The 97,289-nt window shown below is 58.8% G+C and carries 89 protein-coding genes and 1 pseudogene (1 of these 90 running past the window's edge); 58 read left to right on the forward strand and 32 right to left on the reverse strand.

Annotation, left to right across the window (positions count from 1 at the left end):
* A protein-coding gene (hrcA, locus tag AB3X55_12200; GenBank protein ID MEX0504350.1) for a heat-inducible transcriptional repressor HrcA crosses the window boundary here: on the forward strand, positions 1 to 933 show its 3' portion. Its footprint begins 123 nt before the window's first position; 933 of the gene's 1,056 nt are visible here — the last part of the coding sequence; the start codon falls outside the window, past its left edge; its stop codon occupies positions 931 to 933.
* Here hrcA and AB3X55_12205 read toward each other — a convergent pair.
* Both AB3X55_12205 and AB3X55_12210 read right to left on the reverse strand, forming a co-directional pair.
* On the reverse strand, positions 897 to 1,484 hold the full coding sequence (locus AB3X55_12205; protein MEX0504351.1) for a hypothetical protein: 588 nt from the start codon (positions 1,482 to 1,484) through the stop codon (positions 897 to 899). The genes hrcA and AB3X55_12205 overlap by 37 nt on opposite strands.
* An 83-nt stretch (positions 1,485 to 1,567) precedes the next feature.
* The gene (locus AB3X55_12210) at positions 1,568 to 2,356 is read right to left on the reverse strand and encodes a hypothetical protein (GenBank protein MEX0504352.1); all 789 of its coding nucleotides are present in this window, start codon (positions 2,354 to 2,356) and stop codon (positions 1,568 to 1,570) included.
* Positions 2,357 to 2,618: 262 nt separating this feature from the next.
* Here AB3X55_12210 and grpE point away from each other — a divergent pair, with 262 nt between their 5' ends.
* From grpE to dapB, 4 genes are all read left to right on the forward strand, one after another.
* Entirely contained in the window at positions 2,619 to 3,296 is a 678-nt protein-coding gene (gene grpE, locus AB3X55_12215; protein MEX0504353.1) for a nucleotide exchange factor GrpE, read from the forward strand.
* 165 nt (positions 3,297 to 3,461) lie between these two features.
* Complete coding sequence (gene dnaK / locus AB3X55_12220; GenBank protein MEX0504354.1) at positions 3,462 to 5,372, forward strand: molecular chaperone DnaK; 1,911 nt, start codon at positions 3,462 to 3,464, stop codon at positions 5,370 to 5,372.
* A gap of 79 nt (positions 5,373 to 5,451) precedes the next feature.
* Positions 5,452 to 6,588 carry a molecular chaperone DnaJ gene (gene dnaJ, locus AB3X55_12225; GenBank protein ID MEX0504355.1) on the forward strand — a complete coding sequence of 379 codons (1,137 nt, stop codon included), beginning with the start codon at positions 5,452 to 5,454 and terminating at the stop codon, positions 6,586 to 6,588.
* Between the two features lie 77 nt (positions 6,589 to 6,665).
* Positions 6,666 to 7,475: a 4-hydroxy-tetrahydrodipicolinate reductase gene (dapB, locus tag AB3X55_12230; GenBank protein ID MEX0504356.1), complete on the forward strand. Its 810-nt coding sequence runs from the start codon at positions 6,666 to 6,668 to the stop codon at positions 7,473 to 7,475.
* Between the two features lie 8 nt (positions 7,476 to 7,483).
* Here dapB and AB3X55_12235 read toward each other — a convergent pair whose 3' ends face one another.
* Positions 7,484 to 8,065 carry a thymidine kinase gene (locus tag AB3X55_12235; GenBank protein MEX0504357.1) on the reverse strand — a complete coding sequence of 194 codons (582 nt, stop codon included), beginning with the start codon at positions 8,063 to 8,065 and terminating at the stop codon, positions 7,484 to 7,486.
* Positions 8,066 to 8,179: 114 nt separating this feature from the next.
* Between AB3X55_12235 and upp the strand changes: the two genes are divergently transcribed.
* Entirely contained in the window at positions 8,180 to 8,824 is a 645-nt protein-coding gene (upp, locus tag AB3X55_12240) for a uracil phosphoribosyltransferase (GenBank protein ID MEX0504358.1), read from the forward strand.
* A gap of 53 nt (positions 8,825 to 8,877) precedes the next feature.
* On the opposite strand, the gene AB3X55_12245 is transcribed toward upp, so the two are convergent.
* The 8 genes from AB3X55_12245 to AB3X55_12280 all read right to left on the reverse strand — a co-directional run bounded on the left by AB3X55_12245 (position 8,878) and on the right by AB3X55_12280 (position 17,183).
* Positions 8,878 to 9,282 carry a cytidine deaminase gene (locus AB3X55_12245; GenBank protein MEX0504359.1) on the reverse strand — a complete coding sequence of 135 codons (405 nt, stop codon included), beginning with the start codon at positions 9,280 to 9,282 and terminating at the stop codon, positions 8,878 to 8,880.
* A gap of 3 nt (positions 9,283 to 9,285) precedes the next feature.
* Positions 9,286 to 10,545: an ABC transporter permease gene (locus AB3X55_12250; GenBank protein MEX0504360.1), complete on the reverse strand. Its 1,260-nt coding sequence runs from the start codon at positions 10,543 to 10,545 to the stop codon at positions 9,286 to 9,288.
* Complete coding sequence (locus AB3X55_12255; GenBank protein ID MEX0504361.1) at positions 10,538 to 11,725, reverse strand: ABC transporter permease; 1,188 nt, start codon at positions 11,723 to 11,725, stop codon at positions 10,538 to 10,540. Before AB3X55_12255 ends, AB3X55_12250 begins: the two co-directional genes overlap by 8 nt.
* Positions 11,722 to 13,245, reverse strand: a complete 1,524-nt coding sequence (locus AB3X55_12260; GenBank protein MEX0504362.1) for an ABC transporter ATP-binding protein — start codon at positions 13,243 to 13,245, stop codon at positions 11,722 to 11,724. Before AB3X55_12260 ends, AB3X55_12255 begins: the two co-directional genes overlap by 4 nt.
* Positions 13,246 to 13,311: 66 nt before the next feature.
* Positions 13,312 to 14,337: a BMP family protein gene (locus tag AB3X55_12265; protein MEX0504363.1), complete on the reverse strand. Its 1,026-nt coding sequence runs from the start codon at positions 14,335 to 14,337 to the stop codon at positions 13,312 to 13,314.
* 144 nt (positions 14,338 to 14,481) lie between these two features.
* Entirely contained in the window at positions 14,482 to 15,312 is an 831-nt protein-coding gene (locus AB3X55_12270) for an isopenicillin N synthase family dioxygenase (protein MEX0504364.1), read from the reverse strand.
* 24 nt (positions 15,313 to 15,336) lie between these two features.
* A complete protein-coding gene (locus tag AB3X55_12275; protein MEX0504365.1) occupies positions 15,337 to 16,302 on the reverse strand; it encodes a nucleoside hydrolase in 966 nt (321 codons plus the stop codon).
* A 5-nt stretch (positions 16,303 to 16,307) separates the two neighbouring features.
* A complete protein-coding gene (locus AB3X55_12280; GenBank protein ID MEX0504366.1) occupies positions 16,308 to 17,183 on the reverse strand; it encodes a ribokinase in 876 nt (291 codons plus the stop codon).
* A gap of 151 nt (positions 17,184 to 17,334) precedes the next feature.
* Between AB3X55_12280 and nth the strand changes: the two genes are divergently transcribed.
* Positions 17,335 to 17,994 carry an endonuclease III gene (gene nth, locus AB3X55_12285; protein MEX0504367.1) on the forward strand — a complete coding sequence of 220 codons (660 nt, stop codon included), beginning with the start codon at positions 17,335 to 17,337 and terminating at the stop codon, positions 17,992 to 17,994.
* Positions 17,995 to 18,003: 9 nt separating this feature from the next.
* Here nth and AB3X55_12290 read toward each other — a convergent pair whose 3' ends face one another.
* Positions 18,004 to 18,537, reverse strand: a complete 534-nt coding sequence (locus tag AB3X55_12290) for a hypothetical protein (GenBank protein MEX0504368.1) — start codon at positions 18,535 to 18,537, stop codon at positions 18,004 to 18,006.
* A gap of 37 nt (positions 18,538 to 18,574) precedes the next feature.
* Here AB3X55_12290 and AB3X55_12295 point away from each other — a divergent pair, with 37 nt between their 5' ends.
* Both AB3X55_12295 and AB3X55_12300 read left to right on the forward strand, forming a co-directional pair.
* Complete coding sequence (locus AB3X55_12295) at positions 18,575 to 18,904, forward strand: hypothetical protein (GenBank protein MEX0504369.1); 330 nt, start codon at positions 18,575 to 18,577, stop codon at positions 18,902 to 18,904.
* A 135-nt stretch (positions 18,905 to 19,039) separates the two neighbouring features.
* A complete protein-coding gene (locus AB3X55_12300; protein MEX0504370.1) occupies positions 19,040 to 20,026 on the forward strand; it encodes an adenosine kinase in 987 nt (328 codons plus the stop codon).
* A 9-nt stretch (positions 20,027 to 20,035) separates the two neighbouring features.
* On the opposite strand, the gene AB3X55_12305 is transcribed toward AB3X55_12300, so the two are convergent.
* Entirely contained in the window at positions 20,036 to 22,300 is a 2,265-nt protein-coding gene (locus AB3X55_12305; protein MEX0504371.1) for an NADP-dependent malic enzyme, read from the reverse strand.
* Positions 22,301 to 22,440: 140 nt separating this feature from the next.
* On the opposite strand from AB3X55_12305, the gene mutS reads away from it, so the two are divergent.
* The 6 genes from mutS to AB3X55_12335 all read left to right on the forward strand — a co-directional run bounded on the left by mutS (position 22,441) and on the right by AB3X55_12335 (position 32,694).
* Positions 22,441 to 25,122: a DNA mismatch repair protein MutS gene (gene mutS / locus AB3X55_12310; protein MEX0504372.1), complete on the forward strand. Its 2,682-nt coding sequence runs from the start codon at positions 22,441 to 22,443 to the stop codon at positions 25,120 to 25,122.
* A 33-nt stretch (positions 25,123 to 25,155) separates the two neighbouring features.
* Positions 25,156 to 27,951, forward strand: coding sequence for a [protein-PII] uridylyltransferase (locus AB3X55_12315; GenBank protein ID MEX0504373.1), 2,796 nt, complete (start codon positions 25,156 to 25,158; stop codon positions 27,949 to 27,951).
* Entirely contained in the window at positions 27,948 to 29,501 is a 1,554-nt protein-coding gene (gene murJ, locus AB3X55_12320) for a murein biosynthesis integral membrane protein MurJ (GenBank protein MEX0504374.1), read from the forward strand. Before AB3X55_12315 ends, murJ begins: the two co-directional genes overlap by 4 nt.
* An 89-nt stretch (positions 29,502 to 29,590) precedes the next feature.
* A complete protein-coding gene (gene trpS, locus AB3X55_12325) occupies positions 29,591 to 30,649 on the forward strand; it encodes a tryptophan--tRNA ligase (protein MEX0504375.1) in 1,059 nt (352 codons plus the stop codon).
* Positions 30,650 to 30,921: 272 nt separating this feature from the next.
* On the forward strand, positions 30,922 to 31,476 hold the full coding sequence (locus AB3X55_12330) for a NifU family protein (GenBank protein ID MEX0504376.1): 555 nt from the start codon (positions 30,922 to 30,924) through the stop codon (positions 31,474 to 31,476).
* Between the two features lie 51 nt (positions 31,477 to 31,527).
* Positions 31,528 to 32,694, forward strand: a complete 1,167-nt coding sequence (locus tag AB3X55_12335; protein MEX0504377.1) for a glucosaminidase domain-containing protein — start codon at positions 31,528 to 31,530, stop codon at positions 32,692 to 32,694.
* A 48-nt stretch (positions 32,695 to 32,742) separates the two neighbouring features.
* Here AB3X55_12335 and AB3X55_12340 read toward each other — a convergent pair whose 3' ends face one another.
* Positions 32,743 to 33,771 carry a polysaccharide deacetylase family protein gene (locus AB3X55_12340; protein ID MEX0504378.1) on the reverse strand — a complete coding sequence of 343 codons (1,029 nt, stop codon included), beginning with the start codon at positions 33,769 to 33,771 and terminating at the stop codon, positions 32,743 to 32,745.
* 170 nt (positions 33,772 to 33,941) lie between these two features.
* Between AB3X55_12340 and tsaB the strand changes: the two genes are divergently transcribed.
* The 17 genes from tsaB (at position 33,942) to pnp (ending at position 52,321) form a co-directional block, all read left to right on the forward strand.
* Complete coding sequence (gene tsaB, locus AB3X55_12345) at positions 33,942 to 34,679, forward strand: tRNA (adenosine(37)-N6)-threonylcarbamoyltransferase complex dimerization subunit type 1 TsaB (GenBank protein MEX0504379.1); 738 nt, start codon at positions 33,942 to 33,944, stop codon at positions 34,677 to 34,679.
* Positions 34,676 to 35,134, forward strand: coding sequence for a GNAT family N-acetyltransferase (locus tag AB3X55_12350; GenBank protein ID MEX0504380.1), 459 nt, complete (start codon positions 34,676 to 34,678; stop codon positions 35,132 to 35,134). Before tsaB ends, AB3X55_12350 begins: the two co-directional genes overlap by 4 nt.
* Positions 35,135 to 35,269: 135 nt before the next feature.
* A complete protein-coding gene (gene miaB / locus AB3X55_12355) occupies positions 35,270 to 36,568 on the forward strand; it encodes a tRNA (N6-isopentenyl adenosine(37)-C2)-methylthiotransferase MiaB (protein ID MEX0504381.1) in 1,299 nt (432 codons plus the stop codon).
* 10 nt (positions 36,569 to 36,578) lie between these two features.
* Positions 36,579 to 37,541, forward strand: a complete 963-nt coding sequence (locus AB3X55_12360; GenBank protein MEX0504382.1) for a PhoH family protein — start codon at positions 36,579 to 36,581, stop codon at positions 37,539 to 37,541.
* A gap of 98 nt (positions 37,542 to 37,639) precedes the next feature.
* Positions 37,640 to 38,263, forward strand: a complete 624-nt coding sequence (ybeY, locus tag AB3X55_12365) for an rRNA maturation RNase YbeY (GenBank protein ID MEX0504383.1) — start codon at positions 37,640 to 37,642, stop codon at positions 38,261 to 38,263.
* Positions 38,263 to 39,108 carry a hemolysin family protein gene (locus AB3X55_12370; GenBank protein ID MEX0504384.1) on the forward strand — a complete coding sequence of 282 codons (846 nt, stop codon included), beginning with the start codon at positions 38,263 to 38,265 and terminating at the stop codon, positions 39,106 to 39,108. The genes ybeY and AB3X55_12370 overlap by 1 nt, the downstream gene beginning before the upstream one ends.
* Positions 39,101 to 40,606, forward strand: coding sequence for an apolipoprotein N-acyltransferase (gene lnt / locus AB3X55_12375; GenBank protein MEX0504385.1), 1,506 nt, complete (start codon positions 39,101 to 39,103; stop codon positions 40,604 to 40,606). Before AB3X55_12370 ends, lnt begins: the two co-directional genes overlap by 8 nt.
* Positions 40,607 to 40,634: 28 nt before the next feature.
* Complete coding sequence (gene metK / locus AB3X55_12380; protein MEX0504386.1) at positions 40,635 to 41,810, forward strand: methionine adenosyltransferase; 1,176 nt, start codon at positions 40,635 to 40,637, stop codon at positions 41,808 to 41,810.
* Positions 41,811 to 41,836: 26 nt separating this feature from the next.
* Positions 41,837 to 42,538, forward strand: coding sequence for a tRNA (guanosine(46)-N(7))-methyltransferase TrmB (locus tag AB3X55_12385; protein MEX0504387.1), 702 nt, complete (start codon positions 41,837 to 41,839; stop codon positions 42,536 to 42,538).
* A gap of 237 nt (positions 42,539 to 42,775) precedes the next feature.
* Positions 42,776 to 43,267 carry a ribosome maturation factor RimP gene (gene rimP, locus AB3X55_12390; GenBank protein MEX0504388.1) on the forward strand — a complete coding sequence of 164 codons (492 nt, stop codon included), beginning with the start codon at positions 42,776 to 42,778 and terminating at the stop codon, positions 43,265 to 43,267.
* Positions 43,268 to 43,318: 51 nt separating this feature from the next.
* Positions 43,319 to 44,896 (forward strand): transcription termination factor NusA, encoded by a 1,578-nt coding sequence (gene nusA / locus AB3X55_12395; protein MEX0504389.1) that lies wholly within the window; start codon positions 43,319 to 43,321, stop codon positions 44,894 to 44,896.
* A gap of 21 nt (positions 44,897 to 44,917) precedes the next feature.
* On the forward strand, positions 44,918 to 45,499 hold the full coding sequence (locus AB3X55_12400) for a DUF448 domain-containing protein (protein MEX0504390.1): 582 nt from the start codon (positions 44,918 to 44,920) through the stop codon (positions 45,497 to 45,499).
* Between the two features lie 87 nt (positions 45,500 to 45,586).
* Complete coding sequence (infB, locus tag AB3X55_12405) at positions 45,587 to 48,184, forward strand: translation initiation factor IF-2 (protein MEX0504391.1); 2,598 nt, start codon at positions 45,587 to 45,589, stop codon at positions 48,182 to 48,184.
* Positions 48,185 to 48,214: 30 nt separating this feature from the next.
* Positions 48,215 to 48,601 carry a 30S ribosome-binding factor RbfA gene (rbfA, locus tag AB3X55_12410; protein ID MEX0504392.1) on the forward strand — a complete coding sequence of 129 codons (387 nt, stop codon included), beginning with the start codon at positions 48,215 to 48,217 and terminating at the stop codon, positions 48,599 to 48,601.
* A 12-nt stretch (positions 48,602 to 48,613) separates the two neighbouring features.
* Positions 48,614 to 49,552, forward strand: a complete 939-nt coding sequence (truB, locus tag AB3X55_12415) for a tRNA pseudouridine(55) synthase TruB (protein ID MEX0504393.1) — start codon at positions 48,614 to 48,616, stop codon at positions 49,550 to 49,552.
* 42 nt (positions 49,553 to 49,594) lie between these two features.
* Entirely contained in the window at positions 49,595 to 49,864 is a 270-nt protein-coding gene (rpsO, locus tag AB3X55_12420) for a 30S ribosomal protein S15 (protein MEX0504394.1), read from the forward strand.
* Between the two features lie 342 nt (positions 49,865 to 50,206).
* Positions 50,207 to 52,321 carry a polyribonucleotide nucleotidyltransferase gene (pnp, locus tag AB3X55_12425; GenBank protein ID MEX0504395.1) on the forward strand — a complete coding sequence of 705 codons (2,115 nt, stop codon included), beginning with the start codon at positions 50,207 to 50,209 and terminating at the stop codon, positions 52,319 to 52,321.
* Between the two features lie 80 nt (positions 52,322 to 52,401).
* On the opposite strand, the gene AB3X55_12430 is transcribed toward pnp, so the two are convergent.
* The 3 genes from AB3X55_12430 to fabA are packed head-to-tail and all read right to left on the reverse strand — an operon-like array spanning position 52,402 to position 54,954.
* Positions 52,402 to 53,208, reverse strand: coding sequence for an enoyl-ACP reductase (locus AB3X55_12430; GenBank protein ID MEX0504396.1), 807 nt, complete (start codon positions 53,206 to 53,208; stop codon positions 52,402 to 52,404).
* A gap of 1 nt (position 53,209) precedes the next feature.
* Positions 53,210 to 54,442, reverse strand: coding sequence for a beta-ketoacyl-ACP synthase I (gene fabB, locus AB3X55_12435; GenBank protein MEX0504397.1), 1,233 nt, complete (start codon positions 54,440 to 54,442; stop codon positions 53,210 to 53,212).
* 2 nt (positions 54,443 to 54,444) lie between these two features.
* Entirely contained in the window at positions 54,445 to 54,954 is a 510-nt protein-coding gene (gene fabA / locus AB3X55_12440; GenBank protein ID MEX0504398.1) for a 3-hydroxyacyl-[acyl-carrier-protein] dehydratase FabA, read from the reverse strand.
* A gap of 210 nt (positions 54,955 to 55,164) precedes the next feature.
* Here fabA and irrA point away from each other — a divergent pair, with 210 nt between their 5' ends.
* Together irrA and katG are read left to right on the forward strand one after the other, a co-directional pair.
* Complete coding sequence (gene irrA, locus AB3X55_12445; protein ID MEX0504399.1) at positions 55,165 to 55,608, forward strand: iron response transcriptional regulator IrrA; 444 nt, start codon at positions 55,165 to 55,167, stop codon at positions 55,606 to 55,608.
* 203 nt (positions 55,609 to 55,811) lie between these two features.
* Positions 55,812 to 58,004, forward strand: a complete 2,193-nt coding sequence (katG, locus tag AB3X55_12450) for a catalase/peroxidase HPI (GenBank protein MEX0504400.1) — start codon at positions 55,812 to 55,814, stop codon at positions 58,002 to 58,004.
* 86 nt (positions 58,005 to 58,090) lie between these two features.
* On the opposite strand, the gene AB3X55_12455 is transcribed toward katG, so the two are convergent.
* Complete coding sequence (locus AB3X55_12455) at positions 58,091 to 58,591, reverse strand: SH3 domain-containing protein (protein MEX0504401.1); 501 nt, start codon at positions 58,589 to 58,591, stop codon at positions 58,091 to 58,093.
* 223 nt (positions 58,592 to 58,814) lie between these two features.
* Between AB3X55_12455 and AB3X55_12460 the strand changes: the two genes are divergently transcribed.
* Positions 58,815 to 59,801: a 2-hydroxyacid dehydrogenase gene (locus tag AB3X55_12460; GenBank protein ID MEX0504402.1), complete on the forward strand. Its 987-nt coding sequence runs from the start codon at positions 58,815 to 58,817 to the stop codon at positions 59,799 to 59,801.
* Here the strand turns inward: AB3X55_12460 and AB3X55_12465 are convergent.
* The 5 genes from AB3X55_12465 to AB3X55_12485 are packed head-to-tail and all read right to left on the reverse strand — an operon-like array spanning position 59,798 to position 64,753.
* Positions 59,798 to 60,550: a ThiF family adenylyltransferase gene (locus tag AB3X55_12465; protein ID MEX0504403.1), complete on the reverse strand. Its 753-nt coding sequence runs from the start codon at positions 60,548 to 60,550 to the stop codon at positions 59,798 to 59,800. The genes AB3X55_12460 and AB3X55_12465 overlap by 4 nt on opposite strands.
* A gap of 4 nt (positions 60,551 to 60,554) precedes the next feature.
* Positions 60,555 to 61,001, reverse strand: coding sequence for a dUTP diphosphatase (gene dut, locus AB3X55_12470; GenBank protein ID MEX0504404.1), 447 nt, complete (start codon positions 60,999 to 61,001; stop codon positions 60,555 to 60,557).
* Positions 60,998 to 62,434: a bifunctional phosphopantothenoylcysteine decarboxylase/phosphopantothenate--cysteine ligase CoaBC gene (gene coaBC, locus AB3X55_12475; protein MEX0504405.1), complete on the reverse strand. Its 1,437-nt coding sequence runs from the start codon at positions 62,432 to 62,434 to the stop codon at positions 60,998 to 61,000. The genes dut and coaBC overlap by 4 nt, the downstream gene beginning before the upstream one ends.
* A 31-nt stretch (positions 62,435 to 62,465) precedes the next feature.
* Complete coding sequence (ubiB, locus tag AB3X55_12480) at positions 62,466 to 63,977, reverse strand: 2-polyprenylphenol 6-hydroxylase (protein ID MEX0504406.1); 1,512 nt, start codon at positions 63,975 to 63,977, stop codon at positions 62,466 to 62,468.
* Positions 63,977 to 64,753, reverse strand: a complete 777-nt coding sequence (locus tag AB3X55_12485; GenBank protein MEX0504407.1) for a class I SAM-dependent methyltransferase — start codon at positions 64,751 to 64,753, stop codon at positions 63,977 to 63,979. Before AB3X55_12485 ends, ubiB begins: the two co-directional genes overlap by 1 nt.
* A 167-nt stretch (positions 64,754 to 64,920) precedes the next feature.
* On the opposite strand from AB3X55_12485, the gene mutM reads away from it, so the two are divergent.
* The 13 genes from mutM (at position 64,921) to AB3X55_12550 (ending at position 78,641) form a co-directional block, all read left to right on the forward strand.
* A complete protein-coding gene (gene mutM, locus AB3X55_12490; GenBank protein ID MEX0504408.1) occupies positions 64,921 to 65,742 on the forward strand; it encodes a bifunctional DNA-formamidopyrimidine glycosylase/DNA-(apurinic or apyrimidinic site) lyase in 822 nt (273 codons plus the stop codon).
* Between the two features lie 86 nt (positions 65,743 to 65,828).
* Complete coding sequence (locus AB3X55_12495) at positions 65,829 to 66,182, forward strand: hypothetical protein (protein MEX0504409.1); 354 nt, start codon at positions 65,829 to 65,831, stop codon at positions 66,180 to 66,182.
* A gap of 100 nt (positions 66,183 to 66,282) precedes the next feature.
* Positions 66,283 to 66,549: a 30S ribosomal protein S20 gene (rpsT, locus tag AB3X55_12500; GenBank protein ID MEX0504410.1), complete on the forward strand. Its 267-nt coding sequence runs from the start codon at positions 66,283 to 66,285 to the stop codon at positions 66,547 to 66,549.
* 501 nt (positions 66,550 to 67,050) lie between these two features.
* Positions 67,051 to 68,379: a chromosomal replication initiator protein DnaA gene (gene dnaA, locus AB3X55_12505; protein ID MEX0504411.1), complete on the forward strand. Its 1,329-nt coding sequence runs from the start codon at positions 67,051 to 67,053 to the stop codon at positions 68,377 to 68,379.
* Between the two features lie 213 nt (positions 68,380 to 68,592).
* Positions 68,593 to 69,696, forward strand: coding sequence for a DNA polymerase III subunit beta (dnaN, locus tag AB3X55_12510; protein ID MEX0504412.1), 1,104 nt, complete (start codon positions 68,593 to 68,595; stop codon positions 69,694 to 69,696).
* Between the two features lie 7 nt (positions 69,697 to 69,703).
* Positions 69,704 to 70,870, forward strand: coding sequence for a DNA replication/repair protein RecF (gene recF, locus AB3X55_12515; GenBank protein MEX0504413.1), 1,167 nt, complete (start codon positions 69,704 to 69,706; stop codon positions 70,868 to 70,870).
* Positions 70,871 to 70,873: 3 nt separating this feature from the next.
* A complete protein-coding gene (gene gyrB / locus AB3X55_12520; protein MEX0504414.1) occupies positions 70,874 to 73,330 on the forward strand; it encodes a DNA topoisomerase (ATP-hydrolyzing) subunit B in 2,457 nt (818 codons plus the stop codon).
* A 61-nt stretch (positions 73,331 to 73,391) separates the two neighbouring features.
* Positions 73,392 to 74,696, forward strand: a complete 1,305-nt coding sequence (locus AB3X55_12525) for an ActS/PrrB/RegB family redox-sensitive histidine kinase (GenBank protein ID MEX0504415.1) — start codon at positions 73,392 to 73,394, stop codon at positions 74,694 to 74,696.
* 25 nt (positions 74,697 to 74,721) lie between these two features.
* A complete protein-coding gene (locus AB3X55_12530; protein MEX0504416.1) occupies positions 74,722 to 75,252 on the forward strand; it encodes an ActR/PrrA/RegA family redox response regulator transcription factor in 531 nt (176 codons plus the stop codon).
* Positions 75,253 to 75,477: 225 nt separating this feature from the next.
* Positions 75,478 to 75,831, forward strand: a complete 354-nt coding sequence (locus AB3X55_12535) for a hypothetical protein (GenBank protein ID MEX0504417.1) — start codon at positions 75,478 to 75,480, stop codon at positions 75,829 to 75,831.
* A gap of 119 nt (positions 75,832 to 75,950) precedes the next feature.
* On the forward strand, positions 75,951 to 76,955 hold the full coding sequence (locus tag AB3X55_12540) for an aldo/keto reductase (GenBank protein MEX0504418.1): 1,005 nt from the start codon (positions 75,951 to 75,953) through the stop codon (positions 76,953 to 76,955).
* Between the two features lie 6 nt (positions 76,956 to 76,961).
* The gene (locus AB3X55_12545; GenBank protein MEX0504419.1) at positions 76,962 to 77,696 is read left to right on the forward strand and encodes a GNAT family N-acetyltransferase; all 735 of its coding nucleotides are present in this window, start codon (positions 76,962 to 76,964) and stop codon (positions 77,694 to 77,696) included.
* 12 nt (positions 77,697 to 77,708) lie between these two features.
* Positions 77,709 to 78,641, forward strand: a complete 933-nt coding sequence (locus tag AB3X55_12550; GenBank protein MEX0504420.1) for a DMT family transporter — start codon at positions 77,709 to 77,711, stop codon at positions 78,639 to 78,641.
* On the opposite strand, the gene AB3X55_12555 is transcribed toward AB3X55_12550, so the two are convergent.
* Positions 78,631 to 80,085, reverse strand: a complete 1,455-nt coding sequence (locus AB3X55_12555; protein MEX0504421.1) for an amidase — start codon at positions 80,083 to 80,085, stop codon at positions 78,631 to 78,633. The two genes, AB3X55_12550 and AB3X55_12555, sit on opposite strands and share 11 nt — an antisense overlap.
* Before the next feature lie 53 nt (positions 80,086 to 80,138).
* Between AB3X55_12555 and AB3X55_12560 the strand changes: the two genes are divergently transcribed.
* Together AB3X55_12560 and AB3X55_12565 are read left to right on the forward strand one after the other, a co-directional pair.
* Positions 80,139 to 80,615, forward strand: coding sequence for a cyclic nucleotide-binding domain-containing protein (locus tag AB3X55_12560; protein MEX0504422.1), 477 nt, complete (start codon positions 80,139 to 80,141; stop codon positions 80,613 to 80,615).
* A 168-nt stretch (positions 80,616 to 80,783) separates the two neighbouring features.
* Positions 80,784 to 81,368, forward strand: coding sequence for a malonic semialdehyde reductase (locus AB3X55_12565; protein ID MEX0504423.1), 585 nt, complete (start codon positions 80,784 to 80,786; stop codon positions 81,366 to 81,368).
* A 206-nt stretch (positions 81,369 to 81,574) separates the two neighbouring features.
* Here the strand turns inward: AB3X55_12565 and AB3X55_12570 are convergent.
* Positions 81,575 to 81,694 (reverse strand): annotated as a pseudogene (locus AB3X55_12570) (Ldh family oxidoreductase).
* 155 nt (positions 81,695 to 81,849) lie between these two features.
* On the opposite strand from AB3X55_12570, the gene AB3X55_12575 reads away from it, so the two are divergent.
* From AB3X55_12575 to AB3X55_12585, 3 genes are read left to right on the forward strand one after another with little or no spacing between them, the layout of a single operon-like run.
* On the forward strand, positions 81,850 to 83,259 hold the full coding sequence (locus AB3X55_12575) for a glutamine synthetase family protein (protein ID MEX0504424.1): 1,410 nt from the start codon (positions 81,850 to 81,852) through the stop codon (positions 83,257 to 83,259).
* A 16-nt stretch (positions 83,260 to 83,275) separates the two neighbouring features.
* The gene (locus tag AB3X55_12580; protein MEX0504425.1) at positions 83,276 to 84,655 is read left to right on the forward strand and encodes an aldehyde dehydrogenase family protein; all 1,380 of its coding nucleotides are present in this window, start codon (positions 83,276 to 83,278) and stop codon (positions 84,653 to 84,655) included.
* On the forward strand, positions 84,655 to 85,800 hold the full coding sequence (locus tag AB3X55_12585; GenBank protein ID MEX0504426.1) for an iron-containing alcohol dehydrogenase: 1,146 nt from the start codon (positions 84,655 to 84,657) through the stop codon (positions 85,798 to 85,800). The genes AB3X55_12580 and AB3X55_12585 overlap by 1 nt, the downstream gene beginning before the upstream one ends.
* 24 nt (positions 85,801 to 85,824) lie before the next feature.
* Here the strand turns inward: AB3X55_12585 and AB3X55_12590 are convergent, their stop codons facing one another.
* Entirely contained in the window at positions 85,825 to 86,640 is an 816-nt protein-coding gene (locus AB3X55_12590) for an N-acyl homoserine lactonase family protein (GenBank protein MEX0504427.1), read from the reverse strand.
* Positions 86,641 to 86,870: 230 nt separating this feature from the next.
* Between AB3X55_12590 and AB3X55_12595 the strand changes: the two genes are divergently transcribed.
* Both AB3X55_12595 and AB3X55_12600 read left to right on the forward strand, forming a co-directional pair.
* Positions 86,871 to 87,539, forward strand: a complete 669-nt coding sequence (locus AB3X55_12595; GenBank protein ID MEX0504428.1) for a trans-aconitate 2-methyltransferase — start codon at positions 86,871 to 86,873, stop codon at positions 87,537 to 87,539.
* A 245-nt stretch (positions 87,540 to 87,784) separates the two neighbouring features.
* Entirely contained in the window at positions 87,785 to 89,308 is a 1,524-nt protein-coding gene (locus AB3X55_12600) for a tetratricopeptide repeat protein (protein ID MEX0504429.1), read from the forward strand.
* Between the two features lie 212 nt (positions 89,309 to 89,520).
* On the opposite strand, the gene AB3X55_12605 is transcribed toward AB3X55_12600, so the two are convergent.
* Positions 89,521 to 89,787, reverse strand: a complete 267-nt coding sequence (locus AB3X55_12605) for a PTS beta-glucoside transporter subunit IIABC (protein ID MEX0504430.1) — start codon at positions 89,785 to 89,787, stop codon at positions 89,521 to 89,523.
* A 69-nt stretch (positions 89,788 to 89,856) separates the two neighbouring features.
* Between AB3X55_12605 and AB3X55_12610 the strand changes: the two genes are divergently transcribed.
* Both AB3X55_12610 and AB3X55_12615 read left to right on the forward strand, forming a co-directional pair.
* A complete protein-coding gene (locus AB3X55_12610) occupies positions 89,857 to 90,012 on the forward strand; it encodes a hypothetical protein (protein MEX0504431.1) in 156 nt (51 codons plus the stop codon).
* A gap of 25 nt (positions 90,013 to 90,037) precedes the next feature.
* Positions 90,038 to 91,408 (forward strand): tetratricopeptide repeat protein, encoded by a 1,371-nt coding sequence (locus tag AB3X55_12615; protein MEX0504432.1) that lies wholly within the window; start codon positions 90,038 to 90,040, stop codon positions 91,406 to 91,408.
* A gap of 42 nt (positions 91,409 to 91,450) precedes the next feature.
* Here AB3X55_12615 and AB3X55_12620 read toward each other — a convergent pair whose 3' ends face one another.
* Positions 91,451 to 92,242, reverse strand: coding sequence for a glutathione S-transferase family protein (locus AB3X55_12620; GenBank protein MEX0504433.1), 792 nt, complete (start codon positions 92,240 to 92,242; stop codon positions 91,451 to 91,453).
* 492 nt (positions 92,243 to 92,734) lie between these two features.
* Here AB3X55_12620 and AB3X55_12625 point away from each other — a divergent pair, with 492 nt between their 5' ends.
* A complete protein-coding gene (locus AB3X55_12625; protein ID MEX0504434.1) occupies positions 92,735 to 94,555 on the forward strand; it encodes a hypothetical protein in 1,821 nt (606 codons plus the stop codon).
* A gap of 3 nt (positions 94,556 to 94,558) precedes the next feature.
* Here AB3X55_12625 and AB3X55_12630 read toward each other — a convergent pair whose 3' ends face one another.
* From AB3X55_12630 to AB3X55_12645, 4 genes are all read right to left on the reverse strand, one after another.
* Positions 94,559 to 94,936 carry a GtrA family protein gene (locus tag AB3X55_12630; GenBank protein ID MEX0504435.1) on the reverse strand — a complete coding sequence of 126 codons (378 nt, stop codon included), beginning with the start codon at positions 94,934 to 94,936 and terminating at the stop codon, positions 94,559 to 94,561.
* 12 nt (positions 94,937 to 94,948) lie between these two features.
* Positions 94,949 to 95,665 carry a methyltransferase domain-containing protein gene (locus tag AB3X55_12635; protein ID MEX0504436.1) on the reverse strand — a complete coding sequence of 239 codons (717 nt, stop codon included), beginning with the start codon at positions 95,663 to 95,665 and terminating at the stop codon, positions 94,949 to 94,951.
* Positions 95,666 to 95,678: 13 nt separating this feature from the next.
* Complete coding sequence (locus tag AB3X55_12640) at positions 95,679 to 96,629, reverse strand: glycosyltransferase family 2 protein (protein MEX0504437.1); 951 nt, start codon at positions 96,627 to 96,629, stop codon at positions 95,679 to 95,681.
* A 173-nt stretch (positions 96,630 to 96,802) separates the two neighbouring features.
* Complete coding sequence (locus AB3X55_12645; GenBank protein ID MEX0504438.1) at positions 96,803 to 97,129, reverse strand: DUF6538 domain-containing protein; 327 nt, start codon at positions 97,127 to 97,129, stop codon at positions 96,803 to 96,805.
* Between the last annotated feature and the right edge of the window lie 160 nt (positions 97,130 to 97,289).

A 97,289-nucleotide genomic window follows, 5' to 3' on the forward strand; every position in this document is an offset into this window, starting at 1 on the left:
CTTGATCTGTCACCGGCCTCGATCCGCAGCAACATGAGTGACCTCGAGGCGGCCGGACTGTTGTTTTCCCCCCATATTTCGGCTGGCCGGGTGCCGACCGAAACCGGTCTTCGGATGTTTGTCGACGGTCTGATGGAATATAATTCCGATCTGACGGATGAAGACAGGCTGTCCATCGATGGCGAATGTGCCATACGCGGCATCTCCGTCGATGATCTTCTTGAAAAGACGACCCGTACACTGTCCGGCCTGTCGCGCTGTGCCAGTCTGGTCCTGTCGCCAAAGAGTAATGCCGAGCTGCAGCATTTCGAATTTGTACCGCTTGGCGAAAATCGGGCACTTGCCGTGCTGGTGCGGATGGATGGCCGCGTCGAAAACCGCCTGATCGATCTGCCTGCCGGGGTACCGCAATCGGCAATGGTGCGGGCCAGCAACTATATGAACGCGCGTCTCTCGGGGCGCGATCTGCATGCTGCCACGGGTCTGATCCGCTCGGAAATCGAGGCGCATCGAGCCGAGCTTGACGAGGTGTCGCGCGAGCTTGTCGAGGCTGGTGTCGGCCTGTGGACCGAGGGTGATGAAACCGAAGAGGCCGTATTGGTGATGCGGGGCCAGGCAAACCTTCTCGAGGATATCGAGGCTGGTGAAGATCTTGATACCATCAGACAGCTGTTTTCAGAGCTTGAGGCCCGCGAAAATGCGCTCCGCCTTCTTGAGGCGACAAGTGGCGGTGACGGGGTGAAGATCTTCATCGGTGCCGAACACAGAATGTTTGTGAATACCGGCTGTTCACTTGTCATCGCCCCCTATCACAACGCCGAAAAGAACGTTATCGGTGCGATCGGTGTATTGGGGCCACGCCATATGAACTATGCCAGAATCATCCCGATGGTCGATTATACCAGCCGCGCCATTGCCGCTGTACTGAGCTGAGCCAGCAGACCGGCAATCATCTGGTGAAGTGCCGCCAGCCAAGTGCCATTTCCAAGATTGTGAAGCTCGACAAGGCCTTCATATTCAGCCCATAACAGGCCGCCACCAAAAATGAGGGCGGCCACCAGCGCAATGGTCAGCCTGTCAAGAATCTCCCAGGTGCCGATGCTGTGATGGCAAAATGTGGCCAGGCAATGCGGGCACGTGAGTGTCAGCCCTTCGCTATCCGGTTTTGACCGCTTCCGGCCCGGTACACGCAGCTCTGTACCGCAATGTTGACAGGCGATCATATGGTGACGGTGCCGCGCCGAGATCGATCTGTCGAGACGCTGTCCGCCAGCCTGTATGCCGCCAGCATCATCATCGGGGGTGGGATCATGATCGGGGGTGGACCGCGTCACCGTAAAGACGCTGCGGCATGTCCAACATCGCACCGGCATGTCGTAATAACGTCGAAGCCTGTCTGGCACCACAAGGTCATTTCGGCAAATCGAGCATTCAAGCTGCATCTGAAATCGCGGCCCCGTTGGCTGGACGGCGGAATGTGCCATCCTGTCCTTTGTGCCGCGAAAGTGACTAAGAAATCGTTAGCAACGTGAAAAAAATCCGGTCTGGACCTTATCCAGGCGGCGGATCACCCGTCGGTTTTCTTCTTCGCCATTGTCTTTCTGGTGCGTGTTTTTGGCTGTTTCGCAGGAAGATCCTGCATGGCTTCGGCGATGGCGGCCTTGATCATCGGGCGAAGATCGGCTGCCAGCACGTCCTGCAATTCAGCCCGCATCGCGGCCACAAGCTCGGCCTTGATGGCGGGAAGATCGACAGATGGTGTGATGGTGCCGGACTTTACAACGGCAGCGGCAATCTCCTCCATCGCGGCATCAATGTCGTGATGCGGATCCGCGACGTTTTCAGGCTGATCGCTGCCTTCAGGCTGGCCGCCCATCTCTGGTTCGGCGTCATGGTCTGCCTTGGCCTTCAAAGCGGCAAGAGCAGGCTCATCCTCCCAGGCCTGCTGCACAAGCTGCTGAATGTTGGCCACATCAAGCTCGGACAGTGTATCGCCGCTGGCTGGCGCCGGCGGCTCGCTTGGCAATGGCTGGTCGGACATCGGGATGACGCTGTCCAAGATACCACTGTTCGAGGGATTGTATTCTGCGACGCCGGTGTCGCCAGCCTCGCGGTCGGCAAGTTCACGCAGCTCATCGAAACGGCGGGCTATCGACGGTGCATCCCCGGCGGTGGGTGTGGGCTCCATCATCGCGGCTTCGGCGCGTCCATCATCATCGTTCCGATCATCGTGAGATGCCGGACCGGTTGATGCCGCGCTGGCGGATTCGATCACGGCAAACATCGGCTGCCCTTCGGTGGCGGATTTCCGCGACTGTTCATACAGCGCTGTGATTGATTGTCTGACTGTTGCCATCGGCTTTGCCCTGTCTTCGCGGCGGTGGGTCCAGCCGCCGCCTTGGTGGTAAGTGTCGCATATTCAATTTCTGCCGACAACATGACCTGCCGGCCATGGATCACGCCGGTTCGGGTCCGGTTGATTGCCGGGTATCACGCAACTTCCATGCCGATTGTGAAGATTCCGGTGCCCTTGCCCTTGGCTGGTGTCACAAATGGACCTAAATAACGCTATGCAAAGGATGAAATGCCTGGCTGGCGCCGGCAGACATGAAGGATGAATGATGGCTGACAAGAAAAAGGACGCGGCGGTTGATGCCGCCCCTGAAGATGATCTGAACGCAAACCCGGACCCCGAACAGGCATCCGCGGACATGGCTGCGGAAGGCGAATCGTCGTCGCAGGATGGTGAGGTGCCGCAAGATGGTGCCGATGCGCCGGGGCAGGATGATACATTCGACGCTTTGATGGCGGAGCGTGATTCATTGAAGGATCAGCTTCTTCGCGCCCTTGCCGATGTCGAGAATATGCGCCGCCGCACCGAACGTGAACTTGAAACAGCCCGCAAGTACAGCCATACCGGCTTTGCGCGTGATCTGGTTGGCGCCATCGACAATCTGGCGCGCGCCATCGATGCGGCCCCGAAAGCTGATGACGAGGCCGCCAGCGAGTCCGTTGCCGCCCTGATCACCGGCCTTGAGATGAGCTGGACGGAAATCCAGGGCACTATGGAACGACACGGGATCAGGCAGATCAGCCCTCTTGGCGAGAAATTTGACTATAATCTGCATCAGGCGATGTTCGAGATGCCCACTGCCGATCAACCGCCCGGCACCGTTGTCGAGGTGGTACAGCATGGATATGTGCTGCATGACAGGCTGCTTCGTCCGGCGATGGTGGGCGTTGCCAAGGCCGCAGACCCCGCCCCCGATGCCGAAACACCTGCGGATGATGGTTGAGTGATCCCACTTGCAACCGCAAAAGTGCGTCCTATATGGACGGTGTAATTCAACAACAGCAAGAGCATGACCTGCCTGCGCGGTGCCAAGGGCGCTACAGGACGAAATGCCAGAATGTCACCAGGGTGTCAGTTATGGATCTGGTGAATCAGAAAGGAGCTTGTCATGGGGAAAGTTATTGGGATCGACCTTGGAACGACAAATTCATGCGTCGCGGTAATGGATGGCAAGGACGCCCGCGTTATTGAAAACGCCGAGGGTGCCCGCACAACGCCGTCAATGGTGGCCTTCGCCGATGATGGCGAAAGGCTTGTTGGCCAGGCGGCAAAGCGCCAGGCCGTCACCAATCCGGAAAAAACCCTGTTCGCGATCAAGCGTTTGATCGGGCGTCGGCATGATGACGCGGCGACAAAGAAATTCACCGAACTTGTACCCTATGAAATCACCAATGCGAAAAATGGTGATGCCTGGGTCAAGGTCGATGGCGAGGAATATTCGCCAAGCCAGATTTCCGGCTTCACGCTTCGCAAGCTGAAAGAGGATGCCGAGGCATTTCTTGGTGAAACCGTCACCCAGGCTGTCATCACGGTTCCCGCCTATTTCAACGACTCACAGCGTCAGGCAACCAAGGATGCCGGCAAGATCGCCGGACTTGAGGTTCTGCGCATCATCAACGAGCCGACCGCGGCGGCACTTGCCTATGGGCTCGACCGGCGCGAATCCGGCCTGATTGTTGTCTATGACCTTGGTGGCGGCACATTCGATGTGTCGATCCTCGAAGTCGGTGACGGCGTGTTCGAGGTGAAGTCGACGAACGGTGATACGTTCCTTGGCGGTGAGGATTTCGACCATCAGATCATCCAATATCTTGCCGATGAATTCAAATCGAGCGAAGGCATCGACCTGCGCAAGGACAAGCTGGCTCTGCAGCGTCTGAAAGAAGCAGCCGAGAAGGCAAAGATCGAACTGTCCTCAGCCGTGCAGACAGATGTCAACCTGCCCTTTATCACGGCGGATGCAACAGGCCCGAAACACCTGAATGTGAAGCTGACACGTGCCAAGCTGGAACAGCTTGTCGAAACACTGGTACAGCGCACCATCAAGCCGTGTGAGGCGGCGCTGAAGGATGCCGGCGTGAAGCCAAGCGAAATCGATGAGGTGATTCTCGTTGGCGGTATGACCCGGATGCCAAAGATCATCGAAACGGTGAAATCGTTCTTTGGTGCCGAGCCACATCGGGGTGTGAACCCTGACGAGGTCGTGGCCTCGGGCGCCGCCATTCAGGCAGGTGTCCTGACCGGCGACGTGAAAGACGTTCTTCTGCTTGATGTCACGCCATTGTCGCTTGGCATTGAAACGCTTGGCGGCGTCTTCACGCGCCTGATCGACCGTAATACGACCATCCCGACAAAGAAGGGCCAGGTCTTTTCGACCGCTGATGACAATCAGTCGGCGGTGACCATCTCGGTCTATCAGGGCGAACGGGAAATGGCGTCTGACAACAAGCATCTCGGCCAGTTCAATCTGGAAGGTATTGCACCGGCACCGCGCGGCGTACCGCAGATCGAGGTGACGTTCGATATCGATGCCAACGGCATCGTCAAGGTCAGTGCCAAGGACAAGGCGACGGGCAAGGAGCAGGAGATTCGCATCCAGGCATCCGGTGGTCTTGACGACAGCGAGATTGACCGGATGGTCAGCGAGGCCGAAGCCAACGCCGAAGAGGACAAGAAGCGCCGTGATGCCGTTGAAAAACGGAATCAGGGTGAAGCCCTTGTCCATGGTGCTGAAAAGGCCATTGCGGATCTTGGCGACAAGGCCGACCCGGCGGCAAAGGCCGAGGTCGAGGCTGGAATCGCCGCTTTGAAGGAATCGCTTGAAGGTGATGATGTCGAGGCAATTGCCGCCAAATCGGCAGAGCTGTCGCAATCGATGATGAAGATGGGTGAGGCTGCCTATCAGGCGGAACAGCCCGCAACCGATGCCGAGGGCAGCAATGCCGATGACGGGGAAACCGTCGTTGACGCCGAATTCGAAGAAGTCGACGGCGATGCGGCGGCCGGCGACAAGAAATAACCCTTCAAACCAGGATGCGCGGGGACGGTGATGCCATCGTCCCCCGCGGTTTCCCATTGGTCAGTCTGGTGGCAAAATCATGAGCAAGCGTGATTTCTATGATGTTCTCGGCGTGTCCAAGGACGCAGATGGATCCGCGCTGAAATCTGCCTATCGCAAACTGGCGATGAAGAACCACCCGGACCGGAATCCGGATGACGAGGCGGCGGCAGAGCGCTTTCGCGAAGCAACCGAAGCCTATGAAGTTCTCAAGGATCCGCAAAAGCGCGCCGCCTATGACCGGATGGGCCATGCCGCGTTTGACAATGCGGGTGCCGGCGGCTTCGGCGCTGGTGGGTTTGGCGGCGGCGGCGGTTTTGGTGGTGGCGGTTTTGCCGACATTTTCGACCAGATGTTTTCCGAATTTTCGCGTGGTGCCGGTGGCGCACAGCCAGATCGTGGCGGGAACGACCTTCGCCATGATATGAACATCTCTCTTGAAGAGGCGTTTTCAGGCGTTCAGCGCGATATCAACGTAACGGTTCCGGTAGGCTGTGATGACTGCAACGGCACCGGTTCCGCAGCCGGCGCCCAACCCCAAAATTGCGGCACCTGCGGTGGCAGTGGCCGAATCCGCGCGCAGCAGGGATTCTTTGCTGTCGAACGCACCTGCCACAGCTGTCAGGGAATGGGCCAGATGATATCGGACCCGTGTGGCGGCTGCGGCGGCGAAGGCAGGGTGCGGCAAAGCAAGGTGCTGTCGGTTTCGGTGCCTGCCGGCGTTGACAGTGGCAACCGGATTCGCCTGTCCGGCAAGGGCGAGGCCGGGTTCCGGGGCGGACCTCCCGGTGATCTCTACATCTTCATTTCGGTCGACCCGCATCCGATCCTGGTTCGTGATGGGGCCGACATCCTGACCCGTATCCCCGTACCGATGACAACAGCGGCACTTGGTGGCAGCATTGACGTACCGACGGTCGAAGGCCGGATGGCACGGCTGACGATTGACTCCGGAACGCAGTCGGGACGCCGGTTCCGCATGCGTGGCAAGGGTATGCCGGTGTTGCGCCGCAATACCCGCGGCGACCAGATTGTCGAGGTTCAGGTTGAAACGCCAACCAACCTGACAAAGAAGCAGAAAGAGCTTCTCAAGCAATTCAGCGAGGCTGGAGATACCAGCCCGGAGACTGACAGCTTTCTGAAGCGGGCTCGCCGGATCTGGGCCGACGACAGCTAGCCGCAATACCGATTTCATCTTGCCCTGCCGACAACAGCTTTATAGTCTCGCCGCATTCGGCGAGGAGGGCCGCATAGATGACATCCCCAATGATCAAGATTGGTATACCGGGTGCAGCCGGCCGTATGGGCCGTATGCTGATTCGCGAAATCACCGCCGCGCCGGACCTTGAGCTTGTTGCCGCGACAGACCGCACCGGCTGTGAGGCGATTGGCCAGGATAGCGGCTTGCTTGCCGGTACCGGGACAAATGGCGTTCTGATTTCAGACAATCCCGAAGATCTTGTCGGGGCCGATGTGCTGATCGATTTTTCCAGCCCGGCGGCCAGTGTTGCACATGCCGACATGGCGACCCGTCATGGCTGCGCGATGGTTGTCGGTACCACGGGCCTTGCCGAAGATGATGAAGCCGCGCTGGCGGATTCGGCCAAATCCATTCCACTTGTTTACTGTGCGAACACCTCGATAGGCGTCACCTTGCTGGCAAAGCTTGTTGAACAGGTGGCATCGCAGCTGGTTGATGGCTGGGACATCGAAATCCTTGAAGCGCATCACCACCACAAGGTTGACGCCCCGTCCGGTACCGCGCTGGCACTTGGCGAGGCGGCGGCCCGCGGGCGCGGAGTCAGTCTTGATTCCGTGTCCGATATGGTTCGTAAAGGCCAGACAGGTGCGCGCACTCCGGGCGATATCGGGTTTGCGGTGCTTCGGGGCGGAGATGTCACCGGAGAACATTCAGTGATATTCTTTGGTGATTCAGAACGTGTCGAAATCTCGCATAAAGCGACCGATCGCGCCATTTTTGCGCGCGGCGCGCTGCGTGCGGCGCGTTTTGCGGCTGCCGCTTCGGCCGGTTTCTATGACATGAATGACGTACTGGCCGGCTAGGCCACGGCTCAGTCGCCGGCCATGGTTTCTACCCAGTGGCGGCGGCACAGCGAAATATAACGCTCATTACCGCCAATCTCGACCTGTGCGCCCTCGCGGATTACCCGGCCTTCATCATCCTGTCTGACAACCATGGTCGCCTTGCGTCCGCAGTGGCAGATGGTGCGGATCTCCCGCAATACATCCGCGATGGCAAGAAGGCGCGCACTACCGGGAAACATGTTGCCCTGAAAATCGGTGCGAAGCCCGTAGCACATGACCGGAATGCCCATATTGTCGGCAATTCCCGCCAACTGCCAGACCTGTGTGTCGGTCAGGAACTGCGCCTCGTCGATGAATACACAGGCAAGAGGGGCGGCCATATTTTCCGCCGCGACCAGAGCGGTCATGTCGGTGTCGCCATCAAATACATATGCCGCCGATTCGATGCCGATCCGCGATCCGATCCTGCCCTCGCCAACACGATCATCCAGCCGCGCCGTCAGAAGCAAGGTGTTCATCCCCCGTTCGCGGTAATTGTGGGACGCCTGCAGCAGGATGGTTGATTTGCCGGCATTCATCGCGGCATAGGAAAAATAAAGCTTGGCCATCGAAACCCTCGTGAAACGGCTGGTCATACTGCCGCCGGGCGCGGCTTTTGTGAATGGAAAAAGCAAAGCTTTATGGGTAATGTCGTAAGACAGTATCCGAAGGAGCACAGCTTTATGAATGCGTCGAGGCAACCCAATCTGACGGTGATGGATCACCCGCTCGTTGATCACAAGCTTTCGATACTCCGGGATCACACCAGCCCGTCACATCGCTTTCGGCAGACGCTTCATGAATTGTCATGGCTTCTTGCCTATCCGGCCTTTGCCGCACTGAAAACAAGCAGCGTCGACATCCAGACCCCATTGGAGATGACAAGCGCACAGGCGATGCTGCCACCCTATCCGTGTCTTGTGTCGATCCTGCGGGCTGGAAATGGTCTGATCGACGGATTCAGTCAGGTCTGTCCCGAAGCCAGCGTCGGTCATCTCGGGCTGTATCGTGATCATGACACGATGGCGCCGGTGTCCTATTACAACAGCCTGCCAAGCGACATCATCCAGCGGCAGGTCATCCTCGGCGACCCGATGCTTGCCACCGGTGGCAGTGCGGTGATGGCGCTGGATACGCTTCGCAAGATCGGTGTTCAGGATATTGTGTTTGCGTGCCTGGTGGCGGCACCGGAAGGCGTGAAGGCTCTTCACGACGCGCATCCCGATGTGCCGATTGTCACCGCCGCGCTCGACAGGGAGCTGAATGACTCCTGCTATATCATGCCGGGTCTTGGTGATGCCGGTGACAGGATTTACGGTACCGGCTGATCCACAGAACGGGCTGACCACAGAACTGGCTGACCACAGGCCGGCACACAGTCCTAATCGGCCAGATTTTCCGGCCCAAAGCTTTCCGGCAATAATTCGCCAAGGGTGAATCGCCGCTGTAATCCGTCCGGTCCTCCAACAAGGACCGGTGTGTCTGCCGCGCCGAATTCGCGAATGCGTTGGCGGCAGGCCCCGCAGGGTGTGCATAGCAGATTGCCGTCACCACCAGCCACTGCGATCATCGCAATTCGATTACCACCCGCGATCACCATTGCGGCAATGGCGCTTGCTTCGGCGCAATTGCCAACCGGATAGGCGGCATTCTCGATATTCGCCCCGGCATGAATGGTGCCGGACTCATCAAGAATGGCTGCCCCCACCGGGAATTGGGAATAGGGGGCATAGGCCCGCCCCATCGCCTTGATGGCGACATCCATCAGCTGTGTTTCATTCTGCATCGGCTATTCCTTGACATAGGGTTTGCCGATTGCGGCAGGCGGGCGCGCCTTGCCGACAAGACCGGCAACGACAACGATAGTCGCGATATAGGGCGCCATTGACAGGAACTCCGACGGGATTGGCGTGTTCAGGATCGACAGTTTCTGTTGCAGCGAATCGGCAAACCCGAAGACCAGTGCCGCCGCCAGCGCGCCAAGCGGATGCCAGCGCCCGAAAATCATCGCCGCCAGGCCAATGAAGCCCCGCCCAAAGGTCATGTTCTCGTCAAACCTGCCGACCGAACCAAGGGTGAACCAGGCACCGCCAAATCCTGCGACCATGCCGGCCATGATAACGTGCGCATAACGCGTCTTGATGACGTTGATCCCCAGAGTGTCGGCGGCACGGGGATGTTCGCCAACTGCCCGCGCCCGCAATCCGTGCCGGGTGTGGAAAAGATAATAGGTCGACAGCGTTACCAGGATCAGCGCGCCATAGACAAACAGGTTCTGGTTGAAAAAAACCGGCCCGACAAGCGGAATGTCACCAAGCACCGGGATCTTGAAGGACCGGAAGGGGGACGCCTTGTTGAGCCAGCGATATTCGGAAAATACCTGACTTGAGACATAGGATGTCAGGCCAAGCACGAACAGATTGATCACCACACCGGCGATGATCTGGTCAACCCGATAGGTGATCACCAGCGCCGCCAGCAGCAGACCGAACATGCCGCCTGTGATGACAGCGCAGATGATGCCGGCCCAGCCCCCCATCAAAGATCCGAACAGCGCACCGGTGAACGCGCCGGCAAGAAGCATGCCCTCAATGGCGATATTGATCACGCCAACCCGTTCACACAGGATCCCGCCAAGCGCGGCCAGCGCGATCGGTACCGCGCGGACAAGGGTGGCCTGCAACATGCCTGTCAGCGAAATGGCCTTGCCGGCAGTCGCCCAGACAAGAAAGGCGATGACCAGAACAAGCAGCCCCATGCCAAGCGCCAGTGCTGTCCATTTGCCGCCACCCTTGAGGAACAGCCTTGTCCCGAGAAAGGCCAGCAGTATCGATGCAACGACATTGAACCACTGGCTCGGCACCGTCAGGTTGCCAACCGCCCATACATCCCGTGGCCGTGAAATGCGGAAGGTTGAGACAGCATCCCACGGCGTGTCGAGAAGAAGGGCAACAATCAGCGCCAGTGCGATCAGCACACCCCCCGATACATAGGCGCGCCAGTCGACCAGCCGGACTGTTCCATCATTGTTCGGGCGCGGGTCAGTCATGATGTTCAGCTCCGCGTCGCCGTTCACGGAACAAGGGCGGGAAAATCCGGCGCACCAAAAGCGGTGCCGCCACGAAAATGATGATCAGCGCCTGAATGATCCCGATCATGTCGATCGACACACCGGCATCGACCTGCATCTGGCGTCCACCTGCCTCGAGCGCGCCGAACAGCAACCCGGCAAGAAGAATCCCGACCGGATGCGACCGCCCGAGAAGTGCCACCGCGATGGCGTCAAACCCGATCCCGGCGGTAAAGCCCGGCGTGGCCCGCCCCAGCACACCACTGACCTGTGTCGCGCCGGCCAGACCGGCAAGCGCCCCGGCGATGGCCATGGCCATGACAACCGTCAGCCCGGCCCGAATACCCGCATAGCGGGCAGCCCCCGGATTTTCACCAGAAATGCGAAAGGCAAAGCCGAGTTTCGAGCGGAACAGCAGCCAGTAGATGACGGCCACCGCCGCCAGCATGATGAAAATCCCACCATGAAGCCGCAGGTTACCATCCAGAAATTCCAGTATGCGGGGCAATGTGGCGGTGTCGAGGACGGCCTTTGAAATCGGGTCGGAGCGGCCTTCCTTCTGGATAAAGGGCTGCCGAAGCATGTAGTCCAGAAGGCGAATGGCGATCAGGTTGAGCATGATTGTCGAGATGACCTCATGCGCGCCCGTCGCCGCTTTCAGCAACCCGGCAATGGCGGCATAGATCGCGCCGATGGCAAGTCCGACCATCAGCACAAGTGGCAGATGAAGCCAGATCGGCAGACCGGTAATCGAAAAACTGACAATGGCGGTTGCCAGGCCGCCGACGATCATCTGACCTTCGGCCCCGATATTGAACAGCCCGGCCCGGAACGCCAGACCGATACCCAACCCCGCCATGACCAGCGGTGTCGCCGCGGTCAGTGTTTCCGAAATTGCATGAAGTGACCCGACAGACCCATCCGCCATGGCGATAAAGCTCTGCAGGATTGTTGTCGGCGCGACCGATGTCGCCATCATGATCAGGGCACCGATCAGCATCGCCAGGAACATCGCCGCAAGTGGCAGGATAAACAGCTCGCGCCAGGATGACCGGCTGTTGATGGTTGGCGCAAGAAGCGCCTTCATCTCGGCTGACATATCCTGTGACAGCGGCTGCTGTGCAACTGGCGATCTGGATGATTGTTTGCCGGTGGTCATGCGGCGTCCCCCTGCCGCACACCGGCCATGGCAAGCCCGATGGCGTTGCGGTCGGCACCGCCGCCACGATTATCGAACTCGGCCGCAATCCGGCCTTCGAACATCACATAGATGCGGTCCGACAGGTCGAGGATCTCGTCAAGTTCCGAGGAAATGATCAATACCGCATTGCCACGGTCACGACAGGCGATGAGCTGTTGGTGGATATATTCGATCGACCCGACATCGACGCCCCGGGTCGGCTGCGAGGCGACAATCAGCTTCACATCACGCTCCAGTTCCCGTGCCACCACCATCTTCTGCTGATTGCCACCCGACAGGCTGCCAGCGCCAAGAAACACACTTGGCGTGCGGACATCATAGGTCAGACAGGCACTGGCGGCGCGGGCATGGACCCGGCGCCAGTCGATCTGTACGCCCGAAGTGACGCTTTCATCATAATAGCTGTTCAGCACCATATTTTCGGCGACGGTGAAATTGCCGACCATTCCCGATTTGTGGCGGTCCTCGGGAATATGCGCGATTCCCATCCTGTGGCGCTGGCGAACGCTGGCACGGGTGATGTTCTGTCCGGCAAAGTCGATGTCGCCGGTGGTCACGGAGGACAGGCCGGTAATCGCCTCGACAAGCTCGGTCTGGCCATTTCCCTGAACACCGGCAATGCCGACAACCTCGCCGCCATGCACCGTCATGTCGATATCGACAAGCCTGGCATCCTGGCTGTGATCGAAAATGCCGACCCCGGCAAGAGTCAGCACAGCGTCCCCCGGTGTGGTTTCGGCGCGCTCAACCGAAAAGCTGACGGGCCTTCCGACCATCATCTCGGCAAGGTCGGCCTCGGAAAAGGTGGCAGGGTCGCCATGCCCGACAATTTGCCCCTGACGCAGAACGCTGACCCTGTCGGCAATTTCAAGAATCTCGTGCAGCTTGTGGGTGATGAAGACAATGCCCTTGCCGGCATCGCGAAGCGCCCGCACGATGGTGAAGAATTCCTCCACCTCCTGCGGTGTCAGCACGGCTGTCGGTTCATCAAGGATCAGCACATCCGCCGATCTGAAGAGAACTTTCAGGATTTCCACCCGTTGCTGGATGCCGACAGGCAAATCCTCGATCCGCGCGTCGGTTGGCACCTCCATGCCGTACCGGGTGTTGATGTCCTGCACCTGCGCACGCGCGGCGTCAAGATCCAGAAAGTCGGCAGCGGCTGTCGGTTCCACGCCGAGAATGACGTTCTCGACAACACTGAAGACGGGTACCAGCATGAAATGCTGATGCACCATGCCGATGCCACTGGCGATGCTGTCGCCCGGCCCGGTAAAGACCACCGGTTGTCCGTCAATGAGAATATCGCCGGAATCCGCGCTGTACAGCCCGGACAGAATATTCATCAGGGTCGATTTGCCGGCCCCGTTTTCACCAAGCAACCCCAACACCTCGCCAGCGCGAATATCAAGATTGATATCCTGATTGGCCCGCACCGGACCGAAGCTCTTGCTGATGCCGCGAAGCTCGATATCCATGAAAACCGGCTCACAAAAAAGTCCCGCTGCCCCCGATCACAAGGGGGCAACGGGCATGTTAACGGATCAGCCGCCGACGTTGATCGAGCCGGCGATGATGCCAGCGCGAATCTTTTCCACTTCGGCCTTCAGCGCTGCCGGAACGGCGCTGTCAAAGCTGTGATAGGGCGCAATGCCTACACCGTCATTGGCCAGAGTGCCGACAATCATGCCGCCTTTGAAGCTTCCGTCCATGGCCTGTTTGATAACCTGCATGACGGTTGAATCCATACGCTTCAGCACCGAGGTCAGATACACACCGGGATTGTTGGTGTCCTTGACCTCCATATCGGCGTCAACGCCAACGATTTTCAGCGCCTCGGCACCAAGCTCGGTCGCCAGCGCGGCCGATCCCAGGCCAACCGGGCCGGCAACCGGCATCACGATATCCGCGCCTTCATCATACAGGTTCTGGGCAAAGGCACGACCGTCATCCAGGCTCTCGAAATTGCCGGTGAACAGGCCTTCCTTGCTTTCCGGGTTCCAGCCAAGAACCTGGACATTGGTGCCCTTCTGGCTGTTGTGATAGGCAACACCATAATAGAAACCGTCCATGAAGGCGGTTACCGGCGGGATGTTGATGCCACCAAAGGTGCCGACAACGCCGGTCTTTGACATGCCTGCCGACAGATAGCCGGCCATGAAGGCTGCCTGATTGGTTGCGTAGACCTGACCAAGAACATTCGGAATGGTCGGGTCATAGGCCATATCGACGATCGAAAATTTTGCATTGGGGTTGGCACCGGCCGAGGTGGCCGTGGCGTCAGCCATCAGGAAGCCAACGGAAATGATGATGTCGCATTTGGCGTCAAGAAGCGCGTTGAGGTTCGGTTCATAGTCCGTTTCGGACTGGGACTCCAGATACCGGCCGTCGATGCCAAAAGCCTTCATGGAATCCTCAACGCCCTTCCATGCGGTTTCGTTGAACCCGGAATCGTCGATTCCACCGACATCTGTCACCTGACAGGCGGTGAAGGCAGATGCGCCGCCAGCCGAAGCAAGCATGAACGCCGCTGCAATACCTGTAGTTAAGGCAGCCTTTTTCATAAACATGTTCCTATCTCCCGTTTCCGTAAAGCGCGTGATTCTGTGCCACGCCTTCCAACCGATGAAATGCCGGACGCCGGCATTGTTCACCTTATTCGATTCCTATCCTGTTTTGGCGATACAGTCCATTTGCTTTGCGTTGCACAGTGGCTATTTCAGGCCAATTTCCTTCAGCCTGCGTTGCAGATACTGATCCGCCGTGACGTCCGGGCGCAACGGGGCGTCCGGGCGCGGATGCAGAAACATGGGCATCGAATAGCGTGACACATTCTGGCTGGTGTCGGGATTGGTGACCCGGTGTGTCGTCGAGGGAAAATAATTGTCTGTCGCCATCGCCAGCATGTCCCCGTTATTGATCGTGATCATGCCTGGATCGCACGCAATATCGTGCCATCCGCCATCGGCGTCGCGTGCCTGCAGACCAGGTTTGGACCCTGACAGCAGCAGCGTGATCAGATTGATGTCTTCATGTGCAGCGGCCCGGATTGCCCCCGGCTCGGCATCCTTGACCGGCGGATAATGGAGGATGCGAAGCAGGCTCTGATCACTTCCCTCCATCATGTCGGCAAGCGGCATCGACAATGAGCCCTTCACATGTGCTGGAACCCGGCTCTCGATCCAGCCCAGAAGCTCGCGCCCAAGCGTCTCAAGGTCGGCATAGATCTGTCTTGTCAGGTCGGTCAGCGATTCAGGCAGCCTGCAGCCGGGATAGACATGGAAGAACTCTTTCAGATCCTTGACCGTCGAATCCTTGGCATTTTCCGAGCGAAAGGCGAAATACCCGTCATGGGCCGGCGGCCTGACGGCATAGTTGACCTTGTCCTCGCCATCAAAGAACGAGCCCCATGCGTCATAGACAGCCGTAATTCGTTCCGGCGTGATCGGGTGGTTTGCCAGCACCGCAAACCCGGTTTCACGAAGTGACCTTTCAAGAGTCTCGGCAGCATCTGCCGCCCTGTAATCAACGGTTTCAACCTGCATGTCAGTCCCCTGTGACCGTTTCCTTCAATTGGGTGTGCGTCGTCGTGCCATCGCGCGTTCATCGGCGCGGGCCATGATCTCCAGGAAGCGCTGTCGGGCGTCCTGTGACTCGACCCGCATCGCGACCGATACCTCACGGCGATCCGGCCCGCCAATGATGGTGCGCCCGATCTCCGCGCCGCTGCAGATGACCGATATCGGCATCGTCTCGAATTCAAACAGATTCTGGTCGGTGATCGCCAGAATGGCTGATGGATCATGCATGAAGCACAGCCTCTCGCCAAGCTTGGCCTCGTGAAAGTCGAAATAGAATTCGGTGGCACCGTTCAGAAAACCGCCGATGATGGGCGATCGTGCGGCAATGGCGGCGAAATCCTGCGGGTAGCATCTGGTCTTTTCGGTGACATCCAGCCCGACCATGGTGACATCCCAGTCGGCGGCAAAGACAAGGTCCGCAGCATCGGGATCGTTCCAGATATTGGCTTCGGCACAGTCGGTGACATTGCCGTGGCGGGCAACACTGCCACCCATCACAACGACCCGCTTGGCATGTCTGGCGATAGACGGGTCATAGGCAAGTGCCGCAGCCAGATTTGTCAGCGGACCGACAGCGCAGATGATGATGTCTCCCGGGGCTGCGGCGCAGCTTTCGCACAGAAAGACGGCCGCGCTTCGCGGGTCGGCGGCCCGACCCGGCGTGGGGGCCGGCAGACCGCCGAACCCTTCCGGTCCATGAACAAAATCGGCAGGCGGTTCCGGGGCGCGGCGCAGGGGAACCGGCGCGCCGCCGGCAACAGCTGCCGGATGACCGGCCATGTCAGCAAGATGCAGCGCATTGCGGGTTGCCTGTATGGCCGTGACATTGCCGAAAATGGTTGTCAGCCCGACCACGTCGAGCCTGTCATCGGCAAAGGCCTGATGGATCGCCATGGCATCGTCAATGCCGGGATCGGTGTCGATGATGATCTTCTGCGGCGCCGGTTGCGTCATTCCCATTACCCCTGCGCTTCCAGCAATTCGTCAACCGCGGCGCGTGATGGCATGGCCGCCGCCGCGCCAGGCTTTGTGACCTGCAACGCTGCCGCCGCGCTGGCGAGGCGAAGTGATGATTCGATATCCTCGCCCTGCGAGATGCCGGCAAGAAGATAGCCGAAAAAGCAATCGCCGGCTCCGGTGGTGTCGACGGGCGATACCTTGAAGGCTGGCTGGTGGCGGCTGCCGGCTTGACCATAATAATCGGCACCATCGCTTCCCTTGGTGACAACAAGATGGGGAATCCCCGCACGTGCAGCAGGCTTGCCAAGCATGTCGGTCAGGGCGGCGGCTTCACCCTCATTAACCACCAGGAGATCGGTCTGCGGCAGCAGCCGCGCGGTGATTTCGGCGTCAAAAGGTGCCGCGCTGTAGGCAATTTTCAGACCCCGCTTGCACGCTGCGGCAACAAATTCATCAGCCCCACATGTTTCATTCTGAAGCAACGCCCAGTCACCCTCCCCGGCCAGATCAAGGGTGGAGATGGCCTGTGTCATGTCGATGGTGTGGTTGGCGCCCGGCCATAGCAGGATCTGGTTCTCGCCATCGCGTGATACCGAAACAACTGCGTGGCCGGTGGCCGTCTGGCATGTCTGGACAGCGCGGATATCAACACCGGCCTTGTGCATCTCGTCCCGGATCCAGCCATCTTCAGCATGGGCGGCACCGATATGCACCACCTCGCCGCCAGCACGGGCCAGCGCGATAGACTGGTTTGTGCCCTTGCCACCAAGCATGCGCTGATAATCGAGTGTCGTCAGCGTTTCCCCCGGTGCCGGGAAATGCGGCACCATATAGACAAGATCAATATTGATCGAACCGAGATTAAAGACCGTCATTGCCGTTGCATTGCGGATAATTGCGCCTCACACAACATTAGGGCAATCTTGACGGCGGTCCAGAACTTTCCCCCGGTCAGGTACTTTCCCCGGACAGGTACTTACCCCGGACAGGTACTTACCCCGGACAGGCAACGGAGACAGCATTGTCATGGCGCGATCCCGCAAGATGAAACTGGCGCATATCGAGGTATGTTTCGAACGCCTTGCCGCCGTCCTTCCCGAACCAAAGACCGAGCTTGATTATCGCGATCCCTACACGCTGCTGGTGGCGGTGGTGCTGTCGGCACAGGCCACCGATGTCGGTGTCAACCGTGCCACAAAGGGGTTATACGCAGCTGCCAATACGCCACAGGCGATGGTCGATCTTGGGGTTGACGGCATTGCCCATCACATCCGCACCATCGGTCTATTCAACACCAAGGCGAAGAATGTTCACAGGCTGTCGGAAATTCTCATCGAAACCCATGGCGGCATTGTCCCGGATGATCGCGGCGCGCTGGAGGCGCTTCCCGGGGTTGGCAGAAAAACCGCAAATGTCGTCCTGAACGAGGCTTTTGGCCACCCGACCATTGCTGTCGACACGCACATATTTCGGGTTGGCAACCGCACCGGCATGGCACCGGGCAAGACACCTGACGCCGTCGAGGCAGAGCTTGTGCGCCGGGTTCCCGAAGTCTGGAAAAAGGGTGCGCATCACTGGCTTATTCTGCATGGCCGCTATGTCTGCAAGGCCCGCAAACCGGAATGCTGGCGCTGTAGCATCGCCGAATTCTGCAATTACAAGGACAAGACCCCGGCGGCAGACTAGCTGTCGCGATCAGCTGGAGCGGTCACGCCCGGCAAGTTCCCGGCGACAAGCGGTGGCATCAAGACCGCCGCCAATGACAGGGGATCGCCAGGCCCAGCTGCGGACTGCCGGACCCGCTGTTCCGGCATAGAGAAAGTAATCAACCACACATGACCGGAATCTGTATTGCCAGGTTTCGACGGCGCCCTCGCGGCGTGTGAAATCGGCATCGCCAAGACGTTGCCGCAGCACCGACATGTCGAGGCCGACCAGATCCTGCGGTGCCAGTTCCGGTGGCGGCGGCGGTGGCGGCGGCGGCGGTGGTGGTGGTGGTGCGGCAAGGGCAAGTTCGGTTGTTGCCGGGGCTGTGCTGTCTTTCACCCCGGCGTCAGGGTCAATCGGCTCAGCCGGGCTGGTGTCTGTCGCACCCTGGATCACGATCTGCGGTGATATCGCCTCTGGACTGTCATCTGCCGGGGGTTCCGGTGTACGCGAAGACACCTCGTCTGCCGCCAAGGTTTTGTCCATATCCTGAACGATGGCATTGATATCGGTGTCCGGCACGTCCGTGCTGCCGGCAGCCTGACCGACATCTGAAGAGGTGTCGCTGGACTCCGGCGCGGCTGGAGAGACAGGCGCAGGTGAGACAGGCGCAGGTGAGACAGGCGCTGGCGTAATGGGTGCTGGTGTGACGGGTGTCGGCGGGGCCGGTGTAACGGCTGGTGTGACAATTGGTGTGACGGTCGATGTGGCAACCGGTGCGGCTGGCGTTGGAGCTGGTTTTGTGGCCGGTGTTGTAGACGGGGCACCTGTGACAGCTGGCGGCACCTGGCAACCGGTTATGCCAATTGCCGTGATGGCCGGGATCAAAAAGGCAAACCGCATGACAGAACACACACACCGGGGTTATGGATTTCGCCCGGCACCTTAGACCAGCCGGTGGCGCAAGGGCAAATCACTTTCGCAGGCAGCGCTTCGCCGCTCCCCTGTCTTTGTCCTTGCCTCATCACCGGCGAGCCTCTACATCATCTGGCGCTGCGTCCTGTCACACCCATTGAGGATTTCCATGTCATCGCGAATTGATGTTCTTGCTGTCGGCAATGCCATTGTCGATATATTTGCGTCCTGTGATGATGCGTTTCTTGCCAGCCACAATATCGGCAAGGGGATGATGAATCTGGTCGATTCTGCGCAATCGGCAGCACTTTATGCGGCCATTGACGATCCCCGGAAAATCTCCGGTGGATCGGCCGCCAACACCGCGGTCGGGATTGTCGCGCTTGGCGGCACGGCCGGATTTTCCGGGCGGGTCCATGATGACGAGCTTGGTCATGGTTTCATCCGTGACATTCATGATGCGGGCGTTGCCTTTGGCGCCTCACCCCAGCCGAACGGGTCACCGACAGCGTCTTCGATCATTCTGGTGTCTGATGACGCCACACGGTCGATGAACACCTATCTTGGCGCCTGCATTGAATTCGAACCGGATGACATTCGCCCCGAAGATGTCGAGGCGGCCAAGGTCATCTATCTTGAGGGCTATCTTTTCGATGCCCCTGCCGGACCGGCGATCTTTGCCCATGCGGCGGCGCTTGCCGCACGTCATGACGTTCGCGTTTCACTGTCGCTCTCGGATCCGTGGTGTGCCGAACGCCATCGCGAGGCTTTGGCCAGATTTGTCCATGACCATGTCGATATTCTGTTCGCCAATGAAGACGAGGCGGCCAGCCTGTGCGACAGCCCCATCGGAACGGCGATGGATGTTCTGTGCGGTCAGGTCGACGAGGCGGTTATCACACGCGGCGCGAATGGTGCCTTTGTCGGCCATGCCGGTGACCGTCATGATTTTCCGGCCCGCCCGCAGGGTCCGGTTGTCGACAGCACCGGTGCCGGCGATCTGTTTGCAGCCGGGTATCTCTATGGTCGCACCAACGGGCGCAACGCACGCGAATCGGGTATCATCGCCAGCCTTGCTGCCGGCGAGGTGATATCGCATGTCGGGGCACGTCCAGAATCGGATCTTGCCGCGCTGGTAAAGGCCGACGGCCTCTAGGAGACCGGCTCAGCGCAGCGCTTCATAGGCTGCCAGCGCTGCCGCCTGAACAAGGTCGTTCACCGACGCACCCATCTGCACGATATGGAAAGGTTTTTCCGCGCCAAGCATGATGGGGCCGATGACAGACCCTTCGGTCAGGTTCTGGATCAGCTCGAAAGAAATATTGGCCGAATGCAGCCCCGGCATCACCAGAATGTTTGCCGGTCCCGACAGGCGGCAAAACGGATAGCGTTGCTTCATCAGCTCGTAATCGAGCGCGACATCGGCTGACATCTCGCCATCATATTCGAAATCAGGGTTCCGCTGGTCGAGAATCTCGATGGCGCGGCGGGCTTCGACGGTGATGTCGGATGCCGGATTGCCGAATGTGGTAAAGGACAGCACGGCGACCCGCGGCGTGTGTCCCATCTGCCGGGCCTTGGCGGCAATGGCCTCGGCAATGTCGGCGATCTTCTCGCCGTCCGGACGTTCATGAACCGACACATCGCCAATGAACACCGTCCGGCCCCGCGATACGATCATCGAGGTTGCCAGATAGGTCTTGCCCTCCCGCGGGGAAATCACCCGCGTGACGTGATCAAAGCTTGGCTTGAAGGACCGGGTCACCCCGGTCACCATCGCGTCGGCATGGCCTTTCAGCACCATACAGGCACAGAAGACGTTGCGGTCGAGATTGACCATGCGCTGACAGTCGCGGCGAAGCGCGCCCTTGCGTTGCAGCTTTTCATAGAGGAAATCGATATAGTCCTCATTATGGTCCGACACCTTGGCATTGGTGATCGGCAGGTCCTCGGCACCTTCCAGACCAAGACGTTCGATGGTCTCGCGGATCCGATGTTCGCGCCCGACAAGGATCGGGTCGCCATAGCCGGCATTGCGAAATGCCAGCGCCGCGCGGATCACCTTTTCCTCCTCACCCTCGGCAAAGACGACCCTTTTGCGATTGGCGCTGATGCGGTCGAAGATGACCTGCAATGTCGATGCGGTGGGGTCAATCCTGGCCGACAGCTCGCGGCGATATTTCGCCAGATCCTTGATCGGCTTGCGCGCTACGCCGGTTTTCATCGCGGCTTCGGCGACGGCCGAGGATACGGCCGAGATCAGCCGCGGATCGAACGGGGCCGGGATGATATAGTCATCACCATATTGCAGCATCTGTCCGCCATAGGCCTCGGCGACGGCGTCGGGAACGTCCTCGCGGGCCAGAAAGGCAATCGCCTCGGCGGCAGCGATCTTCATCTCTTCGTTGATCTTGCTGGCCCGGACATCCAGTGCGCCCCTGAAGATATAGGGAAAGCCGAGGACATTGTTGACCTGGTTTGGATAGTCGGACCGGCCGGTGGCGATGATGGCGTCCGGGCGGACCTTCTTGGCCTCCTCGGGCATGATTTCGGGAACCGGGTTGGCCATTGCGAAAATGATCGGGCGCTTGGCCATCGACTGGACCATTTTCGCACTCAGTGCCCCGGCCACCGACAGCCCCAGGAACACATCGGCACCGTCCAGCGCCTCTTCGAGGGTCCGCGCGTCGGTTGGCACAGCATGCGCCGACTTCCACTGGTTCATGGAATCCTCGCGCCCCTGATAGATCACGCCGGCGCGATCGACCAGTATGACATTTTCATGCGGCACGCCCATCGACTTGATCAGCTCGACGCAGGCAATCGACGCCGCGCCGGCACCGTTCGAGACCACCTTGATGTCCTTCATGTCGCGCCCGGTAATGTGAAGCGCGTTGATCAGCCCCGCAGCGGCGATGATGGCCGTTCCATGCTGGTCATCATGAAACACCGGAATCTCGAGCCGTTCACGCAGCTGCTGTTCAATGATGAAACATTCCGGCGACTTGATGTCCTCGAGGTTGATGCCGCCGAAGCTTGGTGCCAGCATCGCAACGGCCTCGACAAACTTGTCCGTATCCTTGGTGTCCACCTCAAGGTCGATACCGTCGATATCGGCGAATTTCTTGAACAGGACCGCCTTGCCTTCCATCACCGGCTTGGACGCGGCGGCGCCAATGTCACCAAGGCCAAGAACTGCGGTGCCGTTCGAAATGACCGCAATGATGTTGCCTTTGGCGGTATAGTCGTAGGCCGTGTCCGGGTCTGCCTCGATGGCGAGACATGGCGCGGCCACTCCCGGCGAATAGGCCAGCGACAGGTCGTGCTGGCTCATCAGCGGCTTGGTGGCCGTGATTTCGAGTTTGCCAGGCCGCCCATTGGCGTGAAAGCTCAGGGCCTCTTGGTCAAGCTTTGACTTTTTTCTGGTCATGACACCGGTTATCTATTCTTTGTGGCTGATGTTTATTCTTTGTCTTTTACCAGCAAATGGCCAAGCGTTACACGCGATTTGCGATATAACATCAGATATCTTGGGCATCATCATGGCGTCGGGGAAACCAAGGGATAGTAATGACAGCGGCAATAACAGCATCTGGCTCGGCAAAAGTAAAGTCGCCCACCCCGATGATCGCGCAATATATGCAGGTCAAGGATGCACACCCTGACGCGCTGCTTTTCTATCGGATGGGCGACTTCTACGAGATGTTCTTCGAGGATGCCGAGATCGGCGCGGCCGCGCTCGGCATCACCCTGACCAAGCGCGGTAAAAGCGACGGTGACGATATTCCGATGTGTGGCGTGCCCGTACATTCGGTGGATGGCTATCTTGCGCGGCTGATCGGGGCTGGTCACAGGGTGGCCATCTGCGAGCAGGTCGAGGATCCGGCGACACAGAAGCAGCGTGGCGGCAAGGGTCCGCTGAAACGCGAGGTGATTCGCATTCTGACGCCCGGTACCCTGACTGAAGATGATCTGCTGCCGCCGCGGGCACACAACTATCTGGCATCGCTTGGCCAGGCTGGCGAGGCCATGGCGGTGGCCTGGGCCGACATGTCGACCGGCGATTTTGCGGTGCAGGAGGTGGCATCAGGCCGGCTTGAAGGGGTGCTGGCCATGCTGGCCCCGGCTGAACTTGTTGTTCCGACCGGTGCCGACCTGCCGGAAGGCGTCGCCACGCTTGGCCCATGCCTGACCGAACAGGCGCCGTCGCTGTTTGAATCGGCCAGCGGCACGCGCGCGCTGTGTTCCTATTACGGCGTGGCAAGCCTTGACGGTTTCGGGCAGCTCTCGCGCGCGATGAGCGCCGCGGCGGGCGCGCTGCTTGGCTATATCGAACTGACCCAGAAGGGCAACATGCCCCGTCTGAGGCCAATCCAGGCGATCACCGAATCAGGCTATATGGAAATCGACCAGGCGACCCGGCGGTCGCTTGAAATCACCCGTACGCTGTCCGGCGAGGTGAAAGGCAGCCTTCTGTCCGCAATCGACATGACGGTGACATCGGCCGGTGGCCGGCTTCTGGCGGCGCGGATTGGCGCTCCGCTGGCTTCGCGGGACGCCATCATTGCGCGACTCGATCTTGTCAGCTGGTATCATGACAGACCATCGCTGTGTGATGAACTTCGTCACATGATGAAGGGTCAGCCGGATATCGACCGCGCCCTGTCGCGGCTGGCGATGGGCCATGGTGGGCCACGCGACCTGCAGGCGCTGTCGCAGGCGCTGACCACGGCGTCGGACCTTGTCGGAACGGCGACACGGACCCACGGGCTTGGTGATCTTGGTGATCTGGCGGCGCTCCATGATGCTGTCATGGCACCGGTGAAACTGGCGGCGGAACTGGCGCCGGCGCTGGCAGACGAATTGCCGCTGCTGGCCCGTGATGGCGGGTTTGTGCGCCACGGGTTTGATGCCGCGCTGGATGAACTTCGTGCGCTTCGTGATGAAAGCCGCCGCCTGATCGCCGCGCTTCAACATCAATATTGCGAGGCCACCGGGATTGCCTCATTGAAGGTCAAGCACAACAACGTCCTCGGCTATCATGTCGATGTTCGAAGCGCGCATGCTGAAAAGCTGATGCAGGACGAGCGGTTCATCCACCGGCAGACGACGGCCCAGACGGTGCGGTTCACCACCACCGAGCTTGCCGAACTTGAACGTGACCTGTCGACAGCTGCTGATCGGGCGCAGGCACGTGAACTGGAGATTTTCGAGACATTGCGGTCGCGGGCGTTGGCCGAGGCTGAACAGCTTGCCGCGGCGGCGCGGGCGCTGGCGGCGATCGATGTGGCGATGGCTTCGGCGGCTCTTGCCCTGAAGCGGGATTTCTGCCGCCCGGATATTCGCGATGATGCGAGTTTCCAGATCGGCCGCGGTCGGCATCCGGTGATTGAAACAATGCTGTCTGCTGGTGACAGTTTCATCCCCAATGACTGTATGCTTGGCGATACGGGCGAGATCTGGCTTGTCACCGGCCCCAACATGGCAGGCAAGTCGACATTTCTGCGGCAGAATGCCCATATCGCGATCATGGCGCAGGCCGGCCTGTTTGTGCCGGCCGAGACGGCGACCATCGGCATTATTGACAGGATCTTCAGCCGGGTGGGCGCGGCTGATGATCTGGCGCGTGGCCGGTCCACCTTCATGGTCGAAATGGTCGAGACGGCGGCGATCCTGAACCGGGCGACAGAGCGGTCCTTTGTCATTCTTGATGAGATCGGGCGCGGGACAGCCACCTATGACGGGCTGGCCATCGCCTGGGCGGCGCTTGAGCATCTTCACCAGACCAACCGCTGCCGAACATTGTTCGCCACACATTATCACGAGCTGACCAGTCTGCGTCATGACCTTGAACGGCTGTCATGCCATTCGATGAAGGTGCGTGAATGGCGGGGTGAAATCATTTTCCTGCATCAGGTGATTGATGGGGCTGCGGACCGGTCCTATGGTGTCCATGTGGCGCGGCTTGCCGGGTTGCCGCCACAGGTCATCGCACGCGCCCAGTCCTTGCTTGCCGAGATGGAAGCCGGTGGACATGGCGTTGTCGATGCCGACCGACTTGCTGCTGACCTGCCCCTGTTTACCCAGAGCGTTGCCCCGGCACCGACGCCGGTCGATGATCCGGTGCGCAGCCGGGTCGAGGAGATAAATCCCGATATGCTGGCACCGCGCGAGGCATTGGAGCTGTTATATGAACTGCGCGAGCTTCTTGATTCCCCAGCAGGCGGGTCAACGGATGACTCCAATGGATGACTTCGATGGCAGATACCGGTGGATAGAGGGGGCATGAAGGTGAGTGCCACAGATGCGCCGGGAACCGGCAGCAGCCAGATCAAACAGTGGCGGCAATGGATCCAGCCTCTTGAGACGGCGCTTGCCGAAGGCCGGGCACCCATTGATGACGCCGCCCTGTGGCAGGTTGCAGACAGGCTGAAGACGGCGGATGACCGCACCTTTCAGCCGGCGCTTCTTGAGGCGGCAAAAACAGCCCATGTGGCGATGAAAACCGCCCTTGCCGACGAACTGGCTGCCGGACGTGACGGCGCCGTCTATGTTGGCCGTCATTCGCTTGGCATGGATCGTCTTCTGGCATGCCTTCTCGATATCCTTGTCCAACGTCGCCAGACTACCGGGGTGGCGCTTGTTGCCGTCGGCGGATATGGGCGGGGCGAATTGGCACCCAATTCGGATATCGACCTGCTGTTTCTTACCGCACAGGACAGTGACCCGGCCGCCGACAGCGTGGTGGAATCGCTTCTCTATCTGCTGTGGGATCTGGGGCTGAAGGTCGGTCATGCCAAACGAACCGTGGCTGATACAATCCGCGCCTCGCGCGAAGACCAGACAATCCTGACCGGACTTCTCGAGATGCGGTACGTGGCCGGGGACAGGCCGCTGGCAACCAAACTCGACCGGTCGTTCCGGCGCGAGGTGGCGCGCCTGAAGCCGGTTGATTTTGTCGATACCAAGCTTGAGGAACGCGACCAGCGCCATGATCGGCATGGTGCCACGCGCTATGTCGTCGAACCGAATATCAAGGAAGGCAAGGGCGGCCTGCGTGACCTTCACACCCTGTTCTGGATCGCGAAATTCGCCTATCGCGCCAACAGCATCATCGACATTGTGGAAAAGGGCATTCTTCGGGAAAGCGAGGCCCGCCGGTTCGCTGCCGCACAGCGATTTCTCTGGACTGTCAGGTGCCACCTTCATATCCGGTCGGGCCGCCCCGAGGAACGGCTGGATTTCGACGCCCAGATGGCCATCGCCCCGCTGATGGGCTTTGCCTCGCGCGGCGGCATGCGCGGTGTCGAACGGTTTATGAAGCGATATTATCTGGCGGCGCGTGACGTTGGCAGCCTCACCAGGATCATCTGCGCGGCCATGGAAACCGATTTTCGCAAGCGTCGTCTTGGATGGGCGGCGGCATTTCAGGGGCGGCAGGATTTCGGGCATTTCCGGATCCGGTCGGGGCGGATCAATCTCGACCCCGAACTGATGTTTCGCGAGGCACCGCTGCGTATGCTGGAAATTTTCCATCTGGCGCTTGAACAGCAAGCCGACATTCACCCACAGGCACTGCAACGCATCACACGCGGCCTCCACGCCCTTGGCGATGCGACGCGGGATGATCCACGGGCGGCAGAAGAATTCCTTGCCATCCTGACATCGCGACACAATCCCGAGCGGGTGTTGCGTCTGATGAATGAAAGCGGCGTGTTGGGACGTTTCCTTCCCGATTTCGGCAAGATCATCGCGATGATGCAGTTCGACATGTATCACAGCTATACTGTTGACGAGCACACCATCCAGGTGATCGGCATTCTCCACCAGATCGAAAGCGGCGCTCTTGCCGAGACAGCGCCGGTGGCAACCGCCGTGATGCCCGAGATCGAGTCACGCCGCGCCCTGTTTGTTGCCGGGCTTCTGCATGACATCGCAAAGGGACGCGATGGTGACCATTCCGAGCTTGGCGCCGATCTGGCGCTGGATATCTGCCCGCGCCTCGGCCTGACGCCTGAGGAAACCGAAACGGTCAGCTGGCTGGTCCGCCACCACCTTCTGATGAGCAGGATTGCGTTCCGATATGATCTGAATGACCCGAAGACGATCGAGGATTTTGCCGCTGTCGTGCAATCTCCTGAACGCCTGAAGCTGCTTCTGGTGCTTACCGTTGCCGATATACGCGGTGTTGGCCCAACGGTCTGGAACGGGTGGAAGGCGGCGCTGATGCGTGACCTCTATTACCAGAGCGATGCGGTGCTTCGCGGGGCTGATGCCAGTGTGATCGCCGCCAGCAGTGCCGAACAGGCGCGCGAACAGGCCCGTGCCGGTCTGGCGGCATGGTCGGATGAGGATTTTGCCGCCCACGCGGCGCGGCTGCCGCGTAATTACTGGACCGGTTATGATACCGAGATGCATGTCAGGCATGCCGAATTGAGCCACAGATTCCGATCGTTGGATGTGCCGATTCTGGTTGATTTCAGACAGGTGGCCGACCGTAAGGTGACCGAATTGACATTGCTGACGGTCGATGACGCCGGTCTGTTTTCGCGGGTTGCCGGCGCTGTGGCGGGACTCGGGATCAACATCATCGGCGCGCGGATCACAACCTGCAGTGACGGCACGGTGCTTGATGTGTTCCAGCTGCAGACAACGCACAACCAGATGATTGAGGATATGCAGCTTCTCGAACGACTGCAGGCCAGAATCGATTCCGCTGTCACCGGCACGTTGCGACCGCAATCGGCCCTTCGCGAACGCTGGCAGAGCCTGCCGGCGCGGGTGCGCCGTCTGCCGGTGCCATCACGGGTGTTTCTGTCGAACAAGATCAGCACCACCCACACGGTCATTGAGGTCAATGGACGTGATTTTCCGGGTTTGCTTCACAGATTGACCCATACGCTTGCCGATCTCGGATTGCAGATCCAGACGGCCACCGTCTCAACCTATGGTGAACGCGTTGTTGATGTATTTTATGTCAAGGATCTGTTTGGTCTTCAAATCCACAACCAGACCCGTCTGGATACCATTCGTGACAGGCTTCTGGCGGTGTTTGAACAGCTTGACGAGGCAGCCGCATGAGCCTGCAGTCACGCAGCACGCAGCCGCTGGCGCGGGCCTTTCGCCAGATCAGTGGGTTGACGGGTGTCAGCCGCATTCTGGGGTTTCTGCGGGATGTGATCTTTGCCACTTTTCTTGGGGCGGGTCCGGCGGCGGATGCCTTTCTGGTGGCGCTGAAGCTTCCCAACATGTTTCGCCGACTGACCGCGGAAGGCGCCATGGCGAACGCCTTTGTGCCGGCCTTCACCACAGCCCGTCAGGATGAAGGTGAAGCCGCGGCGATGACGCTGGCCGGCGAGGTGCAGACAACCTTGATTGTCACGCTCTGTCTTGTGGTTGGTCTTGCCGAGATATTCATGCCAGCTGTCATTTCGGCCATTGCTCCCGGTTTCGCTGATACGCCGGACCGGCTGGCGGCGGCGATTGCCCTTGGTCGTGTCACCTTTCCCTATCTGCCCTTGATTTCGCTTGTCGCGTTCTGGGCGGCGATTGCCAATGCCAATCAGCGTTTCATGGTGGCTGCGGCAATGCCGGTGATCTTCAATCTCTGCCTCATTGGCGGGGCGCTGGGGATCCCGATGGCAACCGGCTGGCTGGCGGTTGAACGTGCGATGCCGCTGGCGGTGGCGCTGCTGGCCGCCGGCGTGCTGCAGCTCTTCGCGATGGCGATGCTGCTGCGGCACCACCAGATCATGCCGGCCTGGAAGATCCCCCGTTTCAGCGCCGCCGCGCGGGCCATGTGGCGTCAGTTCGGCGTTGCCTCTGCCGGGGCGGTGGTTATGCAGATCAATCTGATCATCGATCTGATTCTGGCATCATTGCTGACGGTTGGTGCGATTTCCTGGCTCTATTTTGCGGATCGTGTGGCACAGCTGCCGCTTGGTATCTTTGGCATTGCCCTTGGCACGGCTCTGCTGCCTCGCCTGTCATCGCAGTTTCGCGCCGGCAAGGCCGATGAGGCACGCGCCTCATTGGCCGAGGCGCTTCTGTTTGCCGCCTTTCTGGTCATTCCGGCGACAGGCGCGCTGATTGTCATTGCGCCGCAGATTATCAGCGGGCTGTTTCGTTATGGTGCCTTTACCGATTCCGATGCCGCAGCTAGCGCCGCCGCCCTTATGGCCTATGCCATCGGCATGCCGGCCCATATCATGGTGAAGATTCTCCAGCCGGCCTTCTACGCGACGTCGCGGCCCGGATTTGTTCTGAAGGTGTCGATTGCCGCGGTCATCACAAATCTGGTGCTGTCGCTCTCGCTGATGCCTGTCTTCGGGCATGTGGGGCTGGCACTTGCCACCTCGATATCCGGCTTTGTGGCGGCATTGTCACTGGCTCTCCGCCTGACAGCTGAGGGGCATATGGGGCTTCCCGCCCCGATGATTCTCGTCAGGATCGGTGCCGCGACGCTGATGATGCTGGGCACTCTTGGTCTGGGTGGCAGGTGGCTTGGAACATGGTTTGAAAGCGTGCCGGCAATCGGTCATCTTGCCCTGCTGGTGGTGGCTGGCGGTGTGGTTTATCTTATGACGGCTTTCGTGCTTCGTGCCGTGCCGGCGCAATTGCTTCGCCGCTGACGTTCGGCTTGGACTTGACCACAACCGGCGCTGCCATCATAACGCAGGCTGATTATCAACAGCGCGGCCCAAGGGAACGCCACCTGATCATGACGACCGTCCAGCCCACATCTGAAACCCGCCCCGAAAACCGTCCCGAAAACCGTATTTTCTCGGGGATACAGCCAACCGGCAACCTTCATCTGGGCAATTATCTTGGCGCGATCCGCAACTGGGTGACGCTGCAGGACAGTTTTGAGTCGATCTATTGCGTTGTTGATCTTCACGCCATCACCGTACCGCAGGATCCGCAACAGCTTCGCCAAAGCACACGTGAGGTCACGGCAAGCCTGATCGCTGCCGGCATTTCGCCACAGCGCTCGATCCTGTTCAACCAGTCACGTGTGCCGCAGCATTCGCAGCTTGCCTGGATCTTCAACTGCGTGGCGCGGCTTGGCTGGCTGAACCGAATGACCCAGTTCAAGGAAAAGGCTGGCAAGAACCGTGAAAACGCGACAGTCGGGCTGTTTGCCTATCCGACTCTGATGGCGGCCGATATTCTGGCCTATCGCGCTACGCATGTTCCCGTAGGCGAGGACCAGAAACAGCATCTCGAATTGACCCGTGATATCGCGCAGTCCTTCAATATGAATTACGGGGTGGAATTCTTTCCGCTTCCCGAACCGCAGATCTTCGGAACGGCAACACGGGTGATGAGTCTTCGCGACGGCAGCTCGAAGATGAGCAAATCCGAGGCGTCGGACAATTCACGGATCAATCTGACGGACAGCGATGATCTGATCGCGCAGAAGATCCGCAAGGCAAAGACCGACCCTGACGCCTTGCCGTCCGAGGCAGAAGGTCTTGCCGGTCGCCCGGAGGCGCAGAATCTGGTTGGTATATATGCCGCACTTGCCGACAGTGACATCGATGCTGTCCTGCGGGAATTCGGTGGTCGCGGATTCGGCGATTTCAAGCCGGCACTTGCCGAGCTTGCCGTGGCGAAACTGTCCCCGATGGGCCAGGAGATGCGCCGACTGCTTGCCAATCCGGGCGATATTGATGCCGTTCTTGATGATGGCGCGGCGCGTGCCGAGGCCATCGCGGCACCGATTATCGAGCAGGTCAACGAGATCGTCGGTTTTCTCGGACCGTCCAGCCGTCGCTGACATGATCGCTCAATATTGGCGACGGACAAAAATTTCCCACATTCCAGCCATTGAAATGTGCTATTCTTGACCGATATTCAGCCCTGTTGGTTGATGGGTGCTGGTGGCGGATCGATCAGAACCCTGTCCGCCACGAAGCCCCGACGATGGTTGCGTGCGCTGACAGTATCGATGTCGTGGCGCCGAAGGTGGCTAAGGCAGCTGATTCAGGAATTTGACCCATGCGGCGCTGGCTCCGGCGGATGTCGCAAGTGCGAAAAGGACAGGCAGAGATGTTCATTCAAACCCAGGATACGCCAAACCCGGCGACCCTTAAATTCATTCCCGGCGTGCCGGTTATGGACAGTGGCACGGCAGACTATCCGGCGGCTGACAGTGCTGCCAATTCGCCCCTGGCACGACGCCTTTTCCAGATCGACGGGGTCAAGGGGGTTTTCCTTGGTGGTGACTTTGTTGCCGTTACCAAGGAAGATTCGCTTGACTGGTTTGCACTGAAACCATCGATCCTGGCCGGCATCATGGAACATTACGCCTCCGGCATGCCGGTTGTTGAAATGGCCGATGCTGGCGCCGACGCGGCGGACGAGGATGATGACGAGATCGTCACCCAGATCAAACAGCTGCTCGATACGCGGGTGCGTCCTGCTGTTGCGATGGATGGCGGTGATATCGTGTTTCAGGGATTTGACGATGGTGTCGTGACCCTGCAGATGCGCGGTGCCTGTCAGGGCTGCCCGAGTTCCACGGCGACACTGAAAATGGGGATCGAGAACATGCTTCGGCATTATATTCCCGACGTGCGCGAGGTTCGTGCCGCCGACTTCTAGGCATCAATCGATGCCGGCAGTTGTTTCGTGAAATTCGTCAGTGGATGAGTTGTGCCTCAGCCAACAAGAATTGTCATCACCAACACCCATCTTCTCCGTGCGGCGATGCTGTTCATGGTGCTTGGGATCATCGGCCCGGGGCTGTTCCAGCTGAAACCGCCGCGATGGTTTGCTGAAACCGGCGGCACGGGGCATCCGGAAATAGCGGCCGGCGAGGAACTGGCACCGGCATTGTCGCCTGTAGTTGCGCCCCCACCCCCACCTCCGGCAATTGCGCCAGCTGCGCAGCCCCCTGTGGAACCAGACATTCAGCCCGAGACTGGACTTGCCGCGGCACCGGCATTGGAAGCCGAAGATGTTGTCGAAAAGATACCCGACAGCTATGGGTCCGATACAGTCGCGTCCCCTTCCCAAGCCGCATCTGAGGGTGACACGCCCCCTGACCAGGCGGAGCAGCCTGCCGTTGCTGCCCGGAAAACGGTTCTTGCCTCACAGGCAGCAGGCAGCGTGAAGGTGCCGGCATATCAAAATCCGTCTTCTGCGCCGCTGGAAGTCATGCGCAGATTTACCAAAAGCATCCCGGAATCGCACACCGTCCTGCCGGTCACGCGTCAGAAGGAAAACTTCATCGCGATCACCCTGCCGCTGATTCTGGCGGCGAATGAGGAAATTGTGCAGCGCCGGAACGCCATCAAACGGGCAATCGCGCGGGGTGACTGGCCGACCATTGAACGCTGGGCGCGTCTTTACCGGATCGATACCGAAACCGAATCGAAGGCCGAGGTCGAAAGGCAGCTTCTGTTGCGGGCCGATTTTGTGCCGGTGTCACTGGCGCTGGCGCAGGCGGCCATCGAATCCGGCTGGGGAACATCGCGCTTTGCACTTCAGGGAAATGCCCTTTTCGGTCAATGGGCCTGGCAAAAGGATGCAGGGCTGAAACCGGAACGCGCCTCAAACAGCCAGGCTGTCGTTCGAAGCTTTCCAAATCTCTTTGGTTCGGTTCGGGCCTATATGCACAATCTGAACACCCACCCCCGTTACGCCGCGTTCCGGGCGCGCCGCTACCTTCTTCGTGGCAGAACACAGGCCGAACTCGGCTACCAGCTGTCGAATTTCCTTGATGGATATGCAGAGATTGGCGAGGTCTATGTCACCAAATTGAAGGCGCTCATCCGTTCAAACAATTTTGGACAGTATGAGTCGGCGCGGCTTCACTGATCGGGTGTTTCTGGCATCAATATGCTAGCCCCCCGCCCCGCCGCCGGGTCATTCGGTCAGGAACTGGCGGCCAAACCAGCGCCACCTTCCCTCCGGGCCGGGCATTGTGCAATTGACGCGGGCACGCGTCCCGACAAGCGGTCCCGGCATTCTGATTTCCGCACGTCGCCCGATCATGGAGACATCGAGCTTGCCATATTTGCTGTTGAAGCAGCGAAGCTGGCGTTCCTGGTCCATGTCATTTGCCAGGGTGAAGCCATAGAGTGGCGGGTTCTCACCCAGCACGACATCTGCCGGGACAATTTCGCTGACCTTCAGGGGCAGACCATTGATGGCAAGCTCAAGACGTTCCCGGTTGCCATATTCTTCATTCATCGCAAAACGCGGCAATTCGAAATATCCGTCATAGCCGTGTGCGACGCCGGAATTCTGTCCAAAGGCAGCCTCAAAGCCGGCCTCTTTCACAAGCTCGATCACATCGAGATTATATTCGCCATAGGGATAGGCAAACAGGGTTGGCCGGATTCCCAGCTCGGCAAGGAAGCGTTCATTGCTGACCGCGATTTCGGCACGGTTTGTCTCGATTGTTTCCTGGTGCATATGCGGGTGGGTCTGGGTCTGGCTGCCAATACCGAATCCGGCAGCCTGCCATTCGCGGATCTGATCCCAGCTCATGTAATTGCGAAGGTTGCGATCGACCGGCCGCGTGGCGATGAACAGCGTTGCGTGAAAGCCGCGCGCCTGCAGTCGTGGCATCGCCTCCTCGAAGACTGACAGATAGGCATCGTCAATCGTGATCGCCACTGTACGGTCCGGCACCGGTTTGCCAGCCTGAAGGTTGGCGATGATCTGATCCAGCGGCCAGACTGAATAGGGGCCACTGGCGAGGATTTCGAGATGTTCCTCGAATTGTTCGAGCCGTACATTTGTGCTTGGATATTTGTCTTCTCCAAACCTGTGATACATCAGGATCGTCGCGTGATCCGCAGCGCGGGATTCAACGGCAGTCCCGACCAGCATGCCGACGATGATGACGGGCAACAGGAACAGGCGTTTGACAAAGGGCTTCGATATCATGAACCGGAACGTGGGCAGGTTGGTGAAGCCAATACCATACTGTGCTAGACATGGGATCGCCAGAGGCAGTTTACTCTATATGGGCCTTTCATCCGCTGTATCACGGTGCCGGAGTCGATGATCGAAGCCACATTGTAAGGAAAGATTGTAAGGAAAGGTCCGGATTCCCGATGTCAGCTTTGCCAGATCAGGCCGTCATCCTTGCGCTGGAGGCAAGCGCCGACCAGGCGTCAGCTGCGATTTGCCGTGCCGACGGGCAGCATTGGCAGAATATTCATACCGCCCGGCATGGTCATGCCGCGGTGATCACCGAGCTGGCGCGTGACGTTCTTGATCAGGCTGGACTCACCGCAGGTGAACTGACACATGTTGCCGCTGGCCGTGGTCCCGGATCCTTTACCGGCATCAGGGTTGCGCTTGCCGCGGCAAAGGGATTCGCGCTCGCCTGTGGAGCTGATGGAATCGGCGTGTCCTGTCTTGCCGCGGCAGCCCATGCGGCGCGTGCCGACCGGGCCGAGCTTGCCGGGCGCCATCTGCTTGCCAGTGCCGATACGCGCCGTGGAAGCTATTTCTGCCAGCTTTTTGACCCTGCCAACAAGCCGCTGTCGTCGATAATGGATATTCTTCCCGAGCCCGGAATGTCGCTGCCGCAGGATTGGTATGCGGCAGCCATCCTTGGGCCAGGTGCGGGCGAACTGATACAGGCCTGTCCCGATCATGACATGACAGTGGTAACGGATGCACCTGCTGTCGATGCCTTGCAGATTGCCGCATTGGCGGCGCATCTTCTGCAGACCGGTCAGGCAACGGAACCGTTGACGCCACTCTATGTCGCTCCGGCTTTTCTTGGCCCGGCCTCCTCCGGTCCGAAGTCCCCGCTTCCGGCATCCGCTGCCATCAGATCGTGATCAGACCCATCACAGAGTCCGATCTTGATGCGATCGCCGAAATTGAGGCGGCATCCTTTGCGTGTCCCCTGACACGAGATGATCTTGCAACACTTCATGCCAAACCGGCCTTTGACGGATTCGCGTTGTTCCCGGACCCGGACAGGCTGGCAAGCTATGCCCTGTTCCTGAATGCCGGCACCACTGCTGATCTGATCTCGACAGGCACCGCCCCAGACGACCGGCGACGGGGTTTTGCATCCTCTGTGCTGGCGGAATCGCTGGATAATCTGGCGGCGGCGGCGGTGAGCGAAGTGATGCTTGAGGTTGCTGTGGACAATGTGGAGGCGTTGGCGCTTTATGCCGGTCTTGGCTTTGGCGAGACAGGCCGCCGCCGCGATTATTACCAGCGCGCGCATGGCCGTGTTGATGCGCTGGTTCTGACATGGAGGTCGGTGCCACAGCCAACGGCTTGACCGGCGCTGCCGACCAGCCTAGAAAAGCCCCGAAAAATGCATCAAAAAGCCACGGGGTTGTCCCGTGCCTTGAACCGCCGGAAAAGAGCTGCGATCGTGTCAAAGAAACTGTTCATCAAAACCTACGGGTGCCAGATGAATGTCTATGATTCTGACCGCATGACCGACGTGCTGGCGCCGCTTGGCTACAGCACAACGACGAGTGCGGATGGCGCGGATATGGTCATTCTCAATACCTGTCATATTCGCGAAAAGGCCTCGGAGAAGGTATTTTCCGAGCTTGGCAGATTGCGGATGATGAAGGAACGGGCGCGAGATCAGGAAGGCCGCCATGTGGCGATCGCGGTCGCCGGCTGTGTGGCCCAGGCCGAAGGCGAGGAAATCACCCGCCGCGCGCCATGGGTCGATATTGTCGTCGGCCCGCAAACCTATCACCGCCTGCCCGAACTGGTTACCAGGATTGATCCCGGTGCGCGCCAGCGGGTGATAGACACGGAATTTCCCGAAGAAATCAAATTTGACCGGCTTCCCGGAGAGCATGCCCCCCGTGGTCCGGCTGCCTTCCTGTCGGTACAGGAAGGATGCGACAAATTCTGTGCCTTTTGCGTGGTTCCCTATACACGTGGTGCCGAATTTTCGCGGCCGGCGGCCGGGATCCTCGAAGAGGCGCGTCGTCTTGTCAGCACCGGCACATGCGAACTGACGCTGCTTGGCCAGAACGTCAACGCCTATCACGGTGAAGCTGCCGATGGTGGCAGCTGGAGCCTGGCGCGGCTGATCCGTGAACTTGCCGAGATTGATGGGCTGGAGCGAATCCGCTACACGACATCGCATCCGCTGGACATGGAAGACGATCTGATCATGGCGCATCGTGATGTGCCGAGCCTGATGCCCTATCTGCATCTTCCCGTGCAGTCGGGATCAGACCGTATTCTGGCCGCGATGAACCGCCGCCATACCCATGATGTCTATCTGCGGGTGCTTGACAGGCTTCGCGAGGTGCGCCCCGACATTGCGTTTTCCGGTGATTTCATTGTTGGCTTTCCCGGTGAAACCGATCGCGATTTTGCCGAAACGCTGGCCCTTGTCGACAAGGTGGGCTATGCCTCGGCCTATTCCTTCAAATACAGCCCGCGTCCCGGCACACCGGCTGCCGCGTCGAGCGATCAGGTGCCGGAGGAAGCCAAGGCTGACCGGCTGGAGGCCTTGCAGCAATTGCTGAACGCCCAGCAGCTGGCCTTCAACAAGGCAAGTGAAGGCAAAACCATGGATGTTCTGATTGAACGGCGTGGCGGGCGTGAAGGACAGGTTGCGGGACGAAGCCCCTATATGCAGGCGGTCAATCTGGAAGCTGGCGAGGACCTCGTTGGCAGCATCATTTCCTGCCGTGTGACCGAGGCAAAGCAGAACAGCGTCGTTGGGGTTGTTGCATGATCGGCTTCACATGGTAAAGGCGGTGAAACCCACCTCGATCCGTATGGAGTTCGAGGATAATGGCACGCTTGCCATGCTGACCGGCGAGCATAACCAGAATCTGGCGCGTCTGGAAAAGGCGCTTGATGTGTCGCTGGACAGTTTCGGCAACAGCATCACGATTTCCGGTCCAGCAGCGGCGGTGAAAACGGCGCGCCGCACACTCGAAGATGTCTACCGCAAGCTTGGCAGTGGCGGCGAGATTCCCGATGACGGCTCGTTGATCAGCGATGCGTTGCGCTGGGTTGCGGTTGGTGACAGCGCTGCCAGCCCCGGCCAGGGCCAGGGCGTGGAAACCTGGCGCAAGAAGATCATTGCCAAGACACCGGGACAGGCCGCCTATCTGGAGCTGTTGCGCAAGCGCGAGGTGGTTTTCGGGCTTGGGCCGGCGGGTACCGGCAAGACCTATATGGCGGTGGCGAAGGCTGTTGAGTCGCTCAAGAAGCGCGAGATTGAACGGATTGTCCTGTCGCGCCCAGCCGTTGAGGCTGGCGAGCGCCTTGGGTTTCTTCCCGGCGATATGAAGGAAAAGGTCGATCCCTATCTTCGGCCTCTTTATGATGCGCTGTATGACATGATGCCGGCCGACAAGGTCGAGCGCATGCTTGTCAGTGGCGAGATCGAGATCGCGCCGCTTGCTTTCATGCGGGGACGGACCCTCAGCGCGTCCTACGTCATCATTGATGAAGCGCAGAATACAACGCCGGTTCAGATGAAGATGGTGCTGACCAGACTGGGTCAGGATTCCCGCATGGTCATCACCGGTGATCTCAGCCAGATCGACCTTCCCGATGGTCAGCCATCGGGGCTTGCCGATGCTGTCGGGCGGCTTGATCAGGTCGAAGGTGTCGGGATCAAGCATATGTCGGGCAAGGATGTTGTCAGGCATCCGGTGGTGGCGCGCATTCTTCAGGCATATGAAAGCGACAGCTGAAACACGCAAGCCTCTGGACAGATGAAGCAAAATCAGTCCAAATGGCATGTCGGTACATGACGCCGACAGACCCGCATGGAGCAGCCGAAGTTACTGGCATGAGCACAATGCCCCTGGAGCCCGACAGTCCGGACCCGGACCCTCTTTCATCCGAACAATGGCAAACCGATGGTGGTAGCCATCTTGATCTGGTTATCGACCGGCATATCTGGCCGGACGATGTGATCGATGCTGTTCGCCCCTTGCTGACTACAGCCACCGATATGACCTGCCAGACCTTCGGCTGGCCGCGGCTTGAGATCGGTGCGCTTTTTGGCGGTGATGAACGGATTCACGAGCTGAACCTGCAATTCCGTGGCAAGGATGCGCCGACGAATGTACTGTCCTTTCCGTCTTCCGATGATGACGGAATGATGGATCAGGACATGCCAGACCGGAACATGCCAGACCAGACCATGACCGACATCAAACGGCTGGCGCCGGGTGAAATCGCCATCGCCTATGAAACGCTGTCCCGCGAAGCCGTCCAGGACGGCAAGGATGTCAAGGACCATCTGGTTCATCTGTGGGTTCATGGCCTGCTGCATCTGATGGGGCATGACCATCAGGCTGATGACGAGGCTGAAATCATGGAAGCTGGTGAAATTCGTGTTCTGGCACGGCTTGGCATTGCCAATCCCTATGCAGGGTCTGATGACCAGCCTGATGGAGAGGCAGTGTGATGGTGCGAATGTTGCTGTCAAAAATCTTTCCGGCGCTGAACCCGCCGGCATCACGCCGCGACGAGCTGGAAAGCCTGCTGGCTGTTCCGGCTGCCGATATGGCAAGCTTTGATCCGCATGAAGAGGCACTTCTGCGCAATATCCTTGGCCTTCAGGACCTGAACGCCTCGGATGTGATGATCCCGCGGGCCGATATCGTGTCGGTCAGCATGTCGGAAAGCTTTTCCGAAATCATCGCGCAGATGACAGCCGCGAACCACAGCCGGCTCCCGGTCCGGCGCGAGACCCTGGATGACATTGCCGGGATCATTCATATCAAGGACGTCTTTGCGCATCTGCATGCCGGCAAGGCACCCGATATAGGAACATTGCTGCGGCCCGCGCTGTTTGTGGCGCCGACCATCAGGCTTCTTGATCTGCTGCATGAAATGCGTCTGCGGCGTCGGCATCTGGCGCTGGTTGTCGATGAATTCGGTGGTGTCGACGGTCTGATCACAATCGAGGATCTTGTCGAGGAAATTGTCGGCGAGATCGAGGATGAACACGACCGGACCATACAGCCTCAGATGACATTCAATGATGACGGGACAATCCTTGCTGAAGCACGCCTTGAGGTGAAGGAACTTGAAACCCTGACCGGGCGTCTGCTTGAAGATGATGACCGTGACGAGATCGACACAGTTGGCGGGCTTGTCTGTGCGGTTGCCGGACGCGTTCCGGGGCGCGGTGAGGTTGTTCGTCACCCTTCGGGGCTGCAGTTCGAGGTTGTCGAGGGCGATCCGCGGCGTCTTGCCCTGCTGAAGATTCGCGGTGTCTCACGCCACTCCCAAACTGCCAGTGACTGACGCACGCCAGCGGTGGCGACGGCCTGTTCTTGCCACACTGGCAGGTATGGTGGCGTCACTGGCGCTGCCGCCCTTTCATCTTGTACCGTTTATTGCCGCGCTGTCCGTGCCGGCGGTGATGCTGGCTCGTTCGAGGTCGATGTCGGAGGCGGGCATGATTGGCGCCGCCGCCGGCTTTGGCTGGTTCTTCGCCTCGTTATGGTGGATTTCGTTGTCAATGGTCACCGGAGAGACAGGTCATTGGCCGCTCGTTCCCCTGCCATTGTTCGGCATACCGGCGCTTCTGGCGCTGTTCTGGGTGCCGGCAGGCATGCTGGCGCATCGGTTTGGACGAACGGCGCTGACACGGATGCTGTTGTTTGCGGCGGCCTTGTCTCTTTGTGAATGGGCACGCGGCCATGTTGCCACGGGGTTTCCGTGGAATGCGCCCGGCTATCTGTTTTCCGCGCATCTGTCGCTGCTGCAGATGGCGGCGGTCTTTGGCCTTTACGGCCTTACTTTGCTGGCGCTGGTCTGGGCGCTGGCACCAGCGCTGTGGTGGTGCGGGTGGCGTCGTCTGGCTGTCATCACCCTGTTGATTGTGCCGTTGGCATCACTTGCTGGCATGGCGCGGCTGGCAGGCCTTGCGCCAGCGGTCGATGATGCGACGCCAAAAAAGCTTCGCATCGTCCAGCCGGCCGTTCCACAGCATGAAAAATGGGACAAGTCGGTGCGAGATGGACACCTGCAGAGACTGGTCTCGCTGTCACGCGACAGCCAACCGATTCCACAGCTTGTGATCTGGCCCGAAACAGCTTTCGCCGGACTTCTTGATCGTGAACTGCCGCTTCTGCGCAGGACCGCATGGGAGGCGCTGCCATTCGATGGATGGCTGATCACCGGAGTGCCACGCTTCGACTCGCAGGACCGGCTTTTCAACGCCGCGGCACTGATCACCCCGCAAGGCCAGATTGAGGCGCTGTACGACAAACGTCGCCTGGTTCCCTTTGGTGAATATGTTCCGTTCCGGCGGTTTCTGCCGTTTGCCGATGCGATTGCCGGGCCGATTGATTTTTCGCCGGCTGTTCATAACAGGCTGTTCACCCTGCCGCATTATGGTCATCTGCAATTGCTGATCTGCTATGAAACCCTGTTTCCCGGGGCTGTTGTCTTGCCGGGGCCGCGCCCCGACATGCTTGTCAATCTGACCAATGATGCCTGGTTCGGGCATACGCCGGGTCCGTGGCAGCATCTGGCGCAGGCCCGGATGCGTGCGGTCGAGGAAGGCATCCCCATGATCCGCGTTGCCAATACCGGTATCAGTGCCGCCTTTGATGGTGCCGGCAGGCAGCTTGGCAAAATCGGTCTTGGCGAGACAGGTTTCCTGGATGTAGACATTCCCCCGTCACTAGGGCCCACCATCTATGCCGGATGGCGCGAGATCGGGTTTCTGATGCTGGTTGCCGTTGTCATTGGTCTGGCTATCCGCCTTGACCGCGCCAGATCTATGAGGCACTAGAACAGACATCTATGATGTGGAGATAAAAATGGCCCATCTTTTCACCTCTGAGTCGGTTTCAGAGGGGCATCCCGACAAGCTGTGCGACCGTGTGTCGGACACCGTTCTCGACCTGTTTCTCGCGGCGGAACCTGAAGCCCGGGTTGCCTGTGAGACATTTGCCACGACGAACAGGGTGATCATTGGTGGCGAGGTTCGCGCTTCCAAGGACAAGCTTGCCGGCATCCTCGGCGCGATTGAGGGCGCTGTTCGCGGAGCCGTTGCGGATATCGGATATGAGCAGGACAAATTCCACCATGCGCATTTTAAGTTCGAGAACCACCTTCACGAGCAGTCAAGCGATATCGCCATGGGTGTCGATGAGGGCGAGGCAAAGGACGAGGGTGCTGGTGATCAGGGCTTGATGTTCGGTTATGCCTGCCGCGAGACAGACGTACTGATGCCGGCGGCGATTCACTATTCGCACCAGATCCTGAAGCGGCTTGCCGAAATCCGGAAGGCTGATGCCGACTCCATTCTGGGGCCGGATTCGAAAAGCCAGATCACGCTTGCCTATGATGATGATGGCCAGCCGCTTGGGGCACATAAGATCGTGCTGTCCACCCAGCATGCCGATGGTGCCAGCCAGAATGACATCCGCCGGCTGGTTACACCCGTGATCGCCGACATCCTGCCGGATGGCTGGATGGTTGGTGCCGATGATCTTCTGGTCAATCCGACTGGTAATTTTGTTATTGGCGGGCCTGACGGTGATGCTGGCCTGACCGGGCGCAAGATCATTGTTGATACCTATGGGGGGGCGGCGCCCCATGGCGGCGGTGCCTTTTCGGGCAAGGACCCGACAAAGGTCGACCGGTCTGCGGCCTATGCGGCCCGCTATCTTGCCAAAAATGTGGTTGCCGCTGGCCTGGCTGAGCGGTGCACGATTCAGCTTGCCTATGCCATCGGGGTCGCCGCGCCGGTGTCGGTATATGCCAACACTCATGGAACCGGCACTGTTGATGATGCCCGTCTCGAAGCCGCGCTGACCGCTGCGATGCCGCTGACACCGCGTAATATTCGCCAGCATCTTGGCCTGAACAGGCCCATTTATGCACCGACCGCTGCCTATGGTCATTTTGGCCGCACAGCTGGCGAGGCGGGTGAGGGCAGCTTCAGCTGGGAAGCCGTTGATCTTGCGGACAAGCTTGCCGCCTCGGTCTGAGCAGCAGCATGTCCGGCAGTCGGATGATGACCAGACCTGACGGTGACAACCCCCATTTGTCCGGGCCCCATTTCTACGGGCGTCGCAAGGGACGCAAGCTTCGTTCCACCATGCAGGGTTTGCTTGATGAGCAACTCCCCCGGCTTCGCTATCAGCCGGCGAGGCAGCCTGGCGCCCAGTTCGACCAGCATCCCGATGACGTGTTTCTCGAAATCGGTTTTGGCGGTGGCGAAAACCTGGCCGCGGTCGCGGCGGCGCGTCCGGAGGCGGGTTTCATCGGCGCTGAACCCTTTATCAATGGGGTGGCCAGCCTGCTCCGCCATATTGCTGATCACGGCCTGTCCAATATCCGGATCTGGGATGATGATGTGCGGTTGATTCTGGAGGGGATGGCGGATGCCAGCCTTGCCGGTGCCTATGTACTGTTTCCTGATCCGTGGCCGAAGCGTCGCCATGCGGCGCGGCGAATCCTGGCACCGGCCGTGCTTGACGAACTGGCGCGTCTGATCCGGCCAGGCGGCAGTCTCGTTCTGGCCAGTGATCACCCCGTTGCGAAATCCTGGCTTCTTCAGGCAGCCTGTTCACATGCTGATTTCCGCTGGACTGCCCGCCGTCCTGTGAACTGGCGTGAACGCCCTCACGCATTGGTGCCGACGCGCTACATGAAAAAGGCCGAGCGTGAATCCCGGATCCCGAACTGGTTCCTGTTTGAACGTCGTCAGGACTGAACCGGCATCACTTTGTTCTGCCTTGCCATGCCGCCGACAACCGACTATATAGATGGCAACAACATACTGTCGCTTCAGATGGTGGGCCGCTGGCCCACTTTTTTATTGCCTGAAGTCCGGGTGACGGGTGGTGGCTCCGGCCCCGGACATGGCAGCTGTGAAACCGGCCAGACCGGACGCGGCACAAGCAGAAGCGGACAGGCAGAAGCGGTTGGGCAGAAACGGGTAGATTGCAACGTGGTTGAATCACGAGTCAGTCAGATCATTGAAGACGCGGTGGAAGATCTTGGCTTCCAGCTTGTCAGGGTGCGGTTTTCGGGAACGAAGAACGGCCGCAATCAGCTTCAGATTATGGCTGAACCGAAAGAAGACCGTGAAATGACGGTCGAAGATTGCGAGACACTCAGCCGGCATGTTGCGGCGCTTCTGGATGTCGATGACCCGATCACCAGCGCCTATATCCTTGAGGTCAGTTCGCCCGGCATCGACAGGCCGCTGACCCGCATCGAAGATTATGACCGCTTTGCCGGCGAACTGGCGAAACTTACATTGCGGTTCATGCTGGATGGGCGCAAGCGGTTCAATGGCCGGCTTGGCGGACGTAACGAGGATGGAAAGATCATCATCGACACCGCCTTTGGCAAATTCGCCTTTGCCTTTGAGGAGATCGATTCGGCACGAATTGATCCAACTGAAATTTTCACCCGTGAAGCGACCACACGGTCCTGAACGGCATTGTCTACACGTCAAAACCGACGCAACTGAGCAGGTAGAAGAAAAATGGATACATCATCGATCCCAGGACTTGAACTGATCCAGGTCGCCGATGTGGTGGCACGCGAAAAGTCGATTGATCGCGAAGAGGTCATGGTGGCCATGGAAGAAGCCATCCAGAAGGCAGGTCGCGCCAAATACGGGCTGGACCGCGACATCCGCGCGATGATCGACCGGAAAAGCGGTGCCATCACCCTTGAGCGCTGGATCGAGGTTGTCGAGGAGGTCGAGGACGACGCCACCCAGATGAGTGTCGAGGACGGCGCCAAGCAGACGCCCCCGCTTGCGGTCGGTGAATTCTGGCGCCAGTCCCTGCCCCCAATCGAATTTGGCCGTATCGCCGCGCAGACAGCCAAACAGGTGATCTCGCAAAAGGTTCGCGATGCCGAGCGTGCCCGCCAGTATGAAGAATACAAGGACCGTGTCGGCGAGATCGTCGTCGGTACGGTAAAGCGTGCCGAGAGCTACTCCATTACGGTTGATCTCGGTCGCGCCGAGGCGGTGATCCGCCGCGAAGAGATGATCCCGCGGGAAAATCTGCGTCAGGGCGATCGTGTTCGGGCCTACATCATTGATGTCCGTGAAGAGGCTCGCGGCCCGCAGATTTTCCTGTCACGCGCCTGTAACGAATTCATGGCCAAGCTGTTCACCCAGGAAGTGCCGGAAATCTATGACGGCATCATCGAGATCAAGGGTGTCGCCCGCGAGGCCGGCAGCCGCGCCAAGATCACGGTGCTGTCAAAGGATCCGGGGATTGACCCTGTCGGCGCCTGCGTCGGTATGCGTGGCAGCCGCGTCCAGGCGGTGGTTGGTGAATTGCAGGGCGAAAAGGTCGAGATCATTCCCTACACCGAGGATCCGGCTTCCTTTGTTGTCAACGCGCTGGCACCTGCCGAGGTGGCCAAGGTGGTGATGGATGAAGTGGCAAACCGGATGGAGGTTGTCGTTCCCGATGACCAGCTCAGCCTTGCCATTGGCCGCCGTGGACAGAATGTCCGCCTCGCCTCGCAGCTGTCCGGCTGGTATATCGACATTCTGACCGAAGCCGAGGAATCGGAACGACGGCAGGAGGAATTCCGCACCCGCTCCGCGCGCTTCATCGAGGCGCTGAACATTGACGATGTCATCGCGCATCTTCTTGTTGCAGAAGGGTTCGTGCTTCCCGAGGAAATCGCCGAGACACCTATCGCGGAACTGTCAATGATCCAGGGATTCGATGAATCGATCGCTGAAGAGCTTCAAGCCCGCGCCGTCGAGTTTGTCGAGCGTGAAGCACAGCGCATCAACGAGGCCCTTGACGAGCTGAAGGTTGCCGATGATCTCCGCAATTTCGAATATATCAGCCTTGGCATGATGCTGAAGCTTGCCGAGAACGGTATCGTCAGTCTTGATGACCTTGCTGATCTCGACAGTGACGAACTTGTCGAGATGCTGTCCGAGCACGGGCTCGAGGATGATACCGAAGCTGGTGACATCATCATGGCGGCCCGCGCGCATTGGTTCGATGACGAGGAATCCGAGGCGGCTGAAATGCCGGCTGATGATGCCCAAGCTGACACCGGCGATGCGCCGGCGGCAAGCTAGCACCATGGTCCGGAGGAACGCATGGCCGAGCGCACCTGCATCCTGTCCGGCGAGAGCCTGCCACGTGACCGGCTGATCCGGTTCGTTGCCGGCCCTGAAGGTCATGCTGTTGTCGATCTGGCAGAAAAACTGCCGGGTCGCGGCGCGTGGATCGAGCTGAATGCGGACAGCCTGCGCCGGGCTGTTGCCAAAAAGCTGCTGCAGCGGCGAATCGGTGCCGGGATTCAGGACGCAGAGCGTGAAATCACGAATATTGCCGACATGCTGCGGGCGCGTGCCATTGCCACTGCGGGTATGGCGCGCCGTGCCGGATGTCTTGTTGGCGGTTCGGGAAAGCTGGCTGCAGAGGCGGTGGGATTCATCGGCCTTCTTGCCGCGCCCGATGCGTCGGAACGGGAAATGCGGCGCCTGTGTTCACGTCTTGATGTTGAATGGACAAGCCGCTGCCTGATGGCCGAGGAACTTGGTCGGATCTTTGGCCGGGACAGTCTTGCCTTTGTCGGCGTTCGCGCCGGCAGGGCACCAAAATTGGCGGAGACACTCCGTCTTGAGCTGATGCGCATGGAGGTCTTTTCTGTGTCTTCGGCTTGTCAGGCACGGTGATACCGGTGTATCACCGTGCTCACATGGGCGATGGGGTGTGCGGTTCGCGTGGCGGACGCATTCCAATCGCCAGGAAAGGGTTCGTAGATGAGCGACGATAGCGGAAAATCCAAGAAGCTCAGCCTGTCCGGTGGTGGCAAGCTGACACTTGGCGGAATCGAGGCGGGGACGTTGCGTGCCAGTACTGGTGGCGCCGGACGTCGCACCGTACAGGTCGAGGTGCGCCGCAAGCGTGCGCCGGCCGCGCCGCATCGTGCAGCCGCGCCCCAGGTTGAACCTGTCGCGACACCAACACCGCCGCCGCCGGCCGCCGCCACTCCTGAGACTGTTGATTCGGAAGACCGTCTGACCGCGCAGGAACGCGCCGCCCGCGTCCGGGCGCTGCAGGAAGGCATGAAGAAGCCCGACGCCGCGCCGGGCGATGGTGCAACAGGGGACGATGCGCCGGATACGTCACCGGCTGATGATGTGGACGCCGCCGCCGGAGAAGCGGCGAGCGAAGCACAGCCTGATGTGCCGGCAGAGCCGCTTGACCCGGCTGAGGCGCGCCGCGCTGCCGAACTTGCCGAGCTGAAGGAAATCGAAGCCGAGGAAGAGCGCCGCCGCGAAGAAGAGGCGCGCAAGCATTCCGAGGCCAATGCCCGCCGCGCCGCGGCGGCGAATGTCGCCGCTCCGGTGGCAGCACCATCTCCGTCGGGGCCGTCGGCGGTTGACGCGCCTGGCCGCCGCCGCCGCCATGTCGAGGAAATCCCCTCGCGCCGCCCTGCCGCGCCGCGCCGTGATGGTGCTGGCCGCCGCCAGTCCGGCAAGATGACGATTACCCAGGCGCTGTCAGGTGACGAGCAGCGGCGTCAGCGGTCTCTGGCGTCGGTTCGGCGTCAGCGTGAAAAGGCGCGGATGCGTGACGACCAGCCGCAGGTGAAGCAGGTCAGGGATGTCGTCATCCCCGACACCATCACGGTGGCGGAATTCGCCAACAGGATGGCGGAACGCACCGCCGATGTGGTGAAGGAACTGATGAAGCTTGGCGTCATGGCTACGGCAGCCCAGACCATCGATGGCGAGACAGCCGAGCTGGTTGCCCAGGAATTCGGCCACCGTGTGCAGCGGGTGTCCGAATCGGACGTTGAAATCGGCCTTGAAGGTGCCGAGGATGATGCGGCCAGCCTGAAGCCGCGGCCCCCGATTGTCACCGTGATGGGACATGTTGATCACGGCAAGACAAGCCTTCTGGATGCGATCCGGCAGACAGATGTGGCGGCTGGTGAGTCAGGTGGCATTACCCAGCATATCGGTGCCTATCAGATCAACACCTCGGCCGGCAACACCATCACCTTTATCGACACCCCGGGTCACGAGGCCTTTACCGAGATGCGCTCGCGCGGTGCGAATATCACCGATATCGTGATCCTTGTCGTGGCGGCCGATGACTCGGTGATGCAGCAGACCATCGAGGCGATCAACCATGCCAAGGCTGCCGGCTGTCCGGTAATTGTTGCCGTGAACAAATGTGACAAGCCCGACGCCGACCCGAAGCGTGTCAGGAACGACCTTCTCCAGCATGAAATCATCACCGAGGAATATGGTGGTGACGTGCTGTGTGTCGATGTGTCGGCACTTACCGGACAGGGGCTGGACAAGCTTGAAGAAGCCATCATGCTTCAGGCCGAGCTTCTCGAGTTGACCGCCAACCCGGATCGTGCCGCAAGCGGCGTTGTCGTCGAGGCGAAGGTGGAGCGGGGCCGTGGTTCAGTTGCCACCCTGCTGGTGCAAAAAGGCACGCTGAAGCTTGGTGATATTTTCGTCATCGGTGCAGAAAGCGGTCGTGTGCGGGCGCTTTTGGATGACCGTGGCAAAAATCTGCAATCCGCCGGTCCGGGACAACCTGTCGAAATCCTTGGCCTGAACGGCACGCCAATGGCTGGCGACAATTGTGTTGTCGTTGAAACCGAGGGCCGGGCGCGGGAAATTGCCGAATACCGCACAAGGCAGCTCAAGGACCGGGAGGCCGCGCGCGGCGCGCGTGGATCGGTTGAACAGATGCTGTCGGCGATTGCCGCGGGCGAGGCCGAAGAGCTGCCCGTTGTCATCAAGACCGACGTTCACGGGTCTCTCGAGGCGATTCGCGTGGCGCTGGAAAAGCTCGGCACCGACCAGGTGAAGGTGCGGATCCTGTCGGCCGGTGTCGGTGCTATCAGCGAATCCGATATTTCACTGTCCACCGCATCCAACGCCATTGTCATCGGCTTCAATGTGCGTGCCATTCCGCAGGCGCGCGATCTGGCCAAGCGTGACGGCGTGGAAATCCGCTACCATTCGATCATCTACGAGTTGATCGACGAGGTGAAGGCGGCGATGGGTGGTCTTCTCAGCCCGGATACGCAGGAAGATTTCATCGGCTATGCCGAAATCCGTCAGGTATTTGGCGTGTCCAAGGTTGGCAAGGTTGCCGGCTGTATGGTCACCGAGGGGGTCATCAAGCGGGGCTGCAAGGTACGCCTGCTTCGTGACAATGTGGTGATCCATGAGGGCTCGCTGAAGACGCTGCGGCGCTTCAAGGACGAGGTCAAGGAAGTTCGCGAAGGCTTCGAATGTGGCATGGGATTCGAGAATTACTCGGATATCCAGGAAAGCGACATGATCGAATGTTTCGAGCTTCGTGAAGTGGCCCGTACGCTCGACTGATCCGTCGCCGTCCGCGACAAAGAGGACATTATGGCTGGAAAATCGAAGCGGGTCGCCGCCAACATGCCATCGCAGCGCCAGCTTCGCGTTGGCGAGATGCTGCGCCATGCGCTGTCTGAAATTCTGACGCGTGATACCTTTTTCGATCCTGATCTGGATGGTGTACCAATCACCATTTCCGAGATTTCTGTCAGTCCCGATCTGTCCAATGCCCGTGTCTACACGATGCCGCTTGGTGGCGAGCGGGCTGAAACAGTGCTGCCGGCGCTGAACCGGCTGGCGCCGGTGCTGCAGCGCGAGGTCGCCGGACGGGTGCATCTTCGCCGTGTGCCGCGGCTGAAATTCCTGCTTGATAACAGTTTTGAGAATGCGGCCCGGATGAATGTTGTGTTCAACAGCATCCGCAGCGACGACTGAGACCACAGGTCGATGGTGTCGCGAAAGGGCAATCCGGTTCATGGCTGGGTGATTCTCGACAAACCTGAAGGGTTGAGCTCGTCGCGGGCCGTCGGCATTGTCAGGCGCGTCTTTGCTGCCGCAAAGGCTGGCCATGGCGGCACACTCGATCCGCTGGCCACGGGGATCCTGCCAATTGCGCTTGGCGAGGCGACAAAGACGGTCTCCTATGCCATGCACGGTGCCAAATCCTACAGCTTCACCCTGAAATTCGGCGTGCAGACGACAACGGATGACCGGGAAGGCGGCGTTGTCGCAACATCCGATGTGCGGCCATCGCGCGAGGCCATCGCCGCCATCCTGCCAAGCTTTACCGGCCGTATCGAGCAGCGTCCGCCCATTTTCTCGGCGATCAAGATTGATGGCGCGCGGGCCTATGACATTGCCCGCAAGGCGGTGGCGGATGGTCTTGACACGCTTCCGGAACTGGCACCCCGCGAGGTGGAAATCGACCAGCTTGATCTCCGCGACCTGACAGCAGACAGCGCCACCTTCTTTGTGGCATGCGGCAAGGGTACCTATATCCGGTCGCTGGCACGCGACATTGCGCGCGCGCTTGGCAGTGTCGGTCATGTCAGCCTGTTGCGACGGCTGTCTGTCGGCCCCTTTTGCGAAGCGGACGCGATTTCGCTGGCTTTTTTGGAGGAGCTGGAGCATAGTGCCGCCGCTTTCGAGCATTTGAAGCCCGTTACGAGTGCGCTGGACGACATCCCGGCGTTGCCCGTGTCGGCGGGCGAGGCGGCAAAACTCCGTCACGGTCAGACACTCCCGGCGCTGGGCCCTTCGGCCATGGCGCGTTTCGCGGAAGTGTCATCGACCGGAACCGGAGTTGCATTGTTCGGTGATGATCCCGTGGCGCTGGTCACGGTGAAGGCCGGCCAACTGCAACCGCTTCGCGTTTTCAATCTATGACCTTGCGGCCTGGTGCCGGAAGGGAAACCAAAGGAGGTTTCGATGTCGATTACAAACGAACGCAAGGCTGAACTCATCAAGGAATTTGGCAAATCGGATACGGATTCCGGTTCGGCTGCCGTACAGGTCGCCATTCTGACCGAACGGATCGTCAATCTGACCGAGCATCTGAAGACCCACAAAAAGGATTTCGGTTCGCGCCGGGGTCTGTTGTCGATGGTTGGCCAGCGCCGCAATCTTCTCGATTATATCAAGAAGGGTGATGAAGGCGCGTACAAGGAGCTGATCGGCCGTCTTGGGCTGCGTCGGTAATCCCGGTTGCATCAGCGGCCAAGCCCGCATGAGATCAGGCCCGGCAGCCCGCGCAGCCGGGCCTTTTTCATGCCGGGAATCATGGCGGCTATTTCTTGTTTGCAATTTCGCCTGTCGCGTGTCACAACAGCGCCGAACAGGAGAACAGACAAAAGCGCCGGGGCCCATTGATGATGGCGTGGGGGCCCAATAGACCGACACCGCGGACCGAGCGGCGGTCAATCCCCCAAGCACATCCACGGACATATTTCCTGTTGCTGACGCGTGGCCGCGAATCGGTCGCGTGAACGCCATGTTCGCCCAACGGGTCCGGCATTGTGATGATGAAAGAGATACACACCGATGTTTAAGATTTTCCGCAAAGAGCTTGACTGGAACGGCACCCCGCTTGTTCTGGAAACCGGCAAGGTTGCCCGTCAAGCCGATGGCGCGGTCATGGTCAGCCTTGGCGAGACCACCGTCCTTTGTACCGCCGTGGCAGCACAGAGCCCACGACCAGGACAGGATTTCTTCCCACTTACAGTCAACTATCAGGAAAAGGCGTTTGCCGCCGGCAAGATCCCCGGTGGATTTTTCAAGCGTGAAGGCCGCCCTTCCGAGAATGAAACGCTGGTCAGCCGTCTGATCGACCGTCCGATCCGGCCACTGTTCCCGTCCTCCTTCAAATGTGAAACACAGGTGATCTGTACCGTGCTGGCGCATGATATGGAGAACAATCCGGATATCGCCGCGATGGTCGGTGCCTCGGCGGCGCTGTGCCTGTCGGGCGTGCCTTTCTTTGGTCCGATCGCTGCAGCACGTGTTGGCTGGATTGACGGCGCCTATGTTCTCAACCCGACGGTTGAGCAGATGGACGAAACCGACCTCGATCTTGTCGTGGCCGGCACCCATGAAGGCGTTCTGATGGTGGAATCCGAAGCGCAGGAGCTGTCTGAGGAGATCATGCTTGGCGCTGTGAATTTCGGCCATGAGGCGATGAAGCCTGTTCTCGACGCCATTATCGAGCTTGCCGAGAATTGCGCCAAGGAGCCGCGTGCCCTTCCTGAAGAGCCGGCAGAAACCGCTGAAATCCAGGCCGTCATCAACAAGTTTGACAAGCAATTCGCCGCTGCCTACCAGATTGCCGACAAGAGCGATCGCCAGGCGGCGCTCGGTGAAGTGCGGACGGCGATCAAGGAAAAGCTTGGTGATGATTATGACGGCGTTCTCGTCGGCAGCCTGATCAAGGGCAAGGAAGCCGATGTCGTTCGCGGGTCCATCCTGAAGACAGGATCGCGCATTGACGGCCGTGACACGAAGACGGTCAGACAGATTGTTGCCGAGGCAGGCTTCCTGCCGCGGGCGCACGGGTCGGCGCTGTTCACCCGCGGTGAAACTCAGGCCATGGTTGTTGCCACTCTTGGTACCGGTCAGGACGAGCAGATCATCGACGCGCTTGTCGGTGAAAGCCGCTCGAACTTCATGCTGCATTACAACTTCCCTCCCTATTCGGTTGGCGAAGCCGGTCGTGTCGGGTCCCCGGGACGTCGCGAGATCGGTCATGGCAAGCTTGCCTGGCGCGCGCTGCGGCCACTGCTTCCGCGCAAGGAAGACTTCCCCTACACCATCCGGCTTGTGTCCGAGATTACCGAGTCGAACGGCTCGTCCTCGATGGCCACTGTCTGTGGCGGTTCGCTGGCATTGATGGATGCCGGTGTGCCGGTTGATCGTCCGGTGGCAGGTATTGCCATGGGCCTGATCAAGGAAGGTGATGATTACGCCGTGCTGTCGGATATTCTCGGTGACGAGGATCATCTTGGCGACATGGATTTCAAGGTTGCGGGATCCGAAGCAGGCATCACATCTCTGCAGATGGACATCAAGATCACGTCGATCACGCCGGAAATCATGGAGATTGCCCTGGCCCAGGCCAAGGATGGACGCCTCCATATCCTCGGCGAGATGTCAAAAGCGCTGACCTCGGCCCGCGAGGGTCTGGCCGACAGCGCGCCGAAGATCACCACCCTGAGCATCCCGGTCGACAAGATCCGCGACATCATCGGGCCGGGTGGCAAGATCATCCGCGAGATCTGCGAGACCACCGGTGCCAAGATTGACATTGATGATGACGGCACCGTCAAGGTGGCCGCTGTCACCGGCGCGTCGGGCGAGGCCGCGGTGGCGCGGATCAGGGATATCGTTGCCGAGCCTGAGCTTGGCGTGATCTATAACGGCACCGTCGTGAAGACTGTCGATTTTGGCGCTTTTGTCAATTTCCTCGGCGCCAAGGACGGGCTTGTCCATATCTCCGAACTGCAGAACGGCCGGACTGAAAAGACCACCGACATCTGTAAGGAAGGTGATCAGGTCAAGGTCAAGGTCATCGGCTTTGACGACCGCGGCAAGGTCAAGCTGTCGATGAAGCGCGTCGATCAGGAGACGGGTGCCGACCTCGAGGCCGAAGCTGCCGACGAATAGATCCGGTATCGGATATATCGAACAGAAAAACGCGCGTCGTATCCGGCGCGCGTTTTTTTATGCCTGAAACAGACTTGCGGTCAGGCGTCTGCCTCGGGTGGCACAGCCACCGTATTGAAGCCGCCATCGACGAAATGCACCTCGCCGGTGACTCCGGAGGACAGATCGGAGATCAGATAGAGTCCGGACCGGCCAACCTCGTTGATGTCGGGGTTGCGGCGCAGCGGGGCGCTGTCCTCGGCGTGGCGGTAGATATGCCGCGCGCCGGTGATTGCCGCGCCGGCCAGTGTTTTCATCGGGCCCGCCGACATGGCGTTCACCCGGATGTTCTGGCCACCAAGATCGACGGCAAGATAGCGCACCGAACTTTCCAGCGCCGCCTTGGCTACGCCCATGACATTGTAATTCGGGGAAATCCGCTGCGCACCGATATAGCTGAGGGTCAGCAGCGAGCCGCCATCGGGCATCATATGGCGTGCCGCCTGCGCCACCTCGGTAAAGGAAAAGGCTGACACCATCATCGTATCGATGAAATTCCGGCGGCTGGTGTTGAAATAGGCACCCTTCAGTTCCGACTTGTCGGAAAAGGCAAGCGCGTGGACAACAAAATCAATGCTCGACCAGTGGCCGGACAGCCAGTCAAACGCACCGGCAACGGCACCTTCATTGGCCACGTCGCATTCGACCATCAGCTCTGACCCAACCGACTCGGCAAGCGGACGCAGCCTCTTGCCGAACCCTTCCATCTGATAGGTAAAGGCAAGTTCCGCGCCGGCCTCGGCGGCGGCGGCGGCGATGCCCCAGGCACTTGAGCGTTCATTGGCGACGCCCATGATCAGCCCGCGCTTGCCGGCAAGAAGGCCCCCGGACACTCCAGACGTCCCCATGTCAGACCTTCCGCAGCGCCAGCGTGGCGTTGGTGCCCCCAAAGCCGAAGGAGTTCGACAGGGCCAGCCTGATATCGACATCATCGACCCGTGATGTCGGCACCGGAATGTCGCCAATGGCCGGATCCGGGGTTTCGATATTCGCCGAACCGGCAATGAACCCTTCTTTCATCATGATCATGGTGTAGATGGCTTCCTGTACCCCGGTGGCACCAAGCGAGTGACCTGTCAGCGACTTGGTCGATGTTACCGTCGGCAGATAGCCGCGCGGGCCAAACACCTCGCGCACCGCGTCCAGTTCCTTGACATCGCCAACCGGTGTCGAGGTGCCGTGCGCGTTGATATAGTCGACAGGCTCTTCGATCGGCTTGCCGTCAAAACCGTTCAGCGCCAGCTCCATACAGCGAACCGCACCCTCGCCGGACGGGGCAACCATGTCGTGCCCGTCGGAATTCGCCCCATAACCGGCAATTTCGGCATAGATCTTTGCCCCTCGGGCCAGCGCATGCTCCATATCCTCAACCACCACCATGCCGCCACCGCCGGCGATGACAAATCCGTCACGGTCGGCGTCATAGGCGCGCGAGGCCCGTTCCGGCGTGTCGTTATATTTCGATGACATGGCGCCCATCGCGTCGAACAGCACGGACAGGGTCCAGTGAAGCTCTTCACCACCACCGGCAAAGACGATGTCCTGGCTGCCATTGCGGATGGCGTCGACAGCCGACGAAATGCAATGAGCCGAGGTGGAACAGGCCGAGGTAATGGAAAAATTCACACCCTTGATCTTGAAGAAGGTGGCGATACAGGCCGACACTGTCGACGACATGCAGCGTGGCACCATATAGGGGCCAACCCGCTTTGGGCCCTTCTCGCGGGTAACGTCGAAAGCCTGCATCATGTTGGCTGTCGAGGGGCCGCCCGACCCGGCGATCAGTCCGGTACGCGGGTTCGATACCTGATCCTCGTCAAGGCCGGAATCGGCAATGGCCTGTTCCATCGCCAGCACCGCATAGGCCGCGCCATCCCCCATGAAGCGAAGCTGCTTGCGATCGATATGTTCGGCGATATCCATCTTGATGGTGCCATGCACCTGGCTGCGGAACCCAAGCTCGGTATATTCCGGCGCGTGGACAATGCCCGACCGGCCCTCGCGAAGGGACTCCGTGACCTCGGCAACATTGTTGCCGATCGACGATACGATACCAATTCCGGTGATGGCGACGCGACGCATGATCAGGCCTCCTCTGGCTTGAACAGGCCGACGCGGATATCGTTGGCCTCGAACACGGTTTCACCGTCACAAATGACGCGGCCATCGGCAATCCCCATCACCAGCCGGCGCATGATCACCCGTTTCATGTCGATCTCGTAGCGGACAAGCTTGTTTGTCGGCAGGATCTGGCCGGTGAATTTCACCTCGCCGACCGACAGGGCGCGCCCCCGTCCCTCGCCGCCGGCCCAGCCGAGAAAGAAGCCGACAAGCTGCCATAACGCATCCATGCCAAGACATCCCGGCATCACCGGATCGCCCTCAAAATGGCAGGGAAAGAACCACAGGTCGGGATGCAGGTCGAATTCCGAGACGATCTGCCCCTTGCCATGCGCGCCGCCGGTATCATTGATATCGGTGATCCTGTCGCACATCAGCATCGGCGGCATCGGAAGCTGCGGATTGCCGGGTCCGAATAGCTCACCCTTCGCGCAGGCGATAAGGTCGTCGTAACTAAAGGCATTTTGCTGCAGTGGCGGCATGTGGTCTGTCCCCAGATCAGAAGTGAAACCGAACGCTGTGAGGCCGTCTGCCGAGAGGCATGTGGCGGGAAATTCAAGATTGCCGACGGTCACCCATCCTTCATGACCCTGCTGTCGACCGGGTCTCAAAAAAGCACGAAACCGCCCCCAAGGCCAAGGATTATTGACAAGGGATGACCAAGCAAGCATCTTTCTTGCACGATGGTTGATGCGATTGGGAATGATAGTCATCTTGGTGCCGAAACGGCTCTGGCACAGCGTCTTCGCGATGCCGGGCTGCGGCCAACGCGGCAGCGATTGCTGATTGCCGAACTGCTGCTTGATGGCAGGCACCGGCATGTATCGGCTGAAAGCCTGTCCCGCGAAATCCGCGATACCGGAACGCATATGGCGGGCGGCACGATCTACAACACGCTGAACCAGTTCACCGAGGCAGGGCTGCTGCGGCGTGTCACCATACATAATGAGCATAGTGTCTTTGACACCAATACCCAGCATCACCATCATTTCTACGATGCCGCGCGCGACCGGCTGATCGACATTCCTGCCGATGCGGTGACGCTGGCGTCACTTCCCGGCGCGCCGGAGGGTCATGATATCCGGTCGGTCGATGTGCTGATCCATATCGCGTCGCGGGACGGCTGATCACCTGCCGATTATCTGCCGACCACCTGCTGGTGGTTCATGCCGGATGCCGACTGTGACAAAAATAGACAGTTTAAACTCATTCCAAACTGCTTGATCTTGCGGGCGACGCTCCATACCATTATGTCAGGGTCACGCCCCCCTCAGGCGGGCAGCAAGGCGGCAACGCCAACAAGCGGAGACGCCAACAAGCGGAGACAAGGATGAACGAACAGAACAAATGCCCCGTGATGCACGGGGGGATCAAACACACCACCTTTGGAGTGCGCTCCAATCGGGACTGGTGGCCAAACCAGCTGAACCTGAAGATCCTGCATCAGAATTCGGCACTGTCGAACCCGATGGGCCCGGCCTACAACTATGCCGAGGCATTCAAGACGGTGGATCTGGACGTGCTGCGTCAGGAAATCTTCGCCCTGATGACCGATACCCAGGAATGGTGGCCGGCTGATTATGGTCATTACGGCCCGCTCTTTATCCGCATGGCATGGCATAGCGCTGGCACCTATCGCACCGGCGACGGCCGCGGTGGCGCCGGATCGGGAACGCTTCGCTTTGCGCCGCTGAACAGCTGGCCCGACAACACCAACCTCGACAAGGCACGCCGCCTTCTGTGGCCGATCAAGCAGAAATATGGTGAGCGCCTGTCCTGGGCCGACCTGATGATCTTTACCGGCAACTGCGCGCTGGAATCGATGGGCTTCAAGACCTTTGGTTTCTCCGGTGGTCGCGAGGACATGTGGGAGCCGGAAGAGGATATCTACTGGGGTACCGAGGACACCTGGCTCGGCGACAAGCGCTATTCGGGTGACCGCGAGCTGGAAAACCCGCTTGCCGCTGTTCAGATGGGTCTGATCTATGTCAATCCGGAAGGTCCGAACGGCAAGCCCGACCCGATGGCGTCGGCCCACGATATCCGCGAAACCTTCGCCCGTATGGCGATGAATGACGAAGAGACCGTGGCGCTTGTTGCCGGTGGTCATACCTTTGGCAAATGTCATGGTGCCGGCGATGCCGGTCTTGTCGGGCCGGAGCCGGAAGGCGCCGCCATTCAGGAGCAGGGTCTCGGCTGGCACAGCGATTTCGAAAGCGGCAAGGGTGTGCATGCGATCACCAGTGGCCTTGAAGGTGCCTGGACGCCAAACCCGATCAAATGGGACAATGGCTATTTCGACATGCTGTTCGGCTATGAGTGGGAGCTGACAAAGAGCCCGGCCGGTGCCTATCAGTGGACTCCGACCGACGCGTCCGCCGGCACTCTTGTGCCGGACGCACATGATCCGGATCGTCGTCACGCGCCGATGATGGCAACAACCGACATCGCGCTCCGCACCGACCCGGCCTATGAAGAGATTTCGCGTCGCTATCACGCCAACCTCGACGAGTTTGCCGATGCCTTTGCGCGGGCGTGGTTCAAGCTGACACACCGCGACATGGGACCGAAATCACGTTATGTCGGCGCCGAGGTGCCGGCCGAGGATCTGATCTGGCAGGATCCGATTCCGGCGGTTGACCATGCGTTGGTCGATGCGGCTGACATCACGGCCCTGAAGGCAAGCATCATGGAGACCGGCCTGTCGGTATCCGAGCTTGTCGGCGCAGCATGGGCCTCGGCCTCGACCTTCCGTGGGTCGGACAAGCGTGGCGGTGCCAATGGCGGTCGTATCCGTCTTGCCCCGCAGCGTGACTGGGATGTGAACCAGCCGGTCCAGCTCGACAAGGTTCTGAACGCCCTTGAAGGTGTGCAGTCTGCGTTTAACGGCGCGGCTGCGGGTGGCAAGAAAGTCTCGATGGCCGACCTGATTGTGCTTGGCGGCTGTGCTGCGATCGAAGCTGCTGCCGCCAAGGCGGGGCACAAGATCGAGGTGCCGTTCACCCCTGGTCGCATGGATGCGTCCCAGGAGCAGACGGACGTCGAAAGCTTTGCTGTCCTCGAGCCGCTTGCCGACGGGTTCCGCAACTATTTGCAGGCGGATTTTGCCGTATCGGCCGAGGAGCTTCTTCTCGACAAGGCCCAGCTGATGACGCTTTCGGCTCCGGAGATGACGGTGCTGGTTGGCGGGATGCGCGTCCTGAACGCAAATGCCGACACACAGCATGGTGTGCTGACCGACAAGCCCGAGACATTGAGCACGGACTTCTTCGTCAATCTTCTTGATATGGGCACCGAATGGAAGCCGGTATCTGCAGCCGAGGATGTGTTTGAGGGTCGTGATCGTGCAAGTGGCGAGGTCAAATGGACCGGTACGCGTGTCGATCTGGTCTTCGGATCGAATTCGCAGCTTCGGGCCATTGCCGAAGTCTATGCCGGCGCCGGTGCCGAAGCCCGCTTTGTCAGCGACTTCGTGGCTGCCTGGACCAAGGTGATGGACCTCGACAGGTTCGACATCGCGTAACGGCGATTCTCACCGGCAGATCTTCTGAACGGCGCCGTGAGCCAATCGCGGCGCCGTTTCTACATCCGCGTCCTGTTTGACCGGTTCTATTTCAGAACCTCACCGTCAATCAGACCCCACAGCGAAGTGCGGGATACCCAGCCACGCACATCATCAGCCGCAACCTTGCACCATTGTGTCGGGCAGGATTGCAATTCCAGAATCGCGTTGCGTTCAGCGACTGCAACCAGAGCGGACCCGTCATCAGCCTCGTCATAGATTTTGGCTGAACTTGCTGTCACAAGCGCCAGCCGTCTCAGGGACACCACGGAATGATGCATCCAGCCTGTTGTGCCATCATGGTCGACGACTTTGCGCCACACCCCGAATTCGGCCTCAACCCGCAGCGGCAGGCCTGATTTCCGGTAATGCCACAGAATGGGATATTCGGTTCCCGGACCGGCGCGCATGTTCACATTGTCTGATTTCAGCGTGATAAACCGTGGCACCGGCAGGCCGCTGCCACGCACGGTCAGGCGTATTTCCTGCGAATCATCGGCAGCCTGTGCCGGGTGAATGCCGGCAGGACCAGCCACTAGCATCATCATCGCCAATGCTGCCCCCAGGCAAAGCCATGCAAGAAGCGGCAAAAGGACTGGTGTGACATGTCGAAAAGATTTTTTCATCGGTCCCGTGTTCTGATAAGGTCGTGCAGATTCTAATTGCATGGTCATGCGTCCCGTCATTCGGGACATATAGTATGACGTTTTTCCGGACCACGCCATAGATCCGGACCACGCCGGTGGCGTGTGGCTGAAGAGAGTGGAAGGAATGACCCAGAAGAAGCCCGTCGTCTTTCTGACCCGAAAGCTGCCTGACTCGACCGAGACCCGGATGCGCGAGCTGTTCGACGCACGGCTGAATGACAGTGACACGCCATTGTCAGCCGACAAGCTGCGCGCCATCGTCAAGGAGGCGGACGTCCTGGTGCCGACAGTCACCGACCGGATTGACGCCGAGCTGATCAATGCGGCCGGCGACCAGCTGAAGCTTATTGCCTCTTTCGGGACCGGTGTTGATCATATTGACCTTGCCGCGGCGCGGGCGCGCGGCATTACCGTGACGAACACGCCGGGCGTATTGACCGAGGATACCGCCGATGTGGCGCTGGCACTGATGCTGGCCGTGCCGCGGCGCATTGCCGAAGGTGACAAGCGGGCCCGCTCCGGCGACTGGACCGGCTGGTCGCCGACCGGCATGCTGGGTCACCGGATCAACGGCAAACGGCTTGGCATTATCGGCATGGGACGGATCGGGTCCGCCGTGGCGCGCCGCGCGCGCGGGTTCGGGCTGAGCATCCATTACCACAACCGCAAGCCTGTCCACCCCGAAACCGAGGCCGAGCTGGAGGCGACCTACTGGGATTCGCTGGATCAGATGCTGAGCCGGGTTGATATCGTATCTGTAAATTGTCCGCATACCCCTGCCACAAACGGTTTGCTGAACCGCGAGCGGCTGAACCTGATGCAGCCCTCTGCCTATCTTGTCAACACCTCACGCGGTGAGGTGGTGGATGAAGAGGCGCTTGCCGACCTTCTGGCCAGCCGCCACATCGCCGGTGCTGGCCTCGATGTCTATATGGATGAGCCGAACATCACGCCGGCGCTTCTCGAGCTGCCGAATGTTGTGCTGCTGCCGCATATCGGGTCGGCCACCATCGAAGGTCGTCTTGAAATGGGCGACAAGGTGATCATCAATATCCAGACATTCTGGGATGGCCATGCGCCGCGCGACCGCGTGATCGAGTCAATGCTCTAGCTGCCGCAGGTGCTGCAATCGCTGCGCCGCGCCGTGCTGATTTCCATGAACCCGCCGCCGCGCGCGTCAAACAGCAACAGACGGCCTGTCTGCGCGCCGCCGATCTGCAGGATCACATTCACCGCCGTCAGCGCCTGCAGCGTGCCGATCACCCCGGTGACAGGGCCAAGAATGCCGGCCTCGGAACATCCTGGTGCCTGTTTGGCATCCGGCATGGCGGGAAACACACATCTGAAGCAGGGTGAGTCGGGCGTGCCGCTGTGAAACAGCGCCAGCTGCCCCTCGCTTCGCACGGCGCCACCAAAGACAAGCGGCGTTCCGGTGCGGTAGGCCGCGTCGCCAAGAAGATAGCGTGTCTCGACATTGTCCGAACAGTCAATGACAAGGTCATGCGCCGATAACAATGATTCCACATTGGAGGCATCCAGACGTTCACGCCGCGGGGTGATGTCAATCGCCGGGTTCAGCGCTGCGGCAGCGGCGGCTGCCTGTTCAACCTTGGATGTGCCGATGCTGGCGGTTGTGTGCAGGATCTGTCGGTTCAGGTTGGTGAGTTCGACGGTTTCATCATCAAGAATGGTGATATGCCCGACACCCGCCGCCGCAAGATAGAACACCACCGGTGAGCCGAGGCCGCCGGCGCCAATCACCAGCATTCGTGACGCCAACAGCCGTTCCTGCCCCTCCTCGCCGACATCGGGCATGATGACCTGACGGGCGTAGCGTTCAAGATCTGCATCATTCAGCATGGGTTCATATTCCTGTTGATCCAAAGCCGCCGTCACCGCGCTCGGTGTCATCAAGCGATTCGACAATATCGACGGATGCCTGAATGACCGGTGCCAGCACCAGCTGTGCGACCCGCATGCCCCGGGTGATGGTGAAGGCCTCGTCGCCCAGATTGATCAGAAGCACCATCAGCTCGCCGCGATAGTCACTGTCGATGGTCCCCGGTGCGTTGGCAACTGTGACCCCGTGCCGCAAGGCCAGGCCGGACCTTGGCCGGACCTGGATCTCGTGGCCTGACGGCACCGCCATGGCAAGCCCGGTTGGCACGGCACATCTTTGACCGGGCGCGATCACGATGTCAGACTCAATGGCCGCTGCGATATCCATTCCGGCGGCTCCCGGGCTTTCATAGGTCGGAAGCCGAAGATCGCCAAAATGCGGCAGGGTACTGATTGCGATGGTGAGGCTCATGCGAAATGCGCCTCGATCCGTGTGACCAGCCTGTCGGCAAGCGCCGTCTTTGACATATCGTTCCAGTCCTCGGCATCGTTGCCCGTGAACAGGGTGGCGCTGTTCCTGTCACTGCCGAAGACGGATTCGCCATCAGCTGCCGTGACCGCATTGGCGACAATCCAGTCGCATCCCTTTCGTGCCAGTTTTGCCATGGCGTTCATGTGCAGATCCTCGGCCTCGGCGGCAAAGCCGACGACCAGCCGTGGTCGGCTGGCGTGATTTGACAGATGGTGCAGAATGTCGGGATTTTCGGCAAGCGTCAGCACGGGCGGCCTGTCACCGGTTTTTTTCATCTTGCCCGCATGCGCGTCGGTGATATGCCAGTCGGCGACGGCGGCTGCGCAGACAGCAAGATCGGCTGGAAGCGCATTCTCACAGGCGGCCAGCATGTCGCGCGCCGTTTCGACAGATACAAGGTCGACATTCTGCGGTGCCGGTATGGTGACTGGTCCGCTGACAAGCGTGACCCGTGCCCCGCGACCGGCCAGTGCGGCGGCAATGGCGTGTCCCTGCTTCCCGGATGACCTGTTGGCAATAAAGCGGACCGCATCAATCGGCTCGACAGTCGGCCCCGAGGTCACAATGGCGTGACGCCCGGCAAGTGGACCGCCATTTGCCGGGACTGGTTTTGACTCGAGAATCCGGCAGGCGGCGCTGACGATCTCGGCTGGCTCACTCAGCCGTCCGGTGCCCTCTTCACCACAGGCCATGTCCCCGGCAGCCGGGCCGACAAACTGCACATCGCGGGCGCGAAGCCGCGCCAGATTATCCTGCGTCGCCGGATTGGCCCACATTGCCGGGTTCATGGCCGGGGCCATCAGGACCGGCGCATCGGTCGCCAGCAGGATGGTTGTGGCCAGATCATCGGCCAGACCGTTCGCGGCCCGCGCCATCAGGTTGGCTGTCGCCGGCGCGACCAGTACGAGATCGGCCTCGCGGCCCAGCCGGATATGGCCCATCTCCGCCTCGTCGGTCAGCGAAAACAGATCGGTGAAGGTTTTTCGCGCGGTCAGCGCGGACAGGCTGAGAGGGGTGATGAAATGCTGCGCGCCAGAGGTCATGACACCGGTGACCGCTATATCGTGATCCTGAAGCCGTCGGGCCACTTCGAGCGCCTTGTAGGCGGCGATACCGCCACCAACGATCAGCAGCACACGACGCCCGATATCCGCGGCCTGAAGGTCTTCACCGGTGGACAGCGCCAGGCTTCCCGGATCGATCTGGTATCCCCGCGCCCGCAAGGCCTCGCAGACCGGCGCATGGGCCCGCTGTGGCAGCGTGCCTCTGGCAAGATAGTTGCTGACCGCGCTGGGACCGACCCCGAGAAGATCCTGTAGCGCCTGACGCCCGCCAAGCGCGGTGATTATGGCTGGCAGATCACAGTTTTTCATAAATGGTCTCGAATTGTGAATTTATTTGAATTTATGTGAATATTGCGACAAAGGCAATGGCAAGCGCCAGCAGGGCTGTCACAAAAGGCCACGAGTTTTTGCTGGCCACCGGTGCCGGTTCCCGGTGTGCCTCAAGTGCGCTCAGAATGCGCGGCAACCGCGCCATCAGCATCATCGCATCCTCAAGCAGGCTTTCGGCCCGCTTGGCAAAGCTTGCCTGATCCTGCATCCACTGGCCTGCGAGCGGACGTGCCAGCATCCACATATTGGCCTCCGGGTTCAGCTGACGCGCCACACCTTCGGCCATCATCATGGTTTTCTGAAGCAGATTGAATTGCGGCTGGACGTCAATGGCAAACCTGTTTGACAGCTGGAAGATCTGCCCCAGAACGGTGCCAAGCGACACATCACCGAGCGGCTTGCCCATCACCGGTTCTGCAACGGCGCGGATGGATTGCGCAAAGGATGCCAGCGGGACGGTTTCGTCGAGCATCCCGGCATCGGCGTGAAGGCGTGCCACCGCGTCATAGTCACGGTCGATCATCGCCGTCAAAAGCCGCGCCAGAAACAGCCTGTCGGCAAAATCGAGATGCCCCATGATCCCGAAATCTATCGGCACCAGCGTGCCATCGGGGGCAATGAAGATATTGCCGGGATGCATGTCGGCATGAAAATATCCGTCGCGGAACACCTGATTGAAGAAACAGCGTGCGGCAATTTCGGTAATGCGTTCGATGTCATGCCCGGCGACGGCCAGAGCGTCGACATCGTCGATCCGGATTCCCTCGATCCATTCGATCACCAGCATTGCCGCTGTCGTATGTTCAAGGTCAACCCAGGGCACATGGATCCCGTCATCACCGGCCATGTTCTCGGCAAGCTTGCCGGCCCCCGCCGCTTCCAGCCGAAGATCAAGCTCGAAGTCGGAAATCTGGGTGAACTGGTCGACAGCCGTGACAAGTTTCAGGCGCTGCATGTTCGGCGCCAGCCATTCCAGAATCCGTGCCAGCGAATAGAACAGCGTGGTATCAGACTGCATGCGCCGCCTGATCCCCGGCCGCAACAGCTTTACCGCCACCTGTCGCCCGTCGAGAAGCTCGGCATAATGGACCTGGGCAATCGAAGCTGCGGCGACGGGCACATCATCAAATCGCCGGAATATGTCATCGATCGGGCAGCCGGCCTCGCTCGCGACCTGACGGCGCGCCAGATCCGGTGCGAAGGCGGGAAGGCGGTCCTGGAGAAGGCTCAGGGAATGTGCCATCTGCGGCCCGATCAGATCGGCCCTTGTCGACAGCGCCTGGCCGAATTTGATGAAACCGGGACCAAGCCGGATCAACGCTTCGGCAAGTGCGCTGCCAGCGTCATGGCGCGCCCCGCGCGAGCGGATCAGGCTGTCAACAAGCGAACAGAAGCGCCGCATCCACGCCGGAAGAAGCGTTACCTGCGCCATGTGGCCAAGTGTGCCTGCCCGGCCAAGGTGCCAGGCAATCAGCGGTAGCCGAAGCATTGCCAGAATGATCTGCCAGCTGGAGGCGCGCATCAGTCGAGTTTCCATCCTGAATGAATGCAGGCTATGCCGGCAGACATCCGCCGCACCCGCACCTGGGCAAAGCCGGCCCCGGCGAACATGTCGGCAAGAACCTCCGGCGTCGGGAAGGTACGAATCGATTCCACCAGATAGCGATAGCTGTCGGCATCACCGGCAACCAGCTGGCCAAGCCGTGGCAGCACATTGAACGACCAGGCATCATAGGCACGGGCCAGCATGTCGCTGCTGACCTGCGAGAATTCGAGGCACAGAAAGCGACCGCCGGGCCGCAGGACACGGTGCGCCTCGGCGAGTGCCGCATCGCGGTTGGTCACATTGCGCAACCCAAAGGCAATGGTCACGAGATCGGCGCTGGCGGTTTCGAAGGGAAGCGCCTCGGCATTGCCGACACACCAGCGCAACCTGTCGGCAAGCTTGCCAAGATCACGCCGTCTGCGGCCGGCATTCAGCATTGATTCATTGATGTCGGTGACGGCAGCGCTGCCACCCCCGGCCTTGAGGAACCGCAGACTGATATCACCGGTGCCACCGGCCAGATCGACCAGGTGCTGATAGGGTTGCGGGGCCATCCAGTCGACCATCGCGGCCTTCCACAGCCGATGAACGCCACCACTCATCAGATCATTCATGATGTCATAGCGGGTCGCTACCGAATCGAACACGTCGCGGACCAGCCCTGCCTTGTCCTCGCGCCGTACGGTGCGGAATCCGAAATCGATATTTTCGCCTCCGGGATCCGATCCCGGAATTGTTTGTCGCTGGCTCATACTGACCGGTCCATAATCTGGTGCGACGGGCCTTCCGTCACGGGGTTTTCCGGCTATGCTGGCGCCGGCGATTGTTCTGTATGATGTGATACACGAAAATTTGCCGGGAGGACCGAATATAATGTCGCGACCTGCTATCGAACGGCCCGGTGGGATGGGGCGGAACGATGCCTGAACTTCCCGAGGTGGAAACCGTGCGCCGGGCGCTGGCGCCGGTCATGGAGGGGCACCGGATCGACTCCGCCTATGTCGGCCGACCTGATCTGCGCTGGCCATTGCCGGATAATCTGGCGGCGCGGCTGTCAGGGCGAATGGTGGGGCCGCTTGCCAGACGCGGCAAATTCCTGCTGCTGCCGCTTGATGCCGGCGAAACAATGCTGATGCATCTTGGCATGTCGGGCTCGGTGCGCATCCATCATGACAGGCCTGAGATCGGCAAACATGATCATATGAGCCTGAAAATGCAGGGCGCAGATCAACCATGCTGGATCATCTTCAACGATCCCCGCCGATTCGGCTGGATTGATCTGTTCAGCCAGGATCCCCATCCCATGCTGGCACATATGGGGCCGGAACCGCTGGGTAATGAATTTTCGGCAACCACGCTGATCGACGGGCTGGCGGCGCGGCGCGGACCGGTCAAGACAGCGCTTCTTGACCAGCGGCTTGTTGCCGGGATTGGCAATATCTATGCCTGTGAAGCGCTGTTTGGCGCGGGAATCTCTCCAAGGCGACGCGCCAACACCATCCGCGGGCAGCGCGCTGACAGGCTTGCCGCAGCGATCAGGGATGTGCTGATGCGGGCGATCGAAGACGGTGGCACCAGCCTTCGTGACCATGTCCAGCCTGGCGGCGAGATCGGGTATTTTGTGCAGCGACTTGCGGTCTATGGTCGTGATGGTCAGCCCTGCCATGTCTGCGGTTCGTTGATTCGCAGCCTTGTCCAGTCCGGCCGTAGCAGTTTTTACTGTCCCGGCTGCCAGCGCTGATGTAGCCTGAGCGCATGGTCTATCTGTCTTTGACACCCTTGGTTTCTGTTCGCCGTCTGCCCGTGGCCCTGAGGCTGGTCCAGAGGATGATCATTGTCCTGGCCGTAAGCCTTGCGGCGGCCATGATGGTTGGCGCTGGCAACGCCCGCGCCGACAGTCTGCAACAGCAATGGGTTGGCGACCTGCCGATCATGGCAGAAATGACGATTGAACCGGAGCTTGGCTTTGCCTTCGATTCGCCGGGTGGCCGCATTGTGCTTGTGTTTGCGTCATCACCGGCAGATCCCGATGGTGTGATGACCTATTACAATGACGCCTTGTCCAGCCTTGGCTGGGTCGGGTCGGATGGCAGCTGGCAACGGGGCCGGGAACTGCTCGACCTGGCACAGGTCGACACGTCGACGGGTCGGCTGTGGCGAATCAGGTTGAGCCCGCGCTGACGCGGTGGTGCCGCGCCAATTTCTGGTGCAAAATTGCTTGACGAACCTGCGGAAATCAGCCATAAGCCGCACCTCAACTGACAATTGACAGGATGGTCCGATGGCCAATCACATTTCTGCCAAGAAGCGGATCCGCCGCAACGCGCGTCGCGCAGCCATCAATGGCGCCCGCATGAGCCGCATCCGTACCTTTATCAAAAAGGTCGAAACAGCCATTGCTTCCGGTGACGCCGATGGTGCCCGCACCGCCCTGCGTGTTGCGCAACCCGAGATCCAGCGCGGCGTAACGCGCGGTGTTCTGCATCGCAACACGGCATCACGCAAGATTTCGCGGCTTGCTGCCCGTGTAAAGGCTGTCGCTGCCTGACACACGCGCCGAATCGCATGCGATCAACGCCCTGCCGCTTGCGGTTGGGCGTTTTTTATTGGCGTGTGCCCGGATCGGCGCGACATGCGGCACCGGGAGGATGGCACGACAATATTTCAACTTGGCTGGTCATGTTCAGACGCGATGTCATGCGACACCGATTCGGACACTGAAATTTTTCACTTTAGGGCTCCGGGGCCCTTGTCAGGCGTCCTGGTCTGTCAACATAAATTTCTGCAGATTTGGCAGCTTTATTTGCCCTTTATCGCCGGTGGCCATCTTGCGCAGACAGAGTGCCAGCAAGTAATGTCGTCGCAAGGTCACGGACGTTGACCGGTCCAATCATAACGTACAGACATCGATCAAAACAACGATCACAGGCACACGGGGGCAGGCTGCATGTCAGACAGACACTATCCAGACTCGTCTGACAGCACACCGGCAGCGACGTCGGTGCCATCCACAGAACCATCAAAGACAAATACAGCCAGCGACGCGCCGATGGATGATGCGTGGGAGCGTGTCACCAACCGCATGCGCCAGGATATTGGCGAGGCGGCGTGGCGGAACTGGATCAAGCCGCTGCGCGTCAGCCGGCTTGAGGATGGCACGCTGACGCTCGAGGCCGCATCGATGCTGGCCCGGGAACGGGTGACCAGCCAGTATGCCGACCGGCTGCGGGTCATTTCGGCGGCTGAGTATGGCACCGTTCGCAAGGTCGAGATCAGCCTTGGAACCCAGCAGGCGCCGCGGATGTCACAACAGAAACGTCCCGCTTCAGGCGCCAGATCCCAGGGGGCCGAGCCGCTGGGGGCCGGTCTTGATCCGCGATACACCTTCGCCAATTTCGTTGTCGGCAAGCCGAACGAACTGGCTTTCGCGGTCGCCCGGCGGACAGCCGAATCCGCAACCGTGGCCTTCAACCCGCTGTTCCTTTATGGCGGTGTCGGGCTTGGCAAGACGCATCTCATGCATGCCATCGCCTGGCATATCCGTGAGCAGGATCCCAGCCGCCATGTCGTCTATCTGTCGGCTGAAAAATTCATGTATCGTTTCGTTCAGGCGCTGCGGTTCCGCGATACGATGTCCTTCAAGGAACAGTTCCGTTCGGTTGATGTGCTGATGATCGACGATGTGCAGTTCATCAGCGGCAAGGATTCGACGCAGGAAGAGTTCTTCCATACCTTCAACGCCCTTGTCGAGGATGGACGACAGGTCATCGTGTCGGCTGACAAGTCGCCAACCGATCTCGAAGGGCTTGAAGAGCGGCTTCGCTCGCGTCTTGGGTGGGGAATGGTGGCAGACATCCATCCAGCCGATTACGAACTCAGGCTCGGCATTCTGCAGGCCAAGGCCGAGCGTGCGCGCATTGCCGTTCCGGACAAGGTGCTGGAGTTTCTGGCACACCGTATTTCAAGCAATGTCCGCGAACTCGAGGGCGCGCTGACAAGGATTGCGGCGCATGCCAGTCTGGTCGGCCGGGAAATCACCATCGACAGTGCCGCCGAGCTGTTGTCCGATCTGCTGCGGGCCAGCAGCAGACAGGTCAGCATTGACGAAATCCAGAAGCGCGTCGCGGCGCATTACGACGTTCGCGTTGCCGAGATGTTTTCGGCCCGACGGGCGCGCAATGTCGCCCGCCCACGGCAGGTCGCGATGTATCTTGCCAAGACGCTGACATCCTTTTCCTACCCGGAAATCGGCCGCCAGTTCGGAGGCCGCGACCACACCACGGTGATGCATGCCGTGCGCACAATCGAGGGTCTTGTCGGCAGTGACAAGCGGATTGCCGAGGATGTTCAGCTGCTGCGCTCGCTTATCGCCAGCTGAATTTTGATTTTAGGCCTGTTCTCAGACAGTTGCGGCCATGCGTCCGGGGCCCTTTGAACGGCTGCCAGCGTCAATATTTTGATGCTTGTTTGAATTTCTCATGCTATATTTTGTGGTCAATCGCATTCTGCGGGACGCGCATCGGTGCCGACGATCCTGTTGGCGCCAGGCGGCGCATCCTGCAGGGGTCGATCAACAGAGAAGAGACAGCTCATGAAATTCACCATTGATCGCATCAGCCTTCTGCGGCCGCTCGGGCAGGTGCAATCCGTTGTGGAACGCCGCAACACAATCCCGATCCTCGCCAATGTCGTTCTGCAGGCAGCAGATGGCGTTCTGTCGATGACCGCCACCGATATGGATATGGATATCGCCACCAAGGTCGAATGTGCGGTGGCAACCACAGGCACGACCACCGTTTCGGCGCATCTTCTTTATGATATTGTCCGCAAGCTTCCCGAAGGCGCCGAGGTCGAGATCACCGTTGCCGACGGCCATGCGATGATCAGCGCCGGCCGGTCGAACTTCCGCCTGCCAACCCTGCCTGTCGAGGATTTTCCGGCAATCAGCGTTGGCGAGATGCCGGACGCTTTCATGCTGACTGCCGCCGACATGCGCGACATGATCGACGCAACCCGTTTTGCGATCTCGACCGAGGAGACAAGATATTACCTGAACGGTATCTATCTTCACAAATCCGAGCAGGGTGATCTGTGCGCTGTCGCCACCGATGGCCACAGGCTGGCGCTGACGCGTCAGGGACTGCCGGCTGGTGCGGCCGGCATGCCGTCGATCATCGTGCCGCGCAAGGCGGTGACCGAGCTTCGCAAGCTGCTTGATGATTTCGAGGGTGAGGTTGGCGTGGCGCTGTCAGACACCAGGGCCGAATTCAGCATTGCGACGGTGAATTTGCGGACCAAGCTTATCGATGGCACATTCCCCGACTACACACGGGTGATCCCGCGCGGCAATGACCGGATCATGCAGGTTGATGCGGCAAGTTTCTCGGCTGCGGTTGACCGGGTATCGACAATCTCGTCCGAAAGATCGCGTTCCATCAAGATGCGGCTTCAGCCAGGCATGCTGACCCTGTCGGCAAGCAGCACCGATGCGTCGAGCGCGGACGAGGATATCGAGGTCAGCTATGACGGCGCTGAAATGGAGATTGGTTTCAACGCACGCTATCTTCTCGACATCGCCTCGCAGGTTGAAAGCGATACCATCGAATTTGCTCTTGCCGATCAGGGGTCGCCAAGCCTGGTTCGTGCGCCGGGTGACGAGGCGACGCTGTTTGTTCTGATGCCGATGCGGGTGTGAGTGGTTCTTGACTGTTCTTTTGGAAAGACAGCAGACACAGCCGGGCCGACAGGCCGAGGCACAGGTGACGTTTCTGTCACTTCACGATTTTCGCAATTACGCCGATTGCAGGGTGATGATCGAATCACGAAATGTGCTGCTGCTTGGTGAAAATGGTGCCGGCAAGACCAATTTGATGGAAGCCATATCGCTGCTGGCGCCAGGCCGTGGCCTGCGCCGGGCGCGTGCCGAGCATCTGCCACGTCAGGGAAGTGGTGGCGAGCAATGGGCGGTGGCGGCGGATCTGTGCATAGCAGACGAACAGGTCCGCATCGGCACCGGTGTGCCAGCCGATAGCGACAGTGGACGCCGGATCATGCGGCGTGATGGTGAAACGGTGCCGCAGACCGAGATTGGCAGATTACTGTCGGTGTCATGGCTGACCCCGCGTATGGATGGAATTTTCATTGACAGCCCCGGGGCGCGTCGCCGGTTTCTCGACCGTCTGGTTATCGCCTTTGACGCGGCGCATATCGGGCGCACGAACCGCTATGACAAACTTCTTCGCGAACGTGCGGCGTTGCTAGCCGAGGGGCGTTCGGACGAAACCTGGTTCAGCGCCATCGAGGCCAGCCTGGCGGAGGCGGCCATTGCCGTCACCGCAGCGCGCCAGGCCTTGATCGCCGATCTGAATGCCGAGGCGGCGCAGGGATGGTTTGATTTTCCGGGAGTCAGGCTGGTGCTTGACGGAACGGTTGAGACATGGCTTGCCGAAGGGTCGGCATTGCAGGCCGAGGACAGATTTGTCGCCGTTGCGCGCGAGCGCCGGGTGGCTGGTGACCCGGCGCTTGCCGGGCCACATGCAAGTGACATGACTGCGCTCAACAGCCAGACCGACGCACCGGCCCATCTTGCGTCGACAGGCCAGCAGAAGGCGCTGTTGATAGCCGTTGTGCTGGCGCATGCCCGTCTGCAGGCGCGGCGTCTCGGTCGCCCTCCGCTGCTGCTTCTTGATGATGTGGTGGCGCATCTTGATGTGGCGCGCCGTGCCGCGCTGTTCGCGGCTGTTGGCGCGATTGGGGCGCAGACCTGGTTCAGCGGCACCGACCAGAATGATTTTGAAGGCCTTGAAGCCCAGTCGCTGTCGATTTCGGCAGCTGATGGAATGGCCAGCATAACGCAGTCGGAGGAATGAGTTATGACTGACAATGACACTCCCGGCAATGACACTCCCGGCGATGACAGCCCTGATGATGCTGTTGATTACGGTGCCGACTCCATCAAGGTTCTGAAAGGCCTTGATGCCGTCAGGAAACGGCCGGGCATGTATATCGGTGACACCGATGACGGCTCGGGGCTTCACCATATGGTCTATGAGGTGGTCGACAACGCCATCGACGAGGCGCTGGCCGGACATTGTGACCTTGTCGAGGTGATCCTGAATGCCGACGGGTCGGTGACGGTAACTGACAATGGACGTGGCATCCCGGTCGAAATCCACGCCGAGGAAGGCGTGTCGGCGGCCGAGGTGATCATGACCCAGCTTCATGCTGGCGGGAAATTCGACAACAATTCATACAAGGTGTCGGGCGGCCTTCATGGCGTCGGTGTCTCGGTGGTGAATGCCTTGTCGGAATGGCTTGAGTTGACGATTTATCGAGATGGTCGACAGCACAAGATTCGCTTCCAGCATGGTGATGCCGATGGCCCGCTTGCCGATACGGGGGATTCCGGTGGCCTTGCCGGCACGCATGTCACCTTCATGCCGTCAAAGGAAACCTTTTCCGCCATCAAGTTTGATTTTACGACGCTGGAACACCGGCTTCGCGAGCTGGCGTTCCTGAATTCAGGCGTGCGGATCATGCTGACCGACAACCGGGCTGGCGAGCCTGTCATTTCCGAGTTCTTTTTCGATGGAGGGCTGACGGCCTTTGTCGAATGGCTCAACCGGTCGCGCACGCCGCTTCATGACACGGTAACGCTGACGACAACACGTGATGACATCACTGTCGAACTGGCCATGGCCTGGACCGATTCCTTCCATGAAAACACGCTGTGTTTCACGAACAATATTCCGCAGCGCGATGGCGGGACGCATCTTGCCGGTTTCCGGGCAGCGATGACGCGTGTGGTGAACAGCTATGCGCAGTCTTCCGGGATTGCCAAACGTGAAAAGGTGGCGCTGACAGGAGAAGATTCGCGCGAAGGGCTGACGGCCATTGTGTCGGTCAAGGTTCCCGATCCGAAATTCTCGTCCCAGACCAAGGACAAGCTTGTATCCTCGGAGGTAAAGCCGGTGGTGGACTCGGCGGTCGCAAGCTGTCTCAACCAATGGTTCGAGGAACATCCGGCAGATGCCCGCAAGATTGTCTCGAAAGCGTTCGAGGCGGCGGCGGCGCGTGAGGCGGCCCGCAAGGCCCGCGATCTGACGCGGCGCAAGGGGGTGATGGAAATTGCCAGCCTGCCGGGCAAGCTTGCCGACTGTCAGGAACGTGACCCTGCCAAGTCGGAACTGTTCCTTGTCGAGGGTGATTCGGCTGGCGGTTCGGCAAAACAGGGTCGTGACCGGAGCAACCAGGCCATCCTGCCCCTGCGTGGCAAGATCCTGAATGTCGAACGGGCGCGGGCCGACAAGATGCTGTCATCGGCGGAAATCGGCACATTGATCACCGCCATTGGTGGCGGTGTCGGCAATGATGAAATGGATACCGAAAGGGCGCGCTATCACAAGGTCATCATCATGACCGATGCCGATGTCGACGGCAGCCATATCCGTACCCTGCTTCTGACATTCTTCTTCCGCCATATGCGCCCGCTGATCGAGGCCGGCTTTCTGTATATCGCGCAGCCACCGCTGTTCCGGGCCAAGCGTGGTCAGTCGGAGGTCTATCTGAAAGACCAGCGCGAGCTTGATACCTATCTGATGGAAGCCGGGCTGAAGGATGCGGTTCTGACATTGCAGGACGGTACCCAGCTTGCCGGTGCCGACCTGAATGACAGCGCGGCACGGGCCACCATCGCCGGCAGGCTGATCGACCAGCTTGGCAGGCGGCTTGGCAATCGTGACGTGATTGAACAGGCCGCCATTGCCGGACTGCTGACCCCTGCCATGATCGGCAATGCCGAAGGCGCTGCCTATCTGGCACGTCGGCTTGAAGGCCAGGCAGCCGAACTTGAGAAGGGCTGGCAGGCCGCGATCGAGGATACATCGAATGGTCCGGCGATGATTGTCACAAGGCAGCTTCGAGGCATCACCGAACGTTACGTCATTGACCGGCGTCTGCTGATGGCGCCCGAGGTGGCTGAGCTTGATGCCATGGCGGCACATCTGCAGGAACTTTACGCCAATCCGGCGAGTTTGCGGCTTGGTTCGAATGAATCGGTGGTCTCCGGCCCGCTTGGCCTGTCACTGGCGATTTTCCAGACCGGCCGCAAGGGCGCGCAGATTTCGCGCTACAAGGGTCTTGGCGAGATGAATCCCGAACAATTATGGGAAACCACGCTCGACCCGTCGCAGCGGACGCTTCTTCGGGTGTCGATCGATCAGGAAGAAGAGGCCGACAATGCCTTTTCAACCCTGATGGGCGAGGCTGTCGACCAGCGTCGCGAGTTTATTCAGAAGAACGCGCTGAGGGTGGCCAATCTAGATGTCTGAAGCCGGGTAAATGGCCACGGAGCCAAAATCAGCCGAGCGCCGATGGGCTGACACATCAGCCATGCGTACATTCCTGCAACCGCGCGAGCGGAGGGGCAGTCCACCCGCCACCAACGATGCCCGCCTGATTCTGAACATTCGCTGGCTGGCGCTCACCGGCCAGCTTTTTGCGCTTCTATTTACCTTTCTTGTGCTGGAAATCCAGATTCCGATCGGGCCGGCATTGTTTGTGATTGGTCTTTCGGTGGCGATGAATGTCTGGCAGACGCGCCTGACCATGATCCTGAAAAAGACCCGTAACCAGAGTTTTCCGGCGCTGATTTTCGATGTGGCGCAGCTGTCGGCACTTCTCTATTTCACCGGTGGCCTGCTGAACCCCTTTGCGGTGCTGCTGTTGTCGCCCGTCGTGGTGTCGGCGACACTCCTGCGCCGTCGTGAAACGCTGAAACTGATCGCGCTTGTTGCCGGCTGTGTCACGTTTTTGATGTTTTTCAACCATCCGTTGCCGGTCGACGATCTCCGCGATGCCAATCCCGATCTGTATCTCATCGGATTATGGATGGCGCTCATTCTTTCGGCCACCTTCATAGGCATCTATACATGGTGGATAGCCTCCCGGGCCCGCCGGCTTGATGAAGCGCTTTCCGAAGCGCGGCTTGCACTTGCCGCCGAACAGCAGGCGGCGGCACTTGGTACACTGGCAACGGCGGCGGCGCACAGGCTTGGCTCACCGCTGAACACGATCACGGTGATCGCGCATGAGCTGGCGCAGGACATTGCCACCGATGACCCCCTTTATGATGACGTGATGCTGCTTCGTGCCGAGACCGAGCGATGCCGTGTTATTCTTGGCGAGCTTGACGATTATCAATCGGCGGAATCGCTCGACCTTGAAACCCCGTTGCCGCTGTCCAGCCTGATTGAGGAAATCCTCGACAACCGCCTTGAAGACGATGCGTCGTCTGCATTCAAGGTAGTGTTTGATGAAAGATCGGCGGTGCCGATGCCGCTTGTCAGACGGGGCCCGGAATTGATGCACGCGCTTGAAGACCTGCTCAGTAACGCGCGCGACTTCGCCAAAACAGAGGTTACGGTCATGATCCGCTGCACGGTCGACGAGGTGACTGTGACCATCAGTGACGATGGTCCGGGGTTTCCTGCCGGGGTGCTGGCGCGGGTTGGCGCGCCCTGGAATACCTCTCGCCGCGGCGAGGGTGCGCATCGTGGTTTAGGTATTTTTATTGCCAGCACCTTGATTGAAACCCTTGGCGGCTCAATATTATACGGGAACGCGAAGAGCGGCGGTGGTGAAGTGAAGGTTTACCTCCCGCTCGGCTCGGTGGCTGCAAACCATCCGAGCCTGTAGCGAACATGTGTAATGAGAGAGTGTGGTGACCGACAATTCGCTGTTGATCCTTGATGACGATGCCCCCCTTCGCACCAGGCTGCGACGGGCCATGGAGGCGCGCGGCTTCGAGGTGATGGATGCCGGCTCTGTTGCCGAAGGTATCGACATCGTCCGCAAATCGCCACCAGCCTACGCTGTTCTCGACATGAAACTTGAAGATGGCACGGGTCTCAGCCTTGTATCCGAACTGCGTGCCAAGCGTGCGGAATGCCGGATCGTGATGCTGACAGGCTTTGGCAACATTGCGACAGCTGTTGCAGCCGTCAAGGCGGGCGCGCTCGATTATCTTCCAAAACCTGCCGATCCTGACAGCCTTGCGGCGGCGCTTCGCCACAATGGTGACGGCATGCCTCCACCGCCACAGGACCCGATGAGTGCGGACCGCGTCCGCTGGGAACATATCCAGCGCGTTTACGAACAGTGTGGTCGCAATGTGTCTGAAACCGCCCGGCGTCTTCGCATGCACAGGCGGACATTGCAGCGCATCCTCAGCAAGCACGCCCCGCGAACCTGACCAGGCGCTCCGGCGTCCCCCGCACTGTCAGTCCAGATCACGCCAATCCAGACCGCGCGTCTGTCCCATGACGTCCCCATTGCGTCCCCATTGCGTTGGACAAAAATCTCTCAAAATGCGCGCTATGGCGGGTTTACCTCAAAAGATGAATCGCCATATCATGCCCGCTCCAAAAGGCGGGAATGTCTTTATGCTGGTGCAACCTCTTGGAATCGGGGGCGGGACGTGAAATTCAGGATATCAGCAACCATCCAGATTGGTCTGATCAGCGTGATTCTGGCCGCCTGCAATCCAGGGACCGGCGCGCAACCCCAGATTGCCTCCACCCCTGATACCAGCAATGTCGACCAGACAGTCCTGCCACAGGTGATCGCGCCACCACCCCCCCCGCCGCCACCCCCACTTGTCTATTCCTGGGATACTGAATTTTCCGGTTTTCTGTCTCCGCCAATCGAGGTGCGGCGTATGGCACGCGATGACTGTCTTGCCGCCGGGTATGAGATTGCCACTGTCGAAACTATGGCGCTTCAGGCCAACATCGCCACAGTGACCTTTATCTGCCGAGGTGATTTCGAGTAGCATCTAGCTGTTGCGCGCCGTGCTGACCGGTTCCGGTGACGGGATCGGACAGCAAAGCCGTGCCTCGTGAATGACCTTTTCGGGACATCTCCCGGCTTTTACCTTTGATTGGACCTGACATGAAAACAAGACGACTTGGCGCTTCTGGCCCGCTGATTTCCGCTATCGGCATTGGGGCGATGTCCTTTACCGATTTTTATGGCACGACAGACGAGTCGCAGTCACATGCCATCCTCGCCACAGCGCTTGATGAAGGGGTGACACATATCGACACCTCGAACGTCTATGGACCGCACAGGTCGGAAGCGGCCATCGGCAGCTTTCTTGCCAAACAGGGAAATCAGCGTGGCGAGTTGTTTTCGATCGCGACAAAGGCCGGAATCACCAAGGATCCCGATACAGGTGCGCGGATATACAACAATTCGGCGGCGCATCTCGAAGCTGAACTGGACGGATCACTGGCGCGGCTCGGCGTTGAGCGGGTTGACCTTTTCTATGTTCATCGCCGCGACGCGGCGACGCCAATCGAAGAGGTAACGGAAACGCTTGCCGGGCTGATCAAGAAGGGAAAGATCGGCGGCTTTGGATTTTCAGAGATCGCGCCATCGTCGCTCCGCCGGGCCAATGCCGTTCATCCTGTGATGGCTGTGCAGTCCGAATATTCGCTGGCTGTCCGGTATCCCGAACTTGGCCTTGTCCAGACGACGGCCGAGCTTGGAACAGCGCTTGTCGCCTTCTCGCCAGTCGGGCGTTCGCTTTTGACCGACAAACCGCATTCACCCGAAAAGGCGGCCGATCTGCCCTTTCTGAAGGTCAATCCACGTTTCCAGGAGCCAAACCTGTCGGCCAACATCGCCGCTGGTGAGGGGTTCCGGAAGCTTGCCGCTGATATGGGCACATCCGCCGCCGCGCTGGCGATTGCCTGGCTTCTGCATCAGGGTGAACATGTGATCCCGATTCCCGGCACGCGGTCGCCAGAACATCTGCGCCAGCATTGTGAAGGCGCAAGACTTGATCTTGATGATGCGGCGCTTGCCGCCATCGAAAAGGTGCTTCCGGTTGGATGGGCACACGGTGACCGCTATTCACAGGCACAATGGGATGGGCCGGAAAGGTATTGTTGACGGGTCGTGACTGAAGGGGGAAAGGCAGCATCGGACAGGGTGGTCCATCTTGGCCGGGAGGTTCCCGGCTGGGCCGGCGCGCATCCGCCGGATCGTCAGGTCATGACCGGTCGATATTGCCGGTTGGAGCCGCTCCGGATGGATCATGCCGCCGGACTTCATGATGCCTTTCGCACCGATGCGGATGATATCATCTGGGACTATCTCCCCTATGGCCCCTTTCATAGCCTGTCCGCATTTGAGGCCTTTCTGGACGCAACCTGTCTTGGTGACAGCCCGCAATTCTATTCCGTGATCGACCCTGCAACCGCCAGACCGGTCGGGATGGCAAGTTATCTTCGCCCCGACCCGGCCGGCGGCGTCATCGAGGTTGGTCACATCAACTTCTCGCCCGTGATGCAGCGCCGACCGATAGGCACCGAGGCAATGTATCTGATGATGCGGCAGGTCTTCATGGTCTGGGGTTATCGCCGCTATGAATGGAAATGCAACGATCTGAATGCCCGTTCCAAGCGTGCCGCGCTCAGGCTCGGCTTTTCCCATGAGGGGGTGTTCCGGCAGGCAGCGGTCGTCAAGGGCCGTAATCGTGACACCGCCTGGTTTTCCATTCTGGACAGCGAATGGCCGGTTGCGGCGGCGGCGTTTGACGCCTGGCTCAGCCCTGACAACTTTACCGCCGATGGTCAGCAACATCGGGGGCTTGCCGAAATCAGGGATGGTCTCGGCGCGCCTGGTGCCTAGACGGACCGCCGCGTGACAGGCCCTGCCATCAATCGCCAGATGCACGCCCTCGAATGGGCGATGCTGCTGCTGCTTGCCTTCATCTGGGGCGGGTCGTTCTTTTTCAACGCTGTGGCGGTCCGTGAACTGCCTGTCCTGACCATTGTGCTTGGTCGTGTCGGCATTGCGGCGCTGATCCTGTTGCTGGTGATGCGGCTCAAGGGGATCAGGATTCCCCGTCTTCCCGGGCTGCTGGGGGCCTTTGCCGTCATGGGCCTGTTCAACAATGTTCTGCCGTTTGGGCTGATCGTGTGGGCGCAGGGTCATGTTGCCTCCGGTCAGGCTGCGATCATCAACGCCACAACGCCCATTTTTGCCGCCATCATGGCGCATCTGATGACGAGGGATGAAAAGATATCCCTCCGTCAGATTGTCGGCATTCTGATCGCCATTGCCGGTGTCGCAGTGATGATGGGTCAGGCTGCGCGTCAGGATGCCGGAACCGTGCTTGCCGCCCAGCTGGCGCTTCTGGGGGCCTCGCTCAGCTATGGATTTGTCGCCGCCTATGGTCGCCGCTTCCGGAGCCTTGGCGTATCGCCCCTGGTGACCACAACAGGACAGGTCACAATGGCCAGCCTGTTCCTGCTGCCACTCGTGCTGGTAATCGACCGTCCCTGGATGCTGCCGATGCCGTCGCGTGATGCGGTTCTGGCGGTTGTCGCCATCGCGGTGATCTGCACCGCCTTTGCCTATGGGTTGTATTTCAGAATTCTTGCCAGCGCTGGCGCCACCAACCTGTCACTTGTCACCATGCTGGTGCCGGCAAGTGCCATTCTTCTCGGCATTCTGTTTCTCGGTGAACGTCTGCTGGCGCATCATCTTGTCGGACTTGGCCTGATTATCTGTGGGCTGACGACAATGGATGGGCGGCTGCCACGCCGGATCCTAAGGATGATCAAGGGCTGATAACGGGGTCGATGGGATGTGCCGGCCCCCCGGTGACAGTCTCGAAAATCTGGGCGGCGGCCAGCAGCGCCGCCTCGCCGCGCGGCTGTCCGATCAACTGGATGCCGATCGGCAAGCCGTCTGGACCAGGCCCGACCGGCACCGATATGGCAGGCAGGCCTGTGGTTGTCGCGAGAAAGGCAAAGCGGAGCCAGTCCATATATCCTGTCAGCCTGTGTCCATCGATCTGCCGGACCCATTCTTCGGTCTGTGGATGCGGCATGCATCCGACGGTGGGGCAGGCAAGAACATCGAAAGTCTGGAAGAAGGCGACCATATTGTTGAAAATGACAGTTCTGTCCAGCTGCGCGTCGGCGATGTCGTCTGCTGTCAATCTCCGCCCGAACGCGATGTTGTCCCGCAATGTCTGCTTGAAATGATTCGAGACGGTTTTCGGTGTCCGGCGTCCCGCAACAGCCATATCAAGACCACGAAGCGTATAATAGGTGCGCTCAAGATTGGCTAGGTCGGGACAGGTCTCCTCGATGATCGTGCCATGCGCCTCCATCTGGCCAAGAACCCCCAGAAGATGTGTCAGAACATCCGGATCAACCTTTGCCATACCGTTGAAATCTGCGGAAAAGCCTATCTTCAGTTTGGGGGCTTCCTGCGCTGTTGCCGCCTGTATCACCGCTGTCTCGAAACTGTCTGTAAACGGGCCGGGATAGGATATCGGAAGCGCCGGTGTGTACCCTGCCATGGCATCGAGAAAGAGCGCACAGTCGCGAACCGAGCGCGCCATCGGCCCCTGCACGCCCTCGGTCGCGAATCCCGCCGGGCTGGCGCTGGCGGCCCGGCCGGGGCTTGGCCGCAGCCCGACAACACCGCAATAGCAGGCTGGCGTGCGCAGGCTCCCACCATGATCTGACCCGTGGCTGAGCCAGACCTCGCCGGTGGCAAGCGATGCTGCCGCGCCGCCCGATGATCCGCCGGCATTCAGACGGGTGTTCCACGGGTTGAGTGTCGGCCCGAAAACATCGTTGAAGGTGTTGCCACCGGCACCCATTTCCGGGGTGTTGGTCTTGCCGATGACAATACCCCCCCGCGATTCAAGACGTGTGACAAGCGGGTCGCTGGTGTCGGGAACGAAATCGGCAAAGCCCTTTGTGCCAAAGGTGGTGCGCACCCCCGCGACCATCGTCAGATCCTTGATGGTGATCGGCAGGCCGGCGAGATTCCGAGTGATGTCTGGATCGCGCCGATCGAGACCGTCCGCTGCCGCATAGGCGCGCTCCCTGCAGAGTGTCGGCATGGCGTTGATGGCCGGCTCGACAGCCTCGATCCGGGCAAAGGCGGCGTCAAGACAGTCCCTGACGCTGATCTCGCCCGTCCTGAGCATGGCGATGACCTCATGCGCCTGACGGCGGCATAGATCCGGTCCGGTATATCCGGTTGAAGTCGTCATGGAACGGACTCTCCAGAGTGGTTGCACTGGAATATTTATCCTCTGCAAGATGAATGCTGGCATGGGGCCGGCAGCTTGTCGAGCCGATCTGCAGCAGGCAACGGGAGCAAGGCGCGATGAAGATTGTGATGAACATGGTGCGCAAACCCTTCAAGAAGGGCGAGGTGATTTTCGAAACCAACGAGAAAAGTGATGAACTGTTTCTCATCAACAGCGGCAAGGTCGAAATTCGGTCGCGTGAAGGATTTCTGCTGGCGACGCTCGGCGAAGGCGAATTGTTTGGTGAGATGGCCTCGATCATGGGCGAACGGGAACGCACGGCACGGGCGGTCTCGGCCAGCACGTCCGTCATTGATGTTATTGATGCCTCTACCATGCAGCGCAAGCTTGGCGAAGCCGACCCTGTGTTGCGCGCGCTGATCCGCAATCTGACAAACAGGCTTGCTGATGCCAATCAGAAGAATGAGGACCAGTGGCAGCAACTCAATATCTACCGCAGTCTTGCGCCCGACGAGATCCAGAGGCCCTGACCGACGTCACACATCGGACATTTCCAGGTGAAAAAAACGTGTGGTGAATGGGGTAAATCCGACATGCCATTCCTATATAATGGGTCATGACTGGCCACCGTGCTGGTCCAGCGGGGGTTTGCCCCGGTCCGCCGACAGATGGCACCGATAGATAGAAGGACGGTTTTCATGGCCAATGATATGACGCTTGAGCAACTTTTTACCGAGGCGCGTTCGTTCAAATTCTTTTCTGACAAGCCGGTCAGCGAGGATCAGCTTCGTGCGCTCTACGAGGTCGCGAAATTCGCTCCGTCAGCATCGAATTCCTGCCCGATGCGAATCACCTTCGTAACCACGCCCGAGAGCAGGGAAAAACTGCTTCAGGCATCGATGCCGGGCAATGTCGACAAGATCAAATCGGCTCCGGTAACAGCCATTATTGCCTATGACATGGCCTTTTTCGAGAACTACCCGCGCTTGGCACCGCATATGGAAAACCCGCCAAAGGAGGCCTCGCTTCCCGAACCGGCGCTGGAAAAGGTGGCGCTTCGCAACAGCTCGCTTCAGGCCGGGTTTCTGATGACGGTGGCGCGGGGCATGGGGCTTGATTGCGGGCCAATGTCCGGGTTCAAGAATGCTGTTGTCGACGAGCTGTTCTATGCTGGCACGACATGGCGCTCCAACTTCCTGCTGAATCTCGGCTATGGCGATGGGGAAAAGCTTCATGGCCGTGCGGCCAGGCTGGAATTCGACGAAGCCTGCCGGATCGTCTGAGGCTTGTAACCAGAGATTGATTGCTAGAAGGCCAGCTCCTCCGCCGATATGGCAATGCCAAGCGAGGATGCTTTCGAGACAAGATCGCTGACCACATCGGCTGGCAGCGCAAGGCCCGTTGCGCGCGCCGAAGCCTGGTGACGGTGTTCCGGTTCACCGGGATACATGATTTCGGCAATGCCATCCTGCGGGGCACTTTCCTTCCAGCTGGCAATCCGTGCGCCATACCAGAATGTGCGCATCACGCCATGTGAGGAATGCCCCCACAGATCAGCCTGAACAAGTGTGTCTGCAAGATGGGTGGCGGTGTCTGTCGGCACCCCCATCGCGATATAGCTCTCGCTTACAAGGTGACACAGCCGGTGGGGGTCGGTTTGATACATATCTACCGTCTTGGAGGTGAGAGAAACGACTAACGGAATGAACATAGTCGATTATATCGGTCCGTTCAGGCTGAAAATGGCTGGCGTCGCTGCTGTGAATGGCTAATCTGTGGCGTAGATGTATCAGCGCACCAACAAGGGGGTTCAAGGTGGGACATATCTCTTTTGAGGATCTGAAATCAGAAACGGCAGCCGGCACGATCGATACGGTGCTTGCCTGCATTGTCGATATGCAGGGGCGGCTTGCCGGCAAACGGTTTCACGCTGAGCATTTTGTCGAAAGCGCCTGGGAAGAGACGCATTGCTGTGACTATCTGCTGGCAACCGATCTCGAGATGGCGACGCCGGATGGCTATGAGGCCACATCCTGGGAATCCGGCTATGGCGACTACATCATGAAGCCCGACCTTTCGACCCTTCGCCGTGTCCCCTGGCTTGAGGGCACGGCGCTGGTGCTTTGCGATGTTCTGGATCACCACACCCATCAGGAGGTGCCGCATTCGCCGCGCGCACTTCTCAAGAAACAGGTGGCGCGCGCCGCGGCTATGGGCTTCGAGGCGATGACAGCCACCGAACTGGAATTCTTTATCTTCGAGAAGAGCTTTGATGAAATCCGCAAGTCCGGCTTTGCCGATCTGGCCCCGATCAGCGGCTATAACGAGGATTACCATATCCTGCAGACAACCAAGGAAGAGCATGTGATGCGCCCGCTCCGCAACCATCTGCGGGCGGCTGGCATTCCGGTTGAGAATTCCAAGGGTGAAGCCGAGACAGGCCAGGAAGAGCTGAACATCAAATATGCCGAGGCCATGCTGACCGCCGATTATCACACCATCGCCAAACACGCCGCCAAGGAAATCGGCTGGCAGCAGGGGCGCGCCGTGTCGTTTCTGCCAAAATGGCATCATGACAAGGTTGGGTCGTCATCGCATATCCACCAGTCACTGTGGAAGGATGGCGCGCCAGCCTTCTATGACGCCGGCGCCCCGCTCGGAATGTCGGGTCTGATGCGGAACTATCTTGCCGGATTGTTGAAATATGCCGGTGAAACAACCTATTTCCTGGCCCCCTACATCAACAGCTACAAGCGGTTTGCCAAGGGAACCTTTGCGCCGACACGGATCATCTGGTCGGTCGACAACCGCACCGCCGGTTTCCGTGTCTGCGGTGACGGAACGCCGGGTGTGCGGGTTGAATGCCGGATCGGCGGGTCCGATCTTAACCCCTATCTGGCGATGGCGGCGCAGCTTGCCGCCGGTCTGTCCGGCATTGAGGAAGGTCTTGAACTGCCACCCGCGACCACAGGCGATGTCTATAAGGGACGTTCGGCCATGCTGCCGGCAACGCTTCGCGATGCGCGCGCCGCGATGATGCGTTCGAAAATGATGCGCGAGGCCTTTGGCGAGGGTGTCATGCGGCACTATGCACGCGCCGCCGCCTGGGAAATTGAAGAGTTCGACCGTGTTGTCACGGATTACGAGGTGGCACGCGGGTTCGAGCGTGCCTGACCGGAAGGGAAGCTGAATAATGACTGAAATACGCTGTATTTCCCCGATCGACGGATCGGTGGTGGCGACCCGCAAGGCATTGGATCGTCCCACGGCAATGGCGACCATCAACGCTGCGCGTGCCGCACAGCCTGGCTGGGCGGCGCGTCCACTTGACGAACGTATCGCGCTGGTGATGGCGGGGGTCGCGGCGCTTGGCGCGGCGAATGACGAGATTGTTCCCGAACTTGCCCATATGATGGGGCGTCCGGTTCGCTATGGGGGTGAGTTTGGCGGGGTTGAGGAACGGGCCGGCCATATGGCCTCGATTGCCGCGGCGTCGCTGGCTGACATCAAGGTTGGTGAAGACGCCCAGTTCAGGCGGTTCATCAGGCGTCTGCCACATGGCGTGGTGTTTGTCGTTGCACCCTGGAACTATCCCTATCTGACAGCCATCAACACCATCGCGCCGGCGCTGATTGCCGGCAATGCGGTGGTGCTGAAACACGCCACCCAGACGCTTCTTGCCGGCGAGCGTCTTGCGACCGCGTTCCACGCAGCCGGTGTGCCTGAATCGTTGTTTGTGAATCTCTGCCTTGACCATGACACCACTGCCGGGCTGATCGGGGACGGGCTGTTCGATTTCATCAACTTCACCGGCTCTGTTGGCGGTGGCCGCGCGATGGAACATGCGGCGGCAGGAACCTTTACCGGTGTCGGTACCGAGCTTGGCGGCAAGGATCCAGGCTATGTGATGGAAGATGCCGATCTTGAGGCAGCGGTGGCGACGCTTGTCGATGCGGCGATGTTCAATTCGGGGCAGTGCTGCTGTGGCATTGAACGGATCTATGTCCATCACAGCCTGTATGATGAATTTGTCGATCGCGCCGTGGCAACGGTGAATGGCTACCAGCTTGGCAATCCTCTCGACCATGACACGACGATGGGACCGATGGCGCATGTCCGCTTTGCCGCCCATGTGCGCCGCCAGATCGACGATGCGGTTGCCGCCGGTGCGGTGGCGCATATCGCCCGCATGGCCGGGGATGATGACGGTGCCTATCTGACGCCGCAGGTGCTGACAAATGTCACCCATGACATGGAGGTGATGCGCGAGGAAAGCTTTGGCCCTGTCGTCGGGATCATGAAGGTGCGCGATGATGATGAAGCCGTCGCGATGATGAATGACAGCCATTACGGCCTGACAGCAAGCCTGTGGACAGGCGATGTGGACCGGGCCGAGGCTGTTGGCAACCGTGTCGAGACGGGCACCGTATTTCTGAACCGTGCCGATTATCTCGATCCGGGTCTGTGCTGGACCGGGGTCAAGGATACGGGCCGTGGTGGCGGTCTGTCAGTCATCGGTTTTCATAATCTGACCCGTCCGAAATCCTATCACCTGAAGAAAGTTACATGATGAACCTTACCGGAAACTGGTCCTATCCGACGGCGATCCGCTTTGGCGCCGGTCGGATCTCAGAACTTGCCGAGGCCTGTGCGCAGGTTGGCATCAGCCGCCCATTGCTGGTCACCGACCGTGGCCTTGCCGGCTTGCCGATTACCGCGCGGGCGATGGACTGTCTGGCGGCGGCCGGGCTTCAGCACGCGCTGTTTGCCGATGTCGACCCGAACCCGAATGAAGTGAATCTCGAAGCTGGGATCGCGGCCTACAGGGCCGGCGGACATGATGGTGTGATTGCCTTTGGCGGTGGTTCGGGCCTCGATCTTGGCAAGATGGTTGCCTTCATGGCGGGACAGTCGCGCCCGGTCTGGGACTTTGAGGATATCGGCGACTGGTGGACCCGCGCCGATGCCGACGCCATCGCGCCGATCATCGCTGTGCCGACAACTGCCGGCACCGGGTCTGAAGTCGGTCGGGCCAGTGTCATCACCAATTCACAGACCCATGTGAAGAAGATCATCTTTCACCCGAAAGTGCTGCCAAGCGTCGTGATTGCCGACCCAGAGCTGACTGTCGGGATGCCGGATTTCATCACCGCCGGCACCGGCCTTGATGCTTTTGCGCATTGTGTCGAGGCCTTCAGCAGTCCGCATTATCACCCGATGTCACAGGGCATCGCGCTCGAAGGCATGCGGTTGGTGATCGAGAATCTGCCCCGTGCCTATGACAGGCCTGACGATATAGAGGCCCGCGCCCATATGATGAGCGCGGCGGCAATGGGGGCCACCGCCTTTCAAAAGGGGCTTGGTGCCATCCATGCCATGAGCCACCCCGTTGGTGCCGTCTTCAATACGCATCACGGCACCACAAATGCTGTATGCATGCCTGCGGTGCTGGCGATGAACGCGCCTCAGATCAGGGACAGATTTGATCGCGCGGCACCCTATCTTGGCATCGATGGCGGCTTTGACGGATTCTGTGCGTTCGTACAGACCTTCAATGACAGGTTCAGGATTCCCCGCCGGCTTGGTGAAATGGGCGTAACCGTTGACCGGATGGATGATCTGGTGGCGATGGCGCTTGAGGACCCGTCATGTGGCGGTAACCCGGTGCCGTTGACAGCGGATAATCTACGCGCGCTGTTCGAAGCCTGTATCTGACCCAGCCTGTCCAAGCCTGCCATATCAGGTGAAACTGTCTGGCAGGCTTGCTGTCGGCCCACCATCAAGCCGCCAGACAAAACCGCTTGTCCCGAAACCGGGGTAAAGCGTTGTCACCAGCGGGTCATGTCCTGGAATCACCATCTCGTTGCGGCTGGCAAGTGACTGGATACGGTCATAGCCATGCAGCATCTCTTCAACATCGACAACGATTGGAAACGGCGCCCTGGTGATGAAATTCTCATAGAAATGCGTGGCGTCGGAGGCCAGACACATCCATCCGCTGGCGGTTTTCACCCGGACAACCTGCAGCCCCTTGGAATGGCCGCCAACACAATGCACGGTAACGCCATCAGCCACAGCATCATCCCGTTCCTTGAACCTGACCCGCCCCGAAAAAACAGCCGTCACCGCGTCGCAGATATGCGCCCCTGTAAAGGGTTTTCGCAATATGTCCTCACACATGCAGGGGCCGGTGGCATAGGCCATTTCTGCTGGCTGGAGGTGGAATGTTGCGCGAGGAAATGATCCCAGCGTGCCAGCATGATCGTAGTGAAGATGCGTGATGACGACATCATTAACATCATCGGATGTCAGGCCAAGCGCCTCGATGGCCTTGACCGGGTGGCACAGGATCGGTCTGCCGCGCCGCGCTGCCTCTTCGGTGTCATAGCCGGTATCGACAAGGATGGTACGGTTGCCTGATCGCAGCACCCAGACAAAGTAATCCATCGGGTGAGGCTGCTGGTGCAGCGGGTCGAACATGAAGCTCTCGAATCTGGTTCGATTGTTGCGGTCGGCATATTTGACGGCATAGACTTCCCACAATGTTTCCGACATGGCGTATCTCCCCAGCTTCTGATCAAACCTGCTTGGCCAAGGCTATTGAAGCGCAAAGCCGCCGCCAAGAAAAGCACCCAGCATGCGGTATCCTCCCATTCTGGTTTCGAGATCGATTCGAGCCTTTCCCTCTGGCCTGCTTGCCAATATAGCTGGGGCATGGGATGGGGGGCATGGATGGGCAGGATTGCACATTGGCGTGCGCTGGTACCGGAAGGCGGGGATAGGCGATGATAGGCAGGCTGTCGGCATTGTGGCCATTCTCCATCGAAGCTGGGGTGATCCGTGCCTATACGGCCGCGCTGGGTCGGCATGGTGCCAGCCCGCAGGGCGTGTTCTGGAACTCGGCGAAAAGTCAGAATGCGAGATTTGCTGCGCTTCTTGCGGCCATAGGACAGCACAGATCCCGGATAGGTGGCGATTCACTCCCGGCACCAGTGATCGCGGATATCGGATGTGGCTATGGGGCGCTTCTTGACTATATGTCCTTGCGCAATACCTTTGCCGACTGGGGGTATGTCGGCTGTGACATCAACCCGGCAATGATTAGGGCCTGCCATCAGCGGTTTCCGGACAGGCGGGCCAGCTTTCGCCTCGGCAGCCTGCCGTCCAGGCCTGTCGATTATGCGCTGTTCTCTGGCACCTTCAACCTGTGCATGATTGACGATGCGGTGCGGTGGCAGCGCTATATCCTCGACCAGCTGGAAATCTGCCACCCTCATTGCCGACATGGCATGGTTCTGAATCTGCTTGGCCGCCGCAGGATGGCCATTAGCAACCATATCTTCTATGCCGATAGACAGGCAATTCTTCTGCAGCTTCGCCAGCGTTTTGGCGATGTGCATGTCGTCGATACACCAGGGCTGAAACACGACATGACCCTGATCATCTCGAGCTGAAGACAGGTGGGCTGGGTTAATATTTGCCAGGGGTTGCATATTGGGGTGCTGGCTTTGTCGGCTGTCTTGTCAAACTGTCACTAAGGGGTATGGTAACTCAGCGCCCTTGGCCATGGTGGCAGGCCTTTGATTGGAACGGCGTGCCGTGTTTGAAGGAGTGGTCCGTGCCGAGAATGCCAATGAAACCGGGTTTGAATTCGGGATTTGGCAGGGCATCCCTGGTTCCAGGCCTGTTACACAAAGCCATGGTTCTCCATGAACGGGGCGATCTGCAACAAGCAGGTCGTATTTATCAGCAGATCCTCCAACTGTCGCCTAAACATTTTGACGCCATGCATCTGCTGGCGGTGGTCAATGCACAGTTTGGCCAGCATACGAAGGCCCGAGCGCTCTTCGTCAAGGCGCTGGCGCTGCAGCCAGGACATGCCGAGGCGCATTTCAACAAGGGAACCATGGAGTGGGCTGCTGGCAAGCTTGCGACCGCAGTGGCTGACTTTGACCTTGCTATAAGGTCGGTTCCCGATCATGCGGGTGCGCTGAACAATCGTTCACTGGTGTTACAGGGTATGCAGCGGTTCGATGAGGCTCTCTTGGATAATAACCGGTTGATAGAGCTTGTGCCCAATGATCCAACGTTCCGGAACAACCGCGGTACATTGCTTCATGATATGATGAGGCTTGATGAGGCTTTGGCCTGTTTCAATGAGGCAATTAGCTTAAGGCCTGATTATGTCGAGGCGCTGAATAACCGCGGCAATGTGCTGAAGGATATGCACAGAATTGATGAGGCACTGTCTGATTATGACAGGGCCATCACCGCGGATGCCGATTTCGCTGGCGCCCCTTTCAACAAGAGCATCGCGCTGCTGCTGCGGGGTGATTTTGAGACTGGCTGGGCACTATGGGAATGGCGGTGGCGACAAACCAAGTTGAGTTCGCCAAAGCGTAATTTTAAACAGCCTCTATGGGGCGGTGACAGCGACATTGCCGGCAAGACAATCCTGCTTCACAGCGAACAGGGGCTTGGTGACACCGTTCAGTTCATCCGATATGTGCCGATGGTGGCCGACCTCGGCGCCAGGGTCGTGGTTGAGGCGCCAGAATCCTTGCATCCGCTGCTTACCGCAATGAAGGGTATAGACCATCTCATTGGCAAGCATGACACCCTGCCCACATTTGACCTTCATTGCCCGTTAATGAGCCTGCCTCTAGCCTTCAAGACAACGCTTGAAACCATCCCCGCATCGACATCTTACCTAGCGGTATCTCCTGACCGCATCGAAGACTGGTCACAGCGGCTTGGCACCTCTTCCAGACCGCGTGTGGCGGTGGCATGGCGCGGCAACCCCAATAATTCGAATGACCATAATCGCAGCGCACGTCTCGATGATATCGCGCATCATCTGTCGCCTGAATTTGACTGGATCTGTCTGCATCATGATCTCGACAAGTCAGAAAGACAGCTTGCCCGCTCATTGCCGCATCTCAGAGTTCCGCTTGCCAAAAGCACCAACCTCGAAGACGCGGCAGCCATATGCGCCCTGTCGGATCTGGTTGTTTCGGTTGATACCAGTTTTGCACATATCGCCGGGGCTCTTGGAAAGACAAGCCTTGTGATGCTGTCATTCACGCCGGATTGGAGGTGGATGCTGGACCGAGCTGATTCGCCCTGGTATCCGGCCATGACCTTGTTCCGGCAGGATAAAACACGTGACTGGGGCCAGGTGATGGAGGATGTCGCCGAGGCGCTGCGGAAAGTGACCCGATAACGCACTTTCTACCCCTGGCCGACAATGCAAAGGATTTTGATGCCGCCAGACCGCGTGGCAAGCGTGTCGCAGATTGCTGGGACCAAGATATCCTGTTTCCAAGGCCGCGACATCAACACCATATGGGCGCAGGCCGTGATCGTTTGTCTGCTCCGAAAATGTGCCTTGGGCATTTGCTCGTAAATCAGCTCTGGTTTTTCTTATGAGGCGTTTCAGAACCAAGCAGAGACATAATGGTAGATGACATAGATGATGATGCAGGCGGCCACCAGAATGACGAGAAGTGTCTGTAAGAAGTCATTCACAAGCGCCTTGATGAGTTGTTTGGTTCTAAGCGAACCCATTGCCAGATAGCAGATGACAAAAGATGCAGGGAACGTCATCCAGAAGAGTGTTGAGACAATCCAGAACTGAATGAAACCCATCTCCCTAAAAGGGTTTTCATCTTCACCTTTTGCTATCCGGTTTTCAGTATTCAAAGGGCGTCTCTAGTGTATTTATAGATTGCTGGTTCTGTGCGCGCCCGTCCTTTCTGGCGCAGGAAAACGATGGATATTGACACGCCATGTGGACATCTTCTGGTGACGGTCAAGACCTCATATTCTTATCATTATTGGGGCGAAGCGGCACAAGAATTTATTGGACAAAATATTACGGCATTCGCCATAACCCTAGATGGAATAGCGATCCAAATTTCTTCCTAGCCGTTGTTGATGTCTTTTGTAGAGCATGGCCGATCCTTCAGATGAATTCGAAAGAGCGAAAGCCTTTTTTCTAGAAGGGCTTGGTGAAGCACAGCTTGAAAATTGGGCGTTAGCAGAGGCCGCTTTTCGACAATCCCTGAATATTATGCCCGAACGGGAATCAGCTGTATCCAACCTTCTTGCATCTCTTGTTATGCAGGAAAAATTTCAGGACGCATGGGAAATATCAGGCCTTGCCATCAGGCTGGGGCAGGCAAATCCGGTCACGAACATAAATGTTGGGATCCTTCACCATAAAGCAAGGAATCTCGACCAGGCACTTGCCTTATTTGATAAGGCCATCAGCTTGGATGCGCACAATGCTGAAGCCCATCTGAATAGAGGTAAGGTCCTTTTGGACCTCAATGAAGTTTCTCTGGCAACACATGCATTCGACCACGCGCTGCAATCAAAGCCAGGTTTTAAAGACGCGGAATTTTGTAAATCTCTAGCATTGTTGGTGGCCGGGGATTTTGAAAATGGTTGGCGCTTGTACGAAAGTAGGTGGAGCACGAATGAACTGAAACAAAAACTGAAATTTAGTCAGTCTCTTTGGCTAGGAAAGGAAAGTTTAAAGGGAAAAACGATACTTCTGCATTGGGAACAAGGATTTGGCGACACAATTCAGTTCAGTAGATTTTCCAATGAGGTGAAGACGCTTGGTGGTAACGTTATCCTTAAAGTACAGACGGCCCTATTTGAACTCTCAAAAAGTCTTGAAGGCGTTGATGTTTTGGTGGCGGATGGATCGCCACTTCCCCCTTTTGATTATCATTGCCCATTAATGAGTTTGCCGCTCGCTTTGGGCACAACGCTGAAGACGGTTCCCCGCGTCACGCCCTATCTGCAAGCTGACCAGACTAAGGTTGCCGATTGGTCTAATAGGCTGGGGCCGCAACACAACATGCGGATTGGCATTGTCTGGAGTGGTAACCCATCGCACCCCAATGATCATGATCGAAGCATACCTCTTGGTCAATTTTTGGCAGCAATCCCTGAAGACTGCGAAATAATTGTCCTTCAAAAAGACATACGCGAGAAAGATGCATCAATTCTGGAAACAAAGGGTAACCTCCGGCATTTTGCAGATGCACTAAAGGATTTTTCAGATACGGCAGCATTATGCACTTTGGTAGATGAAGTGGTTACTGTCGACACCAGCGTTGCTCACTTGGCTGGTGCATTGGGTGTTCCTGTAAATGTGCTTTTACCTCGAAAGCCTGATTTCAGATGGTTGCTAGGAAGAAATGATAGCTTGTGGTACCCCACGATGAGCCTTCACAGGCAGGAGTCATCTGGATTGTGGACGAAGGCGTTCAAAGAAATTAAGTCCAAACTAATGGCTAATCAGCTCTGACCGCCCGGTCACTGGAACTGCGGCCAACTGAAAAAGAGCCTTCTATTTTCTGGCAAGAATTTTGATGGCTTCTTCGCGAACTTCTTCACCAGCCTGTAGCATTGCCTGCTGTCTAGCCACATTTGGGAATGCATTGAATACCGTGCCGAAGGAGTCTCGCTGCCGAATTTTGTGCCACCACGCATCAAGACGCGGCAGACTACCCCACATCCATGCAAATCCAAGCTCGTTCAATCTGGACACAAAGGGGGTCAGGGCGGCATCCGCAAGGCCATAACTGGCCCCTGAAAGATAGGGTGTTTCCTGCAACGCCACCTCGACGTCGCCAAGCATGCGATCAAGCGTGCGCACCCCTTCGGTTACCTCGCCGGAATGAATGCCATCTTCCACTACAGACCGGCGCTGGGCTCGCCGTCGGGGATCGGGGATCGCGGCATAGTAGGCATCAAGTTCAGCCTGTGATTGGCGCAATACCTCCTTGCGCCGGAAAATGCCGTAGGTTACCGCGCCAAGGGCGGGAAGATAGGCATCATCTGTTTTTTTGAGCCAAGCTGCACAGCGTGCACGTTCAAGGGCATGATTTGTTCGCAGCGCCGGGCCTTCAAAGGCCTCATCGACATAAACCATTATAATCGAGGATTCGATAATCACATGGCCATCGTGAACCAAGGTTGGCACCACGGCATTCGGATTTAGTTTCAAATAATGTGGTGTAACCAATTCACCTGCATCACGGTCGAGAACCCGATGCACAAATTCAACGCCCTTTTCGGCTAGCGTCAATCGTGCCTTATATCCGCAAGTGGCTGTTGGGAAATAATAGAGCTCAAGCATCAGGATCACCGCATCCAAAAGGTTTCAAAGCGCCATCCCGTGACTGAACCCATCTATATCAACAGATTAAAAAAGCGCCCTTAAAGGCCAACTTGCAAAATCCTACCTAAACTCTGGGTTGCAGTCCACGGATAGAGCTTTGAGGTTAATGTTTCGTGCATTCCAATCAGCGGATCTTGAGCCACCTCGGATCAGAACTATTAGGGATGACTGCTAAATCTTCATGGATTTGATCAGAAGGGTAAGACCTTGCTTTGGCATTGCTTGTGCCTCGGACCGGAGACGGAGGATGGATGGGGGGAAGAAGGGTGATTATTTGCCAACTCAGCAAATTTTTGGTCTTGAGTTTGGCCACCCTAAACTTAGCTTGGTTCAGCCTTGCTATTGATGTGGTATTTAGAAAATCTAGTAGCCTGGATTAAGACGAGTTCCTTGCAAACATTGCAAACAATCAGTTACGGTCTTGGTCTAATTTAGTGATGTCAGGTAGCTATGCTTTCCTCCTCTTCTGATGGTTACACAAAGCATTTTGTGGCCGTCGCAATAACCTGCCTGTTGGCATTGGCAGTGCTGGCGTGGAACCTGGTTACCCTCTACGGTCACGACTATGCCTATTTTTTGCCCCGGCTACTTGATAATCACCTTTTCTATCTTGCTAACGGCTTAGGTCTTAAGGAATACACAGCCTCTTTCTGCGCCGGTATTTTCGAGTTTGCCAATCCACAATCTGTTGCGTTGTCTCTGCCACAATTGCTGTCAAGCCTGTTTGGCCCCGTGGCCGGCGTTAAATTGACTTTTGTTCTTTCGTCAGCCGCGGCTGGCCTGGGAATCTACGGGTGTGCAAGATTTGCCGGCCTACCCCATATGTCGGCAGCGATCAGCGGAATATTGATGACCTTCAGTGGGTTCCTGCTGACGCGGATGATAGTCGGGCATTTGACCTTCTTCAATGTGGGGTTTGCGTCGGTTGTTTCTATGCTGATGCTGTTCGCGGTCAGGAACTTTGCCAAGGGGCGGTTGGCACAGGCAATTTCCCTTGGTGGCATGGCAAGTCTGCTGGCAACTTCCATCGTCTATGGCGGTGCGGGCGTCATGATATTGCAGATTGCAGCCATGATCCTGCTGTTACTCGTTGTCTGTGGTGGCTTTGCTGAGCGCTGCCACCATTGGCTTCTCGTCTTTGGCGGAGTGTCGGTTGCCGCGCTGCTAATGTCTGCGCCCAAACTAGAAGCAATGCTGGCGGTCACTGGTAACTTGCCACGCGATCTATACCCGCTTCCGGGTGTCGCGCTTACCGATCTTCCACTGCTGGTCCTGCAAACTGTTCTGTGGGTTCCTGGCACAGTTCTTCTCAACGATATTTTGCAGAACGCGAAATTCACGCTTGGCTGGCATGAATGGAACTATTCGGTGTCACCTTTATGGCTGCTGGTGGTCGGTGGTGGCATTTTCATGGGGCATCGCGCCGAGGGCGGCTATGTTAATTTGGCGTGGGCTTGGCTTCGCGGATCTCCAATGCGGGCCGCAGCAACTGGCCTCATCCTGCTCTTGCCCATTATCTTGAATGTGTACACACCATCATGGAATGCAGTGTTAAAGGCGGCGCCTTTGCTGGGTGATTCAAGCAACATGCTTCGCTGGTTTCTCGTCTATCTTCCCGCACTTTGTCTGGTAGCAGGATGGACTTGGCGACATGTCAGCAAGGTTCATCTCGTCCCGCTTTTGACTCTATCGATCGCTCTTGCCGGACAGCAATATTTTATCCACAACACCCATTTGGCCCATGAAACCAAGGGGTATGACCGTGCATTTGTTGTCGATTCTTGGCAAAGCGGCAGAAACAAAGAGATCTTTGCTGTAGGGGCCCCGATCAAGACAAACAAAGACGGTACGCGGCAGGCAGTTGTCTCCTCGGATTTTGACCATATGTTTGTTGACGGGTTGTCGAATGCCTTTTGTTATGAGCCGATGTTTGGCTACCGCCTCGAAAATCTTGACCGCCGATATCTTCGCGTCGGCGCCATCAACATACCCGACCAGAACGGGTTCCTGCCGATGAAGAACCCGTCCTGCTATGTATATCCTGACGAAAACACCTGTCGTCCCGGAGCACATTTCAATGCCAAACAGTTCAATGATCTTCAGTTGCTGACTGTCTATGGTAATTTGTCGGCAAAGACTTCTGCGCTTCGCAGTGTGCTGAATTTGGTTGCTGGTGCAGCGTTCGCAATCACAATTGCCACTATGATTGGCGGGATATGGTGGACGCGCCGCCGACGGCCGTTAGATGATGCCGTTGACAAGGCGTCCTGAGGCTCATTTTAACTGTCTGAAACTCCAGAAGTTATGAAGCAGAAATGACAGAACCGGTATGGTGGCGACCACCGCCACAATTCCAATTCGGTAATCAAGGCCCTGTGCATCGGCAACTGCGGCGATCGCCGCGGATAATCCACCGCAGGCGCCTGTGACACTGAGAAACCGAATAAAGGAACGGACTTCCAGTTTTGCCCCAAAGGTAATGCGCGCATTGACCATGAACGAAACGGTGGCGGCAATGATAAAAGCAATACCGTTTGCTGTGGAAGGCGCGGCCATAGACGATTCAACGAGCGTAGCTGCGACCACCACATGAATGGCGGTCACGCCAACGCCAATGAGGCCAAACTTGACGAAGCGTGACAGAAAAGACACGGCTTCTACTGCCTAGCCATCAGATTTACGGGCCAGCATAACAACACTGAGACCAGCAAGCTTGTTTAGTTTCATCAGCGCCGTTTCGGCCCGACATATCCGATAGGCAATCTGGTTCACCAGTTTGCCATGAACACGCATATTGCTTTGTGGAGATCCACCTGGAGCTATCCGCTCTTTCAGCCTCATTGCCGCTGCGAACGGGAACGCCGCGCCGAAGAAATAATGTGATTGTATAATCTTGAAGCCAGCGCCGCTTACAAGTTCGGTCAGGCTATCAAGTGTGTAGCGTCGGAAATGTTCTAGAAAGACGTCATGACCACTCCATAAGAATTGAAATGCGGGAACAGTCACGAACAGATGTGTTCCAGGGTGCGCAATACCTGCATAGTAATTAAGGAAGCCTGTATCATCCTCAATATGTTCTAGGACATCCATCATCACCATCAGGTCGCAATCGGTGCTCTGGACAGATTTGGTAAAGCGAAGCGTCTTGTTCCCAATCTGCTCTGCAGTGTCGGACGCGTAGCCAGGATCCACACAGGTGACCCTAAGGGAAGTGGTTTGCGACAGTATCTGCCGGGCAAAAAACCCTGATCCAGAGCCGATATCCATTACGCTGTCCAGTTTCAATCCTGACAGGTGCGAAAGCATCATTTCAGATTTGGAACGATAATACCAATGGTTCGCCGCATCATCTCCAGCAAGTTCAAGTTCCTTCAGATCCATTGCTGATGAGCCTTCAATAGTCCTCGCCAGAATGAATTTTGCGGATGATGTAAACCGGACGACGTTTCGACTCGAAGTAACTACGCCCAAGATACTCGCCAAGCACACCGATGCCAATCAATTGCATCCCGCCAAGGAACAGCAACACGACCATCAGTGATGCGTAACCCGGCACATCAATGCCGTAGACGAGAACCCGCACAACTATGAATGTCGCAAACACTAACGACATTAATGACACCACAAGTCCAAGAATATGCCATAGTCGAAGGGGGGCAAGGCTGAAACTGGTAAAGCCTTGAATGGCAAAATCCAGAAGCTGACCAAAATTGAATTTTGACTGCCCTGCAGAACGCGTCTCACGCACATAACTTACAGAAGTAGTGCGGAATCCAACCCAGGCGAACAAACCCTTCATGAACCGCTGGTTCTCTGGCAGTCGTCGCAGGGCGGCTACCACGACTTTGTCCATCAATCGAAAGTCACCGCAATTTGTTGGGATGCCAGGCGAGCTAAACCGGTTGTGGATCCAGTAGAAAAGCCGGGCGCTCTGGCTCTTGGCTAGAGAATCATTCGATCTATCAGATCTCTGTGCAAGAACCACTTCCCAGCCATCTTCCCATTTGGCAATCATGTCTACGATAACATGTGGCGGATCCTGAAGATCGACATCAATGGGAATGACCGCATCACCCCCTGCATGATCAATGCCAGCCGACAAGGCTGCTTCCTTGCCAAAGTTGCGGCTTAGCTCGATGATTTGCACTGGCATGCCAGAGGCGGCAAATTCACGAAGCCTCGGCAATGTATTATCAGTGCTACCATCGTCGACGAAGATATATTCGAAACGATAGTCGCGAATATCGCTAAGGTGACCGGCCACCTCCGCTATAAAGCCAGCCACGGTGTCTTCTTCATTCAGAACCGGAATGATCAAGCTTATCGTCTTGGGTTTTTCGTTCACCCGCTACACCAAAAAAACTCGAAGGATACAGATAACCCAACTCGCGATACAAACATCACAAATCCGTCATAAATGCAATGTGATTTAACAATGAAACGTCAAATTATCGATGGCATTTATGTTATTTCATCCCTGAATTTAGCATGCAAAAACAGTATGTTAATATCGTAAATTTAGGGTACGATTGATACTGACAAAAGACAATGAGACCACCGGTGTCGTGTGACGGTTCGGGCCTGATTGGCCACGGCAGCGGTGCGGGGTACGGACGCGCTGGAGGAGTGCCTGTCAGCGTCCCGCCAAAAACTGTCCCAGTATCGCTCCAGCCTGTCGGACAGGGCGGCAGCAGATCTGACAGCTTTTGATTCTGACTTTGTGCGAAGGGAGACCTCGATCTTCCGCTTGGGAAAGCGATGACGAAGATCAGAAGGAACAGCACGAGAGAAGTAGTACGTGCCGTTGCGATTGTAAAAGTATACCGGAGACCTTACCCACACCATGCAAACACAAGCTCCTGTTCCAGAACGTTAATCGTTTGGAAACAGTCACTTGAACCACGGCCCACGGACCTTGAAGCTTTGGAAATGGCGCGCTCGGGAAGCGGCTTATCCTGTGTGCTTGCCTGCAACTCTGCGGATTCTGAATCCCGCGAACCTGTTT

It is taken from the genome of Alphaproteobacteria bacterium LSUCC0719 (assembly GCA_040839025.1).
GTDB lineage: Bacteria > Pseudomonadota > Alphaproteobacteria > Puniceispirillales > Puniceispirillaceae > UBA8309.

What these genes read in the sequence shown, in the direction of transcription:
- AB3X55_12270 (MEX0504364.1), bottom strand. Translation starts at nt 15,312, where the DNA reads ATGCAGGTTGAAACCGTTGATTACAGGGCGGCAGATGCTGCCGAGACT.
- AB3X55_12635 (MEX0504436.1), bottom strand. Translation starts at nt 95,665, where the DNA reads ATGGATCTGAAGGAACTTGAACTTGCTGGAGATGATGCGGCGAACCAT.
- AB3X55_12330 (MEX0504376.1), top strand. Translation starts at nt 30,922, where the DNA reads ATGTTCATTCAAACCCAGGATACGCCAAACCCGGCGACCCTTAAATTC.
- AB3X55_12555 (MEX0504421.1), bottom strand. Translation starts at nt 80,085, where the DNA reads ATGACGACTTCAACCGGATATACCGGACCGGATCTATGCCGCCGTCAG.
- AB3X55_12585 (MEX0504426.1), top strand. Translation starts at nt 84,655, where the DNA reads ATGAACCTTACCGGAAACTGGTCCTATCCGACGGCGATCCGCTTTGGC.
- AB3X55_12600 (MEX0504429.1), top strand. Translation starts at nt 87,785, where the DNA reads ATGGTTCTCCATGAACGGGGCGATCTGCAACAAGCAGGTCGTATTTAT.
- pnp (MEX0504395.1), top strand. Translation starts at nt 50,207, where the DNA reads ATGTTTAAGATTTTCCGCAAAGAGCTTGACTGGAACGGCACCCCGCTT.
- infB (MEX0504391.1), top strand. Translation starts at nt 45,587, where the DNA reads ATGAGCGACGATAGCGGAAAATCCAAGAAGCTCAGCCTGTCCGGTGGT.
- AB3X55_12645 (MEX0504438.1), bottom strand. Translation starts at nt 97,129, where the DNA reads ATGGTGTGGGTAAGGTCTCCGGTATACTTTTACAATCGCAACGGCACG.
- AB3X55_12465 (MEX0504403.1), bottom strand. Translation starts at nt 60,550, where the DNA reads ATGCTGAATGATGCAGATCTTGAACGCTACGCCCGTCAGGTCATCATG.
- dnaN (MEX0504412.1), top strand. Translation starts at nt 68,593, where the DNA reads ATGAAATTCACCATTGATCGCATCAGCCTTCTGCGGCCGCTCGGGCAG.
- AB3X55_12575 (MEX0504424.1), top strand. Translation starts at nt 81,850, where the DNA reads ATGGCTAATCTGTGGCGTAGATGTATCAGCGCACCAACAAGGGGGTTC.
- AB3X55_12315 (MEX0504373.1), top strand. Translation starts at nt 25,156, where the DNA reads ATGAAGGTGAGTGCCACAGATGCGCCGGGAACCGGCAGCAGCCAGATC.
- metK (MEX0504386.1), top strand. Translation starts at nt 40,635, where the DNA reads ATGGCCCATCTTTTCACCTCTGAGTCGGTTTCAGAGGGGCATCCCGAC.
- AB3X55_12340 (MEX0504378.1), bottom strand. Translation starts at nt 33,771, where the DNA reads ATGATATCGAAGCCCTTTGTCAAACGCCTGTTCCTGTTGCCCGTCATC.
- dnaJ (MEX0504355.1), top strand. Translation starts at nt 5,452, where the DNA reads ATGAGCAAGCGTGATTTCTATGATGTTCTCGGCGTGTCCAAGGACGCA.
- murJ (MEX0504374.1), top strand. Translation starts at nt 27,948, where the DNA reads ATGAGCCTGCAGTCACGCAGCACGCAGCCGCTGGCGCGGGCCTTTCGC.
- AB3X55_12590 (MEX0504427.1), bottom strand. Translation starts at nt 86,640, where the DNA reads ATGTCGGAAACATTGTGGGAAGTCTATGCCGTCAAATATGCCGACCGC.
- dut (MEX0504404.1), bottom strand. Translation starts at nt 61,001, where the DNA reads ATGAGCCTCACCATCGCAATCAGTACCCTGCCGCATTTTGGCGATCTT.
- rbfA (MEX0504392.1), top strand. Translation starts at nt 48,215, where the DNA reads ATGGCTGGAAAATCGAAGCGGGTCGCCGCCAACATGCCATCGCAGCGC.
- nusA (MEX0504389.1), top strand. Translation starts at nt 43,319, where the DNA reads ATGGATACATCATCGATCCCAGGACTTGAACTGATCCAGGTCGCCGAT.
- AB3X55_12460 (MEX0504402.1), top strand. Translation starts at nt 58,815, where the DNA reads ATGACCCAGAAGAAGCCCGTCGTCTTTCTGACCCGAAAGCTGCCTGAC.
- AB3X55_12615 (MEX0504432.1), top strand. Translation starts at nt 90,038, where the DNA reads ATGGCCGATCCTTCAGATGAATTCGAAAGAGCGAAAGCCTTTTTTCTA.
- ubiB (MEX0504406.1), bottom strand. Translation starts at nt 63,977, where the DNA reads ATGCGCGCCTCCAGCTGGCAGATCATTCTGGCAATGCTTCGGCTACCG.
- AB3X55_12360 (MEX0504382.1), top strand. Translation starts at nt 36,579, where the DNA reads ATGGTAAAGGCGGTGAAACCCACCTCGATCCGTATGGAGTTCGAGGAT.
- AB3X55_12265 (MEX0504363.1), bottom strand. Translation starts at nt 14,337, where the DNA reads ATGTTTATGAAAAAGGCTGCCTTAACTACAGGTATTGCAGCGGCGTTC.
- fabB (MEX0504397.1), bottom strand. Translation starts at nt 54,442, where the DNA reads ATGCGTCGCGTCGCCATCACCGGAATTGGTATCGTATCGTCGATCGGC.
- AB3X55_12565 (MEX0504423.1), top strand. Translation starts at nt 80,784, where the DNA reads ATGGCCAATGATATGACGCTTGAGCAACTTTTTACCGAGGCGCGTTCG.
- AB3X55_12595 (MEX0504428.1), top strand. Translation starts at nt 86,871, where the DNA reads ATGATAGGCAGGCTGTCGGCATTGTGGCCATTCTCCATCGAAGCTGGG.
- AB3X55_12235 (MEX0504357.1), bottom strand. Translation starts at nt 8,065, where the DNA reads ATGGCCAAGCTTTATTTTTCCTATGCCGCGATGAATGCCGGCAAATCA.
- rpsO (MEX0504394.1), top strand. Translation starts at nt 49,595, where the DNA reads ATGTCGATTACAAACGAACGCAAGGCTGAACTCATCAAGGAATTTGGC.
- AB3X55_12560 (MEX0504422.1), top strand. Translation starts at nt 80,139, where the DNA reads ATGCTGGCATGGGGCCGGCAGCTTGTCGAGCCGATCTGCAGCAGGCAA.
- AB3X55_12245 (MEX0504359.1), bottom strand. Translation starts at nt 9,282, where the DNA reads ATGCAGAATGAAACACAGCTGATGGATGTCGCCATCAAGGCGATGGGG.
- AB3X55_12620 (MEX0504433.1), bottom strand. Translation starts at nt 92,242, where the DNA reads ATGCTTGAGCTCTATTATTTCCCAACAGCCACTTGCGGATATAAGGCA.
- upp (MEX0504358.1), top strand. Translation starts at nt 8,180, where the DNA reads ATGAATGCGTCGAGGCAACCCAATCTGACGGTGATGGATCACCCGCTC.
- AB3X55_12255 (MEX0504361.1), bottom strand. Translation starts at nt 11,725, where the DNA reads ATGACCACCGGCAAACAATCATCCAGATCGCCAGTTGCACAGCAGCCG.
- trpS (MEX0504375.1), top strand. Translation starts at nt 29,591, where the DNA reads ATGACGACCGTCCAGCCCACATCTGAAACCCGCCCCGAAAACCGTCCC.
- AB3X55_12300 (MEX0504370.1), top strand. Translation starts at nt 19,040, where the DNA reads ATGTCATCGCGAATTGATGTTCTTGCTGTCGGCAATGCCATTGTCGAT.
- AB3X55_12370 (MEX0504384.1), top strand. Translation starts at nt 38,263, where the DNA reads ATGGTGCGAATGTTGCTGTCAAAAATCTTTCCGGCGCTGAACCCGCCG.
- gyrB (MEX0504414.1), top strand. Translation starts at nt 70,874, where the DNA reads ATGACTGACAATGACACTCCCGGCAATGACACTCCCGGCGATGACAGC.
- ybeY (MEX0504383.1), top strand. Translation starts at nt 37,640, where the DNA reads ATGAGCACAATGCCCCTGGAGCCCGACAGTCCGGACCCGGACCCTCTT.
- tsaB (MEX0504379.1), top strand. Translation starts at nt 33,942, where the DNA reads ATGTCAGCTTTGCCAGATCAGGCCGTCATCCTTGCGCTGGAGGCAAGC.
- miaB (MEX0504381.1), top strand. Translation starts at nt 35,270, where the DNA reads ATGAATGTCTATGATTCTGACCGCATGACCGACGTGCTGGCGCCGCTT.
- AB3X55_12610 (MEX0504431.1), top strand. Translation starts at nt 89,857, where the DNA reads ATGGATATTGACACGCCATGTGGACATCTTCTGGTGACGGTCAAGACC.
- AB3X55_12210 (MEX0504352.1), bottom strand. Translation starts at nt 2,356, where the DNA reads ATGGCAACAGTCAGACAATCAATCACAGCGCTGTATGAACAGTCGCGG.
- AB3X55_12205 (MEX0504351.1), bottom strand. Translation starts at nt 1,484, where the DNA reads ATGGCACATTCCGCCGTCCAGCCAACGGGGCCGCGATTTCAGATGCAG.
- AB3X55_12625 (MEX0504434.1), top strand. Translation starts at nt 92,735, where the DNA reads ATGCTTTCCTCCTCTTCTGATGGTTACACAAAGCATTTTGTGGCCGTC.
- AB3X55_12385 (MEX0504387.1), top strand. Translation starts at nt 41,837, where the DNA reads ATGACCAGACCTGACGGTGACAACCCCCATTTGTCCGGGCCCCATTTC.
- AB3X55_12525 (MEX0504415.1), top strand. Translation starts at nt 73,392, where the DNA reads ATGCGTACATTCCTGCAACCGCGCGAGCGGAGGGGCAGTCCACCCGCC.
- coaBC (MEX0504405.1), bottom strand. Translation starts at nt 62,434, where the DNA reads ATGAAAAACTGTGATCTGCCAGCCATAATCACCGCGCTTGGCGGGCGT.
- AB3X55_12485 (MEX0504407.1), bottom strand. Translation starts at nt 64,753, where the DNA reads ATGAGCCAGCGACAAACAATTCCGGGATCGGATCCCGGAGGCGAAAAT.
- AB3X55_12495 (MEX0504409.1), top strand. Translation starts at nt 65,829, where the DNA reads ATGATCATTGTCCTGGCCGTAAGCCTTGCGGCGGCCATGATGGTTGGC.
- mutM (MEX0504408.1), top strand. Translation starts at nt 64,921, where the DNA reads ATGCCTGAACTTCCCGAGGTGGAAACCGTGCGCCGGGCGCTGGCGCCG.
- AB3X55_12260 (MEX0504362.1), bottom strand. Translation starts at nt 13,245, where the DNA reads ATGGATATCGAGCTTCGCGGCATCAGCAAGAGCTTCGGTCCGGTGCGG.
- rpsT (MEX0504410.1), top strand. Translation starts at nt 66,283, where the DNA reads ATGGCCAATCACATTTCTGCCAAGAAGCGGATCCGCCGCAACGCGCGT.
- AB3X55_12540 (MEX0504418.1), top strand. Translation starts at nt 75,951, where the DNA reads ATGAAAACAAGACGACTTGGCGCTTCTGGCCCGCTGATTTCCGCTATC.
- AB3X55_12280 (MEX0504366.1), bottom strand. Translation starts at nt 17,183, where the DNA reads ATGACGGTCTTTAATCTCGGTTCGATCAATATTGATCTTGTCTATATG.
- irrA (MEX0504399.1), top strand. Translation starts at nt 55,165, where the DNA reads ATGGTTGATGCGATTGGGAATGATAGTCATCTTGGTGCCGAAACGGCT.
- mutS (MEX0504372.1), top strand. Translation starts at nt 22,441, where the DNA reads ATGACAGCGGCAATAACAGCATCTGGCTCGGCAAAAGTAAAGTCGCCC.
- nth (MEX0504367.1), top strand. Translation starts at nt 17,335, where the DNA reads ATGGCGCGATCCCGCAAGATGAAACTGGCGCATATCGAGGTATGTTTC.
- dnaK (MEX0504354.1), top strand. Translation starts at nt 3,462, where the DNA reads ATGGGGAAAGTTATTGGGATCGACCTTGGAACGACAAATTCATGCGTC.
- dapB (MEX0504356.1), top strand. Translation starts at nt 6,666, where the DNA reads ATGACATCCCCAATGATCAAGATTGGTATACCGGGTGCAGCCGGCCGT.
- AB3X55_12250 (MEX0504360.1), bottom strand. Translation starts at nt 10,545, where the DNA reads ATGACTGACCCGCGCCCGAACAATGATGGAACAGTCCGGCTGGTCGAC.
- AB3X55_12430 (MEX0504396.1), bottom strand. Translation starts at nt 53,208, where the DNA reads ATGGGGACGTCTGGAGTGTCCGGGGGCCTTCTTGCCGGCAAGCGCGGG.
- AB3X55_12275 (MEX0504365.1), bottom strand. Translation starts at nt 16,302, where the DNA reads ATGACGCAACCGGCGCCGCAGAAGATCATCATCGACACCGATCCCGGC.
- dnaA (MEX0504411.1), top strand. Translation starts at nt 67,051, where the DNA reads ATGGATGATGCGTGGGAGCGTGTCACCAACCGCATGCGCCAGGATATT.
- AB3X55_12455 (MEX0504401.1), bottom strand. Translation starts at nt 58,591, where the DNA reads ATGATGATGCTAGTGGCTGGTCCTGCCGGCATTCACCCGGCACAGGCT.
- AB3X55_12400 (MEX0504390.1), top strand. Translation starts at nt 44,918, where the DNA reads ATGGCCGAGCGCACCTGCATCCTGTCCGGCGAGAGCCTGCCACGTGAC.
- truB (MEX0504393.1), top strand. Translation starts at nt 48,614, where the DNA reads ATGGTGTCGCGAAAGGGCAATCCGGTTCATGGCTGGGTGATTCTCGAC.
- AB3X55_12305 (MEX0504371.1), bottom strand. Translation starts at nt 22,300, where the DNA reads ATGACCAGAAAAAAGTCAAAGCTTGACCAAGAGGCCCTGAGCTTTCAC.
- grpE (MEX0504353.1), top strand. Translation starts at nt 2,619, where the DNA reads ATGATGGCTGACAAGAAAAAGGACGCGGCGGTTGATGCCGCCCCTGAA.
- katG (MEX0504400.1), top strand. Translation starts at nt 55,812, where the DNA reads ATGAACGAACAGAACAAATGCCCCGTGATGCACGGGGGGATCAAACAC.